The 114,821-nt window shown below is 45.9% G+C and carries 113 protein-coding genes (1 of these 113 running past the window's edge); 62 read left to right on the forward strand and 51 right to left on the reverse strand.

The window, feature by feature from the left end:
- Positions 1–188 precede the first annotated feature (188 nt).
- The 6 genes from RHEIN_RS17085 to RHEIN_RS17110 all read right to left on the reverse strand — a co-directional run bounded on the left by RHEIN_RS17085 (position 189) and on the right by RHEIN_RS17110 (position 4,298).
- Complete coding sequence (locus tag RHEIN_RS17085; protein ID WP_008900231.1) at positions 189–491, reverse strand: hypothetical protein; 303 nt, start codon at positions 489–491, stop codon at positions 189–191.
- Positions 492–496: 5 nt separating this feature from the next.
- Positions 497–1,024 carry a hypothetical protein gene (locus RHEIN_RS17090; protein ID WP_008900232.1) on the reverse strand — a complete coding sequence of 176 codons (528 nt, stop codon included), beginning with the start codon at positions 1,022–1,024 and terminating at the stop codon, positions 497–499.
- A 148-nt stretch (positions 1,025–1,172) separates the two neighbouring features.
- Positions 1,173–1,547, reverse strand: a complete 375-nt coding sequence (locus RHEIN_RS17095; RefSeq protein ID WP_139056498.1) for a hypothetical protein — start codon at positions 1,545–1,547, stop codon at positions 1,173–1,175.
- 182 nt (positions 1,548–1,729) lie between these two features.
- Complete coding sequence (locus RHEIN_RS17100) at positions 1,730–3,307, reverse strand: transposase (protein ID WP_008900234.1); 1,578 nt, start codon at positions 3,305–3,307, stop codon at positions 1,730–1,732.
- Positions 3,308–3,471: 164 nt separating this feature from the next.
- The gene (locus tag RHEIN_RS17105; protein ID WP_008900235.1) at positions 3,472–3,930 is read right to left on the reverse strand and encodes a hypothetical protein; all 459 of its coding nucleotides are present in this window, start codon (positions 3,928–3,930) and stop codon (positions 3,472–3,474) included.
- Positions 3,931–4,031: 101 nt separating this feature from the next.
- Entirely contained in the window at positions 4,032–4,298 is a 267-nt protein-coding gene (locus tag RHEIN_RS17110; RefSeq protein WP_008900236.1) for a hypothetical protein, read from the reverse strand.
- 657 nt (positions 4,299–4,955) lie between these two features.
- Between RHEIN_RS17110 and RHEIN_RS17120 the strand changes: the two genes are divergently transcribed.
- Positions 4,956–5,927, forward strand: a complete 972-nt coding sequence (locus RHEIN_RS17120; protein WP_008900238.1) for an integron integrase — start codon at positions 4,956–4,958, stop codon at positions 5,925–5,927.
- A 123-nt stretch (positions 5,928–6,050) separates the two neighbouring features.
- Here the strand turns inward: RHEIN_RS17120 and RHEIN_RS17125 are convergent, their stop codons facing one another.
- Positions 6,051–8,282: a S46 family peptidase gene (locus RHEIN_RS17125; protein ID WP_008900239.1), complete on the reverse strand. Its 2,232-nt coding sequence runs from the start codon at positions 8,280–8,282 to the stop codon at positions 6,051–6,053.
- 217 nt (positions 8,283–8,499) lie between these two features.
- Here RHEIN_RS17125 and RHEIN_RS17130 point away from each other — a divergent pair, with 217 nt between their 5' ends.
- Both RHEIN_RS17130 and RHEIN_RS17135 read left to right on the forward strand, forming a co-directional pair.
- Positions 8,500–9,522 carry a hypothetical protein gene (locus RHEIN_RS17130; protein WP_008900240.1) on the forward strand — a complete coding sequence of 341 codons (1,023 nt, stop codon included), beginning with the start codon at positions 8,500–8,502 and terminating at the stop codon, positions 9,520–9,522.
- Positions 9,523–9,666: 144 nt separating this feature from the next.
- A complete protein-coding gene (locus RHEIN_RS17135; protein WP_237704405.1) occupies positions 9,667–10,080 on the forward strand; it encodes a YccF domain-containing protein in 414 nt (137 codons plus the stop codon).
- Between the two features lie 22 nt (positions 10,081–10,102).
- Here the strand turns inward: RHEIN_RS17135 and RHEIN_RS17140 are convergent, their stop codons facing one another.
- Positions 10,103–10,291 (reverse strand): oxidoreductase-like domain-containing protein, encoded by a 189-nt coding sequence (locus tag RHEIN_RS17140; protein ID WP_008900242.1) that lies wholly within the window; start codon positions 10,289–10,291, stop codon positions 10,103–10,105.
- 85 nt (positions 10,292–10,376) lie between these two features.
- Here RHEIN_RS17140 and RHEIN_RS17145 point away from each other — a divergent pair, with 85 nt between their 5' ends.
- A complete protein-coding gene (locus RHEIN_RS17145) occupies positions 10,377–10,724 on the forward strand; it encodes an MGMT family protein (RefSeq protein WP_008900243.1) in 348 nt (115 codons plus the stop codon).
- 32 nt (positions 10,725–10,756) lie between these two features.
- Here RHEIN_RS17145 and RHEIN_RS17150 read toward each other — a convergent pair whose 3' ends face one another.
- On the reverse strand, positions 10,757–11,944 hold the full coding sequence (locus RHEIN_RS17150) for an MFS transporter (RefSeq protein ID WP_040555387.1): 1,188 nt from the start codon (positions 11,942–11,944) through the stop codon (positions 10,757–10,759).
- A 200-nt stretch (positions 11,945–12,144) separates the two neighbouring features.
- Between RHEIN_RS17150 and imuA the strand changes: the two genes are divergently transcribed.
- The 6 genes from imuA to RHEIN_RS17180 all read left to right on the forward strand — a co-directional run bounded on the left by imuA (position 12,145) and on the right by RHEIN_RS17180 (position 19,534).
- Entirely contained in the window at positions 12,145–12,828 is a 684-nt protein-coding gene (gene imuA, locus RHEIN_RS17155) for a translesion DNA synthesis-associated protein ImuA (RefSeq protein ID WP_008900245.1), read from the forward strand.
- 11 nt (positions 12,829–12,839) lie between these two features.
- The gene (locus tag RHEIN_RS17160; protein WP_008900246.1) at positions 12,840–14,336 is read left to right on the forward strand and encodes a Y-family DNA polymerase; all 1,497 of its coding nucleotides are present in this window, start codon (positions 12,840–12,842) and stop codon (positions 14,334–14,336) included.
- The gene (locus RHEIN_RS17165) at positions 14,336–17,449 is read left to right on the forward strand and encodes an error-prone DNA polymerase (protein ID WP_008900247.1); all 3,114 of its coding nucleotides are present in this window, start codon (positions 14,336–14,338) and stop codon (positions 17,447–17,449) included. The genes RHEIN_RS17160 and RHEIN_RS17165 overlap by 1 nt, the downstream gene beginning before the upstream one ends.
- Positions 17,450–17,471: 22 nt before the next feature.
- Positions 17,472–17,870, forward strand: coding sequence for a hypothetical protein (locus RHEIN_RS17170; protein WP_008900248.1), 399 nt, complete (start codon positions 17,472–17,474; stop codon positions 17,868–17,870).
- A 141-nt stretch (positions 17,871–18,011) separates the two neighbouring features.
- Positions 18,012–18,731, forward strand: a complete 720-nt coding sequence (locus RHEIN_RS17175; protein WP_158005496.1) for an ion transporter — start codon at positions 18,012–18,014, stop codon at positions 18,729–18,731.
- Between the two features lie 62 nt (positions 18,732–18,793).
- Positions 18,794–19,534, forward strand: coding sequence for a transporter substrate-binding domain-containing protein (locus RHEIN_RS17180; RefSeq protein ID WP_008900250.1), 741 nt, complete (start codon positions 18,794–18,796; stop codon positions 19,532–19,534).
- A 25-nt stretch (positions 19,535–19,559) separates the two neighbouring features.
- Here the strand turns inward: RHEIN_RS17180 and RHEIN_RS20535 are convergent, their stop codons facing one another.
- The 3 genes from RHEIN_RS20535 to RHEIN_RS17195 form a co-directional block, all read right to left on the reverse strand.
- Entirely contained in the window at positions 19,560–20,294 is a 735-nt protein-coding gene (locus RHEIN_RS20535; RefSeq protein WP_008900251.1) for a helix-turn-helix domain-containing protein, read from the reverse strand.
- Between the two features lie 145 nt (positions 20,295–20,439).
- On the reverse strand, positions 20,440–21,024 hold the full coding sequence (locus tag RHEIN_RS17190; protein ID WP_008900252.1) for an HAD family hydrolase: 585 nt from the start codon (positions 21,022–21,024) through the stop codon (positions 20,440–20,442).
- A gap of 64 nt (positions 21,025–21,088) precedes the next feature.
- Complete coding sequence (locus RHEIN_RS17195) at positions 21,089–22,003, reverse strand: LysR family transcriptional regulator (protein ID WP_008900253.1); 915 nt, start codon at positions 22,001–22,003, stop codon at positions 21,089–21,091.
- 164 nt (positions 22,004–22,167) lie between these two features.
- On the opposite strand from RHEIN_RS17195, the gene RHEIN_RS17200 reads away from it, so the two are divergent.
- From RHEIN_RS17200 to RHEIN_RS17210, 3 genes are all read left to right on the forward strand, one after another.
- Positions 22,168–22,617, forward strand: coding sequence for a DoxX family protein (locus RHEIN_RS17200; RefSeq protein WP_008900254.1), 450 nt, complete (start codon positions 22,168–22,170; stop codon positions 22,615–22,617).
- An 85-nt stretch (positions 22,618–22,702) separates the two neighbouring features.
- Positions 22,703–23,395 (forward strand): pirin family protein, encoded by a 693-nt coding sequence (locus RHEIN_RS17205; RefSeq protein ID WP_008900255.1) that lies wholly within the window; start codon positions 22,703–22,705, stop codon positions 23,393–23,395.
- Positions 23,396–23,691: 296 nt separating this feature from the next.
- Positions 23,692–24,417: a hypothetical protein gene (locus RHEIN_RS17210; RefSeq protein WP_008900256.1), complete on the forward strand. Its 726-nt coding sequence runs from the start codon at positions 23,692–23,694 to the stop codon at positions 24,415–24,417.
- Between the two features lie 63 nt (positions 24,418–24,480).
- On the opposite strand, the gene RHEIN_RS17215 is transcribed toward RHEIN_RS17210, so the two are convergent.
- Entirely contained in the window at positions 24,481–25,320 is an 840-nt protein-coding gene (locus tag RHEIN_RS17215) for an alpha/beta hydrolase (protein WP_008900257.1), read from the reverse strand.
- Positions 25,321–25,673: 353 nt separating this feature from the next.
- Here RHEIN_RS17215 and RHEIN_RS21380 point away from each other — a divergent pair, with 353 nt between their 5' ends.
- Together RHEIN_RS21380 and RHEIN_RS17225 are read left to right on the forward strand one after the other, a co-directional pair.
- Complete coding sequence (locus RHEIN_RS21380) at positions 25,674–26,984, forward strand: methyl-accepting chemotaxis protein (RefSeq protein WP_008900258.1); 1,311 nt, start codon at positions 25,674–25,676, stop codon at positions 26,982–26,984.
- Between the two features lie 142 nt (positions 26,985–27,126).
- Complete coding sequence (locus RHEIN_RS17225) at positions 27,127–27,993, forward strand: DMT family transporter (RefSeq protein ID WP_008900259.1); 867 nt, start codon at positions 27,127–27,129, stop codon at positions 27,991–27,993.
- Positions 27,994–28,003: 10 nt separating this feature from the next.
- Here the strand turns inward: RHEIN_RS17225 and RHEIN_RS17230 are convergent, their stop codons facing one another.
- Complete coding sequence (locus RHEIN_RS17230) at positions 28,004–28,390, reverse strand: hypothetical protein (protein WP_008900260.1); 387 nt, start codon at positions 28,388–28,390, stop codon at positions 28,004–28,006.
- A 28-nt stretch (positions 28,391–28,418) separates the two neighbouring features.
- A complete protein-coding gene (locus RHEIN_RS20540) occupies positions 28,419–29,021 on the reverse strand; it encodes a DUF2799 domain-containing protein (protein WP_008900261.1) in 603 nt (200 codons plus the stop codon).
- A gap of 119 nt (positions 29,022–29,140) precedes the next feature.
- Here RHEIN_RS20540 and RHEIN_RS17240 point away from each other — a divergent pair, with 119 nt between their 5' ends.
- A complete protein-coding gene (locus tag RHEIN_RS17240; protein ID WP_008900262.1) occupies positions 29,141–29,788 on the forward strand; it encodes an acyl carrier protein phosphodiesterase in 648 nt (215 codons plus the stop codon).
- Here RHEIN_RS17240 and sixA read toward each other — a convergent pair.
- Both sixA and RHEIN_RS17250 read right to left on the reverse strand, forming a co-directional pair.
- Positions 29,746–30,216: a phosphohistidine phosphatase SixA gene (gene sixA, locus RHEIN_RS17245; protein WP_008900263.1), complete on the reverse strand. Its 471-nt coding sequence runs from the start codon at positions 30,214–30,216 to the stop codon at positions 29,746–29,748. The two genes, RHEIN_RS17240 and sixA, sit on opposite strands and share 43 nt — an antisense overlap.
- A gap of 6 nt (positions 30,217–30,222) precedes the next feature.
- The gene (locus tag RHEIN_RS17250; RefSeq protein ID WP_008900264.1) at positions 30,223–30,777 is read right to left on the reverse strand and encodes a hypothetical protein; all 555 of its coding nucleotides are present in this window, start codon (positions 30,775–30,777) and stop codon (positions 30,223–30,225) included.
- A gap of 171 nt (positions 30,778–30,948) precedes the next feature.
- Here RHEIN_RS17250 and RHEIN_RS17255 point away from each other — a divergent pair, with 171 nt between their 5' ends.
- The 6 genes from RHEIN_RS17255 (at position 30,949) to RHEIN_RS17280 (ending at position 34,939) form a co-directional block, all read left to right on the forward strand.
- Positions 30,949–31,341, forward strand: coding sequence for a ribonuclease E inhibitor RraB (locus RHEIN_RS17255; RefSeq protein ID WP_008900265.1), 393 nt, complete (start codon positions 30,949–30,951; stop codon positions 31,339–31,341).
- 31 nt (positions 31,342–31,372) lie between these two features.
- The gene (locus RHEIN_RS17260) at positions 31,373–32,074 is read left to right on the forward strand and encodes a YebC/PmpR family DNA-binding transcriptional regulator (protein ID WP_008900266.1); all 702 of its coding nucleotides are present in this window, start codon (positions 31,373–31,375) and stop codon (positions 32,072–32,074) included.
- A gap of 81 nt (positions 32,075–32,155) precedes the next feature.
- Positions 32,156–32,665, forward strand: coding sequence for an inosine/xanthosine triphosphatase (gene yjjX, locus RHEIN_RS17265; protein ID WP_008900267.1), 510 nt, complete (start codon positions 32,156–32,158; stop codon positions 32,663–32,665).
- A gap of 86 nt (positions 32,666–32,751) precedes the next feature.
- Positions 32,752–33,300, forward strand: a complete 549-nt coding sequence (locus tag RHEIN_RS17270; RefSeq protein ID WP_008900268.1) for an NADPH-dependent FMN reductase — start codon at positions 32,752–32,754, stop codon at positions 33,298–33,300.
- Between the two features lie 146 nt (positions 33,301–33,446).
- Positions 33,447–34,469, forward strand: a complete 1,023-nt coding sequence (locus RHEIN_RS17275) for a GGDEF domain-containing protein (RefSeq protein ID WP_008900269.1) — start codon at positions 33,447–33,449, stop codon at positions 34,467–34,469.
- 71 nt (positions 34,470–34,540) lie between these two features.
- Complete coding sequence (locus RHEIN_RS17280) at positions 34,541–34,939, forward strand: hypothetical protein (RefSeq protein WP_008900270.1); 399 nt, start codon at positions 34,541–34,543, stop codon at positions 34,937–34,939.
- 3 nt (positions 34,940–34,942) lie between these two features.
- Here RHEIN_RS17280 and RHEIN_RS17285 read toward each other — a convergent pair whose 3' ends face one another.
- The 3 genes from RHEIN_RS17285 to ahpC form a co-directional block, all read right to left on the reverse strand.
- Positions 34,943–35,545: an excalibur calcium-binding domain-containing protein gene (locus RHEIN_RS17285; protein ID WP_008900271.1), complete on the reverse strand. Its 603-nt coding sequence runs from the start codon at positions 35,543–35,545 to the stop codon at positions 34,943–34,945.
- Positions 35,546–35,684: 139 nt separating this feature from the next.
- Complete coding sequence (gene ahpF / locus RHEIN_RS17290; protein ID WP_008900272.1) at positions 35,685–37,229, reverse strand: alkyl hydroperoxide reductase subunit F; 1,545 nt, start codon at positions 37,227–37,229, stop codon at positions 35,685–35,687.
- 163 nt (positions 37,230–37,392) lie between these two features.
- Complete coding sequence (gene ahpC / locus RHEIN_RS17295) at positions 37,393–37,959, reverse strand: alkyl hydroperoxide reductase subunit C (protein ID WP_008900273.1); 567 nt, start codon at positions 37,957–37,959, stop codon at positions 37,393–37,395.
- A 297-nt stretch (positions 37,960–38,256) separates the two neighbouring features.
- Here ahpC and RHEIN_RS17300 point away from each other — a divergent pair, with 297 nt between their 5' ends.
- Both RHEIN_RS17300 and RHEIN_RS17305 read left to right on the forward strand, forming a co-directional pair.
- Positions 38,257–38,880 (forward strand): transglycosylase SLT domain-containing protein, encoded by a 624-nt coding sequence (locus tag RHEIN_RS17300; RefSeq protein WP_237704410.1) that lies wholly within the window; start codon positions 38,257–38,259, stop codon positions 38,878–38,880.
- A 135-nt stretch (positions 38,881–39,015) separates the two neighbouring features.
- Entirely contained in the window at positions 39,016–39,780 is a 765-nt protein-coding gene (locus RHEIN_RS17305) for a DUF4097 family beta strand repeat-containing protein (protein WP_008900275.1), read from the forward strand.
- A 35-nt stretch (positions 39,781–39,815) separates the two neighbouring features.
- Here RHEIN_RS17305 and RHEIN_RS17310 read toward each other — a convergent pair whose 3' ends face one another.
- A complete protein-coding gene (locus RHEIN_RS17310) occupies positions 39,816–40,436 on the reverse strand; it encodes a DUF2238 domain-containing protein (RefSeq protein ID WP_008900276.1) in 621 nt (206 codons plus the stop codon).
- Between the two features lie 194 nt (positions 40,437–40,630).
- Here RHEIN_RS17310 and RHEIN_RS21090 point away from each other — a divergent pair, with 194 nt between their 5' ends.
- From RHEIN_RS21090 to RHEIN_RS17325, 4 genes are all read left to right on the forward strand, one after another.
- A complete protein-coding gene (locus RHEIN_RS21090; RefSeq protein ID WP_158005498.1) occupies positions 40,631–40,768 on the forward strand; it encodes a hypothetical protein in 138 nt (45 codons plus the stop codon).
- A gap of 64 nt (positions 40,769–40,832) precedes the next feature.
- Positions 40,833–41,942, forward strand: coding sequence for a sensor histidine kinase (locus RHEIN_RS17315; RefSeq protein ID WP_008900277.1), 1,110 nt, complete (start codon positions 40,833–40,835; stop codon positions 41,940–41,942).
- On the forward strand, positions 41,935–42,654 hold the full coding sequence (locus tag RHEIN_RS17320; protein WP_008900278.1) for a LytR/AlgR family response regulator transcription factor: 720 nt from the start codon (positions 41,935–41,937) through the stop codon (positions 42,652–42,654). The genes RHEIN_RS17315 and RHEIN_RS17320 overlap by 8 nt, the downstream gene beginning before the upstream one ends.
- Before the next feature lie 111 nt (positions 42,655–42,765).
- Positions 42,766–43,026, forward strand: coding sequence for a superinfection immunity protein (locus RHEIN_RS17325; RefSeq protein WP_008900279.1), 261 nt, complete (start codon positions 42,766–42,768; stop codon positions 43,024–43,026).
- A 34-nt stretch (positions 43,027–43,060) separates the two neighbouring features.
- On the opposite strand, the gene RHEIN_RS17330 is transcribed toward RHEIN_RS17325, so the two are convergent.
- Entirely contained in the window at positions 43,061–43,945 is an 885-nt protein-coding gene (locus RHEIN_RS17330) for a tRNA/rRNA methyltransferase (RefSeq protein ID WP_008900280.1), read from the reverse strand.
- Positions 43,946–44,312: 367 nt separating this feature from the next.
- Here RHEIN_RS17330 and RHEIN_RS17335 point away from each other — a divergent pair, with 367 nt between their 5' ends.
- Both RHEIN_RS17335 and RHEIN_RS17340 read left to right on the forward strand, forming a co-directional pair.
- A complete protein-coding gene (locus RHEIN_RS17335) occupies positions 44,313–45,383 on the forward strand; it encodes a hypothetical protein (protein WP_008900281.1) in 1,071 nt (356 codons plus the stop codon).
- Between the two features lie 99 nt (positions 45,384–45,482).
- Positions 45,483–46,055: a hypothetical protein gene (locus RHEIN_RS17340; RefSeq protein WP_008900282.1), complete on the forward strand. Its 573-nt coding sequence runs from the start codon at positions 45,483–45,485 to the stop codon at positions 46,053–46,055.
- A gap of 56 nt (positions 46,056–46,111) precedes the next feature.
- Here RHEIN_RS17340 and RHEIN_RS17345 read toward each other — a convergent pair whose 3' ends face one another.
- Positions 46,112–46,624, reverse strand: a complete 513-nt coding sequence (locus tag RHEIN_RS17345) for an RNA methyltransferase substrate-binding domain-containing protein (protein WP_008900283.1) — start codon at positions 46,622–46,624, stop codon at positions 46,112–46,114.
- Between the two features lie 179 nt (positions 46,625–46,803).
- Between RHEIN_RS17345 and RHEIN_RS17350 the strand changes: the two genes are divergently transcribed.
- Both RHEIN_RS17350 and RHEIN_RS17355 read left to right on the forward strand, forming a co-directional pair.
- Positions 46,804–47,646, forward strand: a complete 843-nt coding sequence (locus tag RHEIN_RS17350) for a 23S rRNA (adenine(2030)-N(6))-methyltransferase RlmJ (RefSeq protein WP_008900284.1) — start codon at positions 46,804–46,806, stop codon at positions 47,644–47,646.
- Between the two features lie 12 nt (positions 47,647–47,658).
- Positions 47,659–48,444, forward strand: a complete 786-nt coding sequence (locus RHEIN_RS17355; protein WP_008900285.1) for a S1/P1 nuclease — start codon at positions 47,659–47,661, stop codon at positions 48,442–48,444.
- Between the two features lie 2 nt (positions 48,445–48,446).
- On the opposite strand, the gene RHEIN_RS17360 is transcribed toward RHEIN_RS17355, so the two are convergent.
- The gene (locus RHEIN_RS17360; protein ID WP_008900286.1) at positions 48,447–49,997 is read right to left on the reverse strand and encodes a hypothetical protein; all 1,551 of its coding nucleotides are present in this window, start codon (positions 49,995–49,997) and stop codon (positions 48,447–48,449) included.
- 139 nt (positions 49,998–50,136) lie between these two features.
- Positions 50,137–50,469, reverse strand: coding sequence for a DUF440 family protein (locus RHEIN_RS17365; RefSeq protein WP_008900287.1), 333 nt, complete (start codon positions 50,467–50,469; stop codon positions 50,137–50,139).
- A 154-nt stretch (positions 50,470–50,623) separates the two neighbouring features.
- On the opposite strand from RHEIN_RS17365, the gene RHEIN_RS17370 reads away from it, so the two are divergent.
- Both RHEIN_RS17370 and rlmA read left to right on the forward strand, forming a co-directional pair.
- Positions 50,624–51,010: a VOC family protein gene (locus RHEIN_RS17370; RefSeq protein WP_008900288.1), complete on the forward strand. Its 387-nt coding sequence runs from the start codon at positions 50,624–50,626 to the stop codon at positions 51,008–51,010.
- A 17-nt stretch (positions 51,011–51,027) separates the two neighbouring features.
- Positions 51,028–51,837: a 23S rRNA (guanine(745)-N(1))-methyltransferase gene (gene rlmA / locus RHEIN_RS17375; protein WP_008900289.1), complete on the forward strand. Its 810-nt coding sequence runs from the start codon at positions 51,028–51,030 to the stop codon at positions 51,835–51,837.
- Between the two features lie 218 nt (positions 51,838–52,055).
- On the opposite strand, the gene RHEIN_RS17380 is transcribed toward rlmA, so the two are convergent.
- The 7 genes from RHEIN_RS17380 to RHEIN_RS17410 all read right to left on the reverse strand — a co-directional run bounded on the left by RHEIN_RS17380 (position 52,056) and on the right by RHEIN_RS17410 (position 57,709).
- Complete coding sequence (locus RHEIN_RS17380) at positions 52,056–53,525, reverse strand: hypothetical protein (protein ID WP_008900290.1); 1,470 nt, start codon at positions 53,523–53,525, stop codon at positions 52,056–52,058.
- A gap of 79 nt (positions 53,526–53,604) precedes the next feature.
- Positions 53,605–54,822, reverse strand: a complete 1,218-nt coding sequence (locus RHEIN_RS17385; RefSeq protein ID WP_008900291.1) for a serine hydrolase domain-containing protein — start codon at positions 54,820–54,822, stop codon at positions 53,605–53,607.
- A 4-nt stretch (positions 54,823–54,826) separates the two neighbouring features.
- Positions 54,827–55,330: a gamma-glutamylcyclotransferase family protein gene (locus tag RHEIN_RS17390; RefSeq protein ID WP_008900292.1), complete on the reverse strand. Its 504-nt coding sequence runs from the start codon at positions 55,328–55,330 to the stop codon at positions 54,827–54,829.
- A complete protein-coding gene (locus RHEIN_RS17395; protein WP_008900293.1) occupies positions 55,327–55,833 on the reverse strand; it encodes a M48 metallopeptidase family protein in 507 nt (168 codons plus the stop codon). The genes RHEIN_RS17390 and RHEIN_RS17395 overlap by 4 nt, the downstream gene beginning before the upstream one ends.
- A 67-nt stretch (positions 55,834–55,900) precedes the next feature.
- A complete protein-coding gene (locus RHEIN_RS17400) occupies positions 55,901–56,467 on the reverse strand; it encodes a hypothetical protein (protein WP_008900294.1) in 567 nt (188 codons plus the stop codon).
- Positions 56,460–57,029: an RNA polymerase sigma factor gene (locus tag RHEIN_RS17405; RefSeq protein WP_008900295.1), complete on the reverse strand. Its 570-nt coding sequence runs from the start codon at positions 57,027–57,029 to the stop codon at positions 56,460–56,462. Before RHEIN_RS17405 ends, RHEIN_RS17400 begins: the two co-directional genes overlap by 8 nt.
- A gap of 53 nt (positions 57,030–57,082) precedes the next feature.
- Complete coding sequence (locus RHEIN_RS17410) at positions 57,083–57,709, reverse strand: energy transducer TonB (RefSeq protein WP_008900296.1); 627 nt, start codon at positions 57,707–57,709, stop codon at positions 57,083–57,085.
- Between the two features lie 62 nt (positions 57,710–57,771).
- Between RHEIN_RS17410 and RHEIN_RS17415 the strand changes: the two genes are divergently transcribed.
- Together RHEIN_RS17415 and RHEIN_RS17420 are read left to right on the forward strand one after the other, a co-directional pair.
- Positions 57,772–58,293 (forward strand): histidine phosphatase family protein, encoded by a 522-nt coding sequence (locus tag RHEIN_RS17415; RefSeq protein WP_008900297.1) that lies wholly within the window; start codon positions 57,772–57,774, stop codon positions 58,291–58,293.
- 123 nt (positions 58,294–58,416) lie between these two features.
- On the forward strand, positions 58,417–60,639 hold the full coding sequence (locus RHEIN_RS17420) for a GspE/PulE family protein (RefSeq protein ID WP_008900298.1): 2,223 nt from the start codon (positions 58,417–58,419) through the stop codon (positions 60,637–60,639).
- A 33-nt stretch (positions 60,640–60,672) separates the two neighbouring features.
- On the opposite strand, the gene RHEIN_RS17425 is transcribed toward RHEIN_RS17420, so the two are convergent.
- The 3 genes from RHEIN_RS17425 to RHEIN_RS17435 all read right to left on the reverse strand — a co-directional run bounded on the left by RHEIN_RS17425 (position 60,673) and on the right by RHEIN_RS17435 (position 64,406).
- A complete protein-coding gene (locus RHEIN_RS17425) occupies positions 60,673–62,241 on the reverse strand; it encodes a methyl-accepting chemotaxis protein (protein ID WP_008900299.1) in 1,569 nt (522 codons plus the stop codon).
- Between the two features lie 178 nt (positions 62,242–62,419).
- Complete coding sequence (gene rlmC, locus RHEIN_RS17430; RefSeq protein WP_008900300.1) at positions 62,420–63,571, reverse strand: 23S rRNA (uracil(747)-C(5))-methyltransferase RlmC; 1,152 nt, start codon at positions 63,569–63,571, stop codon at positions 62,420–62,422.
- 91 nt (positions 63,572–63,662) lie between these two features.
- Positions 63,663–64,406: a dienelactone hydrolase family protein gene (locus tag RHEIN_RS17435; RefSeq protein WP_008900301.1), complete on the reverse strand. Its 744-nt coding sequence runs from the start codon at positions 64,404–64,406 to the stop codon at positions 63,663–63,665.
- Between the two features lie 147 nt (positions 64,407–64,553).
- Between RHEIN_RS17435 and RHEIN_RS17440 the strand changes: the two genes are divergently transcribed.
- Positions 64,554–65,261, forward strand: a complete 708-nt coding sequence (locus RHEIN_RS17440) for an SIMPL domain-containing protein (protein WP_008900302.1) — start codon at positions 64,554–64,556, stop codon at positions 65,259–65,261.
- Positions 65,262–65,286: 25 nt separating this feature from the next.
- Positions 65,287–65,517, forward strand: coding sequence for a hypothetical protein (locus RHEIN_RS17445; protein WP_008900303.1), 231 nt, complete (start codon positions 65,287–65,289; stop codon positions 65,515–65,517).
- A gap of 224 nt (positions 65,518–65,741) precedes the next feature.
- On the opposite strand, the gene RHEIN_RS17450 is transcribed toward RHEIN_RS17445, so the two are convergent.
- From RHEIN_RS17450 to RHEIN_RS17460, 3 genes are read right to left on the reverse strand one after another with little or no spacing between them, the layout of a single operon-like run.
- Complete coding sequence (locus RHEIN_RS17450; RefSeq protein ID WP_008900304.1) at positions 65,742–66,701, reverse strand: metallophosphoesterase family protein; 960 nt, start codon at positions 66,699–66,701, stop codon at positions 65,742–65,744.
- A 26-nt stretch (positions 66,702–66,727) separates the two neighbouring features.
- Complete coding sequence (locus RHEIN_RS17455; RefSeq protein WP_008900305.1) at positions 66,728–67,744, reverse strand: helix-turn-helix transcriptional regulator; 1,017 nt, start codon at positions 67,742–67,744, stop codon at positions 66,728–66,730.
- On the reverse strand, positions 67,744–68,643 hold the full coding sequence (locus tag RHEIN_RS17460) for a GGDEF domain-containing protein (protein WP_008900306.1): 900 nt from the start codon (positions 68,641–68,643) through the stop codon (positions 67,744–67,746). Before RHEIN_RS17460 ends, RHEIN_RS17455 begins: the two co-directional genes overlap by 1 nt.
- A gap of 198 nt (positions 68,644–68,841) precedes the next feature.
- On the opposite strand from RHEIN_RS17460, the gene RHEIN_RS17465 reads away from it, so the two are divergent.
- The 3 genes from RHEIN_RS17465 (at position 68,842) to RHEIN_RS17475 (ending at position 74,195) form a co-directional block, all read left to right on the forward strand.
- Positions 68,842–71,595 (forward strand): TonB-dependent receptor, encoded by a 2,754-nt coding sequence (locus tag RHEIN_RS17465; protein ID WP_008900307.1) that lies wholly within the window; start codon positions 68,842–68,844, stop codon positions 71,593–71,595.
- A gap of 14 nt (positions 71,596–71,609) precedes the next feature.
- Positions 71,610–73,568 (forward strand): phytase, encoded by a 1,959-nt coding sequence (locus RHEIN_RS17470; RefSeq protein WP_008900308.1) that lies wholly within the window; start codon positions 71,610–71,612, stop codon positions 73,566–73,568.
- A 234-nt stretch (positions 73,569–73,802) separates the two neighbouring features.
- Positions 73,803–74,195, forward strand: coding sequence for a response regulator (locus tag RHEIN_RS17475; RefSeq protein ID WP_008900309.1), 393 nt, complete (start codon positions 73,803–73,805; stop codon positions 74,193–74,195).
- A 132-nt stretch (positions 74,196–74,327) separates the two neighbouring features.
- Here the strand turns inward: RHEIN_RS17475 and RHEIN_RS17480 are convergent, their stop codons facing one another.
- Complete coding sequence (locus RHEIN_RS17480; protein WP_008900310.1) at positions 74,328–74,675, reverse strand: HopJ type III effector protein; 348 nt, start codon at positions 74,673–74,675, stop codon at positions 74,328–74,330.
- A gap of 73 nt (positions 74,676–74,748) precedes the next feature.
- Between RHEIN_RS17480 and RHEIN_RS20545 the strand changes: the two genes are divergently transcribed.
- Positions 74,749–75,759, forward strand: coding sequence for a hypothetical protein (locus RHEIN_RS20545; protein ID WP_008900311.1), 1,011 nt, complete (start codon positions 74,749–74,751; stop codon positions 75,757–75,759).
- 71 nt (positions 75,760–75,830) lie between these two features.
- The gene (locus RHEIN_RS17490) at positions 75,831–76,304 is read left to right on the forward strand and encodes a hypothetical protein (RefSeq protein ID WP_008900312.1); all 474 of its coding nucleotides are present in this window, start codon (positions 75,831–75,833) and stop codon (positions 76,302–76,304) included.
- Positions 76,305–76,338: 34 nt separating this feature from the next.
- Here the strand turns inward: RHEIN_RS17490 and RHEIN_RS20550 are convergent, their stop codons facing one another.
- The 5 genes from RHEIN_RS20550 to RHEIN_RS17515 all read right to left on the reverse strand — a co-directional run bounded on the left by RHEIN_RS20550 (position 76,339) and on the right by RHEIN_RS17515 (position 83,853).
- Positions 76,339–79,002: a CHASE domain-containing protein gene (locus RHEIN_RS20550; RefSeq protein WP_008900313.1), complete on the reverse strand. Its 2,664-nt coding sequence runs from the start codon at positions 79,000–79,002 to the stop codon at positions 76,339–76,341.
- A 334-nt stretch (positions 79,003–79,336) separates the two neighbouring features.
- The gene (locus RHEIN_RS17500) at positions 79,337–81,244 is read right to left on the reverse strand and encodes an extracellular catalytic domain type 1 short-chain-length polyhydroxyalkanoate depolymerase (RefSeq protein ID WP_008900314.1); all 1,908 of its coding nucleotides are present in this window, start codon (positions 81,242–81,244) and stop codon (positions 79,337–79,339) included.
- A 224-nt stretch (positions 81,245–81,468) separates the two neighbouring features.
- A complete protein-coding gene (locus tag RHEIN_RS17505) occupies positions 81,469–81,936 on the reverse strand; it encodes a VOC family protein (protein WP_008900315.1) in 468 nt (155 codons plus the stop codon).
- A 76-nt stretch (positions 81,937–82,012) separates the two neighbouring features.
- Positions 82,013–82,510, reverse strand: coding sequence for an STAS domain-containing protein (locus RHEIN_RS17510; RefSeq protein WP_008900316.1), 498 nt, complete (start codon positions 82,508–82,510; stop codon positions 82,013–82,015).
- An 11-nt stretch (positions 82,511–82,521) separates the two neighbouring features.
- Positions 82,522–83,853 carry a PP2C family protein-serine/threonine phosphatase gene (locus RHEIN_RS17515; RefSeq protein ID WP_008900317.1) on the reverse strand — a complete coding sequence of 444 codons (1,332 nt, stop codon included), beginning with the start codon at positions 83,851–83,853 and terminating at the stop codon, positions 82,522–82,524.
- A 204-nt stretch (positions 83,854–84,057) separates the two neighbouring features.
- On the opposite strand from RHEIN_RS17515, the gene RHEIN_RS17520 reads away from it, so the two are divergent.
- The 8 genes from RHEIN_RS17520 to RHEIN_RS17555 all read left to right on the forward strand — a co-directional run bounded on the left by RHEIN_RS17520 (position 84,058) and on the right by RHEIN_RS17555 (position 97,668).
- Positions 84,058–85,461 carry an AlkA N-terminal domain-containing protein gene (locus tag RHEIN_RS17520; protein ID WP_008900318.1) on the forward strand — a complete coding sequence of 468 codons (1,404 nt, stop codon included), beginning with the start codon at positions 84,058–84,060 and terminating at the stop codon, positions 85,459–85,461.
- Entirely contained in the window at positions 85,458–85,958 is a 501-nt protein-coding gene (locus RHEIN_RS17525) for a methylated-DNA--[protein]-cysteine S-methyltransferase (RefSeq protein WP_008900319.1), read from the forward strand. The genes RHEIN_RS17520 and RHEIN_RS17525 overlap by 4 nt, the downstream gene beginning before the upstream one ends.
- A gap of 155 nt (positions 85,959–86,113) precedes the next feature.
- Positions 86,114–86,998, forward strand: coding sequence for a pirin family protein (locus RHEIN_RS17530; protein WP_008900320.1), 885 nt, complete (start codon positions 86,114–86,116; stop codon positions 86,996–86,998).
- 187 nt (positions 86,999–87,185) lie between these two features.
- Positions 87,186–87,899 (forward strand): 5'-methylthioadenosine/S-adenosylhomocysteine nucleosidase, encoded by a 714-nt coding sequence (gene mtnN, locus RHEIN_RS17535; RefSeq protein ID WP_008900321.1) that lies wholly within the window; start codon positions 87,186–87,188, stop codon positions 87,897–87,899.
- Complete coding sequence (locus RHEIN_RS17540; RefSeq protein ID WP_008900322.1) at positions 87,900–88,859, forward strand: cobalamin biosynthesis protein CobD/CbiB; 960 nt, start codon at positions 87,900–87,902, stop codon at positions 88,857–88,859.
- Between the two features lie 210 nt (positions 88,860–89,069).
- Positions 89,070–93,506: an EAL domain-containing protein gene (locus RHEIN_RS17545; protein ID WP_139056501.1), complete on the forward strand. Its 4,437-nt coding sequence runs from the start codon at positions 89,070–89,072 to the stop codon at positions 93,504–93,506.
- Between the two features lie 323 nt (positions 93,507–93,829).
- On the forward strand, positions 93,830–94,084 hold the full coding sequence (locus tag RHEIN_RS17550) for a chemotaxis protein CheB (RefSeq protein WP_008900324.1): 255 nt from the start codon (positions 93,830–93,832) through the stop codon (positions 94,082–94,084).
- Positions 94,081–97,668 (forward strand): EAL domain-containing protein, encoded by a 3,588-nt coding sequence (locus RHEIN_RS17555; protein ID WP_008900325.1) that lies wholly within the window; start codon positions 94,081–94,083, stop codon positions 97,666–97,668. Before RHEIN_RS17550 ends, RHEIN_RS17555 begins: the two co-directional genes overlap by 4 nt.
- Positions 97,669–97,676: 8 nt before the next feature.
- Here the strand turns inward: RHEIN_RS17555 and RHEIN_RS17560 are convergent, their stop codons facing one another.
- The 4 genes from RHEIN_RS17560 to RHEIN_RS17575 form a co-directional block, all read right to left on the reverse strand.
- Positions 97,677–98,792, reverse strand: coding sequence for a sensor histidine kinase (locus RHEIN_RS17560; RefSeq protein WP_008900326.1), 1,116 nt, complete (start codon positions 98,790–98,792; stop codon positions 97,677–97,679).
- Positions 98,793–98,878: 86 nt separating this feature from the next.
- Positions 98,879–99,277: a response regulator gene (locus RHEIN_RS17565; RefSeq protein WP_008900327.1), complete on the reverse strand. Its 399-nt coding sequence runs from the start codon at positions 99,275–99,277 to the stop codon at positions 98,879–98,881.
- On the reverse strand, positions 99,267–99,671 hold the full coding sequence (locus RHEIN_RS17570) for an Hpt domain-containing protein (protein ID WP_008900328.1): 405 nt from the start codon (positions 99,669–99,671) through the stop codon (positions 99,267–99,269). The genes RHEIN_RS17565 and RHEIN_RS17570 overlap by 11 nt, the downstream gene beginning before the upstream one ends.
- Complete coding sequence (locus RHEIN_RS17575) at positions 99,664–100,647, reverse strand: response regulator (protein WP_008900329.1); 984 nt, start codon at positions 100,645–100,647, stop codon at positions 99,664–99,666. Before RHEIN_RS17575 ends, RHEIN_RS17570 begins: the two co-directional genes overlap by 8 nt.
- 222 nt (positions 100,648–100,869) lie before the next feature.
- Here RHEIN_RS17575 and RHEIN_RS17580 point away from each other — a divergent pair, with 222 nt between their 5' ends.
- From RHEIN_RS17580 to RHEIN_RS17605, 6 genes are all read left to right on the forward strand, one after another.
- The gene (locus RHEIN_RS17580; protein WP_008900330.1) at positions 100,870–101,721 is read left to right on the forward strand and encodes a DMT family transporter; all 852 of its coding nucleotides are present in this window, start codon (positions 100,870–100,872) and stop codon (positions 101,719–101,721) included.
- Positions 101,722–102,087: 366 nt separating this feature from the next.
- Complete coding sequence (locus RHEIN_RS17585; RefSeq protein WP_008900331.1) at positions 102,088–103,362, forward strand: efflux RND transporter periplasmic adaptor subunit; 1,275 nt, start codon at positions 102,088–102,090, stop codon at positions 103,360–103,362.
- A 36-nt stretch (positions 103,363–103,398) separates the two neighbouring features.
- Positions 103,399–104,103 (forward strand): ABC transporter ATP-binding protein, encoded by a 705-nt coding sequence (locus RHEIN_RS17590; RefSeq protein WP_008900332.1) that lies wholly within the window; start codon positions 103,399–103,401, stop codon positions 104,101–104,103.
- 9 nt (positions 104,104–104,112) lie between these two features.
- Entirely contained in the window at positions 104,113–105,423 is a 1,311-nt protein-coding gene (locus RHEIN_RS17595; protein WP_008900333.1) for an ABC transporter permease, read from the forward strand.
- 10 nt (positions 105,424–105,433) lie between these two features.
- Positions 105,434–106,669 carry an ABC transporter permease gene (locus tag RHEIN_RS17600; RefSeq protein ID WP_008900334.1) on the forward strand — a complete coding sequence of 412 codons (1,236 nt, stop codon included), beginning with the start codon at positions 105,434–105,436 and terminating at the stop codon, positions 106,667–106,669.
- Between the two features lie 178 nt (positions 106,670–106,847).
- Positions 106,848–107,702 (forward strand): DUF2971 domain-containing protein, encoded by an 855-nt coding sequence (locus RHEIN_RS17605; RefSeq protein ID WP_008900335.1) that lies wholly within the window; start codon positions 106,848–106,850, stop codon positions 107,700–107,702.
- Between the two features lie 363 nt (positions 107,703–108,065).
- Here RHEIN_RS17605 and leuE read toward each other — a convergent pair whose 3' ends face one another.
- From leuE to RHEIN_RS17620, 3 genes are all read right to left on the reverse strand, one after another.
- Positions 108,066–108,713, reverse strand: coding sequence for a leucine efflux protein LeuE (gene leuE / locus RHEIN_RS17610; protein ID WP_040555381.1), 648 nt, complete (start codon positions 108,711–108,713; stop codon positions 108,066–108,068).
- A 156-nt stretch (positions 108,714–108,869) separates the two neighbouring features.
- On the reverse strand, positions 108,870–110,018 hold the full coding sequence (locus RHEIN_RS17615; RefSeq protein ID WP_008900337.1) for a hypothetical protein: 1,149 nt from the start codon (positions 110,016–110,018) through the stop codon (positions 108,870–108,872).
- A gap of 11 nt (positions 110,019–110,029) precedes the next feature.
- Complete coding sequence (locus tag RHEIN_RS17620; protein ID WP_008900338.1) at positions 110,030–110,437, reverse strand: phosphate ABC transporter substrate-binding protein; 408 nt, start codon at positions 110,435–110,437, stop codon at positions 110,030–110,032.
- A 236-nt stretch (positions 110,438–110,673) separates the two neighbouring features.
- Between RHEIN_RS17620 and miaB the strand changes: the two genes are divergently transcribed.
- The 5 genes from miaB to lnt all read left to right on the forward strand — a co-directional run.
- On the forward strand, positions 110,674–112,101 hold the full coding sequence (gene miaB, locus RHEIN_RS17625; protein WP_008900339.1) for a tRNA (N6-isopentenyl adenosine(37)-C2)-methylthiotransferase MiaB: 1,428 nt from the start codon (positions 110,674–110,676) through the stop codon (positions 112,099–112,101).
- Between the two features lie 158 nt (positions 112,102–112,259).
- On the forward strand, positions 112,260–113,300 hold the full coding sequence (locus tag RHEIN_RS17630; protein ID WP_008900340.1) for a PhoH family protein: 1,041 nt from the start codon (positions 112,260–112,262) through the stop codon (positions 113,298–113,300).
- A 3-nt stretch (positions 113,301–113,303) separates the two neighbouring features.
- The gene (gene ybeY, locus RHEIN_RS17635) at positions 113,304–113,765 is read left to right on the forward strand and encodes an rRNA maturation RNase YbeY (protein WP_008900341.1); all 462 of its coding nucleotides are present in this window, start codon (positions 113,304–113,306) and stop codon (positions 113,763–113,765) included.
- A gap of 75 nt (positions 113,766–113,840) precedes the next feature.
- Complete coding sequence (locus RHEIN_RS17640) at positions 113,841–114,719, forward strand: HlyC/CorC family transporter (protein ID WP_008900342.1); 879 nt, start codon at positions 113,841–113,843, stop codon at positions 114,717–114,719.
- 3 nt (positions 114,720–114,722) lie between these two features.
- Positions 114,723–114,821: the beginning of an apolipoprotein N-acyltransferase gene (gene lnt / locus RHEIN_RS17645; RefSeq protein ID WP_008900343.1), read on the forward strand. 1,425 nt of this gene lie beyond the right edge of the window; only the first 99 of its 1,524 coding nucleotides appear in the window; its start codon is at positions 114,723–114,725; the stop codon falls past the right edge of the window.

A 114,821-nucleotide genomic window follows, 5' to 3' on the forward strand; every position in this document is an offset into this window, starting at 1 on the left:
TCTGTAAAAGACACGATTCTTATAGAACCTCCACATGTACAGCTTAGAGGACGACTATAGAGTTATACAGGTTAATAGACATATCTATCTTGGTGGCTAACTATAAGCGCAAGCGCGCGAACTTGTGAGCGTCGCCGTACGCGAAGGCTACAAATGACGCAGCTTGTTAGTGCCATTACCCGTAAACCTCACTTTTTGGACATACATTTTATTTTTGCAATCGCCGTTCCGTAATTGTAATCACCGTACTGGGTGTAATGTTTCTCCTGTTTAAAAGCAAAATCATCTCCCATCCAATTTTTTACAAACTCAAAACTCTTCGTTCCACAAACTTTTTGAGCTTCAGAACTCGCTTTTTCCTTGAGGGCTTCGATGCTATCAAATGGCCCACCTTGAACTGTTACTTCATATTCATTTTCAGAGGTCTTCTTTACTGTTGTACAACCAACCAATACGGGAACAACAAACACTATGAAAGCTATATTTTTCATTTGATCTATATCCGAAAGGTATCCAACTGACTTCTCGCGCATGCGCGCGAACTTGTGAGCGTCGCAAGCGCCATAGGCCCTGAATGAAGCGAATTGTTATGTGCCAATTTTTTGGATAAAAAATCAGTCACATTTAAGCGCTCATCCTCATAGTAATCCTCACGTTTCTCCATATGAATTGTTGGCCCACATGAGCCTACATGAAGCCCATTTTCATCAGGAATAGCGAATACAGCGTATTTGACTTTCTCTACAAATGGAAAGCCACATGCTGCTGAATCCATTCTTGTTGTGACCTTTACTCTTTCGGCGGTTATACCTTTGAAACTATGTTCGACAACCAAGGTGATAGCCTTCATTGTTGAATAACTAAACCAACCTTCTTCTTTGAGTTTGATGGTCTCAATAGTTTCAACTGTTCCCACGAAAACAACAGGATACTCATCGAAGGCTTCCTGAATGTCGTAACCCATACAGCTACAAGCTATAGATTGGAAACTAATAAGAGAAAATAGTACAACTAGAATTTTCAACGGAACTCTCCCTGGTTAACGCTGAGCGCAGACGTAGTTCGTAAATTATGACTTTGTGGATTACTTTTGCGTAGCAAAACCACAAAGGCGCGGCTTACAAAGTGTCCAGCACACGAAGTGCATGAGCCTGGCGCGATTTATTATGAATTTAGAGTTGCCACACAATTTCATTTCGTAGCTTCTCAACAACCTTTACCTTTGGGCCTGCTACAGCAGCATAGACAAAAGTGCTTTCATTTACAGATGAGCATTTAATTACAGCTCGATTATTACTGTAATTTCCGTATACATAGCTACCATTTTTAATAATTTGATTGAAACCAAGAGATTCGAGTATTTCTTTACCTTTTTCTGCACATGCTTCAGTAGAAATTTTTAGGATCTTATGGTCAGACCAAATATGAGGTGTAAATTCCTTCTGAATTGTGCGAACTTCAATTTCTTTCTCTTGAGGAATTTCTTTGACTGTGTTGGAGGTGCAGCCACCGAGTAAAATTAAAAAAGCTATAGCAACTAGTTTCACTATTTTATTTCCCCTCTTCATAACGAGCCTGTAGAAAAACCTGTTTAGAACACTGCATTTCTACTCGGCTATCCTGTTTATTGTTTGTTACCAACTCTGCATACTTTTGGCGGGAATTTCAAGACAAGATTGATTTACTGCAACTTCACCTAAACATTCGGTATATCGAGCCTTATCCAGCCCTATTTTTGTGAATGCCAGTCTAACTTACCGTATCTGCTCACTTTTTCCAGATTATGTACCATACAATACAACTGCCATTGGCCTTGCACCTTGGTTTTGCCGCGTAAGCTAAACCGATTGAGCCCTTTATTGGTGCCGATATTGCCAAACACCGGTTCTACGACTGACATCCGATGGCTGTATATCTGTTTCCCCACATCGCTGTCGACACGTTGCTTCATCCAATCGGTGTAATTAGGCGGTGCATTGGCTTTGAGTAAAAACGACACCTGTCGGCCGCTGCCTTTTCTATGATTGGCTGATTCTGGGTTTACCATGCATTGCTCTTTTAAATCACAACTGCGGCACTGCAATAACTTGCCTGTAAACAACGCTCGTTTTTGGCCATCAGGTTCCAGCCTGATCCCCCGGCTCGACAGCAACAACCCCGAGGGGCAAATACAGCTCATTGCTATGGGGTCAAAGTCAAAAGCGCTGGCTGAGATCACAACCTTTTGTCCAACCGCCTTATCCTGATGCCGCTTACCATACTTTTGCTTTTGGTCACTGAATTTCGGATCCCGTTTTCTAAACTGGTTATCAGGGATGTAGCCATTGATTTGCTGTTGATACAAGTAGCTATTGTTCGCTTCATTGGCAAAGCCGGTATCGGCCGTCACTATGGTTTTACCAGCGAAGATGTTCTCGCTGATGCCCATACTTTTATAACGCTGCTTTATCTTTTCCAGCACCGGCACCAACGTATGATGTTCTTGCCCTTCACCAAAGGCTTGTGCATCGACAATTATCTGGTGCTTTTTATCCACCGCCGCCACGCCGTTATAGCCCTGGATCGTGCCTTTGCTGGTGGTCATTTTGGCGGACTCATTGTCGGTGATGTTACTTTTTACTTCCCTGGCTCTTTTGCCTTGGCCCATCCGTGGACTGGCGGTCTTTAAAAAGTCAGTGATTTTGTCATGCGCTTTGTTCAAGGTGTCGATACTTTGCTGATGTCGCGTTTTACGCACTTCATCTGCATTGGCTTGTTCATCGAGCTTCTTATGTTGCTCTAGGTGATAACGAATTTGCCGTTTGAGTTTATCTCGTTTGGCCGTGAGTTCTTTTAAGGTGCCGGACCATTCTTTAGCTGCGTTGGACGGCATTTTACAGCCGTCGATAGCAAACAGTTCATTTCCCAATAAGCCCTGCTGATGGCATACCAGCAACACTTGCTCAAATAACTGCGCAATTTGCACTGACGAGCCACTGACAAAAGCTGCTATCGTCGTGAAGTGTGGCACCGTATCGCACGACAACGCTTTAAAAATAATATTGGTTTCGCAGCACCACTGTATCTCGCGACTGGACGTGATGCCTTTGGAGTAAGCAAACAAAATGATTTTAAGCAGCACCGCAGGGTCATACGCCGGGCGACCGTTGTCTTCATTCTGGTACTTGTTGTGGAATATCGACAGGTCGAGTTTGTTATCAATCAAATAATGGATGGCATGTTCAAAAGTGCCAGGCTGCAATTGGTCGAGATAATTAATCACGACCATCGCACTTTGGTTGTAATCGTATGGAATGAATTTAGGCATGAGAAGTTGTCCATTTTTTATTCAGACAACGCTATTTGATCACAAACCTGATCGGGTGAAAAGAGGTTTTTCTACAGCCTCAACGCCTTGCTAAGGGGCAACCGAAACGCAGTGTAGGTTGTCCCGCGGAGGCCCAACGGGCCGGAGTGAACTTGAGCAACTTGTTATGTTTGATTGCTCATTTCCTCGATCAATCTGTATGACTTCGACTCAGGATCTCGCAGGATAGAGATTGTATCTGTCATGATGTACTGCTCCCACGATTTCGCATTGGTATGAAAATCAGAGTAGTAAATAGCATCTTCGACTCTTCGGAAGTGTCTAAACCAGACACCAAGTTCAGGCTCCGTTCTTCTGATGTAGTTGTAATCACTGGCCACGGTAACAACAGCGAACGGAAAATGATGGACGATGATTAAGACCTTATCACCCACTTCCATATTCTTTGCGAAATCAACGTAATCTTTCTGAGTAGACAGAATTTCTTGATGAGCATCAGAGAGCAGATCACCCACATCGGTTGCAAAATCGAGCCCAATGAAACCAGCAGCAATGCTCTGATTTGCGTATAGACCAGCATTTGCAGAATCATCAGGGTGCAGTTGCATGCGCCAATAGTTCATCGTAGTTTCCTTTTAAACATAACACCGCGGTAATAGGCAGCTGGAACAGAGCGAAGCGGCGTGTAAGGTGTCCCAGTGAGCGAACGAAATTAACAGCCTTGTTAGGTTTTTGGCAGTTCATTTATTGCTACTTCCAGCTCTTTATCGTATAGCTCTGTATCATCTACGTAACCACGTTTAAGGCGATTTTCTGCCTCTGGAACTACAATGGCTAGCGCAAGTTTTTGGCGGATAAATGTTGCAAGAACATGATTTGTAACTTGAGACACTGGCTTTGACCAATTATCTCTGCAGCGCTGTATTAACCCAGAGTTTAATTCTGGTTCTACCCACAGCCCTTCTACATCAGCAACACTTTTCGCATTCATCGATAAAACCTAACGCAAAGCTTTGGGGCGGCTGGAGCGCAGCGTAAGCCGTCCCAGCCACGACAGTGGCGACAACAGCGCCTTGTTATAGGCCAACTGCATGCTCTATCCTTTGATACAAAATTAAATCTTTAAAACAATGCCTTACCGGCGCAGCAAACTTTATTTTCTTAATTCGTAAGTCCGCGCGATTAATGTATCGATGCGTTGAGTAATCAACAGGTTTAATGTCCGACGCACTACCGGATATTTCCACTATAAAACGCATTTTGACCCAATCAGTATGTTCGGATTTTTTCTCTATGGAAAACCTATCATCGTCACCGTTTTGCAAAATCTGTACTGATTCGTCACATTTAACCTGACCGAAAGCTGGTAGCGTAACCGCGAATAAAAATATTGAAAGATTGACGAATCTCATCGATAGCCTATAACAATTTAATAGAAGGGTTTCTGCCCGCAAGTCGAACATTTTTCTGTCTTCTTTCATGATTTTTACTCATACCAAATTAACGCTGATGTAGCTCTATTTCAACAGATTTTTCTGAAATCACTAAAATCTTGGCCGACAAAATCTACACAAGTAGTACGCTAGTTGGTGGATTTTTTACTCAAGCTGAACCACTGTTTATTTAAACAGTCATTCTGGAGCAAAAAATGGCCTCGCCTTTTTTGGATTACGTAAGGGAATTTATGGTGTCACGGCGTTATGCCAAGCGCACAGTCGAGACTTATTTGTATTGGATCAGGTTTTATATTTTGTTCCATAACAAACGCCACCCTAATCAGCTATCTGATACCGATGTGGAGCAATTTTTATCTTATCTTTCTAATCAGCGAACTGTGGCCATCAAAACTCAGGCTACTGCTTTAAATGCGCTGAGCTTTTTGTATAGGCATATTATCTTACGACCACTATCGCTGAACCTTAATTTTAATAAAGCCCGTGTTGCGCAAAAATTGCCTGTAGTGCTAACCCGCATTGAGGTTCAGCAGTTGTTAGCTTTGATTGAGCCCAAATATAAGTTATTGGCGCAACTAATGTACGGCAGTGGCTTGCGCTTAATGGAAGCGGTTCGGCTGCGGGTGCAGGATATTGATTTTGACTATTTATCAGTTCTCGTCTGGCAAGGGAAAGGCAATAAAAACCGCCGAGTTACGCTGGCACCTGAGCTTATTCCGGCCCTGAAACTGCAAATAGAACATGTAAAACAGTATTTTCAGACTGATCTGCACAACTCCTCTTATGCAGGAGTCTGGTTACCTTTTGCCTTGGCCCGAAAATATCCGGCTGCGCCGAAAGAAATTGGCTGGCACTATTTATTTCCGTCGGGCCTGCTTAGCCTCGATCCGGAATCAAAGTTAATACGTCGACATCACCTGGATGAAACTACCGTCAGACGCGCTATAAAAGTAGCGGCGCGATTAGCGAAAATATCAAAGAATGTAACGTGTCATACTTTGCGCCATTCCTTTGCTACACATTTACTGGAAGCAGGTATTGATATCCGAACAGTGCAAGAACAACTAGGCCACAGCGATGTAAAAACCACTCAAATCTATACTCACGTTTTAAACCGCGGAGGTAATGCGGTGAAAAGTCCGTTGTCTTTATTGTTGAATGGGTAAAAGTTTAGAGCGCTTCTGACTGAACGATAGACGGGAGGGTTGCAGGGGTCGTGGCTTGTCCCGCCCCGTCAACAGGCACCGCGGTATCCATAGACGGGCGGGTGCAAGACCCGCCCCTACCTATTACCTTACTATGTCCATTTCCGCTAATAAATTATCCGCATTATCAACATATTGCATCATCCACAATACATAGCGGATATCGACATGAATGGCGCGGGTGATCTCCGGGTTGAAGTACCAGTCTTTGGTGATCGACTCATAGGTCGAGTCGAAATTTAAGCCAACCAACTCGCCTTTACCGTTCATCACTGCTGAACCTGAGTTGCCGCCTGTGGTGTCGGCGCTGGATAAAAAGTTAACCGGCACTGAGTTAAAGGCTTTTACTTCAGTTTTCGGGCAGCTGAAAATACCGCAGAACCACGGCTCTTTGCTTTGGGCTGCTAAGTCGGCGTAAAAATAGCCTTCCGTTTTACCAGCCTGATAGGCATCCACCAGGTTTTGTGGGGCGTTAAAAGGGTAATCTGCCTGACGTTTGGCAATTAAGCCTTTCACTGAGGTAAATGGTGTTTTATACACACCGTCTTTGGCCGGATAACCGTCTACTGAGCCATAAGTGATACGCAAGGTGCTATTCGCGTCAGGGTACACTGGTTTTCCCTGCGCTTTGTTGTAGGCAATAATGGCCTGCATATAAGCCGGACGCACTGTGGAGAGCTGGCCTTTTAACTCTTTATCTTGTGTCTCTAAGGCCATATTTTTGTCAAAAATAGCCACTGCAATGCGAATAAAAGGGTCTGAACTTTCGGCAAAATCCGCAGGTGTTTTACCCAGCCAGGCTTTGCGGCCTTCAGTGCTTGTCAGGCTACTTTGTGGATAAAGTGCTGTTAATTTTTCAGCAATTTGAGCTTGGGTTATGCCTGCTGCTAAACCTAAAGCTGCATCCAATTCTGCTACACGTACAGAGTCTGGCTGCGCCATATAATCTGCCAACTGTTCTGACCAAAGGGCTAAGTCCATAGTAGGGTGAAAACTTTTTTCCATCCGGGCTAAACGGCCTTCAATCATTTTTAAATCACGTAACTGAAAACCCATTTCGCGCATCGCGTCAGGTTTTTGGTTTTCCTGCGCTAAGCGATACAACAACATAGCGGCTTGCAATAAATCGCTGCGTTTGGCTGCTTCAAAGTAATAAGTTTGCTGAGTAAAAGCCTGCTCGGTTTTAATCAGTTGTTTTAATGCATCCATACTTTGCTGGTAGGGTTTACGGCTTTCATCGGCTTTAATCCAGTCCAGCAAAGCCTGCTCACGTTGCACTTTGATAGCGTGAATATCTGTTACCTGAAAACCATCCAATAAGCCCTGCAGTTTCTTCATGCGGTTATTGTGACTTTTTACGGTAGAGGAGTATTTCACCTTTAAATCGCCGTCAGCTGCACCTAAACGGTCGATGGTGTTGATCATTTGCTGATAGGTTTTCACCTGAGCCGGATATTGCCAGTCGGCCGCAAAAGAGATTTCATCGGCTAAACGGTAACGGCTGGTTTGGCCTGGGTATCCTGCTAATAAAATACCATCGCCCTGACGGACACCATTGGCATTCACTTTTAAAAAGTTTTTGCTTTGATAGGGCACGTTATCCACTGAATAAGGCGCTGGCTTGCCGTCTTTACCTACATAACCACGGATAAAAGTGTAATCGCCGGTATGACGTGGGTACTCAAAGTTGTCGATATCACCACCGTAGTTTCCTACCGCTTCTGACGGTGCATACACCAAACGTACATCCTGCAGCATCAGCTGTTTGATCTGGAAATACTCCATACCGTGGTGAAAGCTCACCACAGAGCAGCGGTAATTCGGGTCAATTTCGCAGTCTTTAATTAATGCTTTACGGTTCGCCTCTATCGCCTCATAACGCTCTTTTCCTGATAAATCAGCCGCCAGTGAACCGGTAATTTGTGCTGTTACATCAGTCACGGCTTCAGTGATATACAAGCGTTCCTGCGGCCCTGCCGGTAATTCTTCAGCCATAGTTTTGGCTAAAAAACCTTTATCAATCAGATTATTGTCTTTGCTTGAGTTGTTCTGAATAGCATTGTAAGCACAGTGATGGTTGGTGACCACCAGGCCTTGAGGCGATACAAAAGAGGCAGAACAATAGCCCATACTCACAATGGCGTTCATTGGGTACTGGCTTAAATCGGCCAACTGTTTGCCCGGTATATCAATGCCTTTAGCTGTCAGTTCTTTTTGTAATTCAGCCAGTTGATGAGGTTGCCACTGGCCTTCGTCGGCCAGAGTGGCAAAGCTGAGGCTAAGCGCCACAGTGCTAAGCAGGTATACAGATTTCATACAATTCCTTGGTATTTTTTAGTTGTAGTTTTAGCGCGTAAAAATAAAAGCCAAATTATCCATGTAAAGCGCTTTGGTGCAACCTTGTTTAGTTCAGCGTGGGAAATTTAAGCCCAGTTGCAGACCAGATTCTTTTCTCTGGTGGATTGAGCAAAAAGCTGCCTCGTGCTAACAATAGCAACATAAAGATAACTATATAGAATTCAGGAATTTAACTATGCAACAATGGAATGAGCGTTTTCCCCGTTTGGCGCAACTGCATTTTGCGCAGTGGTGCTATTTACTGGCCACTGTATTTTTTCTGTTGTACTTGCTACTGAGGGCAGATAACTCTGCTTTAGCGCAAATTGCCTCTGTATTACTGCTTTTGGCCACAGCCAAAGAGATGTGGCAACGTTTTGCGATTTGGTGGCATAGCTTGCTGGGTAAAGCCTGTATTCTTATTTTTTACGCCATAGTACTGAATTTTTCTTTTGCTTATGCCGAATCTATTGTCAATGGTGTGATAGGAGTACGGCCTAATGTAGTGCCCTACAGCGTGAACTTAGCCGCTTTATTACTGGCACCGGCCTGGACTTTAATTGGCAGCATGCTCACTCTGCAGTTTTATTCCATGCTGCACCTGTTGAAAGTGATGCTGCTGTTGATGCTACGGCCTTTAGGCGTGCCCTCTAAACATCTGCTGGATGATGAAGAATTTCCGGTTTGGACTTTAATGGCCCGCATTATTTATTTGCCTGTGGTCACTATGATTTTAATTTTTACGTTATTCAGCTATTTCAGCGGTCATCCAGAACAGTTTTTAAATTGGGGAGAGACGACTCAACAGCAAAACACTCCAGAATCTTTGCAAAAACAACTGGAAGAAATAAAAAAACGTGAAGCAGAATTGAAGCATCAGCAGCCAAAAGGCCCACACAGCAAAGTCCCTGAGTTTCAGGTATTTATCGGTGATGGTTATGTCATGGGCGATAGCGGCTTTAAGTTACCCACTATGCTGTGGCTGAATAAACTGGTGGCCTCTTTTAACTACCATGTCGAGAGCTTAAGTGCGTCTAGCTGTAAACTGACCCCACCTGAGCATTTGGTGCATATCAACGACTACGAAGTACTGGTGGTCACACCTGATGCCACTCAGCCAGTGGGCTATAGCTACAAAGTTCGGGTCTGTGACTCTCCGGCTTTTCCAACTGGTGTAACAGGCAGAGCTTTGGTACCTGCACCTTTAACTGATCAGTAGCCATATCAGAGGTGTATTTGACTATAAAGTGGTTATTTTCACAGAACCACTTTCGCCTTTAAAATCTATCTTACTGATTTATATAAAAATTAAAGCTGGCCTTAATCTTGTAACCTTTTTGGCAGAAGCTAAAAAAGGAGAGCTATGATGAGTGTTTTAAGGCTGATATTTAATATTTTCTGGTTTGTGATGGGTGGCTTTTTAATGGGGCTGGCCTGGTGGTGTATCGGTTTGCTGTGCTTTTTAAGTATTGTGTTTATTCCTTTTGGCCGCGCCTGTTTTGTGATTGGTGAAATGGCGTTTTGGCCTTTTGGCAACGAGCACGTCAACCGTGAACGCTTAAACCGTATTTCCGATATAGGCACTGGTCCGCTGGGTTTTATCGGTAATGTAATTTGGTTTGTCTTTGCAGGGTTTTGGCTGGCGTTGGGTCATTTGTTCCATGCCGTGGCTTGTTTTATTACCATCATAGGTATTCCGTTTGGCTTAGCTCACTTAAAACTGGCCACTTTAAGTCTGGCGCCTATAGGCCGGACTGTAGTGAACAAAGCCTATTAAGCGACGATTTAAGGAGCAAGAGTTATAGATCAGACTCTTGCTCCTGTTGCTGCTCTTGCTCATTTTGCCCTAACCATGCTTTTTTCTGAGCACGGTAATAATCCCAAACACAAGGACAACAGCTGCCACTGCCACAACAGTCGCTGCTTTCTGGCGCTACAGGCTCTTCGGTTGGAATACGCAGCCGAATTCCGTCAATAGTGATAAACATGAAAAACTCCGGCAAAAAAGGCGGCGGCATTGTAGCATTGTGCTTTAACATTCAGCCACTGATGTGCTTTTAAACCAGAGATTTAATGCAGCAACAAAGCCCTTCCAAACAACAAAGGATCTGGCAAACGGTGTTACAAATTCCAGCCGGAAAAATTGCCAGTTATGGTCAGATCGCCGATTTAGCAGGTTTGCCTGGGCGAGCCCGCTTGGTGGGTAAAACCCTGGGTTTAGCACCGGATGAACTGCAATTGCCCTGGTACAGAGTGATGCGATCCGGTGGTCAGCTGGCTTTTGCTGCAGGTACACCTCAAGCGTTGGAGCAGCAACAATTGCTGCTCTCTGAAGGCGTAATAGTTCGAAATGGCCGGGTGGCCAAAGACTTTTGGTGGCAACCCGATTTGGCAGAATTGTTATTTAAACTGCAATATTGATCTGAAATTCCGCAAAACTGCCAACACGAAAATCATTCAAAACGACTTTCATAAAACGCCGGATTAAAACGTGTAGCCATCACCATCAGCAGCACAGCGATAGCAGCTAACAATAACCAACTGATACTAAAACTTTGGCTGAAATCTCGGATAAAACCAGCAATCAAAGGCGAAAAAGCCGCCAGCGTATAACCTATGCCCTGGACAAAAGCAGTCAGACTGGCCGCAGCAGAAGACTGATGTTGATGATCCATAGACACAATTAAGGACAATGGGAATAAACCGCCAATACCTAAACCTAATACGGAAGCCCAGATTAAACCCAGCTGCGGTGCCACCACTAAACCAGCAAAACCTGTCGCCATCAACACTAATAAAACCAGCATCACAGGACGACGATCCAGCTTACGACTGGCTAACCAGGGACTGACAAAACCTGATACCACTTCCATACAAAGCAACAAGCCCAGCAGCAAACCACTTTTTTGTTCACTCCAGCCCTGCTCTACATAATAAGCTGGCAACCAGGCCAACACACAGGTAAAAGCACAAGTCACCAGGCCAAAAAACAGGGCCAAAGTCCAGGAGCGGCCATATTTACTAAAGCTCAGAGGTTTTTGTTGTGACTGAGCTACAGGCAGGTTTTGAATGGCGTTTTTTTGTGAAAACCACAACACCAAAGCCAGCACAGATAAAACGACCCAACCGGATAAAGCCACACGCCAGCTTTGTGCCCAGTCGGCCCAAAAAGCTGCAAGGGATGCAGTTAAAGCAGCTCCGGCAATAATGGCGGATATATACCAGCCCATGACTAAAGGTGCTTTAGTACCAAATTTTTGTTTAATCACACCAGGCACTACGGCTTGCACCATGGCAATACCTAAACCTGCCACTATGGCACTTAAGGTTAAATCCAAAGCGCCCACAGCCCAATAACGCTGCGCTGTCGCTGCAGCTATAGCGATGGACGCCCAGAACACAACCTGATAAGAGCCAAACCATAACGCCAGTTGATGCGCAAAAAAGATGCCCAGGCCCATAGCTAATACAGGCAGCATCGTCAGTAATGAAGCCTGAGTAAAAGACAGATGTAATTCAGGTTGCATAAAGGGCAATAAAGGCCCGATAGAGGCCATTGAAGGCCGTAAAGTCAGGGCAATCAGCACTAAACTCAGGATCAGGATCCAGGTTTTTGTCGTAAAGCTATTGGTTTCAGTCATATCAGTACCATAAGTCAAATCAGCTGCCAGAGGGCAAAGCAGATCAGATAAACAGGAGGCGGAAAAGCCGCGCACATTAACATAATTATTACCTCCTTAGCCATCAGAGACAGCTGAATACAAAAACTCTGACTTTGTCCTTGCGATCCAAAACAGATCTTTTATACTGTTTTTATATACAGTATTTCGAGATAAAAATCATGAATGCTCTGCTGCAACAGCTACAGAACAGACAACTGATCTGGCAGGCCAGTCAAACCGAAGCCCCTTATGAACATTGCCAAAGCACAGGCTTTACTGCTTTGGATAAATTTCTGGGTGGCGGTTGGCCAGCGCATAATGTCGTTGAATTACAAAGCCATGGCGCTTGTGCTGAACTGCAATTGATCCAAAAAGCACTGGCAGGATCCGGATCTGAGTTGCTGCAAATCTGGATCAATCCACCCGCCAGCCTTTGTGCTGAGTATTTGTTGCAGCAAAAACGACCTTTGCATCAGGTACTGCAACTGAATGCCCCCCGCTCTGCGGATGCCCTTTGGGCCGCTGAACTGTGCTTAAAAAGTGGCAGCTGTAAGGATGTGTTGTTATGGCAAAACAGCCTGAATTTAACTCAGCTCAAACGTTTGCAGCTAGCCGCAGAGCAAGGCCAAAGCCAGTTGTATTTTTTCCGCCCGGCACAGGCGGAACAACAACTGCTGCCCTGGGCTTTAAGTTTGCAGCTCATTCCCACTCCAGCTGGCTTACAGATCCGTATTCTGAAGCGTAAAGGCGGCTGGCAACAACAAGAATTAGTGCTGCCATGGGCAGAATTGTATCCGCAGTTTATAAAGCCTGAACTCCAGCACGAACAGCATGGCCGTCCACCTTTATCACGAGTCAGCTGAGGCTATTTGTTATGTCTGAGCGGATGGAGTTTTGGTTGTATTTATATTTCCCGCAGTTGCAGCTGGATAAGTTGTTATTGCTGCAAAACACAACTACAGCCTTGTCAGGTCAGAATAAAAGTAATAACTACCTCAATTTAACTGCACCTCTGGCGATAGTAGGCGCTGACCATCAGTTGCTGCAATTAAACTCAGCTGCGCGCCAGGCTGGCTTAACTTTGGGCATGGGATTAGCTTCGGCCGCGTCTTTATGTCATCAACTGCAACTGGTGCCGCATCAGGCTGAGCAAGAACAGCAACAACTGCAGCAGTTAGCTCAGCTGTTGTATCAATACTGTGGTGATATAGCGCTGCAAGCTGATTCGGGTTTAGTGCTAAAACTCAGCCCTATGCTGGCTTTGTATGGTGGCGCTATGCAGTTCTGGCAACAGATACAACAAGTGTTGCAGCAAGCCGGTTATCAGTACCATTTTGCGACAGCACAACAGCCTTTAGTGGCGCGTTTATTAGCACAACAAGGCTGGGATCAGTTTTTACTACAAAAGGATAAAATTCAGCAGCAACTCAAAGCGCTGCCACTGCAACAGGCGCAATTACCAGAAAAATTACTGGAACAATTACAGCGGCTAGGGCTTGCACAGCTTGATGATCTATTAAAGATCCCACAGGCTGAGCTGGTGCGGCGTTTTGGTATTGAAATGCTGCAGTATTTGCAGCAACTGACAGGAGCCAAACCCGCTTTGCTGCAGTTTATTCAGCCAGTTGAACAGTTCGAGCAACAACTGGAACTGCTGTACGAAATGGAGCGCAGCGACCAGTTACTGGGGCCGCTGAAGCATTTATTTGGCTTATTGCAGTTGTATTTACAACAACGGGAACAACTGGCCTATCAGTTGGAACTTAGTTTATTACAGCGCCAGGATCAGCAACAACAGCTGCAATTGCATTCAGCTCAGGGTGAATACCAAAGCAAAGACTGGCTAAAAATCAGCGAATTGCAGCTGGAGCGCTTAAAGCTGAACAAAGCCGTGATACAGCTGAAACTCAGCCTTCGCCGCGCCGGGCCGCGTTACGCTCAGTACAAAACCCTGTTTGCTGGCCATTTGGGGGCGGGTAAAGCACAGCTGTACTCAGCCTTACAGCTTTTGTCATTATTACAGGCTCGTTTGGGTAAAGAGCAGGTAAAAAGCCCTTGTTTACACAACGATTTATTGCCCGAGCAGGCTAGTAGCTATGCTTCTGCTTTAGAGCCACAAGCTTCTATTGCCGGCTCTTTAGCTGCGGTGCGCCCGGCATTTTTAGTGGAGCCGCCTTTGGCGCTTGATGCAGAGCAGCAACAGCAATTGCAGCTACACTATGGCCCTGAACGCTTAAGCAGCGGCTGGTGGCAACAGCAAAGCCAACACCGCGATTATTATGTGGCTCAGAATTCACAAGGCCAGTGGTTGTGGTTATACCGTGACTTGCAGCAGCCGGAGCAATTGTACGTGCAGGGGTATTTCAGCTGATGAAAAGCCCTGTCGCCATTAAAACTACTGGCTATGCCGAATTAGTCTGCCAGAGCCATTTTTCATTTCTACAAGGCGCTTCCAGTCCGGCAGAATTAGTGCAGCAGGCCGCAGTTTTAGGCTACAAAGCTTTGGCTATCACTGATGAATGCTCGCTGGCAGGCGTAGTACGCGCTCACCATCAGATCAAAGAAAAGCAGTTGCCGCTGAAACTGATCATTGGCTCTTTGCTGGTACTGAACCCACAGTTACGGCTGGTATTACTCTGCCCGAACAAAACCGCCTACAGCGAGTTATGCCGTATTATCACTCAGGCCAGACGCCGCGCTGAAAAAGGCTCTTACCAGTTAGCCGAATGGGATATTCAGCGTATTCAGCATTGTCAGATCCTCTGGCTGCCCAGTGGCGATGCTCAGACCGATCAGTACTGGGGCAACTGGTTACAGCAACATCATGCAGCACGTTTATGGTTAGGCGCCAGCCGCAAATTACAAAGCCAGGATCAGTTTTATCTGCCCTACTGCCAGCAACTGGCACAGCAGCTGCAACTGCCCTGCTGCGCTACAGGTGAAGTGTTAATGCATCAGGCCAGTCGCTTGCCTTTGCAACATGCATTAAGCGCTATTAAAGCTGGCAAAGCTGTGCCTGATATGGCGCGGCAGCTGTTAAGTAACGCCGAACAGAGTTTAAGGCCTATCAAAAAACTTCAGCAGTTGTTTCCGGCTGAGCTTCTGGATAACAGCCAAAAACTAGCCGATTTATGCAGCTTTTCATTGGATGAACTGAGTTACCAGTATCCGGCCGAACTGGTACCTGAAGGTTTGACAGCCATGCAGCATTTACGCGCACTGGTTAAAAAGGGTGAACAGCAGCGTTTTCCTGAAGGCGTACCTGATGATATTCAGCAAACCATTAAAAAAGAGCTGGATCTAATAGAGCAGCTGAATTACCCCTACTATTTTTTAACTATTCACGATTTGGTGCTGTTTGCGCAGAAACAACAGATTTTGTATCAGGGCCGGGGCTCAGCCGCCAACTCTGTGGTTTGTTATTGTCTGGCGATTACAGCTGTGGATCCGCGCCAAATTCAGGTATTAATCGAACGCTTTATTTCAATAGAGCGCTCAGAACCCCCTGATATAGATGTCGATTTTGAACATGAACGCCGCGAAGAGATCATTCAATATATTTACCAGAAATATGGCCGTGAACGCGCTGCTTTAGCCGCTACAGTGATTTGTTACCGCTTTAAAAGCGCCTTTCGGGATATCAGTAAAGCTTTGGGCTTTGAGCTGCATCAGGTGGAGTTTTTTTTAAAAAACCTGCACAGGCGCGATAAAAGCCAGCACTGGAGCAGCCAACTGACACAGTTGGGGCTGGATCCACAAGCCAAAAAAGCTCAGCTTTTGGTGCAACTGGTGCAGCAACTGCTCGGCATGCCACGGCATTTATCCCAGCATGTAGGGGGTTTTGTTATATCCCAGGGGCCTTTGTACGAGCTGGTTCCGGTGGAAAATGCAGCCATGGCCGATCGCACTGTGATCCAATGGGATAAAGATGATCTGGAATCATTAAAGCTTTTAAAAGTAGATGTACTGGCTTTGGGTATGTTAAGCGCCATTCGTAAGGCGTTTGATTTGGTCAGGCGTTACCAGAACACCGATTTAAGCATAGCGGCCATTACCAGAGCAGGTGATGACCCCAAGGTGTATGAAGCTATTCAGAGGGCCGATACGGTAGGTTTATTTCAGATTGAATCTCGGGCTCAGATGTCGATGCTGCCACGGTTGCGCCCGGCTTGTTATTACGACTTAGTGATCCAGATTGCCATAGTACGGCCTGGCCCTATTCAGGGCGATATGGTGCATCCTTATTTAAAACGCCGCCATGGCGAAGAAGCTGTGTCTTACCCTTCACTTGCTGTGCAAAACGTGCTGGAACGCACTTTAGGTGTGCCTATTTTTCAGGAGCAAGTGATTAAACTGGCCATGGTAGCTGCAGGTTTTAGTGGCGGTGAAGCCGATCAGCTACGCCGTGCTATGGCCAGTTGGAAAAAAACCGGCGAGTTAATTCAGTTTAAACAAAAGCTGATCGACGGCATGTTAAGCAGAGGCTATCAACAAGACTTTGCCGAACGTATTTATCAGCAAATTTGTGGTTTTGGTGAATATGGTTTTCCTGAATCACATTCGGCCAGTTTTGCTGTGTTGGCTTATGTGTCCGCTTACTTAAAACATTATTACCCTGTGGCTTTTTATGTGGCTTTGCTCAATAGCCAGCCTATGGGGTTTTATGCACCCAGCCAGTTGATCCAGGATGCACGAATGCATGATGTCGAAGTGTTGCCGGTGTGCGTGAATCAATCCGATTGGGACCATTTAATGGTTCCTGCCTCTTCTGCAGCTAAATCGGCTTTTGCGATTCGTTTAGGCCTTCGGTTGGTGAAAGGTTTAAGCCGGCAAGGTGCACAGCTGCTGCTGGAACACAGACCCAAAGCAGGTTATCAGCAACTGGCTGAAGTAGCACAAAGGGGTTTGTCCGATAGTGATTTAACAGCCCTTGCCAGTGCCAATGCTTTGCAACAACTGTCGGGGCAACGTTATCAGGCGCGCTGGCAATTACTGGATCAGCAACATAAATTGCCTTTACTCGCAGCTGAGCCTTACCAAACCCAGTACCAGTTGCCTATGCCCACTGAGCTCTCTGAAGTAGTCGAAGATTATCAAAGTACAGGCCTGAGTTTACGCACTCATCCTGTTCAGTTATTAAAGCAACAAGGGCTGTTGGGGAAATTTGCACAGGCAGCAGAGCTGGACACACTGAACCATAAGTCGGTGGTGACTGTACTAGGTTTAGTCACAGCGAGGCAAAGCCCTGGTACAGCGTCGGGCGTGACTTTTATTACGCTGGAAGATGGCACAGGTTTTAGCAATGTAGTGGTCTGGTCGGCCACAGCTTCGGCGCAGCGCCAGCCGTATTTAAAATCTAAACTATTGAAGGTCAATGGCATTTTGGAGAAAAAAGACGGGGTGATTCATATTATCGCCGGGCGTTTAACCGACCTGACGCCACTACTTGGCTCGCTTAAAAGTTACTCCAGAGAGTTTCATTAATTAACACTAAAGAATACAGACGATGTGGACACCCAAAAGCAATAAACAAAACAGACCTTACAGAGTGAAAAAAACCGGCATTAAAGATGAAAACATCGACCGGCAGATTCTGGTGTTGCATCAGGCTATTGCGACCAAATTGCTGGCTGAGCCTGCTTTGTTGGAGCAGGTCAAAGCTAAACTGGAAGAACGACGCGATAACGGCCAGCTTGGCTATGGCGCTTATCTGCACTGGGTGTCGGTGCTGGAGTTGTATCAGCAGCCAGAACAGTTTTGTGCAGGTATCATCGAAGACAGCCCTTATTTACGTAAATTACGCCGCCGCACTCCTTTTGTCGGTATTTTAACTGAGCACGAACGACAACTGGCGTTATCGCAGCATAGTCTGGGCACCTTAGCGCAAGTACTAACCGGATTTTAGTCTTGCTAAATCAGTCACTAGCTCAGACAATCAATAAAACAACTTATTATTTTGTCACTGATGCCTGAAACCAGACTTTTACATCCTTTACGCTCGCGGCTGGCTCATCAACTGGACCCTGTATTATATTCAGGCCGCGGTATGTCGCCTCTGAATATAGCCATAGCTCTGGTGATCATCCTTGGTATTTTGTTAGCCGTTATTCAAACTGAACCTAATATCCGCCAAGGCCATGAACACTGGTTTCGTTACACTGAGCTTGCTTTAGGTTCACTGTTTTTACTGGAATATCTGGCCAGACTCTGGACCTGTATTGAAAATGATTCGATAAAAAGCCGCTGGCAACATTTCTTTTCTTTTTTTGCTATGGCTGATTTATTGGCGATAGTAGTGGCCTTTTCACTTTATATGGGCAATGGCGGTGTCATTTTACGTCTGGTATTACTGATCCGTGTAATCCGTCTGGCACGGTTGGGCCGTTTTTCAACAGCTCTGGAATGTATAGCTGTAGCTATCCGTAGCCGCACTTATGAGCTGCTGGTCAGTGGTATTTTTGGTGTCATTGTTTTACTTTTTGCCGCCACTTGTCTCTATCTGGTGGAAGGCGATATTCAACCTGAAGCTTTTGGCTCTATACCCCGCGCAACCTGGTGGGCTGTCGCGACTTTAACTACTGTAGGTTATGGCGATGTGTACCCTATTACCCTGCTTGGCCGTATTCTGGCTGGTATTACTGCGGTGACAGGAATATGTATGATTGCAGTGCCCACAGGTATTCTGGCATCGGCTTTTAGTGATGCCATTAAAGAAGCCAAAGAAAAACACCGCCGTTTGCCAAAAGTGCTGGATCGTGAAATTTGATGAAACCAAAGGACGTTTTTTTGCTAAATTAAACAGGCCTTGTTTTGCGGAAGTGAGTGTAAATGAGCCCCTGGTTGCTGATCATTAGTATTTTTTGTAGCGCGGGTTTTGCAACTGCCGCTGAAAAAACGACTTACACTCTGGGTACGCACAATATCAGCTATAAACCCCATTACGATTTTAATACCCCTGAAACCGACAGCTTTGCTGAAGCTTTATTGCAACTTTTTGCAACTCATCAGCACATTCAATTTAAGGTCGTAAATTTACCCGGCAAAAGATTAAATCTTGAAGACGAAGTGGATTTTATCTATCCGGACAATCCACTGTGGCGACAGGCCAGACAGCACCAGCCTGAGCTGTATTTTAGCCAAAGTGCAGTTCATATACTCGGAACCACTATGGTGCCGGTGTTGCGCCAGCATCTGCCACTGAATAAAGTGAAAAGCATTGCAGTACCACGAGGTTTTACTCCGGACCATTTACTTAAAGTACAGCCTGTTTATGGTTTTAAATTAGTAGAAACTCCGGATGCTGAGTCGGCACTGAAGATGGTACTGATGGGCCGGGTGGATGCAGCAGATGTTGAACTTAATGTGGCTAACTTCTTATTAGGGCAAATGCAGCAAGCCGGCACTTTAGTACCAGGCACTGCATTGCCATTTTCCCCAGTCAGTTTTCACTTATCCAGCGCCAGGCATCCAGATTTGATCCTGGCGTTTGATCGTTTTTTACTAAGCCACAAAAAGCAGATCAAACAGCTGAAGCAGCAGTATCAGTTGCAGGAGAAATTACCTGACTAACATGCTGCTAATACGAGAAAACTCACTACAAGTTATACAATTTCTTGCGGCCAAAACTTAACACTGTACTGAATACCATCAGAAATAAACCCAGTAACTGCAGCACTGTATTGCCAACACGCTCAACCTTATGACCGCCCTTATACATAAAGGTACGGCTGCCGCCCGCTACAGGAAGGATATAATACTCGCCTTTATGTTCAAAACTCAGCTCGGAGATTTGCGCCAACCTTTTATACATCAGCTGTTCCTGCTCTGCCTTCGCGTTTATCGATTGCCGTATTGCCTCGTCCGACCCCATGCTTATAGGAAAATAACGATCCCAGTCTGTAAATACAAAAGCCGATTCGCCCGGCAGCACTACACCTTGAGATTGATACTGGTAGAGTTTTTCCGGAAAGCATAAGGCCTGAAAACCGGCATAAAAACAGGCGGCCCCCAAGGCAAAAATAAAACTTAAACTCAGTACTAACACTGCAGAGTGACGCTGCTGCTTTTGATTTTTCTGTTTCACAAAATGCTCAATATCCGCTATAGCCGTCAGTTGCTGAAGTTCCTCTGCTGAAAAAGCAGCAACAAAATTTGGCAGCGACGTCTCAATGGCATTTAGCAAACGACGAAAAACATCGTTAGAAGGTAAAGATTTATCATTTTCAAGTTTGGACAAATAAGATTGTTCAATGCCAATTTGTTCAGCAAGTTGCGGCTGGCTTAATGCCATAGCTGCACGCTTTTCTCTGATATATTCACCTAAGGTCATGACAGTTCCTTGTTGATTGAAGTCCTGAGTATGCTTATGAATTCCTTCAGAAATAGGAAGCAGAATAGCGGGGAATAATAATGAATCTTCAGAATAGTGTCACATTCAGCCGGCTTTTTTTCAATTGATGCTCATTAACCCGCTCTCACAGGTGCAACCAATCCGCTAACTCCAGAAGATCATCCACTACGACATCAGCCAGCTCTGCATAAATATGGTTATCACCATAACGGTATAAACAACAATAGGCACCTGCGTTGCGGGCTGTTTGAATATCAAACAAATAGTCGCCTACATAAAGTATTTGATCAGGAGTGACGCCCAACTGTTCAGCTATCAGCCACAAGCCTTCAGGCTGAGGTTTAGCCGGAGCGTCGTCGCGGGTCAGCACCAAATCAATAGGAATATTCAGCGCCTGCATACATAACTCGGTGGCCTGACGCATATTACGGGTTAAGATGGCCATAGGCATATTCTGGTGCTTCAGTTGCTGTAGCAACAGGTCCGCATTAGGCATCCAACTGGCGTTACGCGCCCCCTCGAGTTCAAAGTCGATAATAATCCGCTCTGCCTGTTGTTTCTTCAAAGCACAACCTAAGGTGGCTAAATGTTCCAGGATCAGCGTGTGCTCAGGCCAGCCTAAACGGCGACGCAGCTCGGAAAAATCCAGTTTGGAGTCCACCAAAGTGCCATCCAAATCAAAAACCACAGCTTTAATTTTTTTATTCAATGCCTATCTCTTTCACTTTGTATTCCTTGTATCAGGGTACGTACAAAACTACAACATAGCCCAGTTAAACAGCTGACCAGACTTTTAACCAGGGATAGTGACTAAAGGCTTCACTAAACCATTGCAGTGCTTTGCCCTGACCTTGTTTTTGCCAGGCCAGATACAACATAGCCTTTTCGCGTGGAATGCTGGTTTTTTTAGCGATTAATAAACCTCTGGCTAATTCATCCTGAATTAAATGTTTTGGTAAAAAACCAACCCCTAAACCCTGCACCTGAGCGGCAATTTTGGCCTGCATTGAACTGACTCTGAGTACGCGGCGGGTGGTAAATAAGCCGGAACTACGTTTAGGTGCATCCAAAGCCGAATCCGATACCACTATAGCCGTTTCCTGCTCTACATCCGCTAAATCAATTTGCCTGTTGATATTGGCCAGTTCATGCTGCGGCGACAACGCAAACACAAACTCTACTTCACCTATAGGCACCAGTTCGTATTTTCCTTTGGGCATATCAGCCGATACCCCCAAAGCAATTTGAGCCCGACCTGTTTCCAGCGCCTCCCAGCCACCGCCTAAGACTTCTTCACGCATACTGACTTCCGTCATTTTGCCAAGCGCCATAAATTCGTGAATAAGGCTCAACACAGGCGGATACGGCACTATGCTGTCTTTGGCTATTACAAACTGCGTTTCCCAGCCTGTATCCACTTGCTTAATCGCATCCTGTAATCGGCTGGCTGCCTGCAATAATTCACGACCCTGTTGCAGCAGCAACAGACCAGCTGGTGTCAGCTGTGCTTTTTGTTTGGAACGGTCAAACAGCTGTACGTCAAGATCAGCTTCAAGTTTGGCTATGGTATAGCTTAAGGCAGAAGGCACTTTGTATAAATGTTCAGCCGCAGCGGCAAAGCTGCCCTTGCGGTCGATAGCATCCAGCGCACGCAAAGCGTCCAGCGTCAGAATAGGATGATTGGCCATAATACCTTTATTTGCATGTTCAAAAATTTTGAATGATGAACTCAGTTTATTCCGCTTTTTTAAAAATGCAAGCCGTTCTAAAGTACACACATCGGAACTGACAAGCGGTTTAAAGCAGTCTGACAACCCTAATTAACGGTCAATTTATTTAAAGGTGAATACAAATGAACAAAGTAACTTTACAACAAATTTTCAGTACTAACGCAGGTTTTGGCGCTCTAGCATTACGAGTTCCAGTCGGTATTATTTTTGCCGCACACGGTGCACAAAAATTATTTGGCTGGTTTGGTGGCTACGGTTTAGAAGGCACAGGTGGCTGGATGGAAAGTATAGGCCTGGCGCCTGGTGTTTTGATGGCCTTTTTAGCTGGCGCGGCTGAGTTTTTTGGTGGTTTGGCTCTGGTGTTTGGTGTGTTAACCCGCCCTGCAGCAGTGACCTTAATTATCGCCATGTTAGTGGCCATCTTTAAAGTGCACTTTGCCAACGGTTTCTTTATGAGCACCAACGGCTACGAGTTTGCCTTAGCCTTGTTAGCAGCCAGCGTTTCTCTGTTATTCAGCGGTGCAGGTAAAGCCTCGGTCGATGCCATTATCGCGAAAAAACTGAACTCATAATTCCAACCAGGTGGCTCTCTCTGCGAAAGAGAGAGCCTGTCCGAACTTAGCCCACCGGGCTGCAGCTTCAAATACGAGGGATTTCATGATTGAATTAAGACGTTCTGCTGATCGCGGCACAGCCAATTTTGGCTGGTTAAACAGCAAACACACTTTTTCTTTTGGCCGTTATTACGACCCGGCTCATATGGGGTTTTCAGCGCTACGAGTGATTAACGATGACGAAGTAGACGCAGCTGCAGGCTTTGACACCCATGGCCATCAGGATATGGAAATCATCAGTTATGTGCTGGAAGGTCAAATTGCCCACAAAGATTCTGCAGGCAATGTAAAAACTTTACCTGCGGGTGAATTTCAGCTGATGAGTGCAGGCAAAGGCATTTATCACAGCGAATTTAATGCCAGTGATAAAGACAACTTAAAATTTTTGCAGATCTGGATCCAGCCCAATCAATTTGGTGGCGAGCCTGGTTATCAGCAAAAAGACTTTAAGGCCGAAGCAGGCTTAACTTTGGTGATTACTCCGGATGGCCGTGATGGCACTTTGCAGATCAAACAAGATGCCTGTTTATCCCAGTTGCTGTTAAGCGAGCATGATGTCATTGAATTGCCAGTGACTGCCAAACGCAACTTCTACCTGCATTTAATTGAAGGGGAACTGGAATTAAATGGCATGACAATGCAACCAGGTGATGGCGCAAAAATTAGTCGGGAAACTGAGCTGAAAGCTTTAGCCACTCAAGGACCAGTACAAGCCCTGTGGTTTGATTTGCCTTAGTACCTCCCTGTAACTAAAGCACTGATCTGACAGTAAAAGGTTTGCACCAGCTGTCAGATCCACAATGTCGCTATCAGAGACGGGTATCCTTATTTTGCAGCTACCCCCTTATCACAGAGACTCGAAAACCCATAAATTCATGATAAATAAAGAATATATAAATTCATCATAATCAAATCACAAAAAATAGATTGTCAATTGATATATTCCAATATATACATATTCATGTATCAAATTTGAAACAAAATTTCATTTAACACCAAAATAATTTACTTAAATTAACTAGGTATTGATATATGCATAAACTCAAAATGGGGGCTTTTGCTTTTTCTATTGTAATATCCGCGTTTTGTGCACAAGCAAGCAGTGAATTAAAGCCTGCTGATCAGAAAGCGACTGCTGATTTCAACAACAGTTTTATCGAGAGACATCAACAGCACGCAAACTATTTGCATCTGACTGAAAAACAATACCATAAAGCACTATCAAGCTATCTTAGATTAGCCTCTGGTGGCAAAAGCAATTTGAAAACACTAAGCAGCTTTCCGGAGGTTCAGGAAGCGAGGCTGTACTTTGAACAAAATATAGAATTGCCAGCTTCTTTATCAGACAAACTAGCCGAAATAGCAAAAACTCAACGCCAGGCCTACGCCGATTATCTGGGAATACCAGTCGAAAAACTCAGAGAATTTGATGCATTTGTCAGTTCAAAGGTCGATATGGAGCAAGTGACCGCTGATTTGGAGCAGCCAACAATAACCCCTTTTTCAGAAACCGAAGTTATTGTTGTTACCTGCGATGCTGCATGCGTAAGCCACGCCAAACTTAATGAGATGTACAAACAAATATACTTCGCTAATTTGGCTATGGGGGGAGGCGTTCCACAATACAAATCATTTTATGTCTATTACCCATCCTACCCCGCTGATTCTGCCTATGAAGAGTGGCGCTACAATAATTATTCCGGAGCTTGGTTCAGAGGCGTTGTTGAAATGTGCGGATATGAGATTTGTAAAAAATAACAAGTTCGCTTCACTAAAAGGGGGGAACCGCCCCCCTGAATGACTACCTTTTGTGCCATAACCTTAATGCGCCTTAAACAACCACAAAACTGCTGTTTTAAATTCAGACCGCCAGGCCGCTTCGTTATGTTCGGCATCCTCCACCAGATGATACTGAGTCAATTCAGCCGGATGACCCTGGCTTAGCACGGCCTGATACACCTTTTGCAGGTCTGGTACCATAGAGTCGCCTTCTTTACCGCCCATATAAAAATACAAACGTGCGTCCTTAGCGGCCGGATGATTTTCAAACCATCTGACCTGTTCACCTGTGATCCAATACGAAGGTGAAAAAATACCCGCTTTACCAAACACCTGTGGAAATTGCAGTATGGCGTAATGGCTGATTAAACCGCCTAAAGAACTGCCCATAATGCCAGTGTGCTTTGCGTCAACCAAAGTACGGTAGTGCTGATCGATATAAGGCTTGACTGTGTTGGCAATAAACTCCACGTACGCTTTGCCCTCTGCTTTACCATACTTTGGGTGATCCACAGGGTTTAGTTCTGTGATGCGTTGTTCACCACCGTTGTCTATAGCCACAACAATAAGCTCAAGCTGGCCGGATGCTGCAAGTTCATTCAGCGTTTCATCAACCCCCCACTCGCCAGCAAAAGCTGTTGCGTCATCAAAGACGTTTTGGCCGTCGTGCATATAAAGCACCGGGTATTCTTTATCTGAACTGCTGTAACCAGGAGGCAGATACAGACGCACTTGTCTGTTGCGATTTAATTCCGGCATCACAAAAGTTTCACTCAGTACTTCCACCTGTGGCAAGGCAGTAGAGACTTTCGTCTGCTGAGCAGGGTCAGAACAGGAAATCATGAGCAACAGCAGAGGAACATTTAAAATCAATTGGCGCATAACCAAAACCCTTAAGTAAGCACAGGGTGTCAGCCTAACCAGCTTATCTGCAAACAACAAATAAAAAATGTTACAGAATGCCGCATTTGATTTCATAAGTTTTGAACCGTTGCAACTGCAGTTTTTTGTGCTGCGATGACGACTGGTCTGTGTGCTCCAAATTATTAAAAGCTAAACCCCTATCAAAAGCTCCAAATTATCCATTTTTATCGTTTTGTTGACTTTGTCCCTTTTGTCTTGTAGATTGATTGAAATTTATGCTACGAAACTGCCAGGTCAGACATAGCAAACTTCCTTACATCGGCACTAGTTTTAATTCACACCAGAGTGATTGACTGACAACGAGGTTTTTTATGTTGAGCGGCATTTTAAAATTCATGAAACAAGCCCCTTTGCCTGTACAGGCATCTCCAGAAACTTTGTTTTACAAAGCAGTGCAAAAACAAATTCCGTTAATTGTGTTTGATCCACAAGGATTTATTCTGGAAGCCAATGCCTTGTTTCTTGACGTCGTAGGTTACAGTCAGGATGAAATCGCCGGACAACATCATAAAATATTCTGTGATATGCATTATGCGCGTAGCAACGACTACACCAAATTCTGGCATAGTCTGGCTCAAGGTACCCCACACTCAAAAACATTTACACGCTACAAAAAAGATGGAACGGCTATAGCCCTGGAAGCGACCTACTTTCCTGTGATTGAAGGCAATAAAGTCATACGAGTTATAAAGTTTGCCAGTGACGTCACAGAAAAAACGGCACAACTAAGAGACCAGCACGCCATTATTCAGGCTTTGCATAGATCTCAGGCCGTCATTGAATTTGAACCAGACGGCACTATTATTACCGCCAACGGTAATTTTCTGCAGTCTGTGGGTTATAGCCTGCAACAGATTAAAGGCAAGCATCACAAACTATTTTGTACTGCTGATTTTTATCAGCAAAACCCACATTTCTGGTCAGAGCTTGCCAAAGGGCAATTTAAATCAGGGCGTTTTGAGCGCCTGAATGCCTCTAAGCAGTCGATTTGGCTGGAAGCGACCTACAATCCTATTTATGGTGAAAATGGCAAGATCATCAAAGTGATCAAATTTGCCTCTGATATATCTGCCGATATGCAAAAAGAACACGCCATCGAAAATGCCGCGAATGTGGCGATGAGTGCGTCGTTAGAGACTGTAGACGTCGTGGTATCCAGCAAAACACAAATGCAATCTCTGGTAGAGAATTCAACCCTCATTTCAAAAGAGATTGCAGAGGCAACTAGTCAGATTTCCAATCTGAATGAAGATTCAAGACAAATATCAGCCATAGTCACAACCATCCGCTCTATTGCAGATCAAACCAACCTGTTAGCCCTGAATGCAGCTATTGAGGCGGCAAGAGCGGGTGAGCATGGTAGGGGTTTTGCTGTGGTCGCTGACGAAGTACGTAATCTTGCATCACGAACCAGCACTTCAACCCGAGAAATAGAATCTGTTGTGGTTAGGAATATGGAGCTAACAACCCAAGCTATGCAAAAAATGGGCAATGTCAGTACTTTTGCTACAGATGGCGCCACTCTTGTTGAACAGGTGCATCAATCTCAGGAAGTGATAGAACAGGTATCCAGATCAGTGACTAACACTATAGCCGCCTTGACCCAGCATAAGCCCTCGTAGAAAACAGCTCAGGCAAAGGCACTCTTTACGCTAAAGAAATACAAAAGTCTGAGTTGTTCTTAAAGAAAATCGACGTCTTGAATTGTGCAAATCAGCCAGTTAAAGTGGCGCCCTTGTTCTTCGCCATGTGATGACCCGCTGTATGAATTTACCTTCCTACCGCTATTTTTATATGGCAGCTTTAGCAGCTGCCATGATGGGCACTATTGGTGTAATTGCCCGTTACAGTGAAATAGATCCGGCCAGCCTGACGTTTTATCGTTTAGGTGTGGGGACTGTGATTTTGGCTTTGTATTTAACACTAACGGGGCAACTGCGGTTATTGGCGGGAAAACCAACTGTGTTGGTTGTGTTCAATGGTGTGTTACTCGCCAGTTTTATTTTGTGTTTTTTATCTGCAATCCAAACTATCTCTTTAACCCTTGCTATTTTGCTGGTCTATCTGGCTCCTGCCTTGTCGGCCATTATTGCCCATTTTCTGTTTGCTGAACGCTTAACCAGTCGCACTTTGTTATTGATCATACTGGCTTTTTTTGGCTTTTTTATGCTGCAGGAATTTCAGCTTGGCAACCCTGTTGAACAGCAACAAGGCCTTTGGTATGCATTGGCTTCTTTAGTCACCTACACGGCTTTTATTTTACTCAATAAAAAAGTGCCTGCTACTGTGCCTCTGTATCACAAAAGTTTTTATCAGTTGCTGGTTGGCTCGCTTTGCGTATTGCCTTTGGTCGCGGATCAGCCCTGGCCTGAAGCGGATCAATGGGTCTGGCTGGTGATTGCAGGGTTATTTCCGGGATTTCTGGCCTTGGTATTTGCGTTGCAAGCCATTCAACATTTACCCACCAGAGTGTTTGGGACTCTGGCTTATCTGGAACCTGTAGTGGTCATTATCGCTGCATGGCTGCTGTTTGCCGAACCTATGTCTGTTTTACAATGGCTTGGCGCGCTGCTGATTCTGGCTTCTGGTGTAGCTCAGGCCTGGTTAAGCCAAAGCCCACAACAAAGCTGATTAAATCAACCTAAGGAGCTACATCCAGCGACACTCTGTTGCGTAAAACCACTTCTTCACCAGGACTAAACAGGTTGGTGTTATGCAGGTACAACTCCAGCCTCATCGCAGGTGTAATACGTAAAGGCCGTTCCAGCACATAACGTTTGGTGCAAGGTAAGCTCAGCAGTAGTTCGTCCTGTAGTCTGAGTTCTAACTGGCAATAAATGCCATCAGGCAACACGCCCGTCATACTGTAGGCAATAAAATCTGTCTGTTTTTCCGGCCATTGGGGTTGATGAGGCAAGCGGCTGCGCTGACCTGCGATCAACAGTTTTTCTGTAGTCCAGGTGAGATCCAGAGGTGCAGACAGCACCAGCAAAGGCATACTCAATAACAGACCACAAAAAAGCTTCATCTGTTGTTCACCTTAGTCAGCCCCCTTTTTAGCCACCTTGCTGGATCAAACTAAACTGCAATTCGGCTTGTTTGAAATCACGCTGTAACTGGCCTTGCATTTGGTTCAGCTCACGCAACTGTTGCTGCAGATCGCGGTTTTCATCCAACAGCTTTTGTTTCTGCTGTTTGTCCTTCAACACACTCAACTCTTTGCTGTTGTCGTCGATGCGTTGTTCCAAATGATCTATAGTGCCGGCATTTCGCTGCAAGGTTTTTTGTAAATTCAGCAGCGCAGATTCAGCCTGATACCATTTACGACCTCTGTCATAACCTAAACGAAACTGCGGTTCTAAAGCACCGGTACAAACTTTGTTATAAGCACCACCACTTTGGCCTAACTCCCGGCCTGCATCATAAGTGCAATACAACATAACCCCTTCAGCGTGGCCTTGCTCATAAGCTTTAAAATCAGCACCTACCCCATGTTCTGCACATTCTTTTTGGTAGCTGCGAAATTTAGTGCTGGCGACCCCTTGCTGCCCATCGGTTTTACCAATAGCAAACCAGTCTCCAATCTGACATTCCTGTGGACTGATGCTGCTACACCCTGTAAGCGCCAATACAGCTATCAGTAAAACACCTTGTTTCATGTCACTTATCCCTTTGTATTCTCTATAAACTTCAGACCTCTACTTATAGCGGATTAGTTCAGCAAATACATCTTTTTTGCCTTAGACTAAACGCAGTTTTGCAGAAATCCCGTGGTGTAATGAATTATCTGGCCCATCTGCTGTTAGCACAACCCAAGACTGATTCCCGTATTGGTAATTTATTGGGTGACTTTTACCATGGCACCAGGCTGGAGTTATTAAGCCCTGCAGTGGCCGCCGGTTTATACAATCACAGAGCTGTGGACTGGTTTACCGATCAACATCCACAAGTTCGTGCAGCTCGTTTGCTGTTTAGCCCAGAAGTACGGCGTTTTTCCCCTATTGCTTTGGATATGTTGTTTGATTTTTGCCTGATTAAACACTGGAGCCATTTTTTTACTTCAGACTTTAGCGACTACAAAGCTCAGCTGTATCGCCAGTTGCAAAACGACTTGCCGCAGATGCCAGATGCTATGGCCAGAACCTTTAAAGCTGTGACTGAACAAGACTGGTTTGGCCGTTACGCACAACTTGAAGGTATTCAACAGGCGTTACGCCGTATGGCGCTGCATGGCCGCTTTACTGCCCGTTATGCCTCTATTGCAGATGAATTACCAGAACTTCAGGCAAAAACAGAAGCTGTGTTCCTTGAGTTTTTTCCACAGTTGCAGCGGTTTATTCAACACGCTGCCATAGAGCAGGACCCCCTGCTGGCTTTTGAACGTTACAGTAAGGCCACGGGCAAAGACCAGAGCAATACCGCCTGATCAGGCCTAAGTTCAAGAGCTGTAATGGACGATTTTTTGATATAAAAATGCCCGGCGTCGCTATTCAGTAACAGCGCCAGCAAAGCAGAAATATCAGGTTCATGGCCTACACAGCAGACAGACTCAACTCCTTGTTTGATCAGCTCAGTTAACGCCTTGCGCTGCACGTCAGGCAGAGTATCAATAATCAGCCAGGCTTGTTTTTGAGGTTCAGGCCAGTCGGCATGCTGATGCAGCAACAGTGCTGTTTGTTCGGCTCTGTTAAAAGGACTGGTCAGCAACAGTTGCGGATTTAACTGCTGTTTTTTACAAAAATCCGCCAGCTTTTGGCTTTGTTTAATGCCTTTATCCACCAAATCACGACTTGGATCCGGCAGCCCCAAAGCTCTGTCCTGTGCCGTAGCATGACGCACTAAATACAGCAGCATCAGGGCTTACTTCGCTTGAGGTGCAAAATCTGCACTTTCAAAATAAAGTTGTTCTGCATCTTTGCCTTTGGCTTGATAAAGAATTTCATCCACAGCACCTTCCCCTGTAATAGCCCTTACCAATAACTCGCCTTGCGAAAGTGCAATACGATAAAGCCCGCCTTGCTCCGCCACTGCGCCGACTGCTTTATCCAGCAGTTTTTGCTGAACCAGCACTGTTACAGTGCCAAGATCTTTACCACCTCGTTCAAAATGCCCCAGGTAGACTTGTGCGTTAAAGGTTTTTAGTTTGCCCTGCTGTAAATCATGTAACGCGAAAGGCTGTGGCTCCAATGTCACCAGTTTTTTTGCCGTGAGCGCCTGCAGGACTTGCTCTGGCAGCTCACTGCTGACCTGAAGCACAATCTGATGGGCGTGTTTACCTGCAGGAAAAGACAGATGTGAGGCAATGAACTGATCTTCCACCTGCAGTAACACCATGCCGTGGATGCCATGACTGGCATGAAGACAGGCCCAAAGCGGTGAGCTCACACAAAACAATACAAGCAAAAATGCTCTCATCAGGACAAACTCTTTAATTCTACTTTGGATGAGTCTGCAACTATCCATGACATGGGTCAAGTTCAATACCAGATTGCCATACCCACCAGCTAAAAAATATTGCTATAATCCGGCCACTTGCCGCACCGGGCCTACCGGGTCGGTCTATTAAACTGATGTGGAGAGCGGACCATGCAATTTCCTGATGACGGCAATGGCGATATGCTGCGTGCCTTAATGGACGCCGGAATAGATTTAAGCCAGCCTCTGGCCATCGATTTTTATCTGGTGTTTAAAAACAAAGACTATGCAGAAAAAGCTATGGCCGCTTTAGTAGCGTCAGAGCTGCAAGGTGAAGTAGAACTGCACTTCAACGATCTGGAGCAATGGGAGCTGATTGTCAGCCAGACCATGGTGCCAGAGCATGCAGCTATTACCACACGTGAAGCTGAACTGGATAAATTCGCTAAGAAATTCAGCGGCCACAATGATGGCTGGGGCGTGATGCAACATCAGGACGGCGATGACGATTTTGATGATGAACATGGCGAAGACTGCGACCCTGACTGTGGTCACCAGCATTAATTTTTACTGATACAGATACGAGAGAGAAGCAATGGGCGCTCAATGGAAAGTTAAACATAAAGCCGACGCCTCGGCTGCCAAAGGCCGTATTTTTACTAAATTAGCCAAAGAAATTATGGTTGCAGCCCGTAACGGTGCAGACCCTGATATGAACTCTAAATTACGTGTTGCAGTTGAGGCCGCCAAAAAAGCTTCAATGCCACGTGAGACTTTAGAACGCGCCATTAAAAAAGGTGCAGGTTTACTGGACGGCCCGGCGAACTATGAAACCGTTGTGTATGAAGGTTTTGCCCCACACCAGGTGCCTGTTATTGTTGAATGTTTAACAGACAACAAAAATCGCTCGGCCCAGAGTATCCGTGTGCTGTTCCGTAAAGGTCAGTTGGGCGGTTCAGGTTCAGTCTCATGGGACTTCAAATACTTAGGCGAAATTGTTGCACACGCCGTAACACCTGATGCCGATTTAGAAGTAGCAGCCATTGAAGCTGGCGCACAGGATTTTGAAGAAGGTGAAGAAGGCGACAGCGTGTTCCTTACTGAACCTACTGATCTGGATGCAGTCAGCAAAGCTTTACCAGCTTTTGGTTTTAACGTGACCTCAGCCAAGCTGGTGTATCGTCCAAATAACCCAGTGACTTTAGATGACGCAGCCCGCGCTGAAGTGGAAGCCTTTTTGGAAGCCATTGACGCCGACGATGACGTACAACATGTCTACGTGGGTTTAGCAGGTTAATACTGCACACTGAATACAAAGGCGGCTGGAGCCGCCTTTGTTTTTTGTGAACTATGAACTCCTTGCTCTACAGGTATTGTGATGTTAATGATTCAGGTAGCCTCAGCTAATCCGGCAAAAATCAAAGCTGTGGCTTCTGCTTTTGCTGAACTATTCCCCGCTGAAACTTTGGATGTACAAGGTGTAGCTGTGCCCAGTGGTGTTGCAGCTCAGCCGATGAGCAGTAATGAAACCTTATTGGGTGCCATGAACAGAGTAGCGGCATTAGCAGACCATAAAGCAGATTATCGTGTGGCAATAGAAGCAGGTTTAGATGGGGATTTCACCTTCGCCTGGATGGTGATTGAACATCAGGGCAAAATAGGCAAAGCCCGTTCTGCCAGTTTAATGTTGCCGCCTGTGGCTTTAGCACAACTAAAAGCAGGTAAAGAGCTGGGGGATGTGATGGATGCCATGTTTGAGCAAAACAATATCAAACAAAAAGGTGGTGCTATTGCCCTGCTGACGCACAACAAACTCAGCCGTAGTTCGGTTTATCATCAGGCTTTAATTTTGGCAATGATCCCTTTTTTGCATCCAGATTTATTCTGACTGGCGCAAAACAAAGAATTAAGGTTGTTATTCATCCACTTCAGACTTAGTGTAGAGATCCCACCATTTACCCAAGGGAATATGACATGTCTGGATTAAAAGTGCTGGCCCTGTGTGGCAGCTTAAGAGCCAAATCGACCAATAAAGCTTTGGTAGAGTATGCGATAGCGAATGCCCCTGAAGGCATGCAGATTGAACTGGCGGATTTATCTGAACTGCCATTTTACAATGCGGACCTTCCTGCCAAACCTGCAGCAGTAGAACGCCTGCTGGCTCAGTTTGCCAAAGCTGATGCTTTGCTGCTGGCCTGCCCCGAATACAACTACTCTATTGCACCAGCGCTGAAAAACGCTCTGGATTGGGTTTCCCGTGAACCAAACAATGAATTAATGGCGGGTAAAGTAGCAGCTATTATGGGTTCAGGCGGTGGTATGGGTACGTCTCGTGCTCAGTATCATTTGCGTCAGGTTTGTGTATTTTTAGATTTGCATCTGGTGAATAAGCCTGAAGTATTCTGTAACGCTTTTGCCAATACCTTTGATGCTGAGGGTAAGCTGACCGATGAACGAGTTCAAAGCCTGATAGTGCAGCAGTTGGGTGCTTTGCAAGAGTTGGCCTTACGTTTTAAAAACTAAAGACTTAGCAAAATTTTACTCTGGTACAAAGCAGATAAAACAACAGAGTTGTTTTCATCTGCTTTCTTTGTCAGAGTAAGGCTCAGCATAAGAAATCACATGGTTTGACACAGCCATCCCCAACTTGCCAAGGACAGAGGTAAAGCTTGTTACAGCGCTTAAAAGACAATTTCCACCTGTCGATGATTACTTTGGTTGGCGTAATAGCCAGCTGTACTTTATTGCCTTACGCTTTATACCGTTTGGCAACAGGCAGCTATTTGGTCGGTATAGTGGACTTGCTGATGATAGCCGTCAGTACAGTTTCAGTCTGGATGGCGTGGCGCACCGGGGATACTGAAAAGCCGGGCTTTCTGATGGCTGCCGTATTTTGTTTTGGTGCCGTTTTAGTTTGTATGAAACTCGGGCAGGATGTGCTGTTCTGGATTTATCCTTTGATGGTGTTTATCTTCTTTTTAGTAGCCCCCATCAAAGCCTTACTCTTATTGTTATTGATGGTCAGCGCTATTGTGTCGCTGCATTTTGCCGATCATTCCCGCATTTTTAATAGTGGTTTTCAACTGCTGGCTTTTATCACCACTACGTTCATCACCAGTATTTTTGCTTATATTTTTGCCTACCGCACTCATTTACAGCGCCAGGAATTAAGGCATTTGGCCACCACAGATCCGCTGACAGGCGCAGCGACCCGCCATTCACTGACCGACGAACTGACAGCAGCAATTGAGCAGTATCAGCAGAAAAATAGTGTCAGCGGCTTAATGCTGCTGGATTTGGACCATTTTAAGCGTATCAACGATAACTTTGGCCATCAATCCGGCGATCAAATTCTGAGTCAGTTGGTGCCTTTATTAAAACAAATGATCCGTCAGCAGGATTCCGTGTTCCGTTACGGTGGTGAAGAGTTTGTATTGCTGATCAAAGAAATTCAACTGGCCGATTTACATCGTTTAGCGGAAAAAATCCGTCATGCGGTCTGGCATCAGTTATCTTTACCTGACGGTTCAGCCCTAACGACCTCTATTGGCATTGCCACAGTGCAACAGGCTACCGACTGGGAAAACTGGCTGCAACAGGCCGATGTGGCTTTGTATCAGGCCAAACATCAGGGCCGCAATCAGGTGGTGATAGCTACAGGTCATGAAGCAGACAAAAGTGATCCGTCTTAGACTTAAGTCGAAGCGCCATTTATTCAGTAATACTTTAAGCTGACTTAATTAATCTCCTGCAGGTGTGTTTTATGTTGTCTTTTATCATCAGCCGTTTTTTTGCTTTTCAAATTCTGGTGCTGCTGGTTCTGGCTTTAGCCAACTACTTTTCAGCCATTAAACTTGGATTTATTCAGGATGTGTTGTTACTGCCTGCTTTAACTGTGTATCTGGTGTATCAGTACTCTAAACAACAAAATGCTTTTTTAACTCAGGCGCAAAGCCATAAAGTAATTTATGCACTGATTTTAAGTGATGCGCTCATACAGGCGGTACTGACCTTCAGCAGCCCCCAAGGCATTATTGCATCAGAACATTTTGTGAATGCCGCTTTAACTTATGCTGCCGTGATGGTGTTCCATAGTCTGATGATTTATTTTGCTGTCGGATACAGCAAAAGCTTATTTGAGAAACGCCAGGCGTTGGGCTGATGATTAAAAGCCTCTGTGACCACAGTGCTGGCGTTCACATGGAATAGCATCGTTATCGCCATCAATCATCACATCAGGGCAGTTTTTTAAATAGAATTTAGCCTCTTCACAAGACAACATTTCAGAACAATGTCGCTTACCTTCACATTGAAAGTGCTGCCCGTACCGGGCTTGTATAGCGGGCGACACCGGCTCATCTGACAAAGCCATCTCTGCTGGTCCTGTTACTGGTTCTGTGATCACAGGTAAAGCCGGCGCAGCATGTGCACTAAACAAATACACAGACTGATAACCCAGCCAGGCCAGAATAGTCACAGTAACCACTACCGATAATAACTGCTGAAATGGCAAAGTGGAGAGGGCGGGCTTTTTTACTGCAGGTGCAGGCGCAAAACGTTGTCCCGCTTTGTAAGCAGAAACCGCCTGGGCTTTACCTTCTGAATCGACTTCAATCTGAAAAAAGATCTGGTCGCCATTGTTTAGTTGATCGGGCTTCTTACGAAAGCCGCTGCTGCTGATCCGAATATCTGGCCCAGCCTTGTGCTGTTGCAGAAATCCAGTCCCTTTAGCGCTATCCCAATCTTTTAACTTTCCCTGATGTAACATGTCAACGTCCTGTTGCGGTTGTTTTCTGAACGCTTTATTTAACCTAAATCAGCTTTGTTTTACAAGAAGGAACAAAAATAAAAACGGGGTCAGATCACATTGTTAACTATTAACAACGTGATCTGACCCCGTTTTAAGCTTAGTTACGGATCAGGTAGTCAAAAGCACCTAAAGCCGCTGTTGCGCCACTGCCCATTGCAATAATAATTTGCTTGAACGGTGTATTAGTGGCATCACCTGCAGCAAACACGCCTTTGAGTGATGTCTGGCCGTGACTGTCGACTATGATTTCACCCCGTGGCGTTAATTCCACAGCGCCACGTAACCATTCGGTATTGGGCACTAAACCAATTTGTACAAAGATACCAGCCAGTTCCACAGTGTTGCTTTCGCCATTGGTACGGTCTGTGTACTGCAAGCCAACCACACGCTGACCATCACCCAACACTTCTGTAGTTTGAGCTTGCGTGATGATAGTAATGTTGCCCATAGACTGCGCCTTTTTGATCAGCACAGCGTCTGCACGCAAGGTGCTGTCAAATTCCAACACTGTGACATGCTGAACAATACCAGCTAAGTCGATAGCCGCTTCAATACCTGAGTTGCCGCCACCAATAACTGCAACTTTTTTGCCTTTAAATAAAGGACCGTCACAGTGCGGGCAGTACGCAACACCCTTACCACGGTATTCTTTTTCGCCTGGCACGTTCATTTCTCTCCAACGTGCGCCAGGAGATAGAACTATGCTTTTACTTTTCAGCACAGCACCGTTTTCAAGCGTGATTTCAAACAAGTCGTTTTTGCTAAGCTTCACGGCTTTTTGGCTATTCATAATGTCCACTTCGTACTGACGAACGTGAGACTCTAAATTAGCCACCAGTTTTGGCCCTTCAGTTTCTTTGACAGAAATAAAGTTCTCAATACCTACAGTATCAGCCACCTGACCACCAAAACGCTCAGCAACAATACCGGTGTTTAAGCCTTTACGGGCTGCATAAATAGCAGCTGCAGAACCAGCTGGGCCACCACCCACAATCAGCATGTCGAAGTTGTCTTTGGTTTTCAACGCTTCAGCCTGACGAGCTGCAGCACCGCTGTCGACTTTGTTCAGAATATTGGTCAGGGTAATAGCGCCCTGAGAGAACTGCTGACCATTTAAATACACTGTAGGTACAGCCATGATATTACGTTTGCTGACTTCATCAGGGAATACAGCACCGTCAATCATGGTGGTTTTGATATTTGGGTTTACCGCTGCCATTAAATTCAGCGCCTGCACTACTTCAGGGCAGGTTTGGCAGCTTAACGACACAAAAACTTCAAAGTTAAATTCACCCTGCAAAGCAGCAATTTGCTCCAGTACAGCAGCTTCTTCTTTAATGCTGTGGCCACCTGAATGCAATAAAGCCAGCACGAGTGAAGTAAACTCGTGGCCCATAGGCACACCAGCAAAACGAATTTGAGTATTTTTAGCAGTAGAGCGCACCAGCATAGATGGCTTTAATACTGCAGGGTCTGTCTCATCTTTTAAATGGATCAGCGAACTTAAACCGGCGATATCTTCAGCCAGACTTTTTAACTCGGCTGCTTTATCGCTGCCGTCTAACGCAACTACCAGCTCCACCGGGCTTTTCAGGTTTTGCAAATAGGTTTTTAATTGGTTCTTTAGGTTAGTATCTAACATATTTGGCCCCTTTCTTATAGCCACAGTCACGGCCACCTTCAGGTGGATTGCCACTGCCCTTTTGGACAAAGCTTCGCCGTACCAGTAAATTCTGGTGAGCAAAACTCACAAATTTCGGAATTAAAGGGGCTGAGAACTCAGCCCCACACAGTCTTAATCAGACTTAGATTTTACCAACCAGGTCTAAAGATGGAGCTAAAGTCGCTTCACCTGGAGTCCATTTAGCTGGACATACTTCACCGTCGTGGTTTGCAACGTATTGTGCAGCCTGAACTTTACGGAACAGTTCTGCAGCGCTACGGCCTATACCTAAGTCGTGAATTTCAGCAACTTTGATTTCGCCTTGTGGGTTAATTACGAAAGTACCACGTAAAGCTAAACCTTCTTCCTCGATCATCACACCGAAGTTACGAGTGATTGCGCCAGTTGGGTCGCCGATCATTGGGTAGTTGATTTTCTTGATAGTTTCAGAAGCATCGTGCCACGCTTTGTGAGTGAAATGCGTGTCAGTAGATACTGAGTAAACTTCAACACCGATTTCCTGGAACTTAGGGTAGAAATCAGCCAGGTCGCCTAATTCAGTTGGGCAAACGAAAGTGAAGTCAGCTGGGTAGAATACTACTACTGACCATTTGCCAGCCAGATCCTGTTCAGTCACTGGAACAAATTTACCGTGATGGAAGGCAGTCGCTTTAAATGGCTTGATGGTGCTGTTGATAATTGAAGACATTGTCTTACTCCATGTTGGTTGGTTACTAAAATTGAACTCGCTTCGATGGGAAAGAGAATAGCCGCTCCGAACGATTTGAGATAACGAAATAAATCTATATAGCTAATCTGTTTTTACGATTGAAAAATTCAGCTATTTATCTGTTTTTCCACTTTATTCTAAAGTGCCACTATGACAACAGCATAAAAGCTCAGTGCTTACTACATCTGTACCGCTGTCATTCTTTGTCCGTTAACACCACAAAAAGTGCAAAGAATGACTATGCTCAATAAGTCAGGTTTAAAGTGGGGGCATAAATTGAAACTTCAAGCAGCTAAAGCCCTGACAGGCTGTGTTTTTTTATTGCTGGCCCCAGCTGTGATTGCAGATACCCCAGCGGTGTATCGCTACCAGCAAGCCAATGGCGTCACCGCCTTTTCCGACAGAGCTCCCAAAAACCGGCCTTATATCAAAGTTCGTTTTGATTGTTTTGCCTGCGACCTGAAAAGCACAGTGAACTGGCACAATACCCCCCTGTTTTTAAAGAAGTATCAGCATGAAATAGCAACCGCAGCTTTGCATCATCAGTTAGACCCTGCGCTGCTAAGGGCCATCATTCACGCCGAATCCGCTTTTAATCCCAAAGCTTTATCCAAAAGCGGCGCCGCAGGCTTAATGCAACTGATGCCGGACACAGCCACCGAAGTGGGTGTTAAAGATATCTGGCACCAACAGCAGAATATTCAGGGAGGAGCTTCTTACCTGGCATTTTTACTGAAACGTTATAAAGGCGATATCAAACTGGCAATGGCAGCCTACAACGCAGGGCCAGGTGCTGTGGATAAACATCAGGGCATTCCACCTTATGCTGAAACCCAAACCTATGTAGAGCGGGTTCAGTTACTCTGGTCTCGCTATCAGCAAGCCAGCCAGGCATCCTGAAACATTTAAAGCTAAAGAGTAACAATTTATAAGCCATTGTTTTTGAATAATTTTAACGCTTCCCCTTCCTTTGCAATTCCTCAGCACAACAGGCAGACTAACAACACTTTCAAGGAGTTGTTTTAAGGATCTGTTATGAAAAAATTGATTGCTGTCTGTATTCCCACCTTATTACTCAGTGCCTGTGTGATCCACGTAGGTCATAGTTCTGCAACAGAAAATCTGCAACACGAACAACGCCAGTTGCAGTTAAGCGCTGCAGGTTTGAGCGAGTTAAAAGCTGAAACTGAAGCAGGCGACCTGAAAATTGTCGGAGTCAAAGGGGCCAGTCAGATTGAAGTGACAGCCGATATTTATTCCAGCGATAGCAGGCCATTTACTTTATCACTGGAAAAACAAGGCTCTGCCGCTGTACTTAAAGCTGTCGGCAGTTCTTGCTTCGGTATTTGCACTGGTTCCTCAGCTTATGCTGATCTGGTAGTGACAATGCCAGCTGAACTTGCTTTGGCACTGGAAGACGGTTCAGGTGATATCCATATCGAAGGCTTAAGCTCTGATCTGGTGATTGAAGATGGCTCGGGCAATTTAACAGTGCAAGGTGGCCGTCATCTGGTACTGGAAGATGGTTCAGGCAATGTCAGTCTGACTCAGCTCAGCGGCAATGTGACTGTCGAAGATGGCTCAGGTGATTTGTTTATTCAGCAGGTTGCAGGCACTGTACTGGTAGAAGATGGTTCTGGCGATATAGATATTCAGCAAGTCAAAGGCATGGTGACTATCAGTGATGGTTCAGGTGATATCCGGGTGCAACAAGCCGGTGGTTTTACTTTACTCGAGGATGGTTCAGGTGAACTGAAGATTGATCAGATCAACGGCCCTGTCAGCTTAAATAAAGACTAATCCATACACGCATATCCACACAAACAGGTCAGAGATCAACTCTGACCTTTGTCTGCGGCAGCACGCAGTTGCCGTAGCTGTTTATCATGTAAGTTTTTCAGCATAAACCAGCCCAGCACAGCCCCCATTAAAGCCCACAGCATATCGGACTGAGTATCCCAGACATAACCCTGAGTACCTAAAAAGGCTTCGGCATCTTCACCCGTTGCTAAGGCGACCCACCATTCAATGAGCTCGTAAAAAGCGCTAAAAGCTAAACAAAAACAAATACTAAAAAAACATTGCCAGCTTTGACCAAAAATTAAACCTTTACGCAGAATAATTTCACGGCAAATAATCACAGGAATAAAACCCTGAGCTAAATGCCCTACTTTATCGTAATTGTTGCGATCGCCGCCCGTCCAGTCACGGATCCAGTCAAATAAGGGCACTTCGGCATAAGTGTAATGCCCACCTACCATCAAAATCACCGAATGCAGCAAAATTAAGCCATAAAGCAAAGGGGTCAGTGGAAAACGGCCTTTAGTAACCGCCAGCACCACCAGACCAATTAAAGCGGGTAAAACTTCCAGAAACCAGGTGAACTGGTCTTTTGGCTCTATGCCTGACCATATCAGTACCACAAAAAATACTGCTAACCATACGCCTTGTTTCATGCCGATATCACCTTTCCCTGAGTAGTTAACTCTATCAAACCAATAAACCAGCTAAAACACAAGCACAAGCCTGAGCGCCGCAATTCAACAGCCTGCATATCCACCTATCCCCTTAACTCACCGTTGGTCACTTTTTCACTCACAAACGCAGCTTTGTACAACACACTTGCATCAGTTCACTCACTGGTACCAGCATGATGGAAAATATCAAACAACGATTTAAAGGTTTTCTGCTTAGTTTTATCTGCCTGAGTTTTATTCTGGGCATGGGCCCGTATCTGACATTACAAACAGCGCCAGCTTTAGGCACTTTACTGACCATGCTGCCCTGATCCCTTGTTGTTTTTGTGTAGCTGCGGTAAAACATGAAGCTGAACTATTTTGGGAAACCTGATTTTGTCTGATTTTTTTAGTCGTGCCTTTCAGTTATCGACCCGCTTTCACAGAAGCTATCTGTTGGCTCAGCTGATCTTTGCCTTATTGTTTATGGCCAGCTATCTGGTGATGATGCAACCTTTCCTCAACATCCAGGATACAAATATAGCCTCACGGTTTGTGATACGGGGGCTAATAGACGGAGCCACACTACTGCTGATCACTCATCTGCTATTAAGACCAGTGCTTAAGTTTTATGTAGCTCCTACGACAAAAAAACTTTTGCCGGTTTTTTGTAGTTTTTTGTATTTAACAGCACTGGCTTTAGTCTCTTCAGGTATCTCTATGTTGACGGCTCAACTGGAGCTGTTGAAAACAACTCAAATCGACACCGTCAGCTTTAATCATCAAAACCAACAAGTTCTGATGGAGTTTTCTCAGTTTAATCAATGGCTTTTGGGTGGTTTTAATTCACTTATCGTGTTGCTTGGCTGGAGCATGATTTATTTGTTCTGGCACAATATGCAGCAAAAAAAGCAATTACAACACCAGATGCAACAAACACAAATTCAGCAACTGACCTACCAGCTCAGTCCACACTTTTTATTTAATGCCTTAAATTCAGTGCGAGCCTTAATTTTTGAAGATCAGCATCAGGCCGCACAAACCGTCACACATTTATCTGAACTGCTGCGTATTCATTTACAAACTCAAATGCGGCCTGTTGCCACTTTGGCGGAGGAATGGCAAACCGCAGAATTTTATCTGCACATAGAACAGGTCAGGCTGGAGCAACGGCTGGAGACTTGTATTGAATTAGCTGAAGACTGCCTGACACAAAAATTGCCTGGGCTGACGGTATTAACGCTGATTGAAAATGCCATTAAACATGGCATTAGCCCTAATGCCGAACCAGGCTGGCTGAAGGTGAAAGCAGGAAAAACCAGCCGATCTGTCTGGGTGCTGTCAGTCAGCAATAGCTACAAAGCGGTCAGCCCCTTCAGAGGCACAGGCAGTTCGCTTACCAACTTACAACAACGTCTTCAGTTGCAACTTGGGGATAACATTCGTTGGCAGCAGACTAAAACAGAGCAGCAGTTTGAAGTACGGATGGAGCTGCCTTATGTTTAAAACCTTAGTGGTGGATGATGAACGTTTAGCCAGAGCCGAACTTAAGCGTTTACTGAGCCCTTACCCACAGATCAGTATTGAGGCTGAAGCCAGTACAGCGGAGCAAGCTTTGGAGCTGATGGGTCAGCAAGCTTTTGACCTGGTCTTTTTAGATATTCAGATGCCGGGGTTATCAGGGTTACAACTGGCACCTCAAATACAACAGAACTGCCGTTTTGTATTTTGCACTGCTTTTGATCAATACGCACTGGACGCTTTTGAACTTAATGCTTTGGATTATTTATTAAAACCTGTAGCGCCAGAACGGCTGGAACGCACTATTCAAAAGCTGGAGCTACAGCAGGCTTCAGGTCAGCAGCACAGTTATTTGCCTGAACAGCATGGCATTTTGCTGAAATTTGGCGACATCAGCCGGATCAAAAGGTTAAACGAAATTCAGCGTTTTGAAAGTATTGGCAACCACACCGCTGTGTACTGCGAGGATGGTAAAAGCTTTTTACACAGCTCTTTATCCAAGGTAGAGATGCGCTTAAACCCGCAGCAGTTTTTTAAAGTCAGCCGCTCCGACATAGTGCGCATTGATACTATTTCGCACATTGAGCCAGGCATGGCAGCGGGCACTATGATTGTGGTACTTAAGGATGGTTCTGCAGTGGAAGTCAGTCGCCGTCAGGTGCAACAACTGAAGCAGCTCTTTAATGCCTGGGGTTAACCGTATTTCAGTGATATTGGCCGAAAATCACTTTTTAGCAGCCATAGTCTGACGGATCTTTTACTCTGAAACTGTTCAATCACAGACTTGGATCACACAGAGGATTAAAAGATGAACGAGATGATGACAACCTTTAGCAGTGCTTTTGCTGCAGCTTCACTAACACAATGGCTGGTTTTTTTACCCCTGTTTCTGGCTGTCTACTTCTTGCCAGCTTTGCTTGCTTTGGCCTTTAACCGCAAACATTTAAAACTGATTTTAGTTGCGAATATACCAGCAGGTTTTTCCATAATAGCCTGGGGCGCGTTAATAGTCTGGGCTGTGACAGGAAAAATGATGGAGAAAAAACAACCAGAAAAAAGCCCTGTTTAATCAGGGCTTTTCATAAATGGAGTAGGTGTAGCCTTTACTGCTGCTGACGATACCATTCGCCTAAAATCAGACTGGCGGCCACGCTGACATTTAACGACTCCACTTTGCCAGTGCCTGGAATTTGCAGCGCTATATCAGCAGATTTAGCCACAGACTGAGAGACACCAAACATCTCTTCACCAAAAACTATCACTACTTTGGCGGGCAACTGGCTGCTGTACAGCGATACGCCGCCATGACTGGAAGTGGTTACCAGCGTATAACCCGCCTGTTTGCATAGCTGTAAGGCCAGCGGCAGGTTGTCACAACTTAAACCTTCGACAAACTCAACCCCACCTTCTGCAGTACGCGCTGCAGCGCCATGCGCCAATAAGTCAGGGTCTTTCATCACTATGCCACTGATACCAAAGTGAGCGCAGCTGCGGGCTATAGCACCTAAATTGTGAGCATTTCCGATTCCGTCTAAGGCGAGTAAACAGTCAACCTTCTTCCGCTTCTGAGTCAGGTAGCTTGCAATAGACTGCACAGGCTTACGCTTAACCAGCAGCACAATGCCGCCGTGGTGGGTGCTGGACGCTATTTTCTCCAGCTCGGCATCTTCAACAATGTGATACGCCTTTTTGTTCGCCGCTAAATATTTCATCACATCGGCAAATTTCGGAGCCATCTTCTGCGACATATAAAGTCGTACCACAGCTTCAGGCCGTTGACCAAATAAAACGCGACAAGCATTTTCACCATACACTTTGGTTTCATCATCCATTACCGTACGCACTGGTTTAGCCATCGGCGCTTTTACCGCAGCAGGGCGACTGGATTTAGTGGCCGTTGACTTGGCGTTTTTTGCACCAGCGTCTTTGGTCCAGGGCTTGTGCAATGGATTAGCTTTTTTTTCGCCATTTCCTTTGTGTTGTGACATAAGATTTCCTGCTTGCGCCTTGCGCGCCTGTAATCGTAAATGCGGCGGATTTTACCAGCTACAGGGCAACAATACTTCTATTTTTCCAGTCGAAGAACATTCCCCTTCAGGTTAAAGACAAAAGCTGAAAGAAAGTTGATAACCCGATGAACGATATTGTGATAGATTTGTATATCTGCAGTTTTGTCCGACACGGGCTTAGTGTTTTGCTATTCAAGTCTCAAAAAGTAAATTAAACTTTTCCTGTATAAGAAAAATCATATGAATCAATCTTCGGAAACAATAAGCAACAAGGTCGTGAAATTTTCGTAGGTCGGAGGCATAGAACTGCACTGACACCATAGGATATAAAATACTGGAGAGTAAAATGCGAAATAAGCAGTTGTTTTTATTTGTAATAATTTCTTGCATGGCTCAGCCATCTCAACTTCTTCATGCCGAAGAACAAAGCAAATCTAATGGTTTTTTAAAAAGCTTATTATCACCCCCCTCAGAACAAGATATATTTAATGACAAAATTGATCTATGGGTAAGCGAGAAATCAAAAGATTTTTTACTGTCAAATAGCGATAAGTGGCCATTTTATATAGATGGTGAAATCGTAGATTTAACAACTCAAAAATCATTACATCTAGTTAGCAAAATTAATGAAGCTCTTGAACCAGTAGTCCAGAATCACAAAAAACAAAATCCAGAAGAAAATTTTCGGACTGTTGGGTCTTTGAGCGCTACTGCTTCTGACCTCCTGCAAACTCAGAAAACTTGGAATAAACTATTCTACAAATATTCAGATGAATTTTCTGGAAAAATAGTTGCTGGAAATATTTTCAGATTAAATAATTACTGCGAAAGTAAAAATATAGCGCGGGAACAGTGTAATTCTGGAGTTTCTGCTAACGAATCAACTGACATTTCAGCATTTTTGATTAAATCAAAGTTCAGACAAGAAAATCCGTATATTTTTGACTTCTATGATTCATTAACTCAATTAATAGCAGCGATAAAGTCATATCAAGTCGAAATAACTAATCATTCGTTAGCTGAAGAAGCAGCTACTCTAATTGAGATAGCCAAAAAAAATGGATGCTCTAGCGCCCAGATAGGATCGAATTCTGGAGCGTTATTAGTTAGTGAAGCAACCTACAGTTCATTTAAACCTGATCCGAGCGTTATATATGATTTAAAAGGTTTTATCGTCCAACAAAGTTTTGACGAGGGAATCTTAATTTCATCATCTATAAAGTCTTACAACATAACGCCGCGCTTCTATTTTGTCACAACATCCAACGACTACATTGATCAACATCTTCTTCAAGCTGGTGAAGTGTTCGTATGCGCTTCAGGTTCAAAATCTTATGTAGATACACTCGGAAGGCAAAGAAAAGTTCAAAAGTTTAAGTCTATAGAAAATAATGAAAAATTTTATTTTTTGAAATAAATATAGCAAGGTCTACATACCACATTGAAACTACTGAAAAAGATCGCAATATGAACGTAAGTCGACTCAATTTTTACCCACATCCAAGGTGGTCTACAAGTGAAAGTAAAATTGTACATTGATAACAATGTTTGGGACGAGTTATTAAAACATCAGATAGATATCGCAAAAGAGTTACCTATTACGGATTATGATTTATTCATAACAAGAGAGGCTGAATTTGAAATAGAATCAATGCCGGAGAGTATTCTATTTTATGCTAAAAAAAACATAGTCAACGCAAAAATTAAAACAGATAGAATATTCGGTTTTAAAAATCCTAATCTATCAAATGATGAACAAAGACATGGAGGGTTTAGCTCTAAATTTTCTAACGTAAAAACTGCTGGTCGATTTTGGACAAAAGCTGAGAATAAAATTTTCGAAAAAGAGCGGCATCTAATCGGAACTCAAAATCTGAAAACAAAACTACTAAAAAATGAAGCTGACGTGTCTCTTGCCACGAGAAGCGCACATTCAGCTATCTTAACTTGTGATAACAAAAAGGCATTAAAACGTGCGAGCATGAATTCGGGGAATGTTATAAACCTAAGAGAGTGGAACAGCGAAGAAAAATCACTTTCGGATTTTATTAGATCAAAATTAAGTAGTAAACAAAAAGTCTGTGAATAAACTCATATACGCACGAAAAGACTTACAGCCCCTGATAAATAAGGCTTCCAGCCAGATTAGAAAAATGCGGAGTTCGTACTACCTATCTTGTGTGGATTCCCTACCCCATCCAGCGCCAGCAAACAATCCTGCTTTTTCCGACCGTTTTGGGTTAAATAAGTGGCCAGCGATAGCACCGGCTTACGTTTCACCAACAGCACCACACCACCGTGATGCTGGCTGCCTGCTACTTTCTCAAGCTCGGCTTCAGACACCACATGATAGGCTTTTTTATTGGCCGCTAAATACTTCATCAGATCAGCAAACTTAGGCGCCATCTGCTCGCTTAAATACAAACGCACCAAAGCATCAGGGCGCTGCAAAAAGGCGACCCGACAGGCATTTTCGCCATAAATTTTCGCTTCTTCCTGCCGGTTTTGTTTTAATACTTTGGCAGACACAGTTTTAGGCTGAGCAGCTTTTGTTTCTGGTTTTTTGGCTGCAGCTGCTTTGGTTTTAGTCCATGGCTTTTGTAATTCTGAACCAGGCTGTGCTTTTTTATGCTGTGGTGCTGAGGTTTTGCGATTCAAAGGAGATCCTGTACGGGGCTGTCGCTGATGGGACAGATTTTAACACTGCATCAGCCAGAACCCCAAGCAACTTCTGGTACACAGAATACTTGCCTTTCTGCTCTGGCGCAGTATGCTGGCGCCTTGTGCCGCTATTAGTGCGAAAAACACTGAAACATTACCGTTAAAAGAGTCTTCTTATGCTGAGTTATCGTCATAGTTATCACGCAGGCAATCACGCAGATGTGATTAAACATCTGGTACAGATTTGCATTCTGAATTACTTAAAACGCAAAGATAAGCCGTTTTGCTATCACGATACCCATGCAGGTGCAGGTTTATACAGCCTGCATAGCGAACAGGCGCAAAAAACTGTGGAATACCAGACAGGCATAGGCAAACTCTGGAACTATCAGGGCAGTAATGCCGATATTAAAGCTTATGTGGATACCATCAAACGGGTGAACGATAGCGACGACTTAGCTTTTTATCCGGGTTCACCAAAAATTGCCGATTTGCTCTGTCGTGCTACAGACACCATTCAGGCCACTGAATTACACCCAAGCGATCAGCCTATTCTGGCCAGCCAGTTTCAGCGTCGTAAATTTTGCCGTATTGAAAGAATGGATGCCTGGGCTGGCCTGCGCGCTATGTTGCCGCCTTTATCCAAACGTGGCTTAGTGCTGATTGACCCACCTTATGAGTTAAAAACTGAGTATCAGGATCTGGTCAAAGGCCTGCAACAAGCTTACCAGCGCTTTCCACAAGGCACTTATGCCATCTGGTATCCGGTGATAGAACGTCAGGCTGTTGAAAGCTTTATTGATGCCATAGTGGATACACAAATTCGTAATCAGCTGCGGATAGAATATAGCCCATTGCCGGATAATGAAGGTTTTGGCATGACAGGCAGCGGCATGCTGGTAATCAACCCACCTTTTACGCTAAAGCAGGATATGGAAAATTGCTTCAAAGAGCTGGCACCTTTGCTTTCACAAAGCTCTGCAGCACAGTGGCAAGTCACTCAACTGGTCGATGAATAAGGAAAGGCCCCAATGCGTACTCTGGTTTTAGCTCTGGCGTTGTTTTGCAGCCCTGTATTTGCTTTTGGTGAACTAGGTCATCAAATGGTGTGCTCTATGGCCTATCAGTTGTTAAGCCCGGTCAGCCAGAATAAAGTGCAGCAACTGATGCAATTACATGACCAGCCAGATTTTACCCAAGCCTGCTCATGGCCGGATCAGGTGCGCTCCTTGCCAGAGTATCAGCACACCAAAGTCTGGCATTACGTCAATATCAAACGCTCTGACAGCACATTGACCATGCAACACTGCCCCAAAGAAGGTTGTGTCTTGTCTGCCATTGAACAAGAGCGGAAAAAGCTGACGCCTTTTGCACCGTCAAAAACTCAGTTAGAAGCTTTGTTGTTTGTAGGGCACTTTATCGCTGATTTGCATCAGCCTTTGCATGCAGGTTATGCCGATGATCTGGGCGGCAACAGAACTGCGGTGTATTTTGCTGGCGAGCCATCGAATTTACATGGGGTGTGGGACAGTCGTATTCTGGAAGCCGCTTCTTATCAGCAAGACGACAAACAACAAGCCTTGTATCAGGCGCTGCTGACCAAACAGCAGCAATGGCAAAGTGTCAGTGTTTTGGACTGGGCAAACGAGTCGGTCTTGCTGGTGAAACTGATTTATCAGGGCTACAAACCCGGTATGCTTATAGGTGAAAGTTATCAGCAACAGCATCTGCCTCAGCTGGAGCAACGGCTGCAACAAGCTGCTGTGCGTCTGGCTTTAGTGCTGGAGCAAAGTTTTAATCCAGATCACGCTGGTTAACATCAGCGGCGATTAAAGTCTTCCAGCACAAAGCTTTTAAATCGGCTCAGTTTTAATTGGCTGAGCAAATTGGCCAGATGATCCTGATGGTCCATATAGCCAGGTTCAGCCAGATAAGCCTGGTAATACATTTTTGCCGCAGGTCGTAAATCACCGTCTTTTTCGTGCCTTAAGCCCATTTGAGCATAGATCTGGCCTCTGTCTTGTGGGCTGTACATCAGGTAAAAAGCCTGCTGATGCACAGAAGCTGCATAGACTTTATGCATACTGTGTGGCAACAAATTCAGAGCTTTGTTGCCTAAATACATCAAATCAAAAGCCGCGTTCATTTTGCCGAGACTGGCCATTAAAGCCGCGCCCTGACACAAACTGGCCACAGACATCTGCATTGCAGCTAAATGCTGCTTCTGTTTTTCTAAAAACACTATAGCTGCTTCATTGCCTTCGGCCTGAGCCAGCAAACTGCCCTGCAACCAGATAATATCAGCCGCAAACTGGCTAGCTTCTTTATCGGTGATCAACTGGCGAAAGCATTGCTGCAACATCACCTGATTGGGTGTCGGGTTTTGCTCCGCACCAACTTTCGCCATCAGATACAACAGCAACTTGCACAAAGTCACAGTTAAAACACAAAATTGATAACCACTGCCTGCCAGTCGCCTTTTACGTTCAATCAGTTCAATAGCTTGCTCAGCTTTGTCCGACATCATCATCACCAGTTGCACTAACTGAGTCAGTTGAGTTGACATAGCGGCAGGTGGAATTTTTGCTGCTATATGAAGAGCCGTTGCATAGTCTTCGTTTTCTAACGCCAGATAAATTTGCCAGACTTCTTTTCTTTCCTGATAACGAGGCAGTTCTTCAGCATTGGCTAAAAAGTTATGGCAAGACTCCAGCTCACCTTGTTCATAATCCAGTAAAAATTGCAGCCACAAAGCCCAGTCTTGTTGTTTGGCACAAGCCGATTTAATCACGGCTGAGGCGGCATCATACACCCCCACCTCCAGCAAAATTTCAGCTTTTAGTTGCAGCACTGCAACAGGAGTGTCAGCCCCGGCTTTTTGTTGTAGTTCATTAATCAGTTTGAAAGCATCGACATAACGGCGCTTGTGGATCAGCGGCAGCACCTGATCCATATAGGCCTTCAAGCGCACATGCAGTTTTAACTGCTCGTCGATATGGAATTTATTACAGGGCCTGTCGAGAAAATCGACCTGATGGAAAGGATAATCCACCCCATACTTTTGCCGCTCAGGAGCAGTAGATAACACCACCAGACGGCACAAAGGGCTTACTATATTTTTGTGCAACAACAGCTCAATCAGATCGGTGCCTGATATCGAAGGTTCAACGTCATAATCGAGAAAAATCACATCGTAAGCGGTTGAGACTTCACCGCCAAGCAAAGGCAACACTGTCCGACTCAGTTCGGTTTTTTTGATCCCAAGGCCGGTCAGTATTTGTTTTAACTGATGACCAGACGCGGGATCAGACTCAATCACTAATACATTGAGATCAAATAACTTACTAAAATCAAATCGGGTCAGACTCAAGCTTTTGCCTCATTCTCTTATCGATCAAGGATCGTTCGACAAACACGTATTGAGTGTAGGCGTAAGCTGGCTGAGCGCAAAAGGAAAATTCAGAAAAAATGGTATTAAATCTGATGCTTGGCTGATTTTTTACCCCGATTTAGTCCTGTCCACGCCAGCGGGCATGACATAAAGTTTCAAATTTTTCTTTTGACAATAAAATTCTGGCCAAAACGATTTCTGCAACCGCATTCACATCAGCCAAACCAATGCGGGCTTCCACATGCAGTTCAGGGTCAATATCCATTGCAATCATATCCACCCAGTCGTCGGTGGCCGGAACTAAATCCACATACGCAGATGCCGCTGCATGTTGTTGATACAACGCATAATCTTCAGCCGATAAGTTCTCTTCTGCTAACTCTTCAAAAATCGCAAAAGCGTGATCACACAACTCATCCAAAGACCAGAGTTCCAGTTCTGCACCAGACATTTTTCTCTCCACACAGACAAAATAAAGACCGCAGTATAGCAACAGCACTGCTCAGCTGCCCAGCAACTCAACCCTAAAAAGCCAATATTTGCTGGTATCCACAGCTTCGGATCGGTAGCATAGCGCCACTTTTCTTCAGTCAGGAGCAACGGCTATGAAACAAAGTTTAGGTTTAATCAGCCTGTTAGTGGCTGACTATGACGAAGCCATAGAGTTTTACACGCAAAAACTGGGTTTTGAGTTAGTGGAAGACAGCCCACAAGGTGAAAAAAGGTGGGTGGTGGTGCAGCCCCAAGGCGCAGCAGGAACTGCTATTTTGTTAGCTAAAGCCAGCAATGAGCAACAAAAGCAACAGATTGGTAATCAATGTGGTGGCCGGGTATTCCTGTTTTTAAACACAGACGATTTCTGGCGTGATCACAAATTAATGCAACAACAAGGCGTAAAGTTTCTCGAAACACCCCGCGAGGAAGCTTATGGTACTGTGGCTGTGTTTGAAGACTTGTACGGTACCCGCTGGGACTTGTTGCAACTGAATTAACTAGAACCGGAGTTGTTATGTACCGCTGCCCGCTTTGTCAACAGAGCCTGACTCAACACCACAACAGTTTTGCTTGTGCTCAGGGCCATAGTTTTGATCTGGCCAAAGAGGGTTATTTGCATTTACTGCCCGTCCAACAAAAAAACTCCAAAGTGCCGGGCGATTCAGCACTGATGATGCAATGCCGCCGTGATTTCTTAAATGCTGGTTATTATCAGTTGTTGTCCGATGCGGTGAACCACACTTTTGCTTCTGTATTAGCACAACAAGCTGTGCTGCTGGATTTAGGCTGCGGTGAAGGGTATTACAGCAACAGGCTGATGCAGGCTCTGGCAGACAACGAAGCCACTCTGTATGGTGTGGATATCGCCAAAACCGCCATTAAAAAAGCAGCTAAAGCCTACCCTGCTATTCACTTTTGTGTTGCCAGTGCCTGGCATCTGCCTTTTGCCGATCAAAGTTTTGATGCGGCACTTAAACTTTGTGCGCCTTGTGAGCCGGAAGAACTGGCGCGGGTATTAAAAGCTGACGGAGCTCTGCTGACAGTCACACCAGCACCGGAACATTTAGTGGAGATCAAACAGCAGGTCTACAGCTCTGTGCGTCTGCACAGTGATGCAATTGAAGCTATCCCGGGTTTTGTGCATCAACAACGGCAGGAATTAAAACAGCAACTGACGGATGTACCCGCAGACATGGTACTGAACCTGCTGGAAATGACACCTTTAGCCTGGAAGTTCAAACCCGAACAAAAGCAGCAATTTGCTCAAAGCTCACCTCAAATCAGCCTGAATTTTTATCTGGACTTGTATCGAAAAAATCATTGAAACCAAGGGCGAGCAGAGAGGTAAAACACTGCTTGTGCTTTTAATCTGTTAAATCGATAGAGGCTATTGAATTAAAACGTTATATAGCCACCGCATTCATCTTTATGCTAAGCAGAGTTTAAGCTGTTTAGCGCACGCGGTTTAACTCATCTCCCTGAACCGCTATTTTTCGCCCGGCTCTGTAGCCGGGCTTTTTTTATTTCACTGACAAGGCCAAATTAATTCTGAATAGTGGTCACTCTGTTCCATAAATTCTGATTTTTACTGTAGGAGAAATACTCGTCAGGAAACCAGCATTTGGGGATTAATTCCATATTTTTACGTTCTTCAAAATTGGATACCAGCTTACTCAGAATTTCCAATAAACGTTCTTCGCTCATTTTCTCCAGCTTTTTCCGCGCCGTTGGAAAATACAAATTGTTATCCACACTGATCACCACATTAGTGCCTGTATTACTGAACGCCATACTGCGCGTCACGACACGGCATATGGGCATATCAGTGGCTGGTGGGTACAAAGAGATAACCAGTGCATATTCGTATCTGTCTAAATCGCGTTTGTCTGAATCTTTTGGAATGTAAGTGACACCATAACCCTGAGGAAAGAGGCCGGTAATTTTAATCAGCGCATCGACAGCCGCTTTATGGTAATAACCACGCTCTACGCCGCTTTGCAGCACCAGCGCCGCTTTGGGTAAAGACTCATAGCTATGGTTTAACTTGGTCGACAAGACAACTGAGGTATAAATTTGCGGAATTTTCAGTAAGTTACCAACGCCACCTTCAGGTTTAATAGCGTTTTTAAGCAAGGTATAGACAAAATTCAGCTTGTCTTGTTCGTTTTGATTAAACAGCTCCCGCTCTTCTTTTGAATTCCCGACATAACGGTCACAAGCCAGGCCTTTAGTGACATAACTTAAAGTTTCCTGATAGTTGATCTTCAAAAGTGCAACGCGGTTTTCATCATCCAACACCCGAAACTCATCCAGGTCGCCATCTGCACCTTTGAGAATAGCCAAAGCATCCGGATGGTAAGTGCCTATGTCCTGCAATATAGCTGCCATCAGCAGAGGTAGCTGCACATCATCACGGAAAGGTGAATAGTCGGCTTTATAAGCTGCCTCTGCGTTATCACGCATCTCTTTAACAGCACGCATCTTGCCCAGCACATAGTTATTGTTCAGCTCGTTATCCAGCAACAAGCGGTCGAGTAAACGCAAACTTAAAATGCCTTTGTACAGATGTTTAAACTTCTGGTTCACTGCGGCGACATATTTGCCGTTGCTCGGCGCTAACAGTTGAATAGTGCCCAAAAATTTCGACGACATTTGGACTGTCTCGTCAAAGTTTTCGCCTTCAGTTAACTGCAAGACTGAGATACACACAGCTTTTAAGGCTCTGTAGCGCTCTACCCTGCTGTCATCGAGCATACGCATATAAAGTTTTAACGCAGACTGAGCTTCGGCCAATTGCTTTTGTTCACTGGAAGACAGATCAGGCTTTTTTTCCAGCTTGCGTACTTGCAATTGTAATTGCTGAAGTTTTTCATCTTGCTGCTTCGCATGACGAAAATAATCAGTCGCCACTTCATAGACTGAATCATTCAGCGCTGTGGCATCGTGGACTTTGCTCAGGATAGTTTTTACGGTTTTACTATACGAAGACTGACTTATGGTTCCCATCGACATATCGGGCATCTATCCTTTTCTGCGGGCCACTTTGTTTGTACCAAAGGTGAGTATAGCAGTCCTTTGCATCTGTCCAGTGTTAGTCTGCCAATAACGGCACTTGCCACTCAACGTCAGATTCCATCTCCATTTCCCATTCTTGCTGCATTTGGGCTGCAATACGCTTTTTGGTCTGCGGTTTAACAGCCAGTAAATTTGACCAGAACCAGGTGGATAAATCCCCCACCAGATTGGTTTCGGCATTGATCAGAACCACCAATCCTACACCTTTTTCTTTGGAATAGGCCATTTCAGTACGATAGCCTTTCACCCAGCCGCCGTGATAATAGACTTCATTACCACCGAAGTTAAAAATACGCACACCTAAACCATAATGCGAAGTGGTGACATATTGGCCCCAGGTGCGGCCACCTAAATCATCAGCCACTTTAATTCTTTTGCTGCGCACATCCTGCAGCATGGCCGGGCTGAGCACCGCCGGGTAATGACCTAACTGCGCTATCAGCCATTGACTCATATCCATCACACTGGCATTGACGCCTGCGGCAGGACTGACCCGGTAATAGCTTGGATTTACTTTTGCTTCAGCCCAGCCTCTTTTCACTCTGACATGAGGCATAGCACGGTTTTTAGAGGCTAAAAATGCAGAATACCCCACTGAGGCTGTTGGCATTTTTAATGGTTTAAACAGTTTCTGCTCCATCAGGCTTTCAAAGCTGCTGCCTGTGGTTTTTTCCATAACAGGCCGGATCAGGCTGAACAACACATTCTGATAACCATAACATTTGCCTGGCGCACAACGAGGGTTTAAATATCGAAACTTAGGTAAAATCTGGGCTGGAGTCTGATTCGCTTCAATCAGGTCATCATAGGTATTAGGCACTAAACCCGCGCTTTGTGATAACAAATGTTCCACTTTCAAAGCGCCGGTATGGCGTGGGCTTTTAAAAGAAAAAGCCGGCACGTAACGGGTGACAGGATCATCCAACTTAAAATGGCCCTGATGCACCAGCAAAGAGGATAGCTGACCAGTAAAGGTTTTAGAGACAGAGGCCAGCCTGAATACAGTGTAGGCATCTATATTCGATTTAGTGCCTATGTTTCGCACTCCATAAGCACCTACTTTTACAACTCTGTTGTCTTTGACAATAGCGTAAGCTGCACCCGGAATATTGCTCTTTTTTAATGTCTGGCGGAAATGCCAGTCAAAATTGGTAGCCAGTTTATCAACATCAGCCGCCAGTAACTGGGGGGAAAGGACGAGGAATGCGCCCACCAGTAATTGGATTAATTTCAATGTGTTAGTCCTCAGACAAAGGGCTTGCCTTTGCTTTAGTGCCGGTATCGGCCTGTAAGTTATGATAAGTCGTTAACATCGACGGTATCAGCTGTGTAATTAAATGCTCTATATGGCTTTCACTAACCTGTTGCAAAGACCAGTCTCCGGTCAGATAAGGCTGCAAAGCTGGCCCCACTGTATAACACCAGGCGTCCAGCCATACACCCAAAGATTGTACTCTTACCTTCTCGCGCAGGTATAAACCAGAATCCAGCTCTTCAAAAAAATCCAGCTTCGCAAGTTCTTCAGGCAATACCCCCAACAGTACTTTTCCTTGCTGCAAATGGCCGGGACACTGAGCTAAGGCAGGCACTGGCGTATTGGCATGTTGCTGGCTTAAACCATATCTTTTGTAATCAAGCAGGCTGGCGTCTTGCATCACATAGTCTTTGCCTGTAATAGCAAAAACGACTTGGGGTAACATCAACAAACCATAAACAAAAACCACATCACCATCAGGCTTCATACCGCTTTCCCTTCCAGCTGTCTCAAAGTTAAGAACAGACGTAAGTCGAATTCCAATTGATGATACTGGGGTTCCATGTGCTGACACAATTGATAAAAGGCTTTGTTGTGATCTTTTTCGCGCAAATGCGCCAGTTCGTGCACTACAACCATTTTTAGCAAAGCAAAAGGCAGTTGTTTAAATAAAGCAGAAATGCGGATTTCCTGTTTCGCTTTCAGTTTACCGCCTTGCACCCTGCTAACAAAACTATGTAAACCTAAGCTGTTGTCCAGATGAATTTTTCCATCAAAGCAGACCTTACTGACAGGTGGGCTGGACTTAACAAAACGTTGTTTCAGCTCCTGAGTAAACTGATACAACGTTTTGTCATTCTGAATATCATGCGACATCTGTGGATAGCGGGTCGCCAGCACTTCAGCCAGACGCCCCTGTGCAATCAGCGACTGTACCTGTGTTCGTACAGCTTCGGGATAAGAGGTCAGAAAAGTTAACTGGGGTTCCACTAAGCATCATCCACAACTAAAACGATGCTTAGTGTAAAAAATAAAAGCCCTGCCGTGAACCTTTCTTTTAACTATTGCACTGCAGAGCCGCTTTGCCAGAAATGATTGCCAGAATTTGCCCCTGCTGACCCGTTTTAAGCTCTACCCATTGCCCGGCATGCCATGGCAGGTCCTTTTGTAGTTCCAGTGCCAGTTGCTGATCAATTTTCACCAATAGCTGGTCACAGACTTCTACTTGCCAGTGCTGACCACTGAAACTGAGTTGACCAACCAGACTATTACTTTGCTCAAGTTGGTGACGGGCTTGCTGATACTGCTGGTATCGTTGCTGGTAAGCCGTTTGCTGTGGCGACGTTTCGTTTTTCGCCAGACTATGCAACTGCACCTGATGGTAGTTCGCATCCGACTGCAACACGATTTGGTAATAGGCAGGTTGCCACCAAAGTTGTTGCGCTAACCAAATCAAAGCCACAGAAGCAGCCAGTCCCTGTACTGCAGGCCATAAGGATTTCCAGTTAGTTTTACGTTGCTCAGGCTTGAGCTGTAACAACTGTTGCCTGAGTTGATCAGGCATAGGCTGCTCAGTTTTACTTTGCTGATACAACTGTTGTAGTTTTTCATCCAGCTTATTCATCGTGCTCTCCAAGCTGTTTTGCCAACGCCTGCCGTGCATAACGAAGACGACTTTTAACGGTTTCAGCTTCTGCTTTGGTGATCTGCGCTATTTGCAGCAAACTGAATCCTTCCAGTTGCAACAATAAAGTTTCGCGTTGCAATAACGGCAGCAGCTCTAATAAGTGCTGTAACTTCAGTTCACTTTGCTGCTGCTCCACTGCTGCAGCAGGGCTGTTATCTTCCGATGCTAAGTCTTCACTGATTTCATAGACCCAGCGTTTTTGTTTTCTGAATTCATCCAGTAGTAAATTACGGCCTATAGCAAACAACCAGGTTTTAAAACTGCTGTGTCCGGCAAACTGTTGTTTTTGCTCCATAACCTTTAACCAACTTTGCTGACTCAGATCAGCCGCCAGTGCCGGATCACTTTGTTTTAGTAAAAAGTGATACAAATCATCACCATAACATTGGATCAATTGGGCAAGGTAAGCAGGATTATCTGTTTGTATATAACCTTGCATCAGCTGCTGAGGATCAGTCTCTGGCAGAGCCCCACTTCGATTAAACCAGGATAGCAGCATCCCTTACTCCTCTTTCGGCCAAGCCAGCACCAAAGAAGTGCTGGCTTTGAGTTTTATGCTTTATCCAGACTAAAATCCAGCTGAACTTGCAAATTACGTTGTACCACAGCTTTGCCATTGCTCATCTGAGGTTGATATTTCCATGAGCGTAAAGCTTTTACAGCCTCCCAGTCAAAAATACGTTTGGGTTCAGCATCCAGCACTTCAACATCAATCACTGCACCTGTGACATCGATGGAAAAACTCAATTTAACCCAGCCTTCTATGCCATTTTTAGCTGCTTCTGCCGGATATCTGGGATCAATACGAACCATAGCAGTGGCTGCTTTATCCATCTGAATAAATTCACCTGCCCCACCTAAATCCAGAGTCGGCAATACCGGATCCACAGACAACTCCAGCAAAGGCCCTGAGTCTCCTGTTGTTTCTCTCGCCATAGACTCTGGTCTTGCCACAGGTTTTTGTGGCTCCGGCAAAGTTCGGATTATGGTGTTGGCCGGACTGTCTTTTCTCGGTTCGTGCAGTTCATGCTCAATAGCTGTGGGGCCTGGTCGGATAGAAACTCTGTCAGCTCCTATTAACTGCTGCATCAACGCAAACAATAAAAAAGTGATCAATAAAGCGGGGATGGTCGCAGCCATCAATTTTGATCTATCTATGCTGGTATCAATAGTATTCATCTGGCATTCTCCTGTTGTTTTTCAGTTAGACGAAACAGCAGGAAAAAAGGGGTTAAACCGTGATGAAAAAAGTAATAGCTGTAGCTGCAATCACAGTATTAAGCAGTGTTGTGTTTAGGCTTCAGGCAGCGCCCGCTGAAATTTATCTGGTGCGACATGCCGAAAAAGTCAGCACTGCGGATAAAGACCCGGAGTTGAGTGCTTGTGGTCTGGCTCAGGCTCAAGCTATGGCTGCACTGCTTCCAAGTACTATAACCAGGCTGTATCACAGTGGTTATCAAAGAACCCAACAAACAGCAGAGCAAATACGGCTTAACCAACCAACGGCATCAATCAAAGCTTATGACGCCCGGGATTTAGCTGCCCTTGCCAAAGCCATCCAACAACAAAACAGCCCGGTACTGGTGGTAGGCCATAGCAATACCACGCCAGAACTTATTCATCTGCTGAGCCAGTTAGCGCCGCCGCACATCGGCGAGCAGGACTACGGCGTGATTTATCAGTTAAAACAATCAGCACAAGGCTACCAGTTGTTTAGTTTTGCCATTTCACAACCTGCTATTTGCCAGGCGAAAATCATTTAAATCACGCCTTTGGATCAAACACTTAGCTACAGCGCCTCAGGGCAAAAAAAATCCCCTATGCTAGACTGAACATAGTAAAAATTTTCCTTTCTTTGGCAAGCTACAGTCTGGTGCAGGGGTTTTATGGCGTTTTATCAGAAGTTGTTAGAGCTGTTCCAGTCCATCCATAACTCAGAGCGTTTTCTGGATGTATTTCCAGAGCTGGAAGCACAAATACTGCAGCTTTTTGCGGCTGAACGTATCACCATTTATCAGCGCAGTTATCACAGTCAGGATATTTATTCGCGTTTTAAAACCGGCTCAGAACTGACGGAAATACGGGTGCCTATAGGCCCACAATCTATCGCAGGTTTTGTTGCTTTAAGTAAAAAATCAGTGCTGATCAAAGACGCTTATGATGAACAGGAACTGCAAAGCATCCATCCTAAGCTGAATTTTGCCCGGCAGTTTGACCAGAAATCAGGTTTTCGCACTAAATCTGTGCTTGCCGTGCCTATTACCGAACAAAATGTATTGTTAGGTGTACTCCAACTGATTAACGCCAAAAATTCTGCAGCTTTCAGTCAGGAAGACTCTGATAAAGCCACTCAACTGGCGCAATTACTGGGGCAGAAATTCCGTTATGAATTGGGCGCCACCCGTGGGCCCTTTGATTATTTGCAGCATCGCAATTTAATTTCCGCCAGCCAGTTGCAGCAATTAAACCTGCCGCCACAGGATTTTGCCACACAAGTGAATAAAGTCATCACCGACTTTAAAATCAGTAAAGAGCAGTTGGGCTTATCACTGGAGGCTTTTTATCAGGTCAGCTTTATTGGTTTTGAACCGGAAAAATATCAGCTACATGCGCTGAACGCCAAACTCAACCGCTCTTATTTATTAAAAAACCACCTGGTGATCCTCGAAGATCAGGCCGGCAAAGTAGTGATAGTGCTGACGAATCCCAACCATGCCGACACTCTGATGGAGGTGGAGCGAGCCACAGGCTTACTGAACTACGATATTTATGTGGCCTTGCCTGACGATATAGACCATTACATCAAAGGCCAGCAAGAAGACAACTTAACTGAACTGGGCGATTTATTAAATGAAGCCGACGACGACCTGACGCTGGAGACTCTGCAACAGGAAGACGAAGGTATTTCTGAAGAAACCCCTGTGGTAGTTAAGCTGGTAAACAGGGTTCTCATGGACGCTCAGCGTCTGAATGCTTCAGATATTCATATTGAATCCGGCAAAGGTAAAAGCTCCTGCCGGGTGCGTTTGCGAATAGATGGTGAGTGCCGTGAACTGATCCAAATCCCGCCAGCTTTTATGCCGCCAGTGGTATCCCGGATCAAAATTATGGCCAGACTGGATATAGCCGAAAAACGCCTGCCACAGGACGGGAAATTCAGCGTGAAACTGGCAAGTAAAATTATCGAAGTGCGGGTTGCTACCTTACCCACAGTTTTTGGGGAAGGCGTAGTGATGCGGATTTTAGCCAGTGGTGAAGCTTTGCCCTTTGACAAGCTGCAACTGAGCCCCCGCAACTATCAGATGATGTCGCAAATGATTAAACACCCTCATGGGGTGTTGCTGGTGGTTGGCCCCACAGGTTCAGGCAAAACCACGACTTTGCATGCCATCTTAGGCCGGCTGAATACCACAGATAAAAAAATATGGACTGCTGAAGATCCGGTTGAAATCACCCAGCCAGGCTTGCAGCAAGTGCAAATGAATAATAAGTCGGGTTTAACTTTTGCTGTGGCACTACGGGCTTTTTTACGGGCCGATCCGGATATTATTTTAATAGGTGAAATGCGTGACAAAGAAACAGCTCATGCAGGTATCGAAGCGTCACTGACCGGACACTTGGTGTTATCCACATTGCACACTAATTCGGCCCCTGAAACCATAACCCGCCTGATTGATATTGGTATAGATCCTATCAACTTTGCAGATGCCTGTATTGGTATTCTGGCGCAGCGGCTGGTCCGTACTTTGTGTGGTAAATGCAAAGAAGCTTATCAACCCGAACAAATAGAAGTGGATTATCTACAGCGGCATTATGGTTTGGCTTTTGCACCTGAGCTGGAGCTAAAAAATCCGCTGACACTCTATAAAGCCAAAGGCTGTCCGGCCTGTGAACAAACAGGCTACAAAGGCAGGGTCGGTGTGCATGAGCTGTTGCCCATCACCACTAAGGTTCGCCAGCTGATTTATCACAAAGCCAGCATAGAGCAAATTCAGCAGCAGGCTATAGCCGATGGTATGCGCACTTTAGTGCAGGATGGCATTTTAAAGGTTTTGTCTGGTATGACAGATTTTAAGCAGTTGCAGGCTATATCGGTATTTGAAGACTAAAGCCGGTTCCCCGGCTTTAGTTGCTCCTGGAAGTTAAACTTTGCGGAAACGCTCCACCAGCTCATGCAATTGCTCAGAAGTGTTTTGTAAATCTTTACCACTTTTGCTGACCGCTGTGCCCTGACTTAACGAGGTATTGGCAAGATCAGAAATACTGACAATTTGCCGGTTAATATCCTCAGCCACATGGGCTTGCTCTTCTACAGCGGCCGCCATTTGCCCTGCCATAGCGGCAATGCTGCCGACAGCTTCACTGATCCCTTCCAGCACCTTTTCAGTCTGAGCCACCTGAGTCACTCCTAATTCAGCATCTTTGCGGCCATTTTCCGCGACCAGCACAGAAGCTTTTGCTTTGGTCGACAGCTGCTGAATAATGTCATAAATCTCTTTGGTAGACGCTGTAGTACGGGACGCCAATAACCGCACTTCGTCAGCGACAACAGCAAAACCCCGGCCTTGTTCACCAGCCCGTGCAGCTTCAATAGCAGCGTTTAATGCCAGCAAGTTAGTTTGCTCTGCGATCTGTTCAATAATTTGGGCGGCCCCCACAATTTTATTGGTTTGCTCAGCCAAATCTGCGACGGATTGACTGATATCATTAACCGTTTTTTGCAGCTGTTGCATAGCGCCACGGGTCTGAGCCGCCACAGTTGATCCAGAACGGGCCAAAGCATCGGCGTCATCGGCTTTACCGGCTGTGTCCTGCACATGGGATGAGACTTCAGCAATAGTGGTGGTCATCTGGTTCATTGCAGTCGCAACTTGCTCTGTTTGCATCTGCTGTTTGCGAATACTGTCTGCAGCATCGACAGATAAACTTCGCACCTGCTCAGAATTAACTGCCACTTTAGTCGACGCATCCTCAATCCGGGTTAATACAGTATTTAAATGAGCAGACTCAGCCAACAGAGCCACTTCCAGCTGTCCTAACTTCCCCTGATGTTTTGCATAGGAGGCCACAGCCAAAGGGTCAGTAAAAGCTTTAGGTAATAAATCAATCAGCCCGGACAAGGATTGCTTTAAACGATACACTCCCAGGCTATAACTTAATAACGCCGTGACAACAAAAGCTATGGCCGCAGCTACCGGGCCTAAAGCCCACCATAACAGCAATGAAACAAACACAAAAAGCAACGGCATCAGTGCCCAACGTAAGTCAGCGGCTACATCCGAAGCTGCTTTTGCGGTATTTTTTCCGGCATTCACAGCTTTATACAACTGCTCGGCATGAGCCACCTGAGCGCGGCTTGGTGCAGTACGCACCGATTCATAACCAACAACACGGCCATGCTCTGTGACAGGAGTCACATAAGCATTGACCCAATAATAATCACCATTTTTACAGCGGTTTTTTACCAGCCCCATCCAGGGTTTACCCTGCTGCAAATAACGCCACATGGTTTGAAATGCGGCTTCAGGCATATCAGGGTGCCGAACAATACTATGAGGTTTGCCAATTAACTCTTCTTTGCTAAAACCACTAATAGCCACAAAAGCATCATTACAATGCAAAATGGTGCCTTTGATATCGGTAGAAGAAATAAGCTGTTGCTCTTTTAGAAAAGTACGTTCTTTTTCAGTAACTGGTAGGTTCTTACGCATTTGTGACACTCTCCTTAGTGGTCTATGAGCTGACTAGATCCAACGGACATTATTTAGAACAGCGAAATGATAATAGTGATAAAAAGTTAGCAGTAGATCTTCGGCATAGATAGGTAAGCATTAAAAAAACGCTCAAAATCATCTGCAATAAACTGTTTGAACAGAGATAAACTTCGAGTCAAATTGCTTTATCCCGTCGCTGCAGCAGGGTTAATACCTCTGAGTGTTGGGTATGAGGAAACATATCAAACAACCGTACTTTGAGCAGTTGGTAGTCTGCGCTCAGCACAGCTAAATCGCTGGCCAGAGTATCAGGATTACAGCTGGAATAAATCAACCATGCAGGTTGTAATGCCAGCACCGATTGACAAAGCTCAGCCCCCAAACCCCGACGCGGTGGATTGACCAGCAGCAGATCGGGTGTTTCTTCTGCCGCTTTAGCAAAAGCAGTGGCATCCAGGGCCTGAAACTTTACTTCAGTCAATCCAAGTTCAGCGGCTGAACGAGTTGCGCTGGCAATAGCTTTTGGCGCAATTTCAATACCTGTTAAAGCCCGAACCTGGCCTTGTGCTGAACTGGCCAGATGCAAACCAAAACCACCCACACCACAAAACAAATCCCAAAGCCTGTGCCCTGGTAAGGGGTCTGCCCATTGTTTTGCGGTGGCATATAAAGCTGCAGCCACAGCGCTATTGGTTTGGAAAAAACTTTGTGGTGTCAGATAAAGCGGAATGCCGTTTAACTCCTCGCGCAACAACTCTTCTGGGGTTAACACAATTTCTTCCGGCCCTTCCAGCACAGCCATATGCACAGGCTGAAGATTCACCGAACAGACCTCAAGTTCAGGCCATTGCTGTTGCAACCAGGCTAAATGTTTTTGGATGGACGCCAGACAGTTTTTCGACCGCAACACAAAACGCAGCATAAAACGGCCCGAATGCTGACTTTGACTGAGTAACACAAGCTTCAGCTCCCCCTGCTTTTGCTCCAACTGATAAGGGGTTAACCCGGCACGTTGAATAAAGCTTTTAATCAAGGCAAAAGCCGGCTCGAAGGCTGGCGGATACAAAGGGCAGGCCGATAAATCCACAGGTTGTTGTCCGTTCAGAATGCCCAGCACAGGCTCGTTTACAGTGCCGGACACCACCATTTTGGCTTTAGTACGAAAGCCCTGTTCGTCACTTGCTACTGCAGGCAGGAGTTCAGCGTCCGCAAAAGGCGCCATCAAAAGCGCCAGCTTCTGTTGTTTTTGTGTCAATTGTTCAGCATAAGGCACAGCAAGCTGACTACAGGAGTTACAACGTCCGGCTAAAAACTCAACACAATTCATCGTCTCTCAACTGTACTTTAAGGCCTGCAAGGAATGGCCGCCATTTTACGACGTTAAGCAAAGCCAAAGCCAGAAAAACTGCCTGTAGCAGCTACATCTGGCGGAACAAAGCCACGGCCTGCTGGTAATTTTGCAGCGCTAAAGCCGCATCATAACGCTCACCTTCATCACGCATAAAGGCATGCTGAGCATTGTATTCATGCCAGCTGAATTGGACTTTGGCCTGAGTCAGTTGTTGATACACTTTCTGCCGCCCTTCAAGTGATACATGAGGGTCCTGTTTGCCCCACACCATCACCAGCTCACCCTGAATATCAGCGGCTCGGCTTAAGGTCTGCTGGCCTTCGCCACAAGGCAAGGTATCACTGTGTAGATCTGTGGCATACAAGCAATAGGTTGCTTTGATGGCAGGATTGAGCGCAGCACGAAATGCAAGATGGCCACCAATACAGACCCCCATAGCGCCCACTTCAGGCCGGACATAAGGCAGGCTTTTTAAATAATCCAGCATGGTCTGATTATCACTGTCATAACTTTCCAGCGGCTTAGTCCATTTGTCCTGATTGCCTTTATCTTTGCCTGCATCGTCATAAGCAAGCACTGTACCTTGCAGATTCAGCTCATGGAAAATTTCAGGCACCAGCACCACAAAACCATGGCTGGCCAGCATGGCTGCACTGCGGGCAATAGGGGCTGTTTGCTGAAAAATCTCGGAATAAAACAAAATGGCCGGAAATGATTTGCCTGTAGTAGCAGCGGCCAAGGGCTGGTACTGATACACCAGCATAGGTCCTGTTGCTGTGGTTAAGGTGACTTTACTCTGTTCAATTTGCATAAAAAAATCGTCTACATGGAAGGCTGGGCATCCATCATAAAGAGCTAAACACAAAGTCACCAGCTTGTTTTTGCTGTCAGTACAGTATTAATCAGCCATTCAGCTGAGGTGCATACACTTAAATCATCAGCTAACAGGAGTTTTTATATGGTCCAGTCCCGTTCATGGGTTTCAGCAACAATTTTGGCTTTGGCTCTGGTCGCAGGCAGCGCTATTTTAGCCAACAGCCTGATCGAGTTCAGAGCTATGGAGCGTGTTGTTCAGGTCAAAGGTTTAGCTGAACGGGAGGTTGCCGCAGATACTGTGATTTGGCCTATCAAATTTAACGATGTCGACAATAACCTGACCACTTTAGTGGCTAATGTTGAGCGTAAAAACGAGCAAATTCAGGCATTTTTGAAACTGCAGGGCTTTAGTCAAAAAGAGATTTCTGTGGCAATGCCACAAATAGTCGACCGTCAGGCCGGTTATTACGACCCCAATGCAAATCAGATGCGCTACACAGCCAGCTCCATTGTCACTGTTTACAGCAGCAATGTCGATTTAGTGCATCAGGCTATGGCGAAGCTACTGGAGCTGAGCAAAACAGGGATCGCCATAGCCGGGCAGGATTATGACAGCAAAGCCGAATTTATTTTCAGCGGTTTAAACGAATTAAAACCCGCCATGATTGAAGAAGCCACCCGTAATGCCCGTGAAGTGGCTACTAAATTTGCCGCAGATTCACAAAGTAAACTCGGCAAAATTAAAACCGCCAGCCAGGGTCAGTTCAGTATCAGTGACCGTGACAGCAATACGCCTTATATCAAAAAAGTCAGAGTGGTAGCGACGGTAGACTACTACCTTTCAGATTAGTAAAGACTTACAGACGGAGCTTATGATGAAAAAAGCATTGTTTCTGACCAGCAGTATTACAGTTTTACTGACATTAACAGGCTGTGTGGTGCGTGGCCCCAGTGTCTGGGTTGAACCACCTGGCTATTATGGCACTGCAGTGATAGTTGAACCAAGGCCCACTGTAGTAGTGGTTGAAGAGCGGCATTATCATCAGGACAGGCACTATCATAAAAAGCATAAAAAACAAAAACGCCATTATCATCGCCACCATTAAGCATAACTTGTGTCCGGCACTGTTGCAGATACAGTTAAACCGGACTAAGCTTTGCTTGTTAGTTTAGATTAAAGGTAAATTCCGTTTTTGATTTTTTGTGTTTATTTGGCAGGATGTGTGAAAAGGCCGGAGCTGAGCTGTTAAGCAAAGCTCCGGCCTTTTTTATCAAATATACAAATTAGCGACTCTAAATCTGAGCCTGACGCTAAACAGTATTGCTGCGCCTAAGAAGAACGCTTAATACTGAAACTATAGCTATGCTGTGGCAGTGGTGTGGCAACACCTGTCTGATAAGTGTCGACCTGCATTATGCCTTTGTCATTCAGGCTAAAGACTCTGAACATAGGAGTATGTTTGGTCTCATCAGGAATTTTGGTGCGCTCCAGGGCTGGAATATGTAAATAATGCACCTGACCCAGTTGCTTGGAGTGATCTGTTCTGTCCATATCCATATGTAAATCACCTGAAATCACAGCAACCAGATTGGACTGAGCTATCACTTCTGCAAAACCCGGGTGTTTGATGCCCTTTTCCGCATTTTCAGGATAAACGCCAGTTTGGGCACCGTGCACAATCAATAGCACGGGTTTGTTGTTTAAGCGTTTCATCTCGCTCAGGATCCAGCTGATCCCCTGGTCGTTAAAATCACGGCCGTGATCTGGTGATGCAAAAACCAAAGCTACTGCATCATACTCCAGCACATAACTTGGTGAATCGAGCGTCACTTTGCCCTGATTCCACAGATTGGCATACTGCATAAAACGTTCTACCGTACTGCCATGTTCTTCATTACCCATAATAGGGTAAAACGGCAATTTCAGTTGTTGCAGTACAGGTGTCGCATTTTCATATTGGATTTGGGTGCCCTTGTGCGCTATATCACCCACCCCGACCACAAAGCTTAGCTTCAGAGGTTCTGTCAGTTGGTTCACATCGGCGACAGCAGCGGCCACATTAGGAAATTGAGGTTCAGGTTTAGGTTCGGCGTCACCCAACACGGCAAAAGCCAGCACCACTGAACCAGTTTCTGCTGGTGTTGGTGTTGCTTCTGCTGGCGCTGTTGCTGCTGCAGCCTGGGTCTGAGGCTTTTGCTGTTGCGTCTCTGTCGGTGAATCAGCCGGAGAACAAGCAGTCAGCAAAACGCTGAGTACCAGAGGTACAAAAAGGCTGAAATGAGTTTTCATAAATAGTCCCGTTATAAGTATGGTGGTTAATTAAAATGGAACATGCCTTTAAAGCTGCTGGGAATTAACCCTGTCCAGCGTTTAAAGGCACGGCGAAAGTTGTGTTCATCTGAGTAGCCCAGCTTCAGCGCCAGTTGGCGGTTTGAATACTGGCCTTGTTGCAGCAGATTGCGGGCAGCATCACGGCGTACTTCATCGATCAAACGGGCAAAATTAGTGTCATGCCGGCTGAGTAAACGTTTGAGTGCACTATTGCTCAGCCCCAAGGCTAAAGCCACCTGTTCCTGACTCAACAACTGTGGCAAAGCACGCTGTTGCAACCGGGAAATACTTTCCAGCACACCCCGTTGTTTTATCAACACATGATTCAGTTGACGGCAGGTTCGTCTGGCCGCTTTAAATTGCTCCGCGTCGGCATCATGAAATGCATGCTGCCACAGAGGCAACGGAATACGTAAAGTGTCGCAGGGCTGATTAACACTCAGCTCACAGCCCCACAACTGATGCTCGGCGCTATCATGCTGCAACTGCACACTGACGCCAGCCAAAGAGCCCAATTGCTGTTTAATCAGGCTCAGCAACAAGGAACAGGCAATGGTCAGCATAAATGGCTGCTGCGACGCTAAACCCAGCGCTGCTTTAAACTCAATCACTATATGGTCATTTTGCTGGTAAAGCCGGGCATACAAACCCGGAAACAACTGATGACGGAAATAATACAAATGGCACAGTGCCTGCCTCAGGTTCTTTGCATACTGCAAACTTTGGCAGACGGCAATATAGCGGCTGTTCAACATGGCGTTGCCCAGTAAAAAAGGTAGCTCAGGGCTTTTTAGCTGATGCTGACAATTGTGCAACAACTTCAGCCAGTCGGCATGGTGCAGCCGTCCATGGGGCCTTTGTAAATCCTGCTCAAAAATACTGGTGCCACTTAATAACTTATGCAGTTCGACTCCACGACGCTGAGCTAAAGCCAGCAGCTCTGTACTGCCATGTTGCAGCAACAGAATTTTGTCATGAGAATCAAAGTGGCGTGCTGACATCAGACAGGCTGCAATCTGAATTCAGTGCCCTGTTTAGAGGCGGCTAACATCTGAAGCGCGGTCTGAAGAGCAGCAGAGGCGGAGTCCTGACTCACTTGCATTACAGCCATGATTAGATCAGGCTTATTTTCTTCATCCGTTAACTGCACCACCTGTTGTTGCAGATGCTGCGCCATAATCTGAGCCGCAGCTGCCGCTGTATCAGGTAAGACTGCAACAAAACAATCTCCGCTGTAGCGACAGACCACATCACTGTGGCGTAACTGACTTAACAGTAACTCACTCAACTGACCCAAATAATGATCTCCAGCCGCTATACCATTACGTCGGTTAAAATCGGCGAAGTTATGAATATCCAAAACTAACAGGCTCAATGGCTGACGCTGGCTTTGATGTAATTCAACTTCCCTTTGCAACACAGCCAGTAAATACTCAGCGCCATACAGCTGAGTTAAAGGGTCAATTAATTCATGGTTTCGTAAAAACAACTCCCGGCCACGCAATTGCCTGTTGATAGCCCGCTGTTCCCTGTGCCAGCCAATCAAACCATAAGTTAAAATCAGCATGCCCACTGGCGCAGGTAATGACTCCAGCCAACTCATCAGACGCACATCTTCAGGGTACTGGATAAACTCATCCAATAAATCGAGAAAATAGGAATAGACTAACAGCAAGCTGCCATAGTACAGCAACTCAGTCACCCTCCCTGCCGGACGACTGCTGACTATTAATCCCAACCAGCCACAAGCAACCAGTAAAGTTGTGCCTTCTCCCAGCACATCCACCCAATCAAACTCATAGCTTTGTTTTGCATAACCACAATAAAACGCGAGCAATAAACTGCTGAGTAAAAGCAGCAGGCTAAATACCAATTTATATCGATGTTGACGCCACATCATTCTCAGATCCAGGCAAATAAAAACCATTTTGCGGTTGGCGCATGACAGTTACATGACAAAGTGAAGCACTGACGGTATCAGGCTGAGCGGTAAAGACCCGGGTCAGCAGCGCTCAGCCAAGCTTATTCAGAAACGGTGTTTTGTCACAGAGCCCCGGCAGACTGGCTAACAGGTTTAATAAGTCCACTGAGAGCTAAAATGACACTGAACTACCGTCCTAACCTGCTTGCGTTTGCCGTTACATTGGCCTGCAGCACAGTATCCACCTCATTATTGGCCGATGCCGATGTACAAGGCCGGATCACAGATAACCGTAATAGTCTGCTGGCAGGAGCACAGGTCAGTATTCCTGAACTTAAATTGCGCCGTACTACAGGTGCCGATGGCAGCTTTCATTTCAGACAATTACCTGCAGGAACTTATACCCTGCACGTCAACTACTTAGGTGCTGCTCCACAAAGCCAGATACTGGTGGTTGCGGATACGCAGCAACGACTGGCGGATATCAAACTGCTATCGGCCAGCAATTCTATTGAACATATAGAAGTGGTGGGACAGTCAGGTGCCATCAGCAAAGCATTAAACCGCCAGCGTAACGCCAACGGTATATTAACTGTGGCCAGTACAGATGAAATGGGGCAATTTCCAGACAGTAATGTCAGCGAAGCATTGCAACGCCTGGCAGGTTTGTCTGTAGAACGGGATCAGGGCGAAGGCCGCTTTGTCCGGGTGCGGGGTTTGGCTCCAGACTACAATGCGGTGACTTATAACGGTACTCAACTGGCAGCTCCTGAAGCAGGCCGCCGTGCCGTGGCTTTGGATGTGATTCCTTCTGATTTACTTGAATCGGTGGAAGTGAATAAAACCCTGACCCCGGATATGCCGGCAGGCTCTTTGGGGGGCACAGTAGAAATCAAAAGTTTATCTGCCTTTGATCGCAGCGATGACTTTTATTCCGCCACTGTGGAAGCTGGCCATAACGAACTACAAAGCAAAACCAGCCCTAAAGTTTCAGGTGTGATCAGCAAAATCATGGATTTAGGTGGCGAAACTGATGTTTTTGGTGTGGCTTTGGCGGCCAGTTTCGCTGAACGTAAGTTTGGTTCTGAAAACGTTGAAAGTGGCGGCGCCTGGGATTTTGAAGAAGGTCTGGAAGAATTTGAATTAAGGGATTACAGCATCAGTCGTGAACGCCTGGGTGTGGCACTGAATCTGGACTACAGACCAGGTAACAACAATGACTATTACCTCCGTACTCTGTACAGCCGCTTTAGCGATACAGAAGAACGCCAGGGTATGGTCGTTGAACTGGCCGATCCGCTTTTTGCCGGCGATACAGGTGAAGCAGCGCTGATCCGTTCATTAAAACAGCGGGAAGAAACCCAAAGTATCAGTGCTTTTGTTTTAGGTACCAAACAGACATCAGGGGACTGGCAATGGCAACTGGAAGCCGGTGCCAGCAAAGCAGATGAAGATACGCCTTTTAATATTGGCGCCGCCGACTTTGAGCAGGAATTTGATGACGGTGTAGGCTATAGCGGCAGTACTATTTTGCGCCTGACCGCACCAGCGGAAGCTTATCTGGCTGACGGCTATGAGTTAAAAGAAGTCGAAATGGGCGACACCTATGCCAAGGAAACTGAACGTAATATCAAATTTGACCTGAGCCGCGAATTTACCCAAAGCCAGGGCACTATGCTTCTCAAAAGTGGCGCTAAATTCAGCCAACGCGAAAAAACAGCGGACGAAGACATCTGGTTGTTTGAAGATTTTGAGGATCTGGGTATCAATGCTTTGAGTATGGCCGATTATGCCGGTGGGCAGGTGGATTATGGCTTGGGCACTCTAGGACAGGCCGTCAACAGCAACGACATCTATCAGTTAGTGAACAGCCTGAACCGCGATGATTTTGTAGATGACGTCGAATCACAAATTAATGACTATCAGGTGGATGAAGATATCAGCGCTGCCTATTTGATGGCGCAGTGGGAACGCGATAACTGGCAGTTAATCACTGGTGTGCGTTATGAACATGAAAAACGTGATGCCCTTGGCAGTCGTTATGACGCCATCAACGAAACCTTCAGTGCCAATCAGGTGAAAAACTCTGAAGGCTATTGGTTACCCGCAGTAGTGGCACGTTATGATCTGTCGGAGCAAAGCATAGTGCGAGCTGCTTTCAGCACAGGTTTAGTAAGGCCAAACTTTGAGCAACTGTCACCCGCTTTCTTACTGGAAGAAGATGACGATGAAGTGGAAGCCGCTTTTGGTAACCCTGAATTAGAAGCTCTGACTTCCAACAATTTTGACCTCGGCATTGAACACTACGCAGATAAACTGGGTGTGTTGTCGGCCATGCTGTTTTACAAACAAATTGACAACTTCATCTATGAAGCCGACCTTGCTGGCCGTGGAGAATACGCCGATTTTGCTGTGGCAGAAACCTATGTCAACGGCGGCAAAGCAGATTTATATGGTATTGAACTGAATGCAGTGCATAAAGTTTCAGGTTTTGGAAACTGGCTGGATAACCTGCTGTTATCAACAAATCTGACGCTGACGGATTCAGCCGCCGATATTGAATGGTTTGATGATGGTACTTTATTCAGCCGTGAAGTGGCCTTACCCAGCCAATCCGATAAAACCGCTAACCTCAGCCTGGGTTATGAAACAAATGTAATCAGTCTGCGTCTGGCAGCCAATTATAAATCTGATTATCTGGCTGAAGTGGGTGACATCACGGACAAAGAGTACGACGTGCACGCCGATGACCATATGCAGGTTGATTTCACCAGTAAATGGACAGTGCAACCTGGCATGCAGTTTTACTTTAATGTCGTCAACCTCAATGACGAACCTTATTACGCTTACACTGGGCGCAAGCCTTATAACTTCCAGTATGAACAATATGGCCGCACCTTTGTGCTGGGCCTGCAAATCACTAACTGGTAAGTAAGGACAACATCATGATATCGACAACAGATTTTTTTAAAGTGAGCATCATAGCGCTGACGCTGAGCACAGTGTTGACTGCCTGTCAGGCCGATCAAGCACAGCAGCAAGCAGCAACTTCTGCTTCTGCGCCTAAAGCTTTGAACATAAAAGCCAGTCATTACCATCAGGTGCAGGTTGCAGGGCAAGAGTACCAGGTTTTCACCGATGGTCAGGGCTTACAGATCAAGCTGGGCGAAACCCAACAAAGCAGCTACAGCGGCAGTTTTAACCGCCTGACTCTACAGCCACTTTCAGCCGACAGCCTGCTGCTGGCCGCTATGGACAGCAACGACAACAGCTTGTACTTGTGGCGTTTTTCGCCAAAAGAACAAAAGCCTTTAGTACTGATAAGACAGCAACTGATCAGCAGCAGAGTTGTGGAAGATTTGTGTTTTTATCAGAGCCACGAAAATCAGCAATTGAGCTTATTTTTACTGGGTGGCCGCGGTGGCGCAGACCAATTATTGCTGCAACAAAAGCAAGAGTGGCTGGCAGAGCCAGTGGTGATCCGTGAACTGAATGTACCTTATGACAGCAAAGCCTGCGTTGTGGATCAACAAACTGCAGCACTGTATATAGCGGAAGCAGACAGAGCTATCTGGTCTTATCAGGCAGAGCCTGAAGCAGATGAAGGCCGCAGCTTAGTTCAGGTTAATCAGCCATTTGGTCAGCTGCAAGGCGAAATTTTAGGCTTGCAGCTGCTGCCAGACAGCAGCCTGCTTGCATTAGAGGCAGAACCAGCCAGACTGCTGCATCTCAGCAGTACAGGTCAGGTGATCCATCACAGCTCAATACCAGCTTTCGCTGAAGCAACTGGTTTATCAGTTCGTGTACAAGGCAACAGCACAACAGCTTATATCAGCAATGAAGATGCAGATGCTGTGCAAAGCCTGAAACTGCAAGAAACAACAGCAGTTGCAACAACAAAACCAGCTATGGCGCAGGTGCAACCCATCTTGCAAACAGAAGCCGCCAGCCAGCGTGGTGATGTAATGGACGACCCTGCGGTATGGCATCATCCTACCCAACCAGAGCTGAGCCTGATCCTCGGCACTGACAAAAGAGCTGGCCTGGATGTTTACAGTATGCAGGGCAAACGGGTGCAACAACTGGCCGTCGGACGCTTAAATAACGTCGATGTGCGTTACAATTTAAACTGGCAAGGCAAACAACACGATATCGCCGTAGCCAGTTTACGTAACGACAACAGCCTGCAACTTTTTGCAATTGATCAAAAAGGGCTGTTGCATAATGCAGGTAAAGTGCCAACCTCCATGAAAGAAATTTATGGTCTGTGCATGTATAAGGATGCAAAAAGAGGCTCACATTACGTTTTTGTCAACGATAAGTCCGGCTTGATTGAACAATACCGTATCAACAGCGATGGTACACACTGGCAAGGTACTTTAGTGCGATCTCTGCAGGTGCCAAGTCAGCCTGAAGGCTGTGTTGCCGATGATAAGCGCGGCATTTTATTTGTTGGCGAAGAAGATGAAGCTGTATGGCGTTTTGCAGCAGGCGCAGAAGCCAGCAGCACAGGTGAAAAAATCATTTCAGTGGATGGCAAACGTCTGGTCGATGATATAGAAGGTATAGCACTGGCTGAACACAACGGAGCCAGTTATCTGGTGGTTTCCAGTCAGGGCAATGATAGCTATATCATTTACGATGCAGCCCCACCTTACACAGAACGTCTGAGATTCAGAGTGACAACGAATCCTCAATTGGGCATAGATGGAGCTTCTGAAACCGATGGTCTTGAAGTGACAACCCGATCTTTGGGTCCAGGCTTTGAACAAGGTGCTTTGATAGTGCAGGATGGCCGCAATCGTATGCCGGAGCAAGGTCAGAATATGAAACTGGTGCCCTGGAGTAGCCTGCTGCAAGAGTTGCAGAAGCAAGATCAAAGTAAGCAGAACCAAGGTAAATAATACCGAAACGAAATATTCCCTTTAAGGGTTAACATAAAATGCACTTAAGGCGGCTGGTTTAGCTCAAAAACCAGTCGCTTTTTTATTTTCTACAGCACCACTTTAAAGCCTCTTCACTATGTCCATGAGTCTGCTGAACTTGTTTTATCAGGAAAATATCGTTTACTTATTGCGCTTTTCGCAGAATCACGACATGCTTAAGTCAGGTAAATGCTCCAAGCAAGGATGTTGCGCATGACTATAGATCAATCTTCTATCCTGATCGTCGATGACGTCAGTTCAGTTCGTTATTTCTTAAATCAAAATTTGCGTATTATGGGCGCTGAAAAAGTGTCAGAAGCCAGTACAGGCCAACAAGCTTTGATGGCTATCAGCACAGATCATCATGATGTGATTTTTTTGGATATTGAATTACCGGACAGTAACGGTCATGAGCTGTTAGGCCGCATTAAAGCATTGGACCCCAAGTGCCATGTGGTCATTATGTCAGCACACAGCACTGTGGAAAATGTAAAACGCAGTGTTGAAGGAGGAGCCAGTGGTTTTATGGCAAAACCTTTTACCCCACAAAAAATTCAGGCAACGATGAATCGTATCTGCAACTTGCCCCAGGCCCAATCCGCTTAAGCGGATTTTGGCTTTAACGCCTGGCCACTGAATTCAATACCATCCCAACCGTGTTGCATAATGATTAAATGGATTTTGGCTTTAACGCCTGGCCACTGAATTCAATACCATCCCAGCCGTGTTGCATAATGACTAAATGGATTTTGGCTTTAACGCCTGGCCGCTGAATTCAATGCCATCCCAGCCGTGTTGCATAAATTGACGGATATTGGCGTGATCTGAGCCTGTAGGGCTGGATAACACGTCTTTGCGGTAATAATCACCAAACATCTGCAAAGCCTGAGGCTCTGACAAACGGTGCAACAAGGCAAAAGCTAAAATCTTACAAGAGCCATTATTCTCACCGGCAGCATTGTGTTTATCGCCGTTCTGAAACGCAGTTTCAGCAAAGTCATATAAGTTATCAATCAACTCTATACTTTGCTGAAAGCTAATGCTGTCTGGATCTGTCGTCAACTGACGGAAAAAATTTTCTAACATAATTGAACCCTGGTTAAAGTTTGTACAATCCTGGTCGATATAGTCGTTAAGCCCAAGTAAGAGGGGAGCCAAAATGCAAATCCTCAGCATCAAGCAACAACAGAACTCCAGCAGTCAGCAGTTATTGTATTCAGGTCGCACTGTGAGTCCAGAGCGAAATGACAGCTTAACTGTAACAAAGGATAACAGAAGTTTAACTCAGACTTCTCTGTTACCTTCGGCTAATGTGATTTCTTCTGAAAATATGCCAGCGTCAAAAGCCGCAGATGTGAAAGAAGCTAAGAGTGACGATGGTCTTTTTAACGCTGTGTATTCCATTGGCACCATCAAACGTTTACTGGAACAACTGACAGGCGAAGAGTTAAAAGGCTGGCTAGACCCGGCAGAATTAAACCAGGCTCTGAATGGCCCGGCCACCACAACAGAGCCAGACCAGCTTGAAAATCAAAATGCTTCAGGCGTCACCATTCGTGAGTGGTCCTATAGGTACGAAGCCGTCAGTGCTGATTTTTCAGGTTCAGTAGCGCTGAAGGATGGCAGCAGTTTTAGCTGGTCGATGCAATTTTCCATGAGCTATGAAGAATTCAGCTACAGCGAACGCACAGAACAGCCAATGAAAGATCCGCTGGTCATGAGTTTTAACGGCCGCCCTGTGGAACTGACAGGCCAAACTACAGCTTTTCATCTGACAGACAATGCCAGACATATTCAGCAACTTGCACAAGGCCAGTATTATCTGGTTAAAGACAGCAATGCCAATGGCGTGGTGGATTCAGGCAGCGAACTATTTGGCCCCACCACAGGCAAAGGTTTTGCCGAACTGGCAGCTTTTGACCAAGACGAAAACGGCCTGATCGATCAACAAGATCCTATCTGGCAAAGCTTATGGTTATGGCGCCCTGAAGAAAAAGGCTTGTACAGCTTAAAAGACATGGGCGTCACAGCACTGAGTGTCGATTCTGTCGCCACTCCTTTTACCTTAAGGCACAAAGACGAAATACAAGGCCGACTGGAGCGCAGCTCAATTTTTATCACTGAAGATAAAGAGGTGGGCTTATTGCAGCAGATTGATTTAAAGGTGTGAGGTACAGAGCTTTGCCTCAATGATTGACCTTAGATCTGCAACTATGTAGTGTATTTTCATAGCCTAAGCCTATGGAAAGTTATAAAAAAGTGGAATTTGAACTGCGAGAACGAAGCCAAAGTGCAGGTATAAAAGCGCTGAAAATCATCCTGCTGAATATCGCCCTGTGGACTGTAACCTTTATCGGCTACCACTACATCTCTGATGTTCTTAGTACAGGGAATAGCAATGCAGGGAAACTGGTTGCTGTGATTGTAATGGGGCCAGCTATAGCTTTGGTACTTTCAATACAAGTGGGGATCAGGCCACAACGCGTTTTTGCTGCCAGTGAGCAAGGCATTCAATTTGGTGACCCGGTATCAGGTATGAAGCGTTATTGCTGGAATGAGATCAGCTGTTTTGAGTTATCCCCTAACGCCAAATTATTAAAACTAAGTTTAGAAAACATCGATAAAACAGAGATTATTCCGCTGAAAGGTTATGGCATCAATCAACAACAATACAACAAGCTACTTCAATGGTCTGCTGCTGGTTTAGTGAAATAACACTATTGGCCCGATCTTTTCCAGATGCTTCTGTTCAATCTGAAGCCGGAGTTTGCAACGGTAAGGTGATATAAAAAGTACTGCCCTGCCCCTCCACACTGTCAAAACCTATAGTGCCGTTCATCCTCTCCATCAGTTCTTTGCAGATACTGAGTCCCAAACCTGTGCCGCCACGCTGGCGGGAATCCGAGCCGTCGGCCTGAGCAAACTTCTGGAAAATCCGCGAGCGAAATTCCTGCGAAATGCCTGGGCCCTGATCACAAACCTTGATCATTACGTCATGATCCCTGAGGCAAGCACTCAATTGCACCACAGTACCTGGAGCTGAAAACTTCACAGCGTTGCTGATTAAGTTACTCAGCACTTGCTGCAGGCGCTGGTGGTTTACACTTACCAGCACACTTGCAGGCAGTTCGTGCAAGTCAAGGCTGAGACGTACAGAAAAATTGTCGGCATAACCCTGATTTTGGGCCAGTGCCTGCTCTAGAAGTTCGCGTAAATCGGTAAGGCTAAGAGGCAAGCTGGCTTCGCCCAATTCAAGTTTCTCGATATCCAGAATGTCATTCACCAGCAGTACCAGCCGTTCGGTGTTTTTCTGTGCAAGGCGCAGCATGGTGCCGGCTGTTTCAGGAATAGATCCGAGCACACCAGCATTTACCAGTTCAAGGGAGCCCTTAATGGAGGTCAGCGGGGTTCTGAGCTCATGGCTGACTGTAGCAACAAATTCGCTTTTCAGCCGCTCTACCTTTTTCCGTTCACTGATGTCATGCAACAGGCAGATAAACCAGATGTGCCCAGGCAAGGCATAACTGCTCAGGCTGATTTCCAGTTCCAGCAGTTTTTTTTCCGCAGTCACACCTGCAGCCTCGATAGAACGTCCTTGCCGGTTCTGCAAAAAGAGTGGACTGGCCTGATGAAATTCGGGCAACAAAGTGCCTATATGTAGCCGCTGGAATTGTTTGTAGCCAAACAGCTCCTGTGCGGCGGCATTGGCGCGTTCAATGGTGCCTGAAGAGTCGAAGATCAGTATAGCTTCAGCGGCATTATCCAGGATCCCGCTCAGTTCCAGAGTCCGTTGCCGGACCAGTCGCCTGACTTGTTCGGCCCTTCCAGTCACAGACAACAGAAAACCACCAAGCAGACTACACAACAACAAACCTCCGGCCAGAATGGCCCAGGGTTGCAAACTGCTCTGGGTCCTGAGGAACTGCTCGCTGGGTAATACTTCCATACTGAACCGGCGACCGGCAATATCAAAGTCTTGCTGCCATACCAGTGGTGCTGCATAGGCTGGAAGTGCGGTTGTCAGCTTGCTGAAAACAGCCTGTGCATGGCCGTCTGTAATGTCGTCGACCTTTAATTGGAAACTGTCTGCCGGATAGTCACTCAGGGAAGACTCAATCACATCAGCTATATGCAGAGCAGCCACCACATAACCTCGCAGTGAGCTGCGGCGTTCGCTGACAGAAGTTGGCGGTTGTGCCTTTGTATAAACGGGATAAAACAGCAGCATGCCAGTCTTTCGTCTCTGATCCTGAATCAGCTCCAGCGGAGCTGTCAGTTGTGCAGTAGCACTGTCGGCTGCGAGATGCATAGCGCTTCGACGTAAAGGATCTGAACCCACATCGTAGCCTATTGCATTGAGATTTTTTTCCAGAGGCTCTATAAAAGTGATAGGAAAATAGTCTGTTCTGTTCGCTGCAGGCACCAGTAGATCATTGTCATTAAGTTCGCTGATCACCACGCCAAGGGGACTGCTGGTCTGGATCCCGGCTTCAAAAGACTGACGTTGCTCTGAAGTCACTCTGGCGTTCCAGCTCAGAGCACGGATCCCTGGATGATTTTTCGCCATGGCGTCAACAAAGATGGCAAACTCTTGCTGACTAACCTCGTCTGATGCAGCAAAAAACCGTTCTATTGGCGCAACCGAGCTGCCATACAAGGCAATGCGTGATTTGACGCTCTGTGCCATTAATTTGGATTGCTCATGAAAGCGCTGTTGTAGCCTGTTTTGCTCTCCTTCACTGGTACGGAAAAACAGCAACATCATCAGCGCACAACTGAACACTAATGGCAGGCCTACAGTGGCGGCCCTGCTACGCCATATTTCACGCGGTTTGGCAAAGACAATAAAGACCAACGGTGTAGCAATCATAACCCCTATGCTGTCGCCTATCCACCAACTCCACCAGCTGAATATGGTTTGGGCAGGGGTAATGATCTGATGAAAGTACAACACCCAGGTTCCTATGCTTGCACTGATCAGGCAAGTCAGTGGTCCGCCGATAAGAAGCAGCTGCATAATGCTGCGGTCTTCCGTTAAAGGATTAGGGAAGCTAAGCCTTTGACGGATCAACCATGAAGCACAGAGACACTGGATTGTGGTGCCCAAAGCTATACCGCAGGCGACAGGCAGGTGTTGCCAGCTTAATTGTTCGAAACTGCTGGCAGCTATGCTCAGGTTAAGCAAGGTAGAGCCAAGAAAAACCCCGGGCAACATAGGGTAACCCCAGATCAACACAGCGGCCAGAGCAATCCCCACCGGAGGAAAAATAGCGCTGATAAAGCCCGGAGGTACCGCCAGCAGCATTGCCAGTTGACCGCTGAGCAGGTAAGCAAAAGACAGCAAAGCGATTTTTCCGGTAAAGGAAAGCACATGCATAATGGGGGTTGGTATGGTCAGGTTCAGTACTGTCATCTGCTACCGCATTTCGCTGAAAAGGTAAGCCCGGCATTGCCCAACCAAGTGAAGGCATACACAGCTTTAATTTGACTAAAACAACGTTTTTCCGCCTTGTGATTATTTGATTCAGCGTAGCGGTTTGCACCAACAATTATTGACTGTTTGTCAGTGACTTATATTCAATTCAAAGATCTCAATCCTAAGATAGCTCAAGCCACAAACTTCAGCCAATAAATCCAGTGTGCTGAAGACAGATTGAGTTATTTTTGGCTGCCGTTTCAGATAAAAACAGGGCAAGACTTTGGATCTTACCCTGTTTTCATTGAGCCACCACTTAGCGGCAATTTAACTACTGCGGACAAGCCCCCACTTGCCAATAACCTGCACTGGTGGAAGATAAAACACTGACCCCCCAGGTCGAACCTGCCAGTGCTGTATTGCTGCCGGTCGCGAAATAATTTGGCGTATAAGGATTACCGGAACTATAGGCCCGGCCTGCCAGTTTGTGGCTGTAGTTATTGGTACTGAACTGCACACAATCTGCTGGTGGTGGTGTTGGATCGCCACCATCCTCTCCTCCACCTGCGCTGCTGCAACTTTGAGTGGGGCCAAAACAACTGGCGTCATTATCCTGCCAACGGCATTGGTTGCCTGTAACCAGCTGTTCACGCAGTATAAAACTGGCGGTGCTGTATTCCAGATAACAGTTGGCATAGTTGGTGTAATTTAACCGGCCCGCAGCAATGTGCTGATCCAGAGTCGCGTTTTGCCCCGCATCTATGCTGAAGTTAACTAATTCCGAACTTAGCAAGCCTCCGGCATCCAGTGCTGTGACTAAAGCCGTATTGTTACCTCCAGCCAGAGCACAACGCTGTGCACTAAATAAATCGCCGTTCAAAGTGGCAGCTACAGTGCCGGTACTGAATTCAACGCTGACCGAAGCCAAATCGCGATTTAAATCAAACACCCTTCCTGTAACTGTCGCACATTGGCCCTCAACACTCACAGCAAGTTCACTCAGCTCTGGCGCAGTGGCAGGAGGTGGTGGACCAAGCAGAACCGAAGTGCTGTAGGGGTTACTCGCCAGCCCTTCACTGTCAGTGGCTGTCACTGTCACTTGATACCAGTCATTGGCTAAAACCGGGCTGGTCAGGCTGAAGTTGCCTGTAGTGTTGGGCGTTGCGCTGACACTCACCGTCTGGTTCATGCTGTTATTAAAACTGGCGTTGACACTGATGGGATCTGCGTCGGCATCTGTTGCTTTCCCACTGACACTGATTTGATTCGAGCCCTGACTGACACTGATCTGGGTCAGCTCCGGCGCGCTGTTACGGTTTACCCTTTGGTTATTGTCGCGGAAATACTGCCCTAAATAACTGGCGTAGTTAATACCGTTGCCATTGATATAAGAGCCGCTGGCGCCCTGACCACCAGACCAGGCGTGATCCACACTATTGAGCCATAACATAGACACCCGGCCGTTTTGCCACAGTGTTTCATCTGCAGTCCGGCCCGTGCCGTTGCTGATCAGATTTTCGCCATTGATTCGGCTTACATTGTATAAATCAGCCATGCCTGTGGCATTTTGCTCGTTGTAGCAAAGGTTCACTGTAGTGTCGTTACGGCCATGGGCAATAGAGGCAATCTGGCTGCTGAAATGACTGGCATAACTGCCTGCATATTGGTTACAACGTGTCGCAACATCCGCGGTTTCACAAGGCCCAAGAGCACCGTTAGAACTGGTGCCTATGCTTGGGCCTGCACTAACGCCAACACCTGCAAAAATATCAGGTGCAATACAAGCTGTGGTATGGGCAAAAGAGGCTCCAGAGGATAAACCGGCAATATAGACCTGGTTCGGATCGATCTGATAACCTGGGTTGGCCATTAAGGCAGTGGCCAGATTGACCAGGTTTTTATAGTCGCCGCTACTGCGGTTTCTGGTACCCTGCCAGTAGGACCAGCAGCCAAAACCCGCTTTATTCATTGCATCAGGTACTGCGATCACTAAACCATATTGCTCAGCCGCTTGCGCCAGATTGGCGGTTAAATAAGCATCAACCGACTGAGTACAACCATGCAATACCACCAGTAAGCCCCGGCCCTGACCAATAGAAGATACTGAATCCGGGGTATATAAATGTACTTTGTTAAAGCCGCCAACTGCCTGATTTTGTTGCCAGCTACCGGCCAAAGCAGGTGAAGAGAAGAGGCCCAGCGCTAACAGAGCCGCCAGAGGGTAAGAATATTTTTGCACTTTGTCTGTTCCTTATCTTTATTGTTTTGATGAACACCGAAGCAACGCAGCCCTTCCCTGTTTGTTCGTTAGCAACTACAGCAGCAGGCTTTGGCGTGAAAAAAACTATAGATGGAACAGCTAAAAAGCGCGGTAGTACTTTAGTGCTGTGAGCAATGAGCACAAAGGTCAAGGGCGCATTGCTGCGCCCTTGTTGAACAACTATTTTATGATGACTGCTGAGATCACGGGGGCCCAAACATCTGTGCAGAACGTTTTGCCATTTCTTCTTCAGATACATCTTCTACGTGAGTAGAAATCATCCACAGATGACCAAAAGGGTCTTGCAGACAACCACTGCGATCGCCCCAGAACTGATCCGACACCGGCATGGTTAACGCAGCACCAGCAGCTACAGCCCGTTCAACAAAGGCATCGACATCGGGCACATAAAGCATCAAAGTCACAGGGCTGTTGCCCAGCATATCGGGACTTTTAGTACCCCATTGATCATTTTGTTCGCTGAACATAAATGTGGCACTGCCGATACGCATTTCAGCATGCATCACAGCTCCGGATGGCATATTCATCCGCATTATGGTTTCGGCACCAAAAGCCTTTTGATAAAACTCAAATGCCGCAGCCGCATTTTTAATCACCAGATAAGGCAATACTGCAGCGTAACCCGCTGGAATAGCCTGAACATCGGACATAAGTTTCTCCTTTTGATCATACACAGGACCTTTAAAACGCTATCAGTATAGTCAGAGAGCAACAGGCTGCATCAAATCAGGCTAACTGCTGTTTGAGTACATCGACCACGGATTGAAACTCTGTCTTGTTTTTTTCATTCAACGCAATCAGTGCTTCGTGTGCATGCAGGATCATCAGGCCTTTTTGCTGATCGCTGTAGGGCTGGGCCTGAACGCTGGTCATATCAACAGCTTGATTTGTAGGCTGCTGCACAATATCAAAAGCCTGATCCAGACAGAGGCTAAACAGCAATTCGTTGACCGCAGGCACAGTGCAAAACAAAGTGGGTTTGGGTAAATCTTGCTGCTGACAATAACGCGCCAGACTGGCCAGTAAACCTATATAGGTGCTGTCCATAAAGCTGGCTTCGTTTAAATCCACCACCACTTGTTTACACTGCAGTTTTGCAGAAAACAACCGTTCAACCAAATCGTCCATGCCGGTGGCATTGGTGTAACGCAGCTCACCACATAATTTAAAATAACAGCAGTGTTCAACGCAGGCGAACAGAATTTGATCTTGTGGTGTCGTCATAGTTTTACTCTTTATTTGCGTGAGTGACGGGTTAACTTCAGTATAGTTAAATCGTCTGGTAAAGGCTGGGTTGGATCTATGGCTAAAGCCTTAAGCAAAGCGGCAATGTCGTTTTGTTCTGCACTGACCTGCAATAAATACTGCAGTTTCTGCTCTGTGTTTTGTTGTGGCAATACATCTAACACACCGTCGGACCACAACACTAAGCTGCTGTTTTCCTGTATCAACAAGCGGTGATTCGTGTAATGAGCAAAATCAAACATACCCACTGGAGTACTTTTTAATTCCAGATAGCTGCCATGCTGCTGTTGCACGAGCAAAGGCCAGGGAAAAGCCCCTGCATTGGCATAGGTTATTTCTGCAGTCCGGGTGTCCAGCACCGCATAAAATAAGGCTATGTATTTGCCGATTTTTTCTTTCAGCAGCTCTTTGTTTAATTCAGCCAAAACAGCAGCAGGGTCAATAATATGGTCGCAGGTGCCACGCTGATAACGTTCCAGTTTAGCGCTGATAAAACGCTTCAGATACACAGTCACAAAGGCAGATGCCACGCCGTGGCCTGACACATCAGCAATATAAAACGCCACCTTATGCTCATCGACCGCAAAATAATCGACAAAATCACCACTCATAAATTCAGATGGATACAAGGCATGGCAAAACTGATACTCAGCACAATGGAAACTTGGCGGTGGTAACATTTTAAACTGCACCTGCTTGCCGGCTTTTTCACCCGCTTCCAGTTCCGCCAATGAATGCTGTAACTGCTGATTACTGCTCTGCAATTGCTCTGTTCTGGCCTGAACTTGCTGCTCAAGGCTGGCGTTCAGCTGCGCCAACTGCTCAATCGCCATATAGGCTCTTAACGCAGACACCACACTGGTCGTCAGGCGCTGCACTGTCAGTTCAGTTTTAGAGCGGTAATCATTGATATCATAATCCAGCACTATACGATGCTCAGGCGCCTGACCCGGCTGACCTGTACGTAAAATAATACGCACCAGCTGGTTTTGTAGCTGGTCACGAATGTAGCGTACCAGTACAAGGCCGGCATCGTCAGTTTCCATCACGACATCCAGCAGTATCAGCGCTATATTGCTGTTCCTTTCCAGAATATCCCTGGCTTCGGCGGCACTGTAAGCACTGATAAACTGCAGTTTATGCTGTAAAAAAGTAAAATCACGCAGCGCTAATAAGGTGATCTGATGTATTTCTGGCTCATCATCGACAATAAGTACTGTCCAGCAGGGTTGCTGATCGTCATCCGCTTCAGCATCAACGGCAAACAACAGTTCATCGTCATCAGAGCCTTGAGTTGGCTGGGCATTAAAGTGTTGTTCCATACAGCTTTCCTTCACATTAATGTCTGTTCGCACGAGTTGAAGAAGTGCAGAGGCATAGCTTAACTATAGCCGCCTGTAATTAACCTGCAGTCCGGGTTTTGTTATCCAGCTCAGAAAACCCTTTTCTTTCAGTGCCGGATCCGGCCAGCTTTTTTTCCTCCGCCAAGTTACACTCTGTTTAGTTTCTGCTGATGAGTCTTCGCCATGCTGGATCCCCTGGTCTGTCAACAAGCCCGTTTATCGCGTGACAGTCGTTTTGATGGCCTGTTTTTTATTGCGGTAAAAAGTACTGGTATTTATTGCCGCACTATTTGCCCGGCAAAGTCTCCGGCTGAACATCAGGTGAGTTATTTTTCCTGTGCAGCAGCGGCCGCGGCTGCGGGTTACCGACCTTGTTTACGTTGCAGACCCGACAGTGCGCCACAGTCGCCCGCCTGGTTGGGCGTGGAAACCAGTGTCCGGCGGGCTTTAAAACTGATAGCAGAAGGAGCTTTGGTCCATGGCGATCAGGCCGCTTTAGCCTCGCGCCTTGGCATCAGCGAACGTTATTTACGTAAGCTGTTTCAGCAACATTTAGGGGTTGCGCCCAAACAATATGCTTTGTATCAACAAGTGCTTTTGGCTAAGCAGCTGCTGCATCAAAGCCAATTGCCCGTGCATCAGATCGCCGCTTTATCTGGTTTTCACAGTATCCGGCGTTTTAACGATGCCTTTAAGCAGCAGTTGCTGCTAAACCCAAGCCAAATTCGCCGTAAAAAAATGACAGGACACTCTTCAGTGATTGAATTACAACTTAGTTACAGGCCGCCTTTAAACTGGCAAGCTCAGCTGGATTTCTGGCGTCAGCGTACTTTGGATGGCATGGAGTGGGTGAAAGGTGATGCTTATGGCAGAACTTTTAGCTGGCCAACAGCAGAAGGACTGGTGCATGGCTGGTTTGAGTTAAGTCCGGTCAAAGAAGGTGTGATGCAGTTAAAACTGCATTGGCCCAGCCAGCAGGAGCTGACCTCTGTGCTGCAACGTATTCGCCAACTGGCCGATTTAGATGCCAATATGCCACAGATAGAACAGCAGCTTGCACCTGTGTTTGGCGACTTTCTGGAACCAGGCTTACGGCTGCCGGGTTTATGGAGTCCTTTTGAAGCCGCAGTACGGGCTATTTTAGGTCAGCAAGTCAGTGTGCAGGGAGCCCGAACTCAACTGAACCGTTTACTGGCAGAATTAGCAGAACCATTGGCTGATGATCCAGAGAAAAAGCTATTCCCTACCCCAGAAACTATCAGTCAAAACGAGCTTTTAATGCTTAAAGTGCCACAAGCCAGACGCGATACCTTAAAACAACTGGCCGCTACCGTAATTGCAGAACCACAAAGTACACCGGATGACTGGTTAAAACTTAAAGGCATAGGGCCATGGACTGTGGCCTACAGCAAAATGCGTGGCCTTGCCGATCCGGATATTTGGTTAGGGGGTGATTTAGGCGTGCAAAAAGCCTTAAAACGCCATGGGGATATCACACCAGAGCAACTGGCTCCCTGGCGCAGTTATGCCACCTTTCAACTGTGGTTTAGCTTATCCCGCCCTGCAATAACGGAGGACATCAAATGAAACAACTGCAATTTTCAACACCTTTAGGAGCCTTGGTTGTCACTGCAAATGCCAAGGGGATTGAGTCAATTTTGTTTCGCGACGCTGCAGAGGCTTCGGATCACAGCAACGATATGTTACTGCAGGACTGCAAAGCCCAGTTTGATGCGTATTTCAAAGGAAGCCTGCAGCAATTTGATTTGCCCTTAGCCGCCATTGGCACGGATTTCCAGCAAGCGGTCTGGCAGCAGTTGAGCAAAATTCCTTTTGCACAGCTGCGTAGCTACAGCGATATTGCCCATGCACTGAATAACCCAAAAGCAGTGCGGGCCGTAGGTGCAGCCAATGGCCGTAACCCACTGACCATCATTGTGCCCTGCCACAGAGTGATAGGAGCCAATGGCACCTTAACAGGCTATGCCGGCGGCTTAGAGCGCAAAGACTGGCTGCTGAAACATGAACAAAACGCAGCGCAGGCCTTGGGCTTGTTTCAGCTGGAAGCCAGCATAGCTCCGTAGGGGCGACCTTTATGGTCGCCCGCATCAATCAATCCCCGCAGCGACGGGGAAGGTTCAAATTTTTCGAACATTTAAAGCAAAACTATCCGCTATTGCTTCGATTAAAGAGCTGTTTTAATAGACCTATCAACAGCTACTAACCAGGTAAAGTAATTATGACAGCCCGTACTTTAAAACAACTGATCCCTGCCATGCTGGCGTCTGACGGCGCTGGCGTAAAAATTAAACGTAGTCTGGGCCAAAGCCAGGCTGTGCGACTGGACCCGTTTTTAATGCTGGACGCTTTTGGCTCAGACAAAGCCGACGACTACATCGCAGGTTTCCCGGCTCATCCACACCGTGGTTTTGAAACCGTTACTTATATGCTCGATGGTCATATGCTGCACGAAGATCATTTGGGCAACAAAGGCCATTTAACCAGTGGTGGTGTGCAGTGGATGACCGCAGGCCGTGGCATTATCCACTCAGAAATGCCACAACAAGAGTCTGGCCTGATGCGTGGTTTTCAGCTGTGGATCAATTTGCCAGCCGCAGAAAAAATGAAAGAAGCGGCTTATGTTGATATTCCGGCTGTGGATATTCCGCTGATAAATTTAACGCCGCAAAGTTTTGTCAAAGTGATAGCAGGCGAAACAGAGCTGAATGGCAACATTGTTCGTGGTCCTATTTTTGGCTTATCCACCGAACCTTTGTATCTGGACGTACAGTTAGAAGCAGGCCAAAGTCTGACTTTACCTGTCACAGTGGGCCACAACGCTTATCTCTATCCTTTTGAAGGCGAGGTTTTTGTGGAAGGCTTAAAGGTAGCCAATCATCACGGCGCAGTATTAACAGATGGTGACACAGTCACAGTCTCGGCACAGGGCAAAGCTCGTTTTATCCTGTTAGCAGCTAAACCCATAGGCGAGACTGTGGTGCAATACGGTCCTTTTGTGATGAATAAGCCAGAGGAAATTGAGCAGGCTATCCGTGATTATCAGGCCGGAACTCTGACCAATAACCAACAGGCCAAAACCATAGCTATTCATAAATCAACCTGAGATCTCTTACCCTAAGTAATTGATGTTGCAGCGAGGCGACAAGCAAGTCAGACCCCAGGAGCATAGCAGCGCTATGTGACTGGGGCTGTGAAGCGCAGACAACAAAGCTGCAGCTTCAAGTACGACGGGTGTAATTAATGAAGGGCAGATGCTATCATCTGCCCTTTCTAATTCTGAGGATCGGCAGATGCAACTTGTGGGTATTATCGGCGCTATGGAGCCGGAAATTGCAATTTTAAAAGCTCAATTAAGCGATATGACCATGGTCAAACTGGCAGATTATGAGTTTTATCAGGGCCGTCTGGCCGATACTCAAGTGGTATTAGTGCAGTCAGGCATAGGTAAAGTAGCTTCTGCAGTCGCCACCACATTAATGATTAGCCAATTTAAACCGGATTGTGTGATCAATACAGGCTCGGCAGGTGGTTTTGATCCTGAATTAAATGTAGGTGATGTGGTGATTTCGTCTGAAGTTCGGCATCACGATGTAGATGTCACAGCTTTTGGTTATGAAATTGGTCAGGTGCCACGTATGCCAGCAGCTTTTACCGCCCATCCGGCCTTAATCAGCGCGGCAGAACAAAGCATTACTACCTTAGGTTTTTGCAAAACGAAAAAAGGCTTAATCACCACAGGTGATGTCTTTATGTGTCAACCTGAGCGTATTGCTCAAGCCCGTGCTGACTTTCCGACGATGTTAGCTGTGGAAATGGAAGGCGCTGCCATAGCTCAGGCTTGTTATCAGCTCAATACTCCATTTGTGGTGATCCGCAGTTTAAGTGATATAGCAGGTAAAGAGTCGCCTACGTCTTTTGAAGCTTATTTAGAAATTGCGTCCAAAAACAGTTCAGCCATGGTGCTGGAACTGCTGAAAAACCTTAAAACAGTTCAGTTAAGCTAAATGCCTTACTGGCTGGACGATCTCTCGGCTTATCCACTGGTACTGCTAAGCATTTGGTTACTTGGCAGTCTGGTTCTTTTGCCACAGGATTATCAGCCTTTAACTTTTTTCCGCATTTTTGCTAAACAATTGGCCGCTAAAGTTCATCCGGATCCAAACAGAGCCAGCAGTCAGCAGTTGATTTCTGGCAGTTTAGCTTTGGCTGTGGTGATGTTACCCACCTTAGCTTTACTGGCCCCTTTGTACTGGTTATCGGACTGGCCTTTGGTGCTGGATGGTCTGCTGCTGTATTTTTGTCTGGATTTTGTTTATTACCGCAAACAAAGTCACAAAGTAGCTTTGGCTGTCAGTCAGCAACAAAACAGCAGAGCCAAAGATTTATTACAACCTTTGGTGTTACGCCAAACCCAAAATTTAAGCAGCACAGGTTTATGCAAAGCGACTATCGAAATGTTATGGCTTCGTACCGCCAAGCAATGGATAGGGGTCAGTTTCTGGTTTTTAATTGGCGGCGGTTTAGCTGCGGTGGCGTATCGTTTGCTGCTGCTATGTAATCAACAATGGAATGATAAACACAGCAATTTCCGCTATTTTGGCCGCCCTGCCTCTTTGTTAACCCAGTGGGCCAGTTTCCCTGCCAGCCTGATCACAGCGCTGTTGCTGGCTTTGCTGACGGATATCACAGGCGCTGTGCGGCAATGGCGTCAGGCAGCGAAGCTGAAACTATGTTTGCCACATCTGCTTATTCTGGGGGCTTTGGCTTCTGCCTTGCGGGTGAATCTGGCTGGCCCTGTAGTCTATCAGCAACAGAAAAATCAGCGCCAACGGCTTGGACCGGCCCCCTTACCTCAAGTGAATGATATGCTTGGGTCACTGAAATTAAACCGGCAATTCCAGCTTTATTCCGCCTTTCTTGTGTTTATTTTCAGCTTGTTACAAAGCCTGTGGCTGATCTATTAACAGGCTTTCTGTTTTTGTAAATTTCTTTGGAACTATGCTGGACTTTGTAACGCCATTCGCTGTATTTTCTTAGGCTTCTTGCACCAGATTGACGCTTATATACCTAATAACAATAATAACCCGACCTTCAGAGGATTAGTTTTGCCTGTTTTAGCCTTATTGCGCTATGTTTGCGGCCTGCTGCTGCTGTGTTGCCTTTGCACATTTGCAATGGCTGCACCGCTATTGCAGCCATTGACACCGGATCAAAACTTATCTCAGGGTTCAGTCAATGATTTATTGCTCGACCGTCAGGGCTTTTTATGGATAGCTACAGATGCGGGATTAAACCGCTATGATGGCTATCAAAATCTGCTGATTGGTGCAGACTCACCTCAATTGCAAAGCCTGACTTTTACTCAATTAGTATTAGATTCAAAACAAAGATTATGGGCTTTGGCCCCACGTTCTGGCTTATATGCTTTTGATCCGCTGAAAGCTCAGTTATTTTTACATGCCTCCTTACCCGGTACTGCAACACTGCAAAACCGTTTCGTCAATTTAATACAATCAGATGACGAACACTTGCTACTCAGTAGCAGAACAGAGCTATATAGTTATCAGACAGACAACAGCCAACTGACTGTTTTAGCCAGATTGGCCGATATAGCATTAGCAGAGGCCAATATTCGTGTGCTGCTAACAACTCCGGACTGGATACTGCTCGGTACCAGTCATGGCTTAGTCCTCTATGATAAAACCACTCAACAACTGAAGCTGGTGCCTCATTTGCCCCAAGGCCAGTCGATGGACTATCAGCGCCATGTTAAAGCCTTACAAATTCAGGATAAACATCTGCTGGTAGGTACTGTCGAAGGCTTGTATCAACTGGAACTGTCGGCCATAAAACAGTTTTTACAAACAGGACAAACTCCAGCGAGCAAAGAACTGATTGCCGGGCCTAATGTCTGGAAAATTAAGATCCAGTCTGATCATTTATTAGTGGCGACAGAACGTGGTTTGTTACGTTATACACCAGAGCAAAACAGCACAGCGCTGGTGCTGAAATTCAGCGAAAGTAATTTTAATTTGTCTGACGACAATATAGTAGCTTTGCAGGAAGACGGTCAGGGTGGTTATTGGCTTGGAAGTCGTTTTGATGGTGCTTATTATTGGCATCCACGCAGCAAAGCCATTCGCAATTTCAGTCGTACAGGACCTGATGCTTTAAGTAATGACAAAATTACTGCCATAGCTGAAAAAAGCAGGGAAGAGTTGTGGTTGGGTAGTCGCAATGGCCTGAACTTATTAAATCTGGAAACTCAGCAGGTTCAGCATTTTCTGGTGAACCCGGATCCAAAAGCCGTCTGGCATACCAGTACCATCATGAATTTGTCGATGGATAAAGCCGGCGACTTATGGTTCTTATCCTCCAGTGGCCTGAATTATTTCTCCAGTCAACATAAAGAGCTGCAACAAGCCCCGGTAGCAGGGCCAGAGCAGCAGGCTGTGCTGAACAAAGCGCGGCCCGGCAGTTGGCTTAATCAGCAGCAACCCTTTTATCTGCTGACCAGAGAAAGCTTTTATTTGTACCAGGTGGAAACAGGACAAGCAGAGGAACTCACTGCATTAAAGCAAAAGTTGCCTGCCAGCGAGGTTCGTGCTGTTTTAGGCAAATGGCCAGGCCAACCAGACTGGCTGGTGTTGTCCGCTTATGAAAAGCTCTGGGCCTACAATGAAAAAACAACAGAGTTAAAGCTGTTGTACCAGGCCGAAGTAAGTACAGCTTTTAGTATGCGTTTTGCCGATCAGATGGCTTTGGATAAAAACAATACCTTATGGTTCAGCGCTGCAGATATAGGTTTGCTGGCTTTTGACGCGAAAACTATGCAGCTGAAACATCATTTTCACAGCAAAAACAAACTCAATACCAATGTGGTGTATGCGGTGAACCGCGATCAACTGGGCCATATCTGGTTTTCCAGCTTGCATGGCGTCTCTTCGTTAAATGTTGATAGCCTGCATATAGAACAATTCAGTAAAAAAGATGGTTTATCCAGTAATGAATTTATCGGCCAAAGTAGCCAAAGGTTAAGCAATGGCGAGATGGCTTTTGGCTCTATTCGTGGAGTGAACCTGCTATCGCCGGCGCAATTGACGGAACCCAGGCGCAAACCCCGTATTGTCATTACTCAGCTGGACTTATTGTCTTCGCCTATAGAAAGCCCGCTCACCGATTTATCAGGTCAGTTTTTTAGTTTGCCTTATAACAGCCAGGGTTTAACCATCAGTTATTCCAGTCTGAATTTCCGTGACAGTGGAAAAATGCGTTACCGTTATTGGCTGGACGGCCCGCAGCGTTTAGTTTTTCCTGAACAAAGCTCCAGCTCTGTGATGTTCCCTCAGCTGACGCCGGGAGATTATCAGTTTAATGTAGTGGCCGTATCGCCGGTGACAGGCCTTGAAAGCGAAGTGGCGACTCTGCGCCTTAAAGTAGAACCTGCCCCCTGGCTGAGTTACTGGGCTTATATGGTGTATGCGTCTGTTACCCTGATTGTGATGCTGTTTTATTTGCGAACCCGGCAAAAACAACAACGTATGCTCAAAGTAGCTCATGCCAAAGTGACCGCCAGTGAACAACGCTTAAAACAAGCGCTGGACTCCATCGACAGTGGCGCCTGGGAATGGCATGCCCGCAAAAACATTATGTTTGCCTCCCGTATTCACAGCATGCTGGGTTATCAGGAAGCGCTCAATCCGCTGGCGATGAGCCAACATTTATCTTTATTGCATCCGGAAGACAAAGACGCGTATCAGCAAGCCTGGCTGAAACTAATGCAAACGCCGGATAAAACCTTTGATCACACTTACCGTATGCAACATAAAAATGGTAAATGGTTATGGTTCCGCGATATAGGGAAAGTGGCTGAAGTGGATGATGAAGGTCAGCCAGAACGGGTCATTGGTACTTTTAGCAACATTACCGAAACCAGGGCGAACCAGGAAAAAGCCCGGCTTTTTGGTGAAGCTTTCCAGCAAACCCGTGACTGGGTGGTGATTTTAGATGCCAGCCAAAGAGTCATAGCTGCTAACCAGTCTTTTGCTGATGTCTTTGGTTCTGTCGATCAGTATCTGGTTAGCCCAAAAACTCACCATCTGGGCATCAGCCTGCAACGTCGTCGTTTTTACACTTCGTTGTTACGTGGTTTAACTGTTAATCAGCACTGGCAAGGTGAAGAGCTGGTGCACACCCCTGACGGTAAAGAGCGCCCTGCCCTGATAAATATCAGCGCTATAGGTGATGTGGATAAAGTAGAGTTTTTTGTACTGGTGTTTACCGACATCACAGCACAAAAAGTAGCAGAAGAAGAATTACGCTATTTAGCCAGCTACGACTCGTTAACAGGCCTACCAAACCGCACTTTGCTGATGGATCGTATTCAACATGGTATAGATCAGGCTAAACGGGCTAAAAAGTCTCTGGCTTTGTGTTTTATCGATCTCGACAAGTTTAAGCAGGTCAACGATTCTTTAGGTCATGATGTCGGCGATCAATTACTGCAGGAAGTCGCCAGACGTTTGCGTGCCACTTTAAGAGAAACAGATACCATAGCGCGTTTAGGTGGTGATGAATTTGTGGTATTGCTGGAGAGCTACAAAAACGATGACAACATCAGCCATGTAGCCCGCAAAATGCTGCAATCTATTGGCGAACCTATGCAATTAGGCACTCATACCGTCAGCGTATCGCCCAGCATTGGTATAGCTGTGTACCCGGACGATGCCACGGACGCCAATTCGTTATTAAAACATGCTGACGTTGCCATGTATCACGCCAAAGATTTGGGCCGTAATAACTTCCAGTTTTTTATTGCCGAGATGAACGAAAAAGCTCATATGCAACTGGCCAAAGAAACTCAGTTACGACAAGCCTTTAAAGATGGCGAATTTATTAACTACTACCAGCCTATTGTCGATTGCCGCAGCCAGTCCGTGATAGGGGTGGAAGTATTAATGCGCTGGAGTCATAAAAATACCCTTATTCCGCCGACCGAATTTATTCCTATGGCAGAAGATTTACGCTTAATTATTCCTATGACTTTATCTTTGCTGGAACGGGCTTTGGTCGATTTGCAGCAATGGCGTCAGGCCGGATTAGATTTGTACTTGTCGGTGAATTTATCCACCAGTCATTTAGAACAACTGTCTCTGGCGGAACATACTGAAAAGTTGCTGAATAAATACCAGTTGCCACCCTCTTGCTTGCGTTATGAAGTGACCGAAAGCGCGCTGATGCGTGACCACGAAAAGGCCATTACCACTATGCTGGCGCTGAACCAACTGGGCATTCAGCTGGCGTTGGATGACTTTGGTACTGGTTATTCCTCGTTAAAATACTTAAAAGAACTGCCAATAGACGCCATTAAAATTGACCGCAGTTTTGTTAAAGACATTGGCATAGATCCGGATGATGAAACCATTATCGAAGCCATTTTGTCGATGGCTGGCAGCTTAGGTATGAGTTGTGTCGCCGAAGGTGTAGAAACTGAACAGCAACTGGCTTTCTTCAGCAGTCGCCAGTGTTATCTGATCCAGGGTTATTTATTTGCTAAACCTATGCCAGCCATAGAATTGATTAACTGGCTGCATAGCGAACACTTAAATTAAATTATTGATAAACAAAAATATTTTCACTTAGCCTTACCCCAAACTATCTCATTTCACCTTCGATTAGACTGTAACCAGCTGATTAACTGTGACTAAGACTTGACGCCGTCGCAATGCCATCTATGTTGTATTTATCAGAGGAACTGAAGATATAACAGTGGAACAAGCAGAGTTACTACCTTTTTGCATTGGTCAACACCGCCTGGCTATTCAGCTTGCAGAAGTAGGCAGAGTATTACCCGCATTCATGTGGAACGAATTAGCCTATTGCCTTTTGCCTGTGAACGCTATCGTTCATGGAAAAGATAGAGTGCCGGAGCCCTATGGCTAAAAAGCTCATTGCAGTCCAATTATCTGGTTTGGGTCAGAACAAAGCTGAAGGAATAAACACAATTCGCCGTTCAGACAAACTTTACTTAGTACAGGATCCGGACATTGCTTGCATTGGCCCTATGCCTGATGCGGTGCGACGTCTGAGCCTCCAACACTGCATACTGGGCCCCCATAGCGTTGCCATTTTTATCAACCATTTGCAACGTGATAAAAGCCTATCCTTATCACAGAAGGAGTCTGAATGATATTCAAGGAAGCGAATGTGCTGATCGTCGTAGACAGTGCAACTCAGGCTGCAGAGCTGCAGCTTTTATTAGAGAATTCAGGCTGCACTGTATGGCTGGCTCGTAATGGTGTTGAAGCTCTGGAAATACTGCAACACCGCACTCCAACAGTGATCGTCAGCGACATTGTGATGCCTGAAATGGATGGCTATCAGTTATGCCATCAAATAAAACAGTCAGATAAAACCAAACAGATCCCGGTTATTTTGGTGACTGCACTGGCAGATCCACGGGACGTTGTGCACGGCTTAGCCTGTGGTGCTGATAATTTTATTGTGAAGCCCAACGACGAGCATTATTTGCTGCCCCGTATCCAGTATTTTTTGGTCAACCATGAGTTGCGAGCCCAGGAACAGGTTCAAACAAGCTTTGAAGTATTACTGGAAGGCGAACGCCATTTTATCACTGCCAGCCGGCAACAGCTGCTTGACCTGCTGATCTCCACCTACGAACAGGGAGTACGGATCAACCATGAATTAAGAACAAAACATGATGAACTGGCCCGCTCAAATTCGTTATTGCATTCTTTGTTTCATTTTACCATCGGCATTACCGGGCAAAAAAAGGAAAATGAGCTGATAGATGAAGCATTAAAACGGGTTTTGCAATTTCCTGATGTAGCCGCAACCTGGTTACTGATGCCTGAGAAAGGTAAGGAAAACTGTTTAGTGGTCGCAGGCCATTCAGGTTTAGATCAGCTCATGCAGCCTCTGACCGAATTTGATTGCATTAATCAATGCCCTTGCCACCATGCCGTATTCAGAGACAAAATTAATCAGCCCACAGACATCACTCAATGTCCTCTGTTAAAGCACTGCTCTCACCAGCAATCCCATGCCAGCATTCCACTGCTGATAGAAGGTGAAACTATAGGTGTGCTTAACGTGGTGCATGTAAATGGTGAAGCCTGGTCTACAGACGCTCTGGATGCATTAGCATCGCTGGGACGTCAGCTGTCTATGGCTCTGGGCCGCGCCCGGCTGTTTGACAGCCTGGAAATGCTGGTGGAAGAGCGTACCAAAGCTCTGGCAAATAGTGAATCGATGTTACGAAATGTGCTGAACAATTTACCTGTCGCTGTGCTGGTGGCGGATCAAGACGGTGAACTAATTATCAGTAATCAGGAATTTAGCCAGATGGCTGATGGCGTGGTGATTCAGAGCCTGGATCAGTTTGGTCAGCCACTCTATATTGAACAACAGAGTACCAGTTACTGTGACCCGGGCCGCTGGTTGTTGCATCAAACCCTGCAACAACAAAAAGCCTGCAGAAATATATTGCTGGATATCAAAACTGAGCAACAAGACATCCAGACTTTACTCAGCTCAGCAGTGCCCTTTTTTGATAGACAACATAAGTTACAAGGCGCTATTGCGGTGATGCAGGACATGACGGAGCAACGGCAACAAGATCTGCAGATGCGTATCCGAACCAGAGCTATCGAAGCCAGCATCAATGCCATCATTATTACCGACAATGAGGCACCAGATCAGCCTATTGTTTATGTCAATCCAGCTTTTGAACAACTGACAGGTTACACATCAGCCGAAGTGCTGGGGAAAAACTGCCGACTTCTGCAAAGCCAGGATAGGCATCAACCCGGCTTGGACTCCATTCGCAGAGCAATCCGCAACAACTGCAAAGGCAACGCTGAACTGCTGAACTACCGTAAAGATGGTTCGTCATTCTGGAATGATTTAACTCTGGCGCCCGTCGTCAATGACAGGGGCCATACCAGTCATTTTGTCGGCATATTGCGGGATATTACTGAAAGTAAAAACTACAGACAGGAGCTGGAGCATCAGGCTAATTACGACAGCCTGACCGGTTTACCTAACAGAAATTTACTCAACGATCGGCTGCAACAGGCTATAGCTTACGCTAAACGTCATGACCAGCAATTTACCCTGGCGTTTTTAGACATCGATCACTTTAAAGTAATTAACGACAGTCTTGGCCATACTGCCGGAGATGAATTGCTGCAGCACATTGCAGAACGTATGAAAAGGCAAATACGGGACACGGATACCATAGCCCGGCTGGGAGGGGACGAGTTTGTTATTTTATTGACAGACAATAGTCCTATATCTACTCACGTCAGACGCCTTGACAAGCTGAGGCAGCAGTTAATACGCCCCGTCATGTTAGAACAACAAGAAATAGTGATCAGCTTCAGCACTGGGATCTGTCGTTATCCTATGGATGGGGATACCAGCGTCACATTGTTACGAAATGCCGACACAGCAATGTATGAAGCAAAACATCAGGGACGCAACAGGATCTGTATGTTTAAGCCGGAAATGAACACCATAGTGCAACAACGCTTACAAATGGAACAAGCCATACGGCAAGGCTTGTTCAGTAAAGAGTTTTTAGTCTATTACCAACCACAGGCTGATTTAAGCACAGGCAGGCTTTGCGGCCTGGAAGCGCTGGTGCGCTGGTATCACAAGGAGCAGATGATCTCTCCACTGGCTTTTATTTCATTGGCAGAACAAAGTGGCTTGATCACTGAACTGGACTTCTATGTGTTTACCACTGTATGTAACCAAATCAGCCAATGGAGAAATGAGCTTCAGGGCGTTTCGGTTGCAGTGAATTTTTCAGCTTTAAGCTTTATGGATGCGCAGTTTGTTCCCCGTATTCGCACTATACTGGAGCTGTATCAGGTAGACCCTGACTGGATCAAAATAGAAATGACGGAGAGTATTCTAATGCATGATGCAGATGAATCTTTGCTCAAAATGCAGGAACTCCGCTCTTTGGGCATTCACTTTTCTATTGATGATTTTGGTACAGGCTACTCCTCATTGGCCTATTTAAAGCGCTTCCCTTTCGGTCAACTGAAAATCGACCGCAGTTTTATTGGCGATGTTTACACAGATCCTGATAGTGCGGCGTTGGTCCGGTCCATGATCTCCATGGGGCATAACCTGGGTATCAAAGTGATCGCAGAAGGTGTTGAGACCATGGAACAACTTGGTTTTCTGCTCAAAGCTGGCTGTGATGAAATTCAGGGCTATTTTTATTCAATGCCTTTGCCGGCCGACAAATGTTTCCATCAACTTCAACACAGAGAGCAAGCCCAGTTACCCCCTGAACTTTATGCCAATGGCCAGCGCTGCTTGCTGGTGGTGGATAGTGAAACCAATATACTGCAGGCTCTGAAACGAGAACTGCGGCTGGAGAATTATAAGTTGCTGCTGGCAGAATCTGCAGCTCAGGCCATAGATTTACTGGCTAAAAACAATGTAGATATAGTACTGACTGACTTGCGGTTAGAAGATATGACAGGCATTGATTTTTTACAAAAAGTCCGGGCTATTTATCCTGATGTTATTCGTATGGTGCTCAGTGCAACGACTGAAATCAGTGGCATTCTTAAGGCCATCAATGAATGTGTGATTTACCGCTTTATTACGAAGCCCTGGGAGCCAAATGACTTAAAACTGCAGCTTGCTGAAGCCTTCAGGCTCAGAGCAATCCAGTTAGAAAATGAGCAAATGAAACAGCAGTTGCTCGCCAATGAGAAAAAAAGGGGCTGAACAGCTCATCAGCCTGCAGATACGACAGGTTGCTGTGCCGGTAACCAAATCTTAAAGCTGGTGCCACAACCTGCTTTGGTCGTCACCTCAAAACGCCCATGGTGCCGCTCAATAATAGCGAGAGACAAGGCAAGACCCAACCCCGTGCCTTTTCCTATAACTTTAGTGGTAAAAAAGGGGTCGAAAATTCGTGATAAGTGTTCATCACTGATACCACAGCCGTTATCCTGCACTTCAATCCAGACCCAGTCTTGCTGAACACCGGTTCTGATATGAATTTCGCCCTTTTCGGAGATCGCATGCCCGGCGTTCACCAGTAAATTCAGCATCACCTGGTTCAGCTGTGAAGGTATACACTCCACCATAGGCAAAGCTGCAAAGTCTTTGTGTATCACAGCTTTGTACTTCAGTTCGTTATTCACAATAGTCAAACTCGACAAAATTCCTGCTTCAATATTGGCTAGCTGGAAATGGCCTTCATCGGTATGGGATAAATCTTTCAGCGACATGATCTGAGCGATCACCTGCTCCAGGCCAAAGGCTGATTCTTTTAACAAATTGCGAATGTCTGCACAAATGTAGTCAAAATCAAATCTTTTCTTAATGGCCTCTGATGGCTCTGTAGTGTCAGGATCAGACAGCACTTCAATGATTTTAATCAGGTTATCCACATAATCAGAAAAGGTCTGCAAATTAGAATGCACATAACCCACAGGATTGTTTATTTCATGGGTGACACTGGTCGTTAACTGGCCAATAACGGCCATTTTCTCCGACTGAAACAACAGTTGTTGCATATGCTCTGATTTTTTCTGCAGCACATTGTGATCAGATACCTGTTGAAACAGCAAGCAATAGCCTATGAATTGAGGTTCGGTGAGTGGGATAATCTGATACAGTAAAGGCCCAACCGGGCCCACATCAACAGGGCCACAGAGTGCCAGTGCATTCTCTTTGTTTTCCCGTAGAGAAATGTTCGGTAATATTTCTGATAAAAAACTACCCGTTTTATAGTCCGAAAAAATACCAGTCGCAAACAGCAGTACTCCTGATGCGTCAACCAGCAGCAGATCTTTATGCAAAAGTTGTAATACGGTACTCGACACTGAATCCAATGCTGTCATAAGGTTTTACCCATCTAATCCTGAAAAGTACTAAACCTGAGTCAACAGCATGTCGGAACACAACAGATAAAAGCAACACAGCACACTTAGGACAGACAGGAGGCTGATTTTACAGACGCCAGATAACCTTCTATCACCAGGCTCAACTGCTGTTTACTGCATGGTTTGCTTAATACCTGATCAACCAGTCCTGCTTTTATCAACTCATCCGTAAAATCTTCACTGCTGCCGCTCAGCAACACACGCTTAACAGCATGGTATTTGTGATCCAGACCACGAAAAAATTCTGCGCCTGTGCCATCCTGCAAATAATAATCACAGAGTATCAACTGAATCGGGTGTAGCTCCAGCATCGCATAGGCCTCTTTCATCGTCAGACAAAACAAGGATTGCCAGTCAGACTGCCGGAACATACGCTGGTAAGCATTGAGCAGGAATTGCTCATCATCGATAAATAATACAACAGGCGCGTTATTACTCTGCATCAGAAGACGCTTCTCCATCTGCCAAAATACATTTGTCCACCTCGGCTAAGGTTTCAGCCCATACAACTTCAAATACAGGATAGCTGCGCTGGGCTTCAACCATATCTCTGGTTTTGAGCTGCCGCTCAAACACCTGACAAAGCCGTGCCATTCGTTCCGCCCCCACCATAGCAGCCATTGTCTTTAAACTATGTACATATCTTGTAATATCGTCAAAGGCACCGGTGCGCCATAACTTATCAATCTGAATCACATAACCCAGAGCTTCGGCTCTGAATTGTTTCAAGGTGTCGATAATCAGTCCTGCGTCTGACTCCCCATAAATCAGGCTGATGGCTTCAACGGTCAATAAAGGCCGGTTTGAAAGTGGTCGCAATGCAGGCCCTTTATTCATTATGATCTGACTCATTCAGAGGGTGCACAAAAGGTCTGTTCAGCGTTTGCACCCACCAATACGAGATACGCTTAAATAAGGGCTGGATCTGTGAGTTATGTTTGGGGTTTACTTTTGCCAGATCGCCGCCTAAATCAGTCAGCTTCTGGATCCTGTCATTAAAAAACACCCAAAAGCTCTGCTGGCCATCACTGGTATTTTGCAGTTTTTTCCCCACATAAATTAAGTAGTCTATGGCCTCAACAATGCGTTTTATTTCATTTGCTAATGCAATAGCTTTGCTTTCTTTAACAAATAAGTTGTGAAAGAAGTTAATACGTTGCGCCAGGATCAACATACGTCTGTCCAATTGATGGAAACCCGTTGTTGAGTTTTCCGGCCAGACCACTAATTCGGCGAGTTCGGTTTCAGTTTCACTCTCTTCCTGTGGCACATAGCCCTTGTGTTCTGAAGCAGACAAAGAACGGACTATAGCAACATTAGATCGGTAGGGTTCAGCGGTAAGAGCTGGCTCCGCCGCTTTTACTTCTTTTTTCTCGGGCACAAACACAATGTTTTTATAGTGTTCAGCATCAAGGATCTGTTTTTCGTGCTGTAAATGAAATACCACTTTTTTCTTTAAACCATCAGCAGACAATGGTTTAGCTAAAAAATCGTTCACATCATATGCCAGGCACTCTAAAACCATATCTTTATAGGTATTACCAGAAAACATTAAAACAGGAATGTCGTGAGGGTTGTTGATAGCACCACTGCGAAGTTTTTTTAACAGTTCAAGGCCATTTGGTGCGTTCATCTCTATGTCGGTGATCAACATATCTATGGTTTCATGTTCAAGAATATCGATAGCAGTACGCCCATCAGTTGCCTTTAGCACTTTGCAGTTTTTAATAGAGGTTATAACTTTAAATAAAAAGTCACACATCAGCAGAACATCATCTACAACCAGGATCGTAAAAGTACGGGTCGGTATCAACGAAACGCTCCTTGTTTTAACTTCATTAATCTCATAGTCGCCTTAGGGCATCTTTCACTGCAGTTTAGTAGCGAAAATGGATATTTGCTTAGTTTGTCCTCTGTTTAGCATTTAAGTTCAGCTGGAATTATCAACAGAACCACCTGATGACTCCCTGAAAGCACAGTAAATTTCTGCGTTGCTCTGCTATACTGCGCACCTCTTCGATGGATGTGATTTCCGATGCAACCCAATTTGCTGAAAGGCGCGTTATTGCTGTTACTGGCTGAAGCTTGTTTTGCTGGTATAGGTGCTTTAGTCAAACTGACCAGCGACAGTGCCAGCAATGCGCAGGTGGTGTTTTTCCGCAACTTTTTTGCCTTAGTGGTGATGCTGCCCTGGCTTTGGGTGCAAGGTAAACAACTGCTCTATACCAAGCGCTGGTATCTGCATCTAAGCCGCTCCATTACCGGCATTATTTCGATGTACTGCTTTTTTTATGTCATCAGCCAGTTGCCTTTAGCCCAAGCTATGGTGGTGCTTTTAATGTCACCTTTTATAGTGCCGCTGATTGCCAGATATTGGCTAAAAGAAACGGCCAGCCGCTTAACCTTATTCAGCGTAGCTTTGGGTTTTGGTGGCGTGTTATTGGCTTTACCTGTAGCCAGCGGTGGAGGTGCTTTTTATCTGTTTTTAATAGCGCTGCTGTCAGCGGTATTAGTAGCAGTCACCAAAACCACCATTCGTTATATGTCTGACACTGAACCCGCAGCCCGTATCGTCTTTTATTTTTCCTTACTAACCGCCATTATCTCTTTTGTGCCCGTGCCTTTTTATTGGCAGGAATTGCCAGCTATCGCCTGGTGGGCCTTTGCGTTTATGGGTATTTTGGCCGCTATAGGCCAAATGGCGATGACCAAAGCTTATGCCTTAGCGCCTGCTTCTGATATTGGTATCTGGACTTACAGCTCTGTTATTTTTGCCGGGCTTTTTGGTTATTTGTTCTGGTCAGAACCTGTCACCATGAGCTGGTTTGCCGGTGTGGCCATTATCTTTTACGCTGGGTATATCACCACAAGACAACGTTTATGGTAACTGCCCTGCGTACTTGAAGCTGCGGGCTTTGTTGACTGAGTTCTTTCGCCCCAGTCACATAGGTGAACTATGCTCCCGGGGTCTCAATCACTCGTCGCCTCGCCGCATCATCAATTACTTTGGGCAGCCCTGCTCACTTGAAGCTGCGGGCTTTGTTGACTGAGTTCTTTCGCCCTCACATTAATTAGAATCTATAGACGGGCGACCATAAAGGTCGCTCCTACGGCTTACCAAACAATCTTCATGGTTTTCAATCACCAACATTTATTTTTATTTCGTTCAAACCTTTTTCCTGTCCCTGACGACTCATTGGTAATAGCGGCATTTTTTGATGCCTTACCAAAGAGCTAAAGTGCAGGAAAACCCATGAAAATAGCCGATACCAGCAGCCAGGATGAACGGCTGGCACCAAAAAAAACCACTAAAAAATTCTGGGTAGCAGGCTCTGTCAGCCTGCTTTTGGTATTGCTGTTATGGCAGATTATTCCTGCGGCTCGCAGTTGGTCGCAGTCGGATATGTCGGTGTCTTTATCGCGCGTGCGGCTGGACACAGTAAGAACAGCAGATTTTACCCGGGATATATCAGCGCAGGGCCAGGTGGTCGCAGCGGTCAGTCCTAAACTTTATGCTCCGGCTGAGGGCACTATCAGCTTATTGCTTGATGCAGGTACTGAAGTGAAACAAGGGGATGTGCTGGCGACTATCGACAGCCCCGAGCTGAACAATAAACTGCTGCAGGAACAAGCCACCTTTTACAGCTTAGAAACCAGCCATAACCGGCAAAAAATTCTGGCGAAAAAGCAGCAACTGACCGACAAAAAAGCTGTGGACATAGCACAAGTGACTTTAACCACAGCAGAGCGTGAGAAACGCCGTGCCGATCAGGGTTTTGACAAAGGTGTGATCAGCAAAATTGAGCACGAAAAAGCGCAGGACGATTTAGAAACTGCCAAATTGCAGCACCAGCACGCTGTAGAAGATGCCCGCCTGAATAAAGAAAACCTGGATTTTGAAATACAAAGTTTAGCTCAGCAGCTGGACCGTCAGCGTTTGCTGGTGGAGGACTTTCAGCGTCAGGTCAATGGCCTGCAAGTCCGTTCTCCTGTGGATGGCTTATTGGGTAATCTGGCTGTAGAAAACAAAACCTATATCACCAAAAACCAGCTGATTTTATCTGTGGTGGATTTAAGCCAGTTTGAAGTGGAAATTGCCGTGCCCGAAAGTTATGCCAACGATTTAATCATTGGCTTGCCAGTGGAAGTCACAGCTGAGCAAAGACTGTATATGGGCAAGCTGGTGACCATTTCTCCTGAAGTGTTCGAAAACCAGGTCAAAGGCCGGGTACGTTTTACCAAAGAAGCGCCACCTGCCCTGCGTCAAAACCAACGTTTAAGCAGCCGTATTTTATTGGAACACCGCGAAGGCGTGATGCAGGTAGCCCGTGGCCAATTCCTCGATAGCAGCAATGGCAAATTTGCCTACAAAGTCAGCAATGGCATGGCCATTAAAACTCCGATTGAACTGGGCGCCCGTAGCCTGAACTCAGTTGAAATTCTGGCAGGTTTGCAGCCGGGCGATCAAATCATTACCTCAGGCACTGACATTTTTGAAGGCGCCAGCACAGTACAACTTAATAACTGAATAAATAACTAAGGCGAGAACGCCAGAGGACTTGTTATGTTAACCATGAATAAAATCAGTAAATCTTTTATCACTGACGATGTGATCACTCATGCGCTGCGGGATATCCAGCTGCATGTCAACGAAGGTGACTTTGTCAGTGTGACAGGCCCTTCAGGTTCAGGAAAAACCACCTTTTTAAATATTGCAGGTTTATTGGAAACCAGCACCAGCGGTGAATACCTGCTGGACGGCGAAGACATAGCCAAACTAAACGACAACGGTCGCTCCCGCATGCGTAACCAAAAAATAGGCTTTATTTTTCAGAGTTTTAACCTTATTCCGGATCTTAACCTGTTCGACAATGTGGATGTGCCTTTACGTTACCGTGGCCTGAATACAGCGGAGCGTAAAAAACGTATTGAATACCATCTGGATCAGGTGGGTTTAGCCTCTCGCATGAAGCATCTGCCAAGCCAGTTGTCCGGTGGTCAGCAGCAACGTGTGGCTATAGCCCGCGCCCTGGCAACGTCACCACGCTTTTTACTGGCGGATGAACCCACAGGTAACCTCGACAGCCAGATGGCACAAAGTGTGATGAGCCTGCTCGAAGACATAAATAAAGCCGGCACTACTATTTTGATGGTCACGCACGACCCAAGCCTGGCGGCCCGCGCTAAACGCCAGATTTATATTAAAGATGGTCATGTCAGCGAGCTGACGAATAAAAACTCTAACCTGCATCTGGTTGGCGAAGCTTAAGGAGCGGCTATGTTTTCTTATTATGTAAAGCTGGCTTACTTAAGCTGCAAACGCACCTGGGGTATGACGCTGCTGATGGTGTGCGCCATAGGTTTAGGTATTGGCGCCTCCATGACCACCATTACGGTTAACTATCTGATGTCGGCCAACCCTATTCCCCAAAAAAGTGAGCAACTGTTTTTTGTGCAAATGGACGCCTGGCAACCCAACAATCCATTTAACGACGACGGTGATGCCCCCACTCAACTGACCTATCGTGATGCTACTTATTTATGGCAGGCCCAAAAAGCCAAACGTCAGAGTATTCAAAGTGGTATGGCGGCAGTGATTGAACCTGCGGATAAAGAAGTGTTGCCTTTTATGGTGCAAGGCCGCGCCAACAGTGCTGACTTTTTTTCTATGTTTGATGTGCCTTTTTTATATGGCACGGGCTGGGATCATCAGGCCGATCTGAAAAAAGAACGGGTGATCGTAATCAACGCTGAACTGAACGAGCGCTTATTTGGTGGTAAAGATTCGACAGGCCAGACAGTGCGTATGGCAGGTGAAGACTACAAAGTGACAGGGGTGATCGACAGATGGAACCCAAAACCTAAGTTCTATGACATCAGTACAGGTGCTTTTAATGATGTAGAAGAAGTTTTTGTGCCTTTTAGCTTAATTACCGAGCAAAAATTCAGCCGCTCTGGCAATACCAACTGCTGGAAACCGACTGGTTCAGGTTTTCAGGCCTTTTTAGATTCAGAATGTATCTGGCTGCAATTGTGGGTGGAGTTACCCACAGAGCAGGATAAAGAGGCTTATTTCAGCTTTATGAATGCCTACGCCAAAGAGCAAAACCAATATGGCCGCTTTGCCCGTACCGACAACAACAAGTTGCGTGATGTGATGCAGTGGCTGGAAAACCAGCAAGTGGTCGCAGACGACGCCAACATGATGATGGCCATGTCGTTGATGTTCCTGTTGGTGTGTTTACTCAATACTGTAGGTTTATTGCTGGCGAAATTTTTAGGCAAAGCTTCGGAAATTGGAGTGCGACAGGCCTTAGGTGCAAGCCGTAACGATTTGTTTATTCAGCATTTAATTGAATCAGGCTGCATAGGTTTGGCTGGTGGTTTATTAGGTTTAGTGCTGGCTATATTGGGGCTTGAAGCCATTAAAGTGATGTATGGCGACTGGATCCGCGATTTGGCCCAATTGGATTTGACTTTAGTAGCCATGGCTATTGGTTTAGCTATTGTCAGTGCGTTATTAGCCGGTTTGTATCCCACATGGCGTGCCTGTCAGGTTCAGCCGTCCGTTCAGCTGAAAAGCCAATAAGGAGTTTGCCATGTTAAATCTGTTTTCCGGATTAGAGTTAGGACCTATATTCCGCGCCTTAATGCGCAATAAAATTGGCGCTTTGCTGATCGCCCTGCAAATCGCCCTGACATTGACCATTATGGTGAATGCCATCTTTATGATGCAGGAACGCAGCCAGCAAATGGCCAGAGCCAGCGGTTTGGATGAAAGCAATACCTTTTATCTGAGCAACACTGTCTTTGCTCAGAATTACAATCTGAAGACAGCGTTGCAGCAGGATTTACAGCGTATTCGCCAAACTCCTGGTGTGGTGGATGCCACTCAAATCAATGCTATTCCTCTAAGCGGTGGTGGCTGGTCTATGAGCCTGCAAACCAAAGCTGGTGATGATATTGAAGGCACTGGTTCTGCTGTCTATATGGTGGACGAAAACGGCATCAATGCTTTGGGAGTGGAGCTGATTGCAGGTGAAAACTTCCAGAGCTCAGACATCGTCTGGCGTGAAGAAGGCAGTACCACCTGGCCTCCTAAAACCATTATCACCAAAGCATTAGCAGAAGCTATGTTTGAAGGTGACTGGAAAAGCGCCTTAGGCAAAACTGTCTACATTGACAATCATCAACCAGTGCAAATCACAGGCATTATCAACACCCTGCAAGCCCCATGGAACGGCTGGAATGGCGTGGAGCGCAGCATGCTGGTGCCTCAACAACTGGATAACAAAGGCAGCCGCTTTTTTATCCGCACCGAACCTGGTCGTCGTGATGAATTAATGCCTGTCATTGAAAAAATGCTGGCCGAAAGTGACAGAGGCCGCATTATCCGCAACGTCACCAGCATGGAGCAAACCCGTGATAAAAGTTATCAGGAGCATCAAGCCACTAATACGACCCTCCTGACCGTCATTATTGTGCTGACACTGATCACAGGTTTTGGCATTGTAGGCCTTGCTATGTTCAGCATTAACAGACGAACCCGCCAAATAGGCACCCGCCGCGCTTTGGGCGCCAGTCAGTGGCAAGTGATGCGCTACTTTATGCTGGAAAACCTGCTGATAAGCTCCGCCGGTGTGCTGCTGGGTGCGGCAGGTGCTGTAGGTTTAAATATCTGGCTGGTTTCAACCTTCAGCATGAGCCCGTTAAGCCCTGTGTTATTGGTGATAGGTGTTGTGGCCTTGCTGATAGTAGGCCAACTGGCGGTCAGTTATCCGGCTTTAGTGGCTTCGAGAATTTCGCCAGCTACGGCAACCAGAGGGCGTGCTTAGATCTGCTGTAACGACTCCCAGGTAAGTAAAAAGTAACCAACCTTTCCCTCAGCTTTTTGTCCTTCGGCTGAGGGATTTTTGTTTGTGGCATTACATGCCAAAATCGCTAACAATCAACACTCGCCTTTAGATCACAAACTTATGCAAAAAGCCTTTCTGTAATGCTTAAGGATTAGCAATGAAACTATATCAGTACCTCAATTTTGATGAGAAAGACGGAAAGTATTTTCGACTGGAAACTGTACGAAGAAATAAGCTGTGGCAGTCTAATCCAACTAAGTTCAATGACCCACAGGAACTAAAATACACTCTTGATAAAAACCTTCGTCTCATGTCAGGCAAGCCACAAAAAATCTATGACTTTATTAATGAAATACTCAGTAGTGACCAACAGTATGGCATTGGACACAGTGTACTTGATTTGAATCTTCTTAAAGATATATCCACAGTGTACGGCGGCATTTTAGAGCAGGAAAGTGAACTCACTGAAAGGATCTCGTGGGCTTTTCTGCCCAACCTGTGTGCTATAGCTTGCTTTTCTGAAGAACGTTCCCACCCATTGATGTGGGCACACTATGGTAAAGGTCATAGCGGCTTCTGTGTCACCTACGAAATAAATGATAGCTCAGACACCCCTGACCGTTACTTTCTAGAGCATATCTGGGGTGGATATTTACGCCACGTGAATTACGTTAGTCGTAGCCAATCAATTAACCACTGGGATTTATTATTCGGGGCCGCTTTTGAGAAGGTTTTATGTACAAAATCAATTGATTGGGCTTATGAAAAAGAGGTTCGTTATATAGTTCCAAATCTAGTTAAAGATGAAAAAGAAATGGGAACAGAGATTGATCTTCCTGCGGGGTTCAGGATTAGCGAGATCACTGCAGGCGTTCGAATATCACCGGAGAATTTGCAACACCTAAAACATGCTGTGGAGGACTTGAAAACGCTGACTAAACATGATGTAAAGTTGACAAAGGCTGTAATCAGCGAAGATGATTTTGGCATTGAAATTCGTGATATTGAGTAGTTTGTTTTTCTAAACGGTTTCGCCGTTGGCGAGATACTTTCTTTTGCTTCGCCAAAAGAAAGTATCCAAAGCAAGAAAGTGCAGGATGCACTTTCTAACAGCCGAAGGCTGGCCCGTAGGGTGAATTGCAGGGATGCAATTCATAAAAGGCGACCCCAGGTCGCAGCGAAAGCCCGGCCCAAAATCGTGCGTCCAAGGCGACTCGGCAACTCGTTCGTCGCTACCGCTCCTCGCTCAAACACTCCTCGTCTTAAAACCTTGGCCACCCAATTTTGTCCGGCTCGCGCCCTAATGGGGGCCCATTCGGCATCAGGTTAGGTTGTTGTAGAGATCTTTTAGTCGCCGCAGGAATTTTAAAAAGCCCTACGCCAAAGCCAATCTCACCGCAAAGCCGGTAAATAACAGGCCTAACAATAGATTGCCTGCTTGCCCTGCTTTGGGTTGGCCTTTGAAGAAGCTGGCTATAGCTGCTCCTGCGTAGATCAGTGTGGTCAGGTAGAGCAGGCTTATGATTTCCAGTACAACCGCCAACACCAGATAAGGCACCCAGTTGGGAGTAAAACCGGAGTCAATAAACTGGATAAAAAATGACAGAAAAAACAAAATGGCCTTCGGGTTGGTCAGGCTCAATAACAAGGACTTTCTAAATACTGAAGCACAGGTCGCAGCAGCCACAACAGGTGGTGTTTGTGCATCAGTACTGGCTTTAGATTGGCGCAAACTCAGTAAAATTTGCACGCCGATAAAGAGTAAATAGGCCGCACCTAAATAACGTATCCAGCGGAATAACTCTGGCGAGGCTAACAACACAGAGGCAAGGCCAAGGTAAGACAGCAAAATCAAGGTCGCATCACCCAATAACACTGCAGCAAGAGCACACCAGGCATGCTGTGGCCCTTGCACCATGCTGGTTTTCAGCACAAACAGACTATTTGGTCCCGGCATCAGGATGATAACCACCACGCCAGCCAAAAAAGTCCAGAACTGAATCACACCAAAACTTTCCATCATGCCCTTCACACCATCACTTTAACTTTTCATCAAAGGTTATTATCGGGTATACAACAGAGGAAAGTCACTCTATATGCTGCACTGTACACAAAGCTCAGGCTGTGAGTGGAGAAGGTGGAGCTCAGGTTGATTTAGTATCAACCTGAGTTTTTTTAGTTAAAACACCATATCCAGCCCAAAAGATAAAGTGGTTGCGTCACCATAGTTCTCTTTAAACCAGGAGCCACTGTGATCCATCCATTTATCCAGCTGTACTTTGAGTGACATACTGCTGGTCAGATCGTAGCGGGTTGTGAAAGAAATCATGTCGTGGATTTCGGCGTCTGCTTCTGCAATGTAACCATCGGGGTTATCCGAGGTAATACGTTGTTCGTATTTGCCATAGGTCAACATAGGCAACCAATCGCCCATTCGATAACCCACACTCAGGCTGTAGGCCAGATCGCGGCCATAAGTTTCGGTTCTGTCGCTGACAAACAACTCAGAAACAACCAGCCAGTTCTGGTGATCTATGACAGCAGAAGCGCCGAGAATATGCTGTACTGCTGAAGCTGACCAATCTTCCCCATCAGACACCACCCGGCCCTGATTTTCTGATCGCAGGTACATTAAGCGGCCTTCAAACCAGTCTTTGCGCATCACCATTTCAGCACCAACAATATTGTTCCAGCGTGTATCACTTTCGCTGTCAAGCCCGCTGTAGAGCTTTAAATACTCATTGTCGCTTCTGGTTTCATTGCCATAAAAGACATTAATATTGCCATCCCAACTTCCCAGGCTCAGCATATGATTCCAGTTAATACCGTTATAATTCACCGCTTCCCAACCATAGGTTTGTGGCGGCAAATGTAACCAGGGGTAGGAAAAGCTGACATCTTGTTGTTCAGAGTAATAAAACAACGGTATGCGTTTACGTCCTACCTGCACCGTATTGTTGTCATCAATACTGTAACTCATATAAAGCCATTCCAAACCAACAGCAGCATCCTGAGAACCCCGGGATACAACTTGTCCGGTCAGACTTAGCCTGTCACTGATCAGCAAAGTACCTTGCAGACCAAGCTTTGAGTCAGGCTTTAAACTCCAGTCAGGATCGTACACACTGGTCTGACCGTAATCGGAAATCATGCAAGGACAGTCCAGCCCCAGCTCATTTTTCCCGTCAACCGATCCAGTCAACACTCTGCCCGCTGCAATAGTAAGAAAACCAGAGCCATTAAAACTCCAGTCCTGCGCCATAGTCTGACCGGAAACAGCAGCCATGCTCAACGCCATCACACTCAGCTTCATTGAAACTCGATTCATAAACCAAACCTCTAATAGGACGCTACTACTTTTACATTGTCTGTGACTGATGCTTTGTCAACATAACCAATAGCATTAGGGTTAGAGCTAACCAGCTCCAGCACTTCTTTGTCTCCTTCAACATCCTGTGGCGGAGTACCTTTTCCGGTAAAAATCAGTTTTGACCAATGAGCTTTCATCTGGCTATTGCTTCGGCCCAACACTTTGGAATTAAATTCTTCTGTGGCAGCAGCTGCATCTTTTTGCCCTAATACAATGACGGATTTCCCATCAGGAAAACTTTTACTGCGACCAAGATAAATCTGAGAGATTTGCTCCTGAGTTAAAGCTGCTGCGTTGGATGGATGCACCACCACAGCAATATCGGCAAAAACTGAGCCTATAAAACTACCAGCGATAAACAACACAACTCTCTGCATTACCTGTACTCCTTATTTGACGGATACCAGTTCAGCATAGACCAAATAAATGCAAAAACACTAAAAACGATAATTTCTGCAAGTGATGTAATAAAAAAACAACTCTTAGTGAAAAACACCCACTGCGACAGTGACAAAAGCTGCTAATAAGATCCACTGCTGGCACTTCAAGCCTCACTAGGATAAAATGCGCGTCCTTTTTCTTAGCGTTAACTTTTTTACGGGCTACAACACAAATGGGCAAAAAGCTGCACATTAAGACCTGGGGCTGCCAGATGAACGAATACGATTCATCCAAAATGGCAGACCTGCTGGATGCAACTCATGGCTACACTCTGACTGAAGATGCTGCTGAAGCGGACGTGATCCTGCTGAACACCTGCTCTATTCGTGAGAAGGCTCAGGAGAAGGTATTCCATCAGTTAGGTCGCTGGCGTCCGCTGAAAAAGAAAAACCCGGATCTGATTATTGCGGTCGGTGGTTGTGTGGCTTCTCAGGAAGGCAAAGCCATTCGTGAGCGTGCGCCTTATGTCGATATCGTCTTCGGGCCACAAACTCTGCACCGTTTGCCTGAAATGATTAACTCAGTGCATGGCAACAAATCACCTGTGGTTGACGTGTCATTCCCGGAAATCGAGAAGTTTGACCGTATGCCAGAGCCAAAAGCCGATGGCCCTACCGCTTTCGTGTCTATTATGGAAGGCTGTTCTAAGTACTGTACTTTCTGCGTGGTGCCTTACACCCGAGGTGAAGAAGTCAGCCGTCCGCTTGATGACGTACTGCTGGAAATAGCTCAGCTGGCAGAACAAGGTGTACGTGAAGTCAACCTGTTGGGTCAGAACGTAAATGCTTACCGTGGTGAAACTTTTGATGGCGAAATCTGCCATTTCTCTGAGTTACTGCGTTTAGTTGCAGCCATTGATGGTATCGACCGTATTCGTTACACCACGTCGCATCCTGTTGAATTTACAGACGATATTATCGAAGTGTACCGGGATGTGCCTGAATTGGTCGATCACCTGCATTTACCTGTGCAATCGGGTTCAGATCGCATTCTGGCGCTGATGAAGCGTAACCATACAGCGATAGAATACAAATCAAAAATTCGTGCGCTGAAAAAAGTACGACCCAATTTATGTATGTCATCTGACTTTATTATCGGCTTCCCTGGTGAAACCGCAGAAGACTTTGAAGCCACTATGGATCTCATCAAAGCCATGAACTTTGATATGAGCTTCAGCTTTATTTACAGCGCCCGCCCTGGTACTCCGGCGGCCGATTTACCGGACGATGTATCGGAAGATGAGAAAAAACAACGTCTGTATGTGCTGCAAGACCGTATTAACCAGCAGTCATTACAAATTGCCCGTGCTATGCTCGGCACTGAACAACGTATTCTGGTGGAAGGCCCGTCGAAAAAAGACATTATGGAGCTGACCGGACGCACAGAAAACAATCGGGTGGTGAACTTTGAAGGCTCACCCGATATGATTGGCCAGTTTGTAGATATTTTAGTGACTGATGTCTTTACCAACTCATTAAAAGGTAAAGTGATCCGCACTGAAAAAGAGATGGATTTACGTCGTGAAGTATCGCCACAACAAATTCTGGCGGCTAAAGCGGCAAAAACAGACGAATTGGGAGTGGCAACTTTTACTCCTTAGTTTCACCTCCTGAATGTCAGCCAAAGTAATTGGCGTTGCAGCGCGACGACAAGGGCGGCAGTCCCCGGGAGCATAGTTCACTATGTGACTGGGGCTGACGCACGAAGTCAACAAAGCTGCGGCGTCAAGTACGAAGGCTAAACAAAAGAGATAAAGCATTGGATAACCCGATCACCAGTTTAGAATTTTCTCTCTCCCCTTTTGAACCTCAACGTCTGGCTTTTTTATGGGGCCCCTTTGACGATAACTTGCGTCAGATTGAACGCCGTTACCGCGTGCAGGTGTCCTACCGCGATAACCAGTTGCGTTTAGTGGGCTTAACTGAACAACTTGAGCCTGTAAAACAAATCATCGAATCTCTGTATGGCGAAACCGCCAATGCCCAGGGCAAAGCTGTGCCTTTAAGCCCGGAGCAGGTGCATCTGGTGATCCAGCAACAGCATCAGGACCCCACAGAGCAGCAGTTTGATGAAGAACAAGTCAGCATTAAAACCAAAAAAGGGGCAGTCAAAGGCCGCAATGCCAATCAAAGTGCATATGTGCGTAATATTCAGCGCCACGACGTGACTTTTGGTATCGGCCCTGCTGGTACAGGCAAAACTTATTTAGCTGTGGCTTGTGCTGTCGATTCGCTGGAAAAAGGCGAAGTGCGCCGTATAGTGCTGACCCGCCCTGCAGTAGAAGCCGGTGAAAAGCTTGGTTTTTTACCCGGCGATTTAGCGCAGAAAGTCGACCCTTATTTACGGCCTTTGTACGACGCTTTATTTGAAATGTTAGGTTTTGAAAAAGTAGAAAAATACTTAGAGCGTGGTGTGATTGAAATAGCACCTCTGGCTTATATGCGTGGCCGAACTTTAAGCGATGCTTTTATTATTCTGGATGAAAGCCAGAACACCACTGTAGAACAAATGAAAATGTTCCTGACCCGTATTGGCTTTAACGCCAAAGCCGTGATCACAGGCGATATCACCCAGGTCGATTTACCCCGTGGTCAGTATTCAGGCTTAAAACATGCAATGGACGTCTTATCGGAAGTACCGGATCTGAGCTTTAACTTCTTTAAAGCCAAAGACGTAGTACGTCACCCTGTGGTGCAAAAAATTGTCATGGCGTACGAAGCTTTTGAACAAAAAAAGCTGGAAGCCCAGGAAGAAGCAAAACAAGCCGCCAAAGATGCAGCCAACACGAGTAAAGATTAAAACATGAGCATTACCCTGGATTTACAGCTGGCAAGCGAAGCGCCGAACCTGCCATCCGAAGCCCAATTTCAGCAATGGCTGGAAGCCGCTATTCTGCCTTTTCAGGAAATAGCTGAAGTGACAGTGCGTATTGTGGACGAAGCAGAAAGTCAGCAACTGAACTTTGATTATCGTGAAAAAGATAAACCCACTAACGTGCTGAGTTTCCCTTTTGAACTGCCACCAGGGGTTGAAGAATTGCCATTATTAGGTGATTTAGTCATTTGTGCTCAGGTAGTGGCAGCAGAAGCTGTAGAGCAAGGCAAAGAATTACATCATCACTGGGCTCATATGGTGGTGCATGGCTGCTTGCATTTATTAGGCTTTGACCATATAAATGACGCAGATGCAGAGCAAATGGAAGCAGAAGAAATTCTGATTTTGCAGCAACTGGGTATAAAGAACCCTTATGTTTTAGAAGATTAACTGTTATTTTGTTTCTTAATCGCCCCTATTATTGTGGGCATTGTATTTTTAATTACTTGGAGCTTAAGTTCACTCATGGGTGACGACCATTCCCACTCTAGTCGGGGTTCTGCCGCCAAATCATGGCTGGAGCGTATAGCCGCGATTTTTACCGCAGAACCACAAGATTTATCTGATCTGGTTGAAGTGATCAACGAAGCTGCAATGCGTAAGCTGATTGATAACGATACTCACAGTATGTTGCAGGGTGTTTTGGATGTCTCCAAAATGCGCGCCCGTGACATTATGGTGCCACGTTCGCAGATGGCTACCATTAATATTGACCAGTCCCTTGAACAAATGATGCCGCTGCTGCTGGAAAACAACCACAGCCGTTATCCTGTGGTCAACGAAGACAAAGACCATATCGAAGGTATTCTGCTGGTTAAAGATTTGCTGCAGCACAGCTTACAAGGCAATACCGAATGGAGCCTGCGCGACCTGTTGCGCCCTGCTGTCATTATCCCTGAAAGTAAAAGGGTGGACGCCTTATTAAAAGAATTCCGTCAGAAACGTTACCATATGGCCATAGTGGTCGATGAATACGGTGGCGTATCCGGCTTGATTACTATTGAGGATATTCTGGAACAAATTGTCGGTGAAATCGAAGATGAACACGACGATGAAGAAGATCTGGATATCAAAAAAATGGCCAGCCATGTTTATCAAGTCAGCGCTTTAACACCTGTCGACGAGTTTAATGAAAGTTTCGGCACCAGCTTCGATGAAGAAGAGGCCGGTACTATAGGCGGTATTGTGTTACATGCCTTTGGCCATATGCCGGAAAAAGGCGAAACCATTGAACTGCAAAATCTGACCTTTAAAGTCAGCAAAGCCAATAGCAGACGTCTGGTGCAGTTGCAGGTCATTCGTGCTAAAACTGCCACAGAAACTACAGCGCTACAGAAGGACTAACTTTTGCTGTTGTCAAAAACCTCCTGGTTCCCAGCCCTGCTTTTAGCAGGGCTGGGTGCATTAAACACCTTAGCTTTTGCCCCTTTTACTTACCATATGTTG

It is taken from the genome of Rheinheimera sp. A13L (assembly GCF_000217935.1).
GTDB lineage: Bacteria > Pseudomonadota > Gammaproteobacteria > Enterobacterales > Alteromonadaceae > Pararheinheimera.

Coding starts and splice junctions, on each gene's coding strand:
- RHEIN_RS17085 (WP_008900231.1), bottom strand. CDS start 491: ATGAAAAATATAGCTTTCATAGTGTTTGTTGTTCCCGTATTGGTTGGT.
- RHEIN_RS17100 (WP_008900234.1), bottom strand. CDS start 3,307: ATGCCTAAATTCATTCCATACGATTACAACCAAAGTGCGATGGTCGTG.
- RHEIN_RS17105 (WP_008900235.1), bottom strand. CDS start 3,930: ATGAACTATTGGCGCATGCAACTGCACCCTGATGATTCTGCAAATGCT.
- RHEIN_RS17110 (WP_008900236.1), bottom strand. CDS start 4,298: ATGAATGCGAAAAGTGTTGCTGATGTAGAAGGGCTGTGGGTAGAACCA.
- RHEIN_RS17120 (WP_008900238.1), top strand. CDS start 4,956: ATGGCCTCGCCTTTTTTGGATTACGTAAGGGAATTTATGGTGTCACGG.
- RHEIN_RS17125 (WP_008900239.1), bottom strand. CDS start 8,282: ATGAAATCTGTATACCTGCTTAGCACTGTGGCGCTTAGCCTCAGCTTT.
- RHEIN_RS17130 (WP_008900240.1), top strand. CDS start 8,500: ATGCAACAATGGAATGAGCGTTTTCCCCGTTTGGCGCAACTGCATTTT.
- RHEIN_RS17135 (WP_237704405.1), top strand. CDS start 9,667: ATGATGAGTGTTTTAAGGCTGATATTTAATATTTTCTGGTTTGTGATG.
- RHEIN_RS17140 (WP_008900242.1), bottom strand. CDS start 10,291: ATGTTTATCACTATTGACGGAATTCGGCTGCGTATTCCAACCGAAGAG.
- RHEIN_RS17145 (WP_008900243.1), top strand. CDS start 10,377: ATGCAGCAACAAAGCCCTTCCAAACAACAAAGGATCTGGCAAACGGTG.
- RHEIN_RS17150 (WP_040555387.1), bottom strand. CDS start 11,944: ATGACTGAAACCAATAGCTTTACGACAAAAACCTGGATCCTGATCCTG.
- imuA (WP_008900245.1), top strand. CDS start 12,145: ATGAATGCTCTGCTGCAACAGCTACAGAACAGACAACTGATCTGGCAG.
- RHEIN_RS17160 (WP_008900246.1), top strand. CDS start 12,840: ATGTCTGAGCGGATGGAGTTTTGGTTGTATTTATATTTCCCGCAGTTG.
- RHEIN_RS17165 (WP_008900247.1), top strand. CDS start 14,336: ATGAAAAGCCCTGTCGCCATTAAAACTACTGGCTATGCCGAATTAGTC.
- RHEIN_RS17170 (WP_008900248.1), top strand. CDS start 17,472: ATGTGGACACCCAAAAGCAATAAACAAAACAGACCTTACAGAGTGAAA.
- RHEIN_RS17175 (WP_158005496.1), top strand. CDS start 18,012: ATGTCGCCTCTGAATATAGCCATAGCTCTGGTGATCATCCTTGGTATT.
- RHEIN_RS17180 (WP_008900250.1), top strand. CDS start 18,794: ATGAGCCCCTGGTTGCTGATCATTAGTATTTTTTGTAGCGCGGGTTTT.
- RHEIN_RS20535 (WP_008900251.1), bottom strand. CDS start 20,294: ATGACCTTAGGTGAATATATCAGAGAAAAGCGTGCAGCTATGGCATTA.
- RHEIN_RS17195 (WP_008900253.1), bottom strand. CDS start 22,003: ATGGCCAATCATCCTATTCTGACGCTGGACGCTTTGCGTGCGCTGGAT.
- RHEIN_RS17200 (WP_008900254.1), top strand. CDS start 22,168: ATGAACAAAGTAACTTTACAACAAATTTTCAGTACTAACGCAGGTTTT.
- RHEIN_RS17205 (WP_008900255.1), top strand. CDS start 22,703: ATGATTGAATTAAGACGTTCTGCTGATCGCGGCACAGCCAATTTTGGC.
- RHEIN_RS17210 (WP_008900256.1), top strand. CDS start 23,692: ATGCATAAACTCAAAATGGGGGCTTTTGCTTTTTCTATTGTAATATCC.
- RHEIN_RS17215 (WP_008900257.1), bottom strand. CDS start 25,320: ATGCGCCAATTGATTTTAAATGTTCCTCTGCTGTTGCTCATGATTTCC.
- RHEIN_RS21380 (WP_008900258.1), top strand. CDS start 25,674: ATGTTGAGCGGCATTTTAAAATTCATGAAACAAGCCCCTTTGCCTGTA.
- RHEIN_RS17225 (WP_008900259.1), top strand. CDS start 27,127: ATGAATTTACCTTCCTACCGCTATTTTTATATGGCAGCTTTAGCAGCT.
- RHEIN_RS17230 (WP_008900260.1), bottom strand. CDS start 28,390: ATGAAGCTTTTTTGTGGTCTGTTATTGAGTATGCCTTTGCTGGTGCTG.
- RHEIN_RS20540 (WP_008900261.1), bottom strand. CDS start 29,021: ATGAAACAAGGTGTTTTACTGATAGCTGTATTGGCGCTTACAGGGTGT.
- RHEIN_RS17240 (WP_008900262.1), top strand. CDS start 29,141: ATGAATTATCTGGCCCATCTGCTGTTAGCACAACCCAAGACTGATTCC.
- sixA (WP_008900263.1), bottom strand. CDS start 30,216: ATGCTGCTGTATTTAGTGCGTCATGCTACGGCACAGGACAGAGCTTTG.
- RHEIN_RS17250 (WP_008900264.1), bottom strand. CDS start 30,777: ATGAGAGCATTTTTGCTTGTATTGTTTTGTGTGAGCTCACCGCTTTGG.
- RHEIN_RS17255 (WP_008900265.1), top strand. CDS start 30,949: ATGCAATTTCCTGATGACGGCAATGGCGATATGCTGCGTGCCTTAATG.
- RHEIN_RS17260 (WP_008900266.1), top strand. CDS start 31,373: ATGGGCGCTCAATGGAAAGTTAAACATAAAGCCGACGCCTCGGCTGCC.
- yjjX (WP_008900267.1), top strand. CDS start 32,156: ATGTTAATGATTCAGGTAGCCTCAGCTAATCCGGCAAAAATCAAAGCT.
- RHEIN_RS17270 (WP_008900268.1), top strand. CDS start 32,752: ATGTCTGGATTAAAAGTGCTGGCCCTGTGTGGCAGCTTAAGAGCCAAA.
- RHEIN_RS17280 (WP_008900270.1), top strand. CDS start 34,541: ATGTTGTCTTTTATCATCAGCCGTTTTTTTGCTTTTCAAATTCTGGTG.
- RHEIN_RS17285 (WP_008900271.1), bottom strand. CDS start 35,545: ATGTTACATCAGGGAAAGTTAAAAGATTGGGATAGCGCTAAAGGGACT.
- ahpF (WP_008900272.1), bottom strand. CDS start 37,229: ATGTTAGATACTAACCTAAAGAACCAATTAAAAACCTATTTGCAAAAC.
- ahpC (WP_008900273.1), bottom strand. CDS start 37,959: ATGTCTTCAATTATCAACAGCACCATCAAGCCATTTAAAGCGACTGCC.
- RHEIN_RS17305 (WP_008900275.1), top strand. CDS start 39,016: ATGAAAAAATTGATTGCTGTCTGTATTCCCACCTTATTACTCAGTGCC.
- RHEIN_RS17310 (WP_008900276.1), bottom strand. CDS start 40,436: ATGAAACAAGGCGTATGGTTAGCAGTATTTTTTGTGGTACTGATATGG.
- RHEIN_RS21090 (WP_158005498.1), top strand. CDS start 40,631: ATGATGGAAAATATCAAACAACGATTTAAAGGTTTTCTGCTTAGTTTT.
- RHEIN_RS17320 (WP_008900278.1), top strand. CDS start 41,935: ATGTTTAAAACCTTAGTGGTGGATGATGAACGTTTAGCCAGAGCCGAA.
- RHEIN_RS17325 (WP_008900279.1), top strand. CDS start 42,766: ATGAACGAGATGATGACAACCTTTAGCAGTGCTTTTGCTGCAGCTTCA.
- RHEIN_RS17330 (WP_008900280.1), bottom strand. CDS start 43,945: ATGTCACAACACAAAGGAAATGGCGAAAAAAAAGCTAATCCATTGCAC.
- RHEIN_RS17335 (WP_008900281.1), top strand. CDS start 44,313: ATGCGAAATAAGCAGTTGTTTTTATTTGTAATAATTTCTTGCATGGCT.
- RHEIN_RS17350 (WP_008900284.1), top strand. CDS start 46,804: ATGCTGAGTTATCGTCATAGTTATCACGCAGGCAATCACGCAGATGTG.
- RHEIN_RS17355 (WP_008900285.1), top strand. CDS start 47,659: ATGCGTACTCTGGTTTTAGCTCTGGCGTTGTTTTGCAGCCCTGTATTT.
- RHEIN_RS17365 (WP_008900287.1), bottom strand. CDS start 50,469: ATGTCTGGTGCAGAACTGGAACTCTGGTCTTTGGATGAGTTGTGTGAT.
- RHEIN_RS17370 (WP_008900288.1), top strand. CDS start 50,624: ATGAAACAAAGTTTAGGTTTAATCAGCCTGTTAGTGGCTGACTATGAC.
- rlmA (WP_008900289.1), top strand. CDS start 51,028: ATGTACCGCTGCCCGCTTTGTCAACAGAGCCTGACTCAACACCACAAC.
- RHEIN_RS17380 (WP_008900290.1), bottom strand. CDS start 53,525: ATGTCGATGGGAACCATAAGTCAGTCTTCGTATAGTAAAACCGTAAAA.
- RHEIN_RS17390 (WP_008900292.1), bottom strand. CDS start 55,330: ATGAAGCCTGATGGTGATGTGGTTTTTGTTTATGGTTTGTTGATGTTA.
- RHEIN_RS17400 (WP_008900294.1), bottom strand. CDS start 56,467: ATGAATAAGCTGGATGAAAAACTACAACAGTTGTATCAGCAAAGTAAA.
- RHEIN_RS17405 (WP_008900295.1), bottom strand. CDS start 57,029: ATGCTGCTATCCTGGTTTAATCGAAGTGGGGCTCTGCCAGAGACTGAT.
- RHEIN_RS17410 (WP_008900296.1), bottom strand. CDS start 57,709: ATGAATACTATTGATACCAGCATAGATAGATCAAAATTGATGGCTGCG.
- RHEIN_RS17415 (WP_008900297.1), top strand. CDS start 57,772: ATGAAAAAAGTAATAGCTGTAGCTGCAATCACAGTATTAAGCAGTGTT.
- RHEIN_RS17420 (WP_008900298.1), top strand. CDS start 58,417: ATGGCGTTTTATCAGAAGTTGTTAGAGCTGTTCCAGTCCATCCATAAC.
- RHEIN_RS17425 (WP_008900299.1), bottom strand. CDS start 62,241: ATGCGTAAGAACCTACCAGTTACTGAAAAAGAACGTACTTTTCTAAAA.
- rlmC (WP_008900300.1), bottom strand. CDS start 63,571: ATGAATTGTGTTGAGTTTTTAGCCGGACGTTGTAACTCCTGTAGTCAG.
- RHEIN_RS17435 (WP_008900301.1), bottom strand. CDS start 64,406: ATGCAAATTGAACAGAGTAAAGTCACCTTAACCACAGCAACAGGACCT.
- RHEIN_RS17440 (WP_008900302.1), top strand. CDS start 64,554: ATGGTCCAGTCCCGTTCATGGGTTTCAGCAACAATTTTGGCTTTGGCT.
- RHEIN_RS17445 (WP_008900303.1), top strand. CDS start 65,287: ATGAAAAAAGCATTGTTTCTGACCAGCAGTATTACAGTTTTACTGACA.
- RHEIN_RS17450 (WP_008900304.1), bottom strand. CDS start 66,701: ATGAAAACTCATTTCAGCCTTTTTGTACCTCTGGTACTCAGCGTTTTG.
- RHEIN_RS17455 (WP_008900305.1), bottom strand. CDS start 67,744: ATGTCAGCACGCCACTTTGATTCTCATGACAAAATTCTGTTGCTGCAA.
- RHEIN_RS17460 (WP_008900306.1), bottom strand. CDS start 68,643: ATGATGTGGCGTCAACATCGATATAAATTGGTATTTAGCCTGCTGCTT.
- RHEIN_RS17465 (WP_008900307.1), top strand. CDS start 68,842: ATGACACTGAACTACCGTCCTAACCTGCTTGCGTTTGCCGTTACATTG.
- RHEIN_RS17470 (WP_008900308.1), top strand. CDS start 71,610: ATGATATCGACAACAGATTTTTTTAAAGTGAGCATCATAGCGCTGACG.
- RHEIN_RS17475 (WP_008900309.1), top strand. CDS start 73,803: ATGACTATAGATCAATCTTCTATCCTGATCGTCGATGACGTCAGTTCA.
- RHEIN_RS17480 (WP_008900310.1), bottom strand. CDS start 74,675: ATGTTAGAAAATTTTTTCCGTCAGTTGACGACAGATCCAGACAGCATT.
- RHEIN_RS20545 (WP_008900311.1), top strand. CDS start 74,749: ATGCAAATCCTCAGCATCAAGCAACAACAGAACTCCAGCAGTCAGCAG.
- RHEIN_RS17490 (WP_008900312.1), top strand. CDS start 75,831: ATGGAAAGTTATAAAAAAGTGGAATTTGAACTGCGAGAACGAAGCCAA.
- RHEIN_RS20550 (WP_008900313.1), bottom strand. CDS start 79,002: ATGACAGTACTGAACCTGACCATACCAACCCCCATTATGCATGTGCTT.
- RHEIN_RS17505 (WP_008900315.1), bottom strand. CDS start 81,936: ATGTCCGATGTTCAGGCTATTCCAGCGGGTTACGCTGCAGTATTGCCT.
- RHEIN_RS17510 (WP_008900316.1), bottom strand. CDS start 82,510: ATGACGACACCACAAGATCAAATTCTGTTCGCCTGCGTTGAACACTGC.
- RHEIN_RS17515 (WP_008900317.1), bottom strand. CDS start 83,853: ATGGAACAACACTTTAATGCCCAGCCAACTCAAGGCTCTGATGACGAT.
- RHEIN_RS17520 (WP_008900318.1), top strand. CDS start 84,058: ATGCTGGATCCCCTGGTCTGTCAACAAGCCCGTTTATCGCGTGACAGT.
- RHEIN_RS17525 (WP_008900319.1), top strand. CDS start 85,458: ATGAAACAACTGCAATTTTCAACACCTTTAGGAGCCTTGGTTGTCACT.
- RHEIN_RS17530 (WP_008900320.1), top strand. CDS start 86,114: ATGACAGCCCGTACTTTAAAACAACTGATCCCTGCCATGCTGGCGTCT.
- mtnN (WP_008900321.1), top strand. CDS start 87,186: ATGCAACTTGTGGGTATTATCGGCGCTATGGAGCCGGAAATTGCAATT.
- RHEIN_RS17540 (WP_008900322.1), top strand. CDS start 87,900: ATGCCTTACTGGCTGGACGATCTCTCGGCTTATCCACTGGTACTGCTA.
- RHEIN_RS17545 (WP_139056501.1), top strand. CDS start 89,070: ATGGCTGCACCGCTATTGCAGCCATTGACACCGGATCAAAACTTATCT.
- RHEIN_RS17550 (WP_008900324.1), top strand. CDS start 93,830: ATGGCTAAAAAGCTCATTGCAGTCCAATTATCTGGTTTGGGTCAGAAC.
- RHEIN_RS17555 (WP_008900325.1), top strand. CDS start 94,081: ATGATATTCAAGGAAGCGAATGTGCTGATCGTCGTAGACAGTGCAACT.
- RHEIN_RS17560 (WP_008900326.1), bottom strand. CDS start 98,792: ATGACAGCATTGGATTCAGTGTCGAGTACCGTATTACAACTTTTGCAT.
- RHEIN_RS17565 (WP_008900327.1), bottom strand. CDS start 99,277: ATGCAGAGTAATAACGCGCCTGTTGTATTATTTATCGATGATGAGCAA.
- RHEIN_RS17570 (WP_008900328.1), bottom strand. CDS start 99,671: ATGAATAAAGGGCCTGCATTGCGACCACTTTCAAACCGGCCTTTATTG.
- RHEIN_RS17580 (WP_008900330.1), top strand. CDS start 100,870: ATGCAACCCAATTTGCTGAAAGGCGCGTTATTGCTGTTACTGGCTGAA.
- RHEIN_RS17585 (WP_008900331.1), top strand. CDS start 102,088: ATGAAAATAGCCGATACCAGCAGCCAGGATGAACGGCTGGCACCAAAA.
- RHEIN_RS17590 (WP_008900332.1), top strand. CDS start 103,399: ATGTTAACCATGAATAAAATCAGTAAATCTTTTATCACTGACGATGTG.
- RHEIN_RS17595 (WP_008900333.1), top strand. CDS start 104,113: ATGTTTTCTTATTATGTAAAGCTGGCTTACTTAAGCTGCAAACGCACC.
- RHEIN_RS17600 (WP_008900334.1), top strand. CDS start 105,434: ATGTTAAATCTGTTTTCCGGATTAGAGTTAGGACCTATATTCCGCGCC.
- RHEIN_RS17605 (WP_008900335.1), top strand. CDS start 106,848: ATGAAACTATATCAGTACCTCAATTTTGATGAGAAAGACGGAAAGTAT.
- leuE (WP_040555381.1), bottom strand. CDS start 108,713: ATGATGGAAAGTTTTGGTGTGATTCAGTTCTGGACTTTTTTGGCTGGC.
- RHEIN_RS17615 (WP_008900337.1), bottom strand. CDS start 110,018: ATGAATCGAGTTTCAATGAAGCTGAGTGTGATGGCGTTGAGCATGGCT.
- RHEIN_RS17620 (WP_008900338.1), bottom strand. CDS start 110,437: ATGCAGAGAGTTGTGTTGTTTATCGCTGGTAGTTTTATAGGCTCAGTT.
- miaB (WP_008900339.1), top strand. CDS start 110,674: ATGGGCAAAAAGCTGCACATTAAGACCTGGGGCTGCCAGATGAACGAA.
- ybeY (WP_008900341.1), top strand. CDS start 113,304: ATGAGCATTACCCTGGATTTACAGCTGGCAAGCGAAGCGCCGAACCTG.
- RHEIN_RS17640 (WP_008900342.1), top strand. CDS start 113,841: ATGGGTGACGACCATTCCCACTCTAGTCGGGGTTCTGCCGCCAAATCA.